Raw genomic sequence first — 109,814 nt, 5'->3', positions numbered from 1 at the left:
GCGACGCAACAGTGTGTTGCTGCGGGAGTGGAATTCTACTCAACCGCCTTCTCGAGTCAAGCCTTATTTTCAAAGGCTTTTCGAGGTTATCGACTTGGCTTTCTGCGTTGCCGCCTGCCCTGTCGATGGAGGCGCATTATAGGGAACAGATTCTTTCTGGCAAGGCTAAATTGCATTTTTTTTTGATAAAACCGCACGACCGTTCAAACAACAAACAAAAAGAAGGAAATTCGAACTAAATCACACATTCTTGAGGCAGATAACAGCCAAGAACTCCCCAGCCCTTCAACTCATATATGCCATTTCGGATTGTTGACGTGCTAGCCAAAGCTCCTCCATCTCCAACAAGGTCTGATAGATTTTCTCCGCCTGCTCCGGTCGGCTGAACAGATAGCCCTGTCCATACAAGTGGATATCGGTCAGGGATCGCAGCACATCCAACTGCGCCTGTGTCTCAATCCCTTCACACACCAGACTCTTGCCCAGCATCGACCCCATCCGGCAAATATTGGCGACCAGTTCGGATGCCTCCATTGAAGTGTCAATTCCTTGTATAAAGGAGCGGTCGATCTTCACTTTGCTGACCGGTAACTTTTGCAGATAACTCAAAGAGGAATAACCAGTCCCAAAATCGTCTAATGCCAGCAGTACCCCCTGCTGATTGAGATCCTGCATCAGTTGCAGCGAGTTCTTCACTTCGCGCATGGTGGTATCTTCCGTGACCTCCAAGACCAGGCTACGGGCAGGAAGATGGTGCTCCATCAATGCCTTGGCCACCAATTTGAGCAAATTACGCTGGTACATGCCCGGCGAAATATTCACACACATTTGCAGATCAACCATACCAAGCTGGTGCCACTGATAGAGCTGCTCGCAAGCTGTGTTCAGCACCCAGCTCCCAACCCGTTCGGCAAGCTGGAACTCCTCGGCCACCATGATCACTTCGTTTGGCGGAATGAAGCCGAGTTCCGGATGCCGCCAGCGCAGCAGAGCCTCGACAGCTTCGCAGCGACCACTCTCTAGATTGACGATGGGTTGGTAATAGAGTTCTAGCGCATTGTGTTCCAGCGCCATGATCATGTCCGACGCCAGATGTTTGCGCCGCGCCGTCTCGTTGAGCAGGGAGTTATCGTAAATCACATAGGGGACATGGGTCTTGCGACTATGGAACAAGGCCTGTTCCGCACGACTCAACAGCTCCTGAGTCTTGTCGCTGTCCATCGGATAGAAGGCAATCCCGATCCCGACTTCAAGCCGGAAGGGATAGTTGTCATAGACGATATCTTGCTTCAGAGCATGCAGCAATCGCGCTACCAGCTCCCTGACCTGACGCAGATCGCTGCTGCCACGCTGAATAATGGCAAATTGATCTCCTCCCAGACGTCCGCTCCACTCGCCCTCTTCACAGAGCACTCTGATCCGGGTGGCAAACTCACAAAGCAGATAATCACCGGTGTCATAGCCAAACTTGCTGTTGATATCCCTGAAGTCGTTGATATCGACCAGCACCAGTCCAAACGGCACTTCCTGTGTGGCGTACAGCTCCATCCGCTCCAGCAAAGCAACCCGGTTGGACAACCCGGTCAGCGGATCCCGTCTGGCCACTCTGAAATGGCGACGCCCTTCATATATAAGCAGCATGCTGAGTAGCAGCACTGACATGACCAGACCGGAGACCATCAGCAACAAGGCATTGCGCAATTGGCCAAAATGGCGATCGTTCTCGGAATAGACGTTAATGTTCTTCTGCATCACAGAAGCGAGGGAGTAGGAGAGCGGCTCTTGCAGCGGGGCAAGGCGCATCATGATCTGCTGATAGTCAGATGCCCCGCTTTGCAACTTGGTGATGTCGGGCTCTATTTGGCGAATATTGGTTTCAATCAGCTGCACTAGACGCAAGGTTTTCTGCTTGTCCTGCATGCTCTTGCGCAGCTGGCCGCTCAACAGGATGGGCGTTCTGCTCCAGAGAATGTCATAACGCAACATCAAGGTGTCATGATCAATCCCGCCATAGTGATAGACCTCTACCGCATTGAGGAAACGACCGAGCTCCAGCTGCAACTGCATCAGCGCCCAGGAGACATGATAGGTGTATTTCTCCATCGCTCTGGTCGCATTCTGGATCTGCATCAGGCAATAGAGGGTGCTCCCGGTAAACAACAGGATGGATACATACAGAATGACGAGCAGTGGCCACGCCCTGGTCTTTCCTTTCACCCCATGCTCCCGTGCTGTTTTTATCAATGCTGAATGTCTATCAAATCCAGCTGCCAGATCATCATGTCGGTATATTCGGATCGCTTCAATTCCGGATATTGATCAAGAGGCAGCATAAACCAGACCGGCCCCTTGTCACGTACCCGCATGACAACCCCATTGTCTTCCCATGCAAGAATGGGCTCGTATTTGGCAACCTTGTCCCATTCAATGCGGATCTGGAAACTGTTCAGTGCCGTCAACGTAATGGCCTTGCCATCCGCACCGACTGCAGCCAATACATCGGCCAGTTTTGGGCCTCTGTAGGTGTGCGGCTTATCCACCCACGGGTTGCCGGTCACTATCTCATGTTGCGGCAGAGCCTGTAGTTTTGCCAGATCAAACAACACCTTGCCATCAACTTCGTCTGCCGACCTGATGTTGCCACCCACTTTCAGGATCACCGGCCCAGTCAGCGCCTCAGCAGCCATCACCGGCATGATGACCAATGAACACAGTAGTGTCAGCCAACCAAACATTTTCATATCACCCCCAAATTTGCTGTCTCAACAGACTCAGTTTAGCCAGATATAAAAAAACGGCTCGCCTTGAGCGAGCCGTTTGTCAAACAGAGCAAGGGGGGATGATTACATCATGCCCATGCCACCCATGCCGCCCATGTCAGGCATGGCAGGGGTATCTTTCTTCGGCAGTTCGGTGACCATGCACTCGGTGGTTATCATCAGACCGGCGATGGAAGAGGCAAACTGCAGGGCGGAACGGGTTACCTTAGTCGGATCCAGGATACCCATGGCCAGCATGTCGCCATACTGTTCGCTGTAAGCGTTGTAACCGAAGTTGCCTTCGCCGTTCTTCACTGCGTTGGCAATGACGGAGGCTTCCTCACCGGCGTTGATGACGATTTGACGCAGCGGGGCTTCCATGGCGCGCAGGGCAACCTTGATACCGACGTTCTGGTCTTCGTTGTCACCGCGCAGACCAGCCAGTTTGGCTGCAACGCGAACCAGCGCGACACCACCACCGGCAACCACACCTTCTTCAACCGCGGCGCGGGTAGCGTGCAGGGCATCTTCCACGCGTGCTTTTTTCTCTTTCATCTCGACTTCGGTGGCTGCGCCAACCTTGATCACGGCAACACCGCCAGCCAGCTTGGCTACGCGCTCTTGCAGCTTCTCACGATCGTAGTCGGAAGAGGTTTCTTCGATCTGCTGACGGATCTGGGCAACACGACCTTCGATCACACCGGCATCACCCACGCCATCGATGATGGTGGTGTTCTCTTTGGTGATGACGATGCGCTTGGCACGACCCAGATCTTCCAGAGTCGCTTTTTCCAACTCCATGCCAACTTCTTCAGAGATGACGGTACCGCCAGTCAGTACGGCGATATCCTGCAGCATGGCCTTGCGACGGTCACCGAAGCCAGGCGCCTTGACGGCAGCCACTTTCACGATACCGCGCATGGTGTTAACCACCAGAGTCGCCAGGGCTTCGCCTTCTACGTCTTCAGCAACAATCAGCAGCGGCTTGCCAGCTTTGGCAACGCCTTCCAGCACCGGCAGCATTTCGCGGATGTTGGAGACTTTCTTGTCAACCAGCAGGATGAACGGGTCGTCCAGTTCAACGGAACCGGTCTCTTGCTTGTTGATGAAGTAGGGGGACAGGTAGCCGCGGTCGAACTGCATACCTTCAACAACTGCCAACTCATCTTCCAGACCCTGACCATCTTCAACGGTGATGACGCCATCGCGACCCACTTTGTCCATGGCTTCAGCAATCAGTTTGCCCACTTTCTCGTCGGAGTTGGCGGAGATGGTGCCCACCTGAGCAATGGCATTGCTGTCAGCGCACGGCTGGGACAGCGCCTGCAGCTCGGCAACGGCAGCCACAACGGCTTTGTCGATACCGCGCTTCAGATCCATCGGGTTCATACCGGCGGCAACGGCTTTCAGACCTTCGTTGACGATGGCCTGAGCCAGAACGGTTGCAGTAGTGGTACCGTCACCGGCGGCATCGTTCGCCTTGGAAGCCACTTCCTTGACCATCTGGGCGCCCATGTTCTGGAACTTGTCTTCCAGCTCGATTTCGCGCGCAACAGACACACCATCTTTAGTGATGGTCGGGGCGCCGAAGGACTTGTCCAGCACCACGTTGCGGCCTTTCGGGCCCAGAGTCACCTTGACGGCATCAGCCAGGATGTTTACGCCTTCCAGCATCTTGATGCGGGCTTCGTTACCAAACTTAACGTCTTTAGCTGCCATTTTTCTTCAATCCTTAAATCAATTCGGGGAAAAGGAGGATGGATTACTCTTCGACAATCGCCAGGATGTCGGTTTCGGAGAGGATCAGGACGTCCTGACCATCCAGCTTCTCGGTCTTGACACCGTAGCCTTCGTTGAAGATAACCTTGTCACCAACCTTCACGGCCAGCGCTTTGACTTCGCCATTATCCAGGATGCGACCAGTCCCCACGGCAAGCACTTCACCACGGGTGGACTTCTGGGCCGCAGTACCAGTCAAGACGATACCGCCGGCAGATTTGGCTTCAGCTTCGATGCGCTTGATGATGACGCGGTCGTGCAGTGGACGAATTTTCATCGATAACTCTCCCAAAATGAGTCTCATTGTTGCTTTGAGGAATGGCCGTTCCAGGCCAAATTAGATATGTCCCTGATGTGGGGCAGAGTTGCTAACCCTTCAAGGGCAAATACAAAAAAAATTTTTTCACGTACTATAAACATCTTCGATGGTTCAGCCATGTCCGCACTCTGGTGCAAGGTCGGTTCAAGCCGCCCGGTTTCCATGCCAGAACCTTCAAAGCCAGCTGTAGAGACGAGCCCTTGACCCGCACCAACCCCATGTTGACAGCCCCTATTCCGGTCGTACTGCGCCAGATGACGGGCCCCATGATCTTCGGCATCATCGCCATTCTGGCCTTCAATCTGGTCGATACCTTTTTTATCGGTATGCTGGGCACCGAAGCTCTGGCCGCCATCAGTTTTACCTTTCCTGTCACTTTTGTGGTTACCTCGCTGGCGATGGGATTGGGCGCCGGATTGTCTGCGGTGATCGGTCATACCCTGGGGCAGGGCAAACACGATGAGGCGGCCCATCTCGCCACCGACAGTCTGTTTCTGGCGGTGATCATGGTGGCCCTGCTCTCCGCGGGGGGGGCTCTCACCATCAAGCCTCTGTTTACTCTGCTGGGGGCCAGTGCCGAGCTTATCTCCCTCATCCATGACTACATGCTGATCTGGTATCTCACCGTCCCCATGCTGGTGCTGCCCATGGTGGGCAATGCCGCCATCCGGGCGACCGGCGATACCAAAACCCCCAGTCTGGTGATGGCAGTAGCCGGGCTGGTCAACGGGGTACTGGATCCTCTGTTGATCTTCGGTATCGGCCCCTTTCCCGAATGGGGGATCCGCGGGGCCGCCATCGCGACTTCTATCTCCTGGTTGATGGCGATGCTTGTCAGCCTCTATATCCTGCGTCATCGGGAGGGCTTGCTGCTGTGGCGCCTCTCGCCGCGGGCTCGGTTGCTATCCCACTGGCGGGCGTTACTCCATGTCGCCGTCCCCGCCTCTTTTACCAATATGCTCAACCCCCTGGCCAATGCGGTGCTGATGATGATTTTCGCCGGTCTGGGTACCGAGGTGGTGGCCGCTTACGGCGCCGCGTCGCGGGTCGAGGCACTGCTGCTGATTGTGATGATGGCCCTCGCCTCCGTACTGGCCCCTTTCATCTCGCAAAACTGCGGTGCCGGTAATCCGGCCCGGGCCAAAGCCGCACTGCAGAGCTGCATGAGGTTTGCGTTGCTGTTCCAGCTCGCCATCTATGGCCTGACCTGGCTACTGGCGCCACTCATCGCCAATCTGTTCAGCGATCATCCGCAGGTCATTCGCCTCATCATTCTCTATCTGCATCTGGTGCCGATCGGTTACGGCTTTCAGGGCATGGTGATGCTGCTGGCCTCGGCGCTAAATGGCGTGCGAGCATCCAGTATCTCGTTTTTGTTCAACGGATTGCGGCTGTTTGGTTTTCTGTTGCCAGGAGCCTGGCTGGGGGCAAAGCTGGGGGGAGAACAGGGGATATATCTGGGGATCTTGCTGGCCAATCTGGCGGCGGGCACCCTCGCATGGTGGTATGCCCGACACCGCTTCGAGGCCTTGTGCCATCAGGGCAAACCCTGATTCAGTCACTCTCCTCGGGTTTTCGTCTCGTCGATTACTCTTTGCGCTCAAATTCGCCTTCGATGGTGGTGCCGCCCTGCTTGGCGTTTCCCAGATGATCATCGGACGGTGCGTTGCCAAACGGCGATTGAGTAGGCTGGAAACCACCCATCTGCATCCGGAACTGGCTGCTGCCGATCAGCTTGTCAGCCAGTTTGTTGCGCAGCCAAGGTTGCAGCAACAGCACACCGAAAATGTCGGTCACGAAACCCGGGATAATCAGCAGCAAGCCAGCCAATGCCAGCATCATGCCCCCCATCACCTCGCGGCCTGGCATCTCGCCCATCTGCATCTTTTGCTGGGCGCTGAACAGGGTTTTGATCCCTTCACTGCGCACCAGCGAGGAACCCAATACTGCGGTCAGTATGAGCAAGCCGACAGTCGGCAGCGCCCCGATTACCGAGCCGACCTCGATCATCACGGTGAGTTCCAGTACAACCAGACCCACCAACAACAAAAACAACTTGCCCATATCCACTCCAGCACCGGTAAATTGAGAAAAAGTGGCACCCATGTAACGATGGCCAGAGGCGATTTTGCCACCCCATCATCACCACTTTCTGCCCTGAATAAATGGGGGCGGCCCCCCTCTTTTCAAGTTGGTCAACTGACTCCTACGTCATCAGCAATCTAAAAAACCAGCAAAAAGTCACAAAAAATTATAAAAATCATCATGATAAAAACTTCATAACATATGTGTACTTTCCTCAAAGTAATTTGAAAATATCGCAAATTTAGTGATCCACCTCTAATAACCGATACCTCAATTGGAGTAGTATATTGATTAGTTTTTCGGGAGGTCATTCTCCCAACCGCCCCACTCGATGTGTGGTGCTTCAGGATGAGCTGTGCGCAAGGAACTCGCGACCACTCGGTGAGGATTTTTCCATTTATCTGATTTCTGAGGCATTACAATGAGCGACATCAAGAACGTCCGCATTGAAGAAGACCTGCTGGGCACCAAAGAAGTTTCCAATGATCTCTACTACGGTGTGCATACCCTGCGCGCTGTCGAGAACTTCAAGATCAGCTCTCAGAAGATTTCTGACGTTCCGGAATTCGTCCGCGGTATGGTGCTGACCAAGAAGGCCGCTGCGCTGGCAAACGGTGAATTGGGTACCATCCGTCCTGAAATTGCTGACAAGATCGTAGAAGCCTGCGACCTGATGCTGAACACCGGCAAATGCTTCGACCAGTTCCCGGTCGACGTTTACCAGGGTGGTGCCGGCACCTCCGTCAACATGAACACCAACGAAGTACTGGCCAACATCGCCCTGGAAATCATGGGTCTGGAGAAAGGCCGTTACGACGTCATCAACCCGAACGACCACGTCAACAAGTGCCAGTCCACCAACGATGCCTACCCCACCGGCTTCCGCGTTGCTGTGGTCAACAGCACTGATGTGACTCTGCACGCGCTGGAGCACCTGATCGCGGCATTCGATGCCAAAGCGAAAGAGTTCAAAAACATCCTGAAGATGGGTCGTACCCAGCTGCAAGATGCGGTTCCGATGACCCTGGGTCAGGAGTTCCACGCATTCGCCGTGACACTGCGTGAAGAGATCAAGTCCATCAAGCGTTGCCAGGAGCTGCTGCTGGAAGTGAACCTGGGCGCTACCGCCATCGGTACCGGTCTGAACACTCCGCCCGAGTACTCTGCACTGGCCATCAAGCGTCTGGCCGAGATCACCGGTCGTGCCTATGTGCCGGCAGAAGATCTGATTGAAGCGACCTCCGACTGTGGCGCCTACGTCATGCTGCACGGCGCCATCAAGCGTCTGGCCATGAAGCTGTCCAAGATCTGTAACGACCTGCGTCTGCTCTCCTCCGGCCCGCGCACTGCACTGAAAGAGATCAACCTGCCGGAAATGCAGGCGGGTTCCTCCATTATGCCGGCCAAGGTCAACCCGGTTATCCCGGAAGTGGTCAACCAATCCTGCTTCAAGGTATTCGGTAACGACATCACCATCACCTTCGCCGCCGAAGCCGGTCAGCTGCAGCTGAACGTCATGGAGCCAGTGATTGGTCAGGCGATGTTCGAATCCCTGAGCCTGATGGAAAAAGCCTGCATTTCCCTGCGCGAGAAGTGCGTGGAAGGTATCACCGCCAACCCGGAAATCTGCATGAATCACGTGCTGAACTCCATCGGTATCGTGACCTACCTGAACCCCTTCATCGGCCACCACGAAGGGGATATCGTCGGCAAGATCTGTGCCCAGACCGGCAAGAACGTCCGCGAAGTCGTTCTTGAGCGCGGCCTGCTGAGCGCCGAGCAGCTGGACGAAATTCTCTCCATCGAGAACCTGATGAACCCGCAATACAAAGCCAAGCGTTTCACCCGCGAAGCTGCCGTATAAGCGAGTATGGGCCGGGATCTTCCCGGCCCATAAAGTCAGTTCCCGATTGGTCTTTATCCCCAGCCCGATCGGGAATTGGCTTTTTGCCAAATAAAAACCAAAAACTAAAAAATGGAGTTATCGCTATGATTGGAATCGAGTTACTTGTCGTGCTCGCCGCTATCTATCTGGGGGCCCGGATAGGCAGCATCGGCATCGGCTTTGCCGGTGGTCTGGGGGTACTGGTATTGACGTGGGGTCTGGGCATGCCCATCCCGAGCGATCAACTGGTCAGCTACATCCCTTGGGATGTGATCATGATCATCGCGTCCGTCATCTGCGCCATCGCCTGTATGCAACTGGCTGGCGGGATGGACTATCTGGTCTTCCTGGCAGAAAAAGCGCTGCGCAAGAACCCCAAATACATTACCTTCGCCGCCCCGGTGGTCACCTACCTGATGACCATGCTGGCCGGTACCGGTCATACCGCCTTCTCCACCCTGCCGGTGATCGCTGAAGTGGCCAAAGAGCAAGGGATCCGCCCATCACGTCCGCTCTCCATCGCGGTTGTCGCCTCCCAGATCGCCATCACAGCTTCCCCGATCTCTGCCGCTGTGGTTGCCTTCTCCGGCATGCTCGAGCCGTTTGGTGTTGACTACCTGACCCTGCTGGCCATCTGCATCCCCTCTACCTTCCTGGCCTGTATCCTGGGCGCCTTCATTGCCAACATGATGGGCAAACCGCTGGACCAGGACGAAGTCTATCTGGAGCGTAAAGCCAAGGGCCTGATCAAACTGCGTGGTACTACCAAGCTCGAGATCAAACCGTACGCCAAACTGTCTGTCTGGATCTTCATCGCCGCCATCGTTGCTGTCATGGCTTATGCCACTGCCATCTCCGGTAAAGTGGGCCTGATCACCAACCCGCCGATCCCCCGTGACGGCGCCATCATGGGCATCATGCTGGCCGCGGCCACCATCATGACCCTGGTGTGCAAACTGGACGCCACCCAAGTGACCAACATGCCGACCTTCAAGTCCGGTATGTCCGCCTGTATCTGCGTACTGGGTGTGGCCTGGCTGGGTAACGTCTTCGTGAAAGGCAACATGGACACCATCCAGCTGATCGCTGGCGACCTGCTGAACCAGTACTCCTGGCTGCTGGCCGTGGTGCTGTTCTTCGCTGCCATGCTGCTCTATTCACAAGGCGCCACCACCAAAGCCCTGATGCCTGCCGCACTGGCACTGGGTGTCAGCCCGCTGACTGCGATTGCCTCCTTCGCAGCCGTGAGCGCCCTGTTCGTACTGCCGACCTACCCGACTCTGCTGGCCGCGGTAGAGATGGACGACACCGGCTCCACCCGTATCGGTAAGGCGGTCTTCAACCATCCCTTCTTCGTACCGGGCACCGCCACCATCGCCATCGCCGTGGCACTGGGCTTCTTCTTCGGCGGCATCCTGCTGTAATTCATCGCCTGCCGATCGCCAAATAAAAAATCCCCGCCAGTTGGCGGGGATTTTTTTATCTCTTTACTCTGTACTTGGCTTGGCTGTCTGGCAGCGAGAGACCTGACGTATTATCCGGATGGCTCAACCACGGCGACAGCAGACACCACAACAGCGTGCCAGCGGCGCTATAACCACCACTGCCAGATTGCCGGAGTAGTAGGCCACCATGGTACTCACCACCACGCCAGAAGACGGGATCCTTCAGATCAGACCGGATCCAGGGTATCCAGCGGCCAGCGCGGCACGGCTTTGACCACCAGAGGTTCGAACACGCCCGCTTTCAGGCGCTGCATACCGGCGTAAGCGATCATGGCGCCGTTATCGGTGCAATATTCAGTGCGCGGATAGAACACCTCGCCCTTGAGGCTCTCCATCAGCTCGGCCAGCTGGGCACGCAGATGACGGTTGGCACTGACGCCACCGGCGACCACCAGACGCGTGAGACCGGTCTCCTTCAAGGCACGACGGCACTTGATGGCCAGGGTATCAACCACCGCATCTTCAAACGCCCGAGCGATATCGGCACGGGTCTGTTCATCATCACCATTGGCGGCGATGGTGTTGGCTGTGAAGGTCTTGAGGCCGGAGAAGCTCATGTCGAGCCCGGGACGGTCAGTCATGGGACGGGGGAAGTGGAAGCGCCCCTTAGTGCCCTTCTCGGCCAGACGGGAGAGCAGCGGACCACCCGGATAGTCCAGCCCCATCAGCTTGGCGGTCTTGTCGAACGCTTCGCCAGCGGCATCGTCGATGGATTCGCCCAACAGCTGATAGCTGCCGATGCCGTCAACCCGCACCAGCATGGAGTGACCACCGGAGACCAGCAGCGCCACGAAGGGGAACTCGGGGGCCTTTTCTTCCAGCATGGGAGCCAGCAGGTGGCCTTCCATATGGTGGACGGCGATAGCAGGCTTGTTCCATGCCATCGCCAGCGAACGGCCAATGGTCGCCCCCACCAGAATGGCGCCAACCAGACCCGGACCCGCGGTATACGCGATGCCGTCGATGTCATCTTTGCCCAGTCCCGCCTCTTGCAATGCGGCCTGGATCAACGGGATCGTCTTGCGAACATGATCCCGGCTGGCGAGTTCGGGGACAACGCCACCGTAGTCCGCATGCAGCTTGACCTGGCTGTATAACTGATGGGAAAGGATCCCTTTTTGATCGTCGAAGATCGCGATCCCGGTTTCGTCACAGGATGTCTCTATGCCCAATACACGCATTGCTAAAAAATTTCACTGCTAAAATGAGACGGCTATGGTAACCTTCGCGGGTTTTTTAAACCAGAGCGATCTCTGCGGGTTTACTTTCATTCCCTGTCCAGAGTATAATTTCGCACCATTTTAAGACATGCTGATCGATTGAAGGTCAGCTAACAATTTATCACTGAGGTGAAAGGCACATGCCAGTAATCAAAGTCCGTGAAAATGAGCCGTTTGACGTTGCTCTGCGTCGTTTCAAGCGTTCTTGCGAAAAAGCCGGTATCCTGTCCGAAGTTCGTAGCCGTGAGTTCTACGAGAAGCCGACTACCATTCGTAAGCGCGCCAAAGCGTCTGCTGTCAAGCGTCACGCCAAGAAGCTGTCTCGCGAAAACGCACGTCGTATCCGCCTGTACTAATCGGGAGATATTGCCGTGTCTCTGAAGGATCAACTCAAGGATCAGCAAAAGCTCGCCATGCTTGCCAAAGATAAGGCACGTCTGGGAGCGATCCGCTTGTTGATGGCAGAAATCAAGCAACGTGAAGTCGATACCCGTATCGAGCTGAATGATGAGGATATCCTCGCTGTCGTGACCAAAATGGTCAAACAGCGCCGCGATTCCATCAGCCAATTTGAAGCTGCCGGTCGCCAGGATCTCGCCGACAAAGAGTCCGCCGAGATCGTTGTGTTGCAGGAATTCCTGCCGCAACAGCTGACCGCAGATGAAATTGCTGCCCTGATCGAGCAAGCCATCACTGAAAGTGGTGCTGCCGTCATGGCTGATATGGGCAAGGTCATGGCTGTCTTGAAGCCGAAAATTCAGGGGCGTGCCGATGTCGGCGCCGTCAGTGCTCAGGTGAAAACCCGCTTGGCGTAACAGGCAACTCTCTTGTTTGGTCGAAGAAGCCGTGCTTCCCTTGGAATGCGCGGCTTTTTTATTTTCTCCGCAATGAAACAGGACGGTTATGGCAGGCAGGATCCCCCAATCCTTTATCGACGATCTGCTCGTACGCACAGACATAGTCGAGCTGATCGACTCGCGAGTGCGGCTGAAAAAAGCCGGTAAGAACTACCAGGCTTGCTGCCCTTTTCATAACGAAAAAAGCCCCTCTTTTACCGTCAGCCAGGAGAAGCAGTTCTACCACTGTTTCGGTTGTGGCGCCCACGGCAATGCCATCGGCTTTATCATGGAGTACGACGGTCTCGAATTTCCCGATGCCATCGAAGAACTCGCCAGCATGCAAGGCATGCAGGTACCTCGCGAGCAGAGCATCGGCGGCTCGGCCAATAGCCAACCCGCAGTCAGCAAGGATCTGTTCGAGCTGATGAACCAGATCGCCCGCTTCTACGAGAGCAATCTCAAGAGCGCTCCCCATGCGGTGGAGTACCTCAAAGGCCGCGGCCTGACCGGTGAAGTGGTCAAACGATTCAACATTGGCTATGCACCCAGCGATTGGGATCAGGTGCGCCGACGCTTTGGTACCAGCCGGGATCACGAGCAGTTGCTTATCTCGGGCGGCATGCTGATCACCCGTGACAATGGCCCGGGGAGTTATGATCGTTTCCGCGATCGCATCATGTTCCCGATCCGTGACAAGCGTGGCCGGGTCATCGGTTTCGGTGGCCGGGTGCTGGGTGATGGCACCCCCAAATACCTGAACTCGCCGGAAACCCCCATCTTCCATAAAGGGCGGGAGCTGTTCGGTCTCTACGAGGTGAAGCAGGCACACAAGGATCCACGCCGGATCCTGGTGGTGGAAGGCTACATGGATGTAGTGGCACTCGGTCAGTACGACATCGACTATGCGGTGGCGGCGCTGGGTACTGCAACGACCAGCGACCATATCCACACCCTGTTTCGCACCACCGCCGAGGTAGTCTGCTGCTACGACGGTGACAACGCCGGTCGTGAAGCCGCCTGGCGCGCGCTGGATAATGCCCTCCCTCATCTGCAGGATGGCCGCGAGCTGAAGTTCGTGTTCCTGCCCGATGGCGAGGATCCCGACTCTCTGGTACGCCAGATCGGCAAGGAGGGCTTCGAAGCTCTGCTCGATGAAGCCCAGCCGTTCGCCGACTTCATGTTCCAGCGCCTAAGGCGGGACGCAATACTACTAGGTGAAGCAGGCAAGCATGAGATAGCTCATGAGGCTGCTGAACTCATCCGCCGCGTACCGGAAGGGTTTACCCGCGAAGGGTTGATCACCCGCCTCTCCAGCATGATGCGCTGGGGCGAGAACAAGCAGCGCATCGCCGAGCTCTTTGCCCGCAACACTCAGCCCAAGGCCGAGGTCAACAAACCAAAAGCGATCAAGTTGACTCCACTGCGGCGGGCGCTGGCGCTGATGGTGCAATATCCGGCGGTAGCTGCCAAACTGCCCTCCATGCCGGAATTGGCCGGACTGCGCGTACAGGGCATCAAGTTCCTGCTGCAACTGCACCAGCAGATCCTGGCACAGCCCGGTATTACCACAGGTATCCTGCTGGAACATTGGCGCGGTACCAAGGAGGGAGAGATCCTCGCACAACTGGCAATGTATTACCCGTTTGAAGAGATCAATCCGGATCAAGCTCCGGACATTCAGAGGGAACTGGAAGACACTTTCTTTGGCTTTACCAGTCAGGTTTTGAATCAGCGTATAGAAGAGTTACAAAACAAGGAAAGACCAAGCCAAGCGGAGATGCAGGAGTTAATGATGCTACTCAGGGAGATGAAGACTGAGAAAAGAAATGAGTGTGGGGCTTGATATTTGAGTGAATAGTCCCAATATGAATAACGTTGCCCGAATCGACGGGATGAAAAGCAAAATTTTTATAACCGCCTAGCCCCGACAATACTGCGGGCAGGGGTTTCTCATGACCGACGCCGCAACCAGACATAGCATGTCTGGCGGTTTTCTATTAGAATTGGCTATTTGCGCAGCAGCGCACTGTACGCGCAACCTAGCAACACCAACCGGATGAGTTCTATGGAGCAAACCCCGCAGTCTCAGCTTAAACTCCTCGTTGCCAAAGGTAAAGAACAGGGCTACCTGACCTATGCCGAGGTGAACGATCACCTCCCGCAAGACATTGTCGATTCAGACCAGATCGAAGACATCATTCAGATGATCAACGATATGGGCATTCAAGTGGTTGAAAACGCTCCGGATGCCGATGATCTTATCATGGCTGAAGGTGGTACCGCCGATGAGGACGCTGCCGAAGCAGCGGCCCAGGCTCTGGCATCTGTTGAATCTGAGATTGGTCGCACGACCGATCCCGTCCGCATGTACATGCGGGAAATGGGTACCGTCGAACTGCTGACCCGTGAAGGCGAAATCGACATCGCCAAGCGGATCGAAGACGGTATCAACCAGGTACAAAGCTCCGTAGCCGAGTACCCTGAAGCAATTACTTACCTGCTCGAACAGTACGACAAGTACGAAGCCGAGCAGCTGCGTCTCTCTGACATTATCTCTGGCTTTATTGACCCGAACGAAACTGAAGATATGGCGCCTACCGCCACGCATATCGGTTCCGAGCTCGGCGAAGACGATCTGGCCGACGAAGATGAAGAAGACGAAGAAGACGAAGACGAAGATGGCGACAGCTCTGACGACGACGGTGACGGTGGTCCGGATCCGGAAGTCGCTCGCGAGAAGTTTGGCGAACTGCGTGCCCAGTATGAAGTGACCCGCCTCTCCATTCAGAAGAATGGTCGCGCACACGAAGATACCCAGGCCGCCATCGCCCAGCTGGCCGATGTATTCCGCCAATTCCGCCTGATGCCCAAGCAGTTCGATCGCCTGGTCAACAACATGCGTGAAATGATGGAGCGCGTCCGCGTGCAGGAACGCATCATCATGAAGCTCTGCGTTGAGCAGGCCAAGATGCCGAAGAAAACCTTCGTCGCGGCCTTCACCAACAACGAGTGTGAAACTGCCTGGTTCGAATACCAGAAGCAGGCTGGCAAAGCCTGGTCTCCCCGTCTGGTTGAAATGGACGAAGATATTCAGCGCGCCATCGGCAAGCTGCAGCAGATTGAAGAAGAGACCGGCCTGTCGATTGCCCAGATCAAGGATATCAACCGTCGCATGAGCATCGGTGAGGCCAAGGCCCGCCGCGCGAAGAAAGAGATGGTTGAAGCCAACTTGCGTCTGGTTATCTCTATCGCCAAGAAGTACACCAACCGCGGTCTGCAGTTCCTGGATCTGATCCAGGAGGGCAACATCGGTCTGATGAAGGCGGTAGACAAGTTTGAATACCGTCGTGGCTACAAGTTCTCGACCTATGCAACCTGGTGGATCCGTCAGGCCATTACCCGCTCCATCGCGGATCAGGCCCGTACCATCCGTATCCCGGTACACATGATCGAGACCATCAACAAGCTCAACCGTATCTCCCGTCAGATGCTGCAGGAGATGGGTCGCGAACCGAACCCGGAAGAGCTGGCCATGCGCATGGGCATGCCGGAAGACAAGATCCGCAAGGTACTGAAAATCGCCAAAGAGCCTATCTCCATGGAGACGCCCATCGGTGATGATGAAGATTCCCACTTGGGCGACTTTATCGAAGATACCACCCTGGCTCTGCCAGCGGATGCGGCGACCAGCGAAAGCCTGCGCAACGCCACCCGCGAAGTGCTGGCTGGCCTGACCGCCCGCGAAGCCAAGGTACTGCGGATGCGTTTCGGTATCGACATGAACACTGACCACACCCTCGAGGAAGTGGGCAAGCAGTTCGACGTTACCCGTGAGCGTATTCGTCAGATCGAAGCCAAGGCACTGCGCAAACTGCGCCACCCGAGCCGCTCGGAAGTGCTGCGCAGCTTCCTGGACGAATAGTCCTGACCCTGTGTCAAACTACTCTGCCAAAGCCCCGCCATGCGGGGCTTTGTTTTGTCTGGCATTTACCCTTGCAACCCTCTTTGCGCCCTCAATCAAGCTGGACAATTAGTCGCCAAGTGGTTGATATGCCTATAGACTGCCCTTTCCTCTTCCCCTATAATCCACGCCGCTAAACGCACAATTTGGCCCCTTAGCTCAGTTGGTCAGAGCAGTCGACTCATAATCGATTGGTCGTGGGTTCAAGTCCCCCAGGGGCCACCAAATTGAAAAAGGCCGCTCATGATGAGCGGCCTTTTTGCATCTGCGGATCGAGCAATGTCCAGTGATAAGCTCGATGAGGTCATAGAAAAGACCCGCCATGGGCGGGTCTGGGCAGGGTCCGGATCAGGCGCCTCACTCAGAGACAAGGAGCCTAATGCTGAGCCTCAGGTTTGCTCGTTGCTGCCGCTCTGGATGGATGAGCGACGCCCGGCGGGTAGCATCCGAGTAACCAGATTGCTGCGCTGACGCCAGGAGGTGAAGACGATGGCCAGCAGGTGCAGACCGATCAGCCCCTGTAGCGCCACTACGCACCACTCATGCCACTCGTCAGCCCCCAGTTCAAATCCCGTCTCGGTATTTTGAAACCAGCCGCTGCCAGCGGTGGCCAGCACAACCAGCCAGAGCGCCCACACGGCCAGCTTGCCGCTACCGTGATGACCCGGTGCCGGAGGCTGCCGCTCACGCATCTCGCGCGCTTGCTGGCGAAAATCCTCACCGCTGGGGATGAGGGCACCAAGGCGAGCGTAGCCACGGGCGAAAGTGAGCCCCCAGAGCAGACGCAAGGAGACCAGCCCAATGGCACCGTAACCCAGCCACTCGTGCCACTCCTCGCCCGCTTCGTTAACCCAGAGGTTGCCGATGCAGACCGCCGCCAAGCCCAAATGGGTCAGGCGAACCAGCGGATCCCAGCGAAAGGACTCACCCTTTTTGCTTGGCATATTTGTGGTACTCCTTCTTCAGGTCGTTGACCTTGGCCAGATGTTCGCGCGCCTTGGCCTCATCACCCGCCTTGAGTGCGGCCAGGCTGGCGTCCAGCTCGGTCTGTACCTCATTCATCCCTTCAAGAAATTTCTCTTTCTTGGCGGCCGGCATGTTCTTCTGCTTGGCCACGTCCAGCTGGGCCTTCATCTCGTTGATGTGCTTCTCCATGGTGGCTGCATCATCAGCCTTGACGGCCTGCTTGTAGTTGAAGCCAATCTTCTTCATCGGCTGTTCCAGATCACCCGCCACGGCAGGCAGGGTCATCAGGCCAAACATCAGGGGCAGCAGCAGGGGGCGGACGGTTTTCAACATGGGATTTCCTTATATAACGACATGCTCGAATTGTTAGGGGTACTTATGAATCCAAACAAGAATTCATCACCAGCATGATGCCATGACTCATGGTGAAACGTTTGTGAAAAATGCTGTTTTTTGTGGCAAATAGTGACAGATATGCCGCGCTTGTTTGCGCTTGGTAACTGATTGAACGCAGGTGACACGCAGCATGAGGATGGTTGAAAGCGGTAAGCAGGGACAAAAAACCCCGCCGTAGCGGGGTCTGAATCAGCTGGCCATTTGCTGGCGTCAGTTACTCCTGTTCGCGAGCAATGGCGCGCCAGCCGATATCCTTGCGGTAGAAGACGCCATCCCACTTGATGCGGCCAGCGAGCTGATAGGCACGCTGCTGGGCTTCTGCCACAGTATGGCCGAGGGCGGTGGCGCACAACACGCGGCCGCCAGCGGTCAGGCTGGTATCGCCCTCCAGGCGGGTACCGGCATGGAACACCTTCTCACCCGCCACTTCATCCACCGGCAAGCCGCTGATGGGGTGGTTGGTGCTGTAATCGCCAGGATAGCCACCCGCCGCCAACACCACGCCGATAGCGGCGCGGGGATCATAGATGGCCTCTTTCTGATCCAGCTTGCCTGCGCAAGCGGCCAGGCAGAGCTCCACCAGATCGGACTGCATCCGCAGCATGATGGGCTGGGTCTCGGGATCGCCGAAACGGCAGTTGAACTCGATCACCTTGGGGTTGCCTGCGCCGTCGATCATCAGACCGGCATAGAGGAAACCGGTGTAGACATTGCCTTCGGCCGCCATACCACGCACGGTCGGCATGATCACCTGCTCCATCACGCGTCGATGTACCTCGGCGGTCACCACAGGCGCCGGGGAGTAAGCCCCCATACCTCCGGTGTTGAGGCCGGTATCACCGTCGCCAACCCGCTTGTGATCCTGACTGGTGGCCATCGGCAGCACGTGCTCGCCATCGACCATGACGATGAAGCTTGCCTCTTCACCCTCCAGAAACTCCTCAATCACCACCCGGGAGCCCGCTTCGCCAAAGGCATTGCCGGAGAGCATGTCACGCACCGCGTCTTCCGCCTCCTGCAAGGTCATGGCGACAATCACCCCCTTGCCCGCCGCCAGACCATCGGCCTTGATGACGATGGGGGCGCCCTTCTCGCGCAGGTAGGCGAGTGCAGGCTCCACTTCGGTGAAGTTCTGGTATTCGGCAGTCGGGATGGCGTGACGGGCCAGGAAATCCTTGGTGAAAGCCTTGGAGCCTTCCAGCTGGGCAGCGGCAGCGGTCGGGCCAAAGATCGGCTGACCGGCGGCGCGGAAGGCATCCACCACCCCTTTCACCAGCGGCGCTTCCGGCCCGACGATGGTGAGGCCGATCTGCTTCTCTTTGGCAAAGGCCAGCAGCCCGTCGATATCGGTCGCCTCGATGGCGACGTTCTCGACCCCCGGCTCAAGCTGGGTGCCTGCGTTGCCCGGAGCCACAAAAACGTGACGTACCAGTGGGGAGTGTTTGGCCTTCCAGGCCAGGGCGTGTTCGCGGCCACCGTTGCCAATGATCAGTACTTTCATCGTATCGCTCGCTTCTATTTGTGGTCACTGGACGGCCACCCGGGCCGTCAGTCAGCGGAAATAGTCAGTTGAAAAGAGACAACAAAAGGGCCGCCATCGGCAGCCCCTGACCCATCAATGACGGAAATGGCGCATGTTGGTGAAGACCATGCACATACCGTGTTCGTCGGCGGCATCGATCACCTCCTGATCGCGCATCGAGCCACCCGGCTGGATCACGCAGGAGATACCGGCCTGAGCGGCAGCATCGATACCGTCGCGGAACGGGAAGAAGGCATCGGAGGCCATCACGGAGCCCGCCACAGTCAACCCTTCGTCCGCCGCCTTGATACCGGCGATTTTGGCCGAATAAACACGGCTCATCTGACCGGCACCGACGCCGATGGTTTGGCCATCTTTGGCGTAGACGATGGCATTGGATTTGACGAACTTGGCCACTTTCCAGCAAAACAGCAGATCCTGCAGCTCGGCCTCGGTCGGCTGGCGCTTGCTGACTACGGTCAGGTCACCCAGAGTCACCATGCCGAGGTCCCGCTCCTGCACCAGCAAGCCGCCGTTGACGCGCTTGAGGTCAAACCCTTGCGCCGGGGCAGTCCACTGCCCGCATTCGAGCAGACGCACGTTCTGCTTGGCGGCGACCGCATCGCGGGCCTCCTGGCTGACGGTCGGGGCGATGATCACTTCGACAAACTGGCGGGCCACGATGGCTGCCGCAGTGGCGCCATCCAGCTCGCGGTTCAAGGCGATGATGCCGCCGAAGGCAGAGGTGGGGTCGGTCTGGTAAGCGCGATCGTAGGCACTCAGCAGGTCGTTACCGATGGCCACGCCGCAGGGGTTGGCATGCTTAACGATGACGCAGGCCGGCTCGTCGAACTCCTTCACACACTCCAGCGCCGCATCGGTATCAGCGATGTTGTTGTAGGAGAGCGCCTTGCCCTGCAGCTGGACAGCACTGGAGACGGAACCCGGAGCGGCATGCTCTTCGGCGTAGAAGGCGGCTGCCTGATGGCTGTTCTCGCCGTAACGCATGTCCTGCTTCTTGATGAACTGGCTGTTGAAGGTGCGCGGGAAGCGGGACTCCTCGTCACCCTCCTTGTTGTCACCGTAGGAAGGAACCATGGTGCCGAAGTAGTTGGCGATCATGCCGTCGTAGGCGGCAGTGTGCTCGAATGCGGCGATGGCCAGATCGAAACGGGTCGCCAGTTTCAGGCTGTTGCCGTTGGCATCCATTTCGCGAATAACCCGATCATAGTCGGCAGCTTTGACGACGATAGCGACATCTTTATGGTTTTTGGCGGCAGAACGCACCATGGTCGGGCCGCCGATGTCGATGTTCTCGACCGCATCCGCCAGGGTGCAGCCCGCTTTGGCCACGGTAGCAGCAAACGGGTAGAGGTTGACGACAACCATGTCGATGGGGGAGATAGCGTGCTGGGCCATGATGGCGTCATCCTGATCCCGACGGCCGAGGATGCCGCCATGAACCTTGGGATGCAGGGTCTTGACCCGGCCATCCATCATTTCAGGGAAACCCGTGTAGTCGGAGACCTCGGTCACCGGCAGACCCGCCTCGCCAAGCAGCTTGGCGGTACCGCCCGTGGAGAGCAGGGCAACACCACGCTCGTTGAGTGCCTTGGCAAATTCCAGAATGCCAGTTTTGTCAGACACACTCAGCAGTGCACGGCGAATGGGTCGAGCTTGTTCCATCACACTATCGTCCTCAACATAACGGGGACCGTTCCATGGGAGGCGAGGCTCAACACAGAGAGTCCCCAAATAAATGGAAGTGGGGGATTTCGCAAACCACTCTCGCCCCGACATCCGGCAAAAGCGTTTTAGGAAATGCCCGCTTGGTGCGGCGCTCTGTTATGGGCGCGTATTCTACACAAAAAATGTGACCTGTGGTGGATTTTTTGAAACAGCAAAGCCTTATTTGGCGCGGCGTTAAACGTTTTCCACTTGATTTTCTCGAAACGTTTGCACTTTCAGTGTTTTATGGGAAAAAGGGTCGCCAGGAGCTGTTTATCTGCCCCTTTTATGCCCTTGGCTGGCAATCCATGGGCAAAGGGGTGATAGTGGATTCCGGTTTTTGTGGCGGCATACATTCAAGGGGAGAAAAGGGCATGTATCGGATCGGTGAACTGGCCAAGGCGTGCGGGGTCAAGGCAGATACCCTGCGTTTTTACGAGAAGAACGGGCTTATCTCACCGGGGATCCGCAACGAATCCGGCTACCGCCTCTACAGCGAGCAGGACAAGCGGCGGCTGGAGTTTATTATCCGCGCCAAGTCGGTGGGATTCTCGCTGGCCGATATCGGCGAGCTGCTCGACCTCGATACCAACAAGGCCAAAGTCACCTGTCAGGAGGTAAAAGCGGTAGCCGACACCAAGCTGGCCCAGGTGGAGCAGAAGATCATCGAACTGACCCGCTTTCGCGACAACCTGCGCGAGCTCTCCAATATCTGCTGCGGCGGGCCGCGCTCGGCGGAGCACTGCGCCATCCTCGAGACGCTGGAATCTGGCGCCCCGGCACATCACGAGCATCACAACCACGACCAGTATGACCCGGTTCACGGCTGACATGTTGTGGCTGGCTTAGTGTGGCTGAGTCGGTGCACCCGACGCATTGCTCCGGCGGCGATTTGGTGACAAAATCGCCGCGTTTTTAACCGGAGCCAGTGCATCCGGTTGCCGGGCGCTCAGCTGAACAGGCGCTCGCAGCGAAAACCACCATCCAGACACAAGAATCAACATACCAAGAGAAAAGAAGAGGAGCCATCATGGCCAAGATCCGGGTCGACCAACCCGCCCTCCCCCGTGAGGAGCATGCGCAAGGGGGCCACTATGCCCACCAGCGCGGCGAGATAAAGGATAACCATCTGCATGCCCTGCTCTCCGATCCCCTGTTTCGCAGCCGAGTCGAGCGCAACAAGAAGGGCAAGGGGAGTTACCAGCGCAAGGCCAAATTCGGCAAGCGGTGGGAGCCCGGCCAACAGCAGATGATCCGCGTCTGCTGCTGAGCGGGTTTCTACCGACCAAAACAATCAGGGCGCCATTGGCGCCCTGATTGTTTTGACAGAAGAAGCGATTTGGCAACGCCAACTCACAGCCTCAACAGGCCGCTCACTCATCCATAAAGAGTTCGAGCAACACGTTGAGATAGCGATGGCCGAGAGAAGTGAGCTGCCAGCTCTCTCCCAAATCCTCGATCAGCTCCTTGCTTTGGGCGATGGCGAGCACCGTCTCCACCCGCTCCAGCGGCAAGCTGGTATAGGCCTCGAACTCCGCCTTGGGGGCCGGTTCAAACAGGCGGAAGCGGTTCATAAAGTATTCGAGCGGCAGATCGTCTGCCGTCACCTGCCACTGCTCGTCCAGATAGGGGCGACTCTTGTCCAGATACCCTTTCGGATGCTTCACCTTGGCGGTGCGCAGGATCTGCTGATCCGCGAGATCAGTCACCTTGCCGTGGGCGCCGCAGCCAATCCCCAGATAGTCACCGAAGCGCCAGTAGTTGAGGTTGTGATGGCACTGGTAGCCCTCTTTGGCATAAGCCGAGATCTCGTACTGGCGATAACCGCTGGCGGTGAGCATGGCGTGGCCCTGCTCGTAGATATCCCACAGGGTGTCATCTTCCGGCAGTTTGGGCGGTTTGGAGGCAAAGGCCGTGTTCGGCTCTATGGTGAGCTGATACCAGGAGAGGTGCGGCGGTGCGCAGTCGATAGCCTGCTGCAGGTCGTAAAGGGCATCATCCAGACTCTGATCCGGCAGACCGTGCATCAGATCCAGATTGAAGGTGGGCAACTTGATGGCATGGGCCAGTGCCGCGGCCTTGCGCGCCTCTTCCGGGCCGTGAATGCGGCCGAGGCGGGTCAGCTTCTCCTGCTGAAAGCTCTGCACCCCGATGGAGATACGGTTGATGCCGGCGCGCTGGAAACCGGCGAACTTGTCCGCCTCCACCGTGCCCGGGTTGGCCTCCATGGTGATCTCGCAATCTGCGGTGAGCACAATGCGGGCCCGCACCCCATCCAGCAAGGTTTGCATCGCCTCCACCGTCAGCAGGCTGGGGGTGCCGCCGCCGATAAAGATGGAGGAGAGCGGCCGCCCTTGCGCCCATTTCAGATCCTGCTCCAGATCCTCCAGCAGGGCGGCGACATATTCGAGGTGAGGCAGCTCCCCCTTCTGGGCATGGGAGTTGAAGTCACAGTAAGGGCACTTCTGGACGCACCAGGGCACATGAATATAGAGAGAGAGCGGCGGCAGTTGCAGCATGGGGCTTCCAATAAAACGGGGGCTCAAGGCCCCCATTGTAGATGACTATGTGTAATTGACCGTGTGTAACCGACAAGGTGGCGAAGTGACTCAGTGCGCCGCAGCCAGCGCCGCTTTGAGCTTGGCCAGCGCCTGACCGCGATGGCTCAGCTGGTTTTTCAGCTCGGCGGGCATCTGGGCGGCGGTGCAGTCGTGATCCGGCACGAAGAAGACGGGGTCATAGCCAAAACCGTGCTGACCGCGCGGCTCGTCGATGATCATCCCTTCCCAGCTCGCCTGACAGATGATGGGGGTGGGATCGTCGGCATGGCGCATATAGACCAGCACACACCAGAAGCGGGCGCTCTTCAGGTACTCGGGGGCACCTTGCAGCTCACCGAGCAGCTTCTCGATGTTGGCCTTGTCGCCGGCACCCACACCGGCAAAGCGGGCGGAGTAAACGCCGGGGCGCCCTTGCAGCAGATCGACTTCCAGTCCGGAGTCATCGGCCACGGCGGGCAGACCGGTAATGCGGGCGGCGTGGCGGGCCTTGATGATGGCATTCTCGACGAAGGTGGTGCCGGTCTCATCGGCATCGGAGACCGCAAACTCGCTCTGTGGGATCACCTGGATCTTCATATCGGCCAGCATGGCGGCCAATTCCTTCACCTTTTTCTGGTTACCTGTTGCCAGGACAAGCTTGTTCATCGAGCACCTCCGCAAAAATAATCTGCGCATTCTATGCGGCGCAAGCGTTTAGTAAAAGCGTCAATTACACCCGCTGTGATGGGGTTACGGGGGATTTGCCGCCATCGAATAACCAGCTTTTTAATACATGTTTCCATAATGGAATAACCAAAGTGATTAAATACCATTTCTATTCATTACTGTGAGTCAGTAGACTCGCGCCCCAATTCATTAACCTGGCTGACTAAAGAGGTGACAGATGCCATTGATACTTTTACTCGTACTACTGGTGCTGTTCAGTCCGCTGGCTATCGACATCTACCTGCCCGCCATTCCGCAGATGGCCGAGCAGCTGGGCGCCGAAGTAACTCTGATGCAGGGCACCATCACCTGGTTCCTGTTCAGCATGGGACTGGGGCAACTGCTTGTTGGCCCGCTGGCCGATCGCTACGGTCGCAAGCCCATCGCGCTGGGCGGCGTGCTGCTCTATGGCCTGAGCGCGCTGGGGGCCGGTTTTGCCGCCAGCCTCGGCGAATTGATGCTGGCGCGAGTGCTGCAGGGCTTCGGCGCCTGCGCTACTTCGGTCGCCGCCTTCTCGGTGGTTCGTGACAGCTATGGCCCGAAAAAGAGCGGTCAGATGATCTCCTACCTCAATGGCGCCATCTGCTTTATTCCTGCGCTGGCACCCCTGCTCGGTGGCTGGCTCACCGCCAAGGCGGGCTGGTCTGCCAACTTCTGGTTTATGGCCGGTTATGCGCTCATCGTCGGCAGCTGGCTGATGTGGCGGATGCCGGAGACCCGCCCGGAGGAGACCCGCAGCGAAGGGGCTCTCATCAGCTGGTCTCGCTACAGCCCGGTGCTGCGCTCCCCCAGCTTCCTGTTCAACGCGGCGCTGTGCATGCTGGCGATGGCGGTGATCCTCGCCTATGTCACCGCCGCACCGGTGCAGCTGATGGTGAAACTGGGGCTGGATATGAGCGGCTTTAGCTACTGGTTTACCGCCAACGCCGCGCTCAACATTCTGGCCTGCTTCATGGCGCCGCGTTTTATCGCCAAGGTAGGGCCAAGACGCACCCTGCGCATAGGCCTGCTGGTGTTGATGCTCTCGGCCATCACCCTGACTTTGGCCATGCACATCGAGCATCCGCTGGCGATGATGGGGCCGGTGTTCCTCTCCAGCATCGGCTTTGCCATGATTCTGGGCTCGGCCGCCGGGATGGCGCTGGCACCATTCGGCCACTGCGCCGGTACCGCCGCCGCCCTGCTCGGCCTGTTCCAGATGAGCGGCTCCGGCGCGTTGGTTGGCCTGACCGGCGCCCTGATGCACGACCCGCTCAGCCAGCTGGCGCTGCATATGTGGCTGCTGCTGCCGCCCTTGGTGATGCTGATGACCCGACGCGGTCGCCGCTTGTGTTTGCAATAAATCCTGTGCTCTGATGGGCACACTCAGGGGGCCATCGGCCCCCTTCTCGTTTGTATCGCCTTTACAGCACATGGCCATCCGGCAGATTGCCTGCGATGGCAACCCCACTCACTCGATGTCAGCGGAGAACTCCCGATGAGCCACACTCTCAACGCAGCCCTGGTGGGCTATGGCTTTGCAGGCAAGACCTTCCACGCCCCCTTCCTCTCCACCACCCCGGGCTTGTCCCTGAGCTGGGTGGTAAGCCGCGATGCCGCCAAGGTGCAGGCCGATCTGCCCGACTGCCGGGTCGGCTCACTGGAGGAGGTGCTGAGGGATGAGACCGTCGATCTGGTGGTGATCGCCACCCCCAACGACACCCATGCGCCTCTAGCCCGCCAGGCGCTGCAGGCAGGCAAACATGTGGTGATCGACAAGCCCTTTGCACTGGATCTGGCAGAAGCGAAAGCACTGGTCGAACTGGCCGAAAAGCAGCAGCGGCTGCTCAGTATCTTCCACAACCGCCGTTGGGACGGGGATTTTCTCACCGTGCGCCGCTTGATTGCCGAGGGAACGCTGGGGCAGATCGCCCAGTTCGAATCCCACTTCGATCGCTATCGCCCCGAAGTGCGCCAGCGCTGGCGCGAAGCGGGTGGCCCGGGTTCCGGCCTCTGGTTCGATCTCGGCCCCCACGTGCTGGATCAGGCGCTGCAGCTGTTCGGCCAGCCGGACTGGCTGCAGGCCGATCTGGCCGAGCAGCGCCCCGGCGCACTGGCGGACGACTACTTCCATGTGGTGCTGGGTTACGGTGCTCTGCGGGTTATTCTGCATGGCAGCTGTCTGGTCTCGGCCACCATGCCGCGTTTCATCGTCCACGGCAGCCAAGGTTCGTTCGTGAAATTCGGTATGGATGTGCAGGAAGATCAGCTCAAGCTGGGCAAGCGGCCACCGGCGGCGGATTGGGGCATGGATAGCGAACCCGGTCAGCTCAGCCGCATTGCCGATGGTCAGTTGCAGCAGCAGAGCGTGGTGGGTGAGGCGGGGGATTATGGCGCCTACTATCGCGGAGTCTGCGCCGCCATCAAGGGCGAAGGGAGCAACCCGGTGCCAGCAAGTGAAGCGCTGGCGGTGATGGCACTGCTGGATCTGGCCCGTCAGAGCCACCTTGAGGGAAAACGGCTGCCCTGTCAGAAGCTGTCTGACTAAGGTGCGGGTCATCAGCCACTATTGAATAACCTTGACCTTGCTAAACCGCCACAAGATGGCAGCAAAGCGGTGTTTTATTGTGCAATCAGCACCATTTAACGGCATCTTGTATTGATATCAGTCGTTGCAGTGGAGCTTTTTATCCACGGCACGAAAAAATGTCATTGTGATATCCGTTTTCATCGGTAACTAATGGGGCTATATTGCGCCCGCCTGCTGCCTCCCGGCTTCTTGTTTCAATACCGGGCAACGGTGGGCGCTGTGATGGTTGCACAGACCATCTCTCCATCTTTTTTTGAGGGAATGCACATGAACAAAGTACTGGTAGCCGGTATCCTGGGTCTGATGTTGACTGCTTGCGGTCAGAAAGAAGAAAAAGCTGCCGCTCCTGCTGCTGCTCCGGCCGCCGAAGTTGCTGCCACTGTAGAAAAAGCCGCTAGCGAAGCCACCTCTACCGTAGAGAAGGCCACCTCCGAAGCGACTGCAACCGTAGAAAAAGCTGCTACCGAAGCCGCTACCAAGGTTGAAGCTGCAGTGAGCGATGCCAAGGCCAACTAAGCCTGCACCTCATTCGAAGACGGGTCCGAAGGCAACTTCGGGCCCGTTTTTTTATCTGTCGCTCAGGGGGCCGGATTGATCAGCGAGGTGAGGATGTGATCCTCCCAACGACCATTGATCATCAGATACGCCCGCGCTAATCCCTCCCGCTCGAAACCGAGCCGCTCCAGCAAGGCACCGCTACGCTGATTGGCAGGCATATAGCAAGCCATGATGCGATGCAGATCGTGCTCCTGAAACAGGTAGTCGATGGCGGCTGACAGCACCTCTCTCATCACCCCCTGCCCCTGATGCTGCTGGTCGATGGCATAGCCCAGATGACACGCCTTGAAGACCCCCATCAGGATATTGCTGAAGTTGCAGGTGGCGATCACCCGCTCGCCAGCCGGATCGAGGGCCACCAGATTGACGCCGGTGCCGTTGAAGAACTGGCTGTAGCTGTCCTGCAGCCGGGCATGCCAGTAAGAGAGGGTGTAAAACTGCTCATCCCGAAGCGGCTCCCAGGGGGTGAGATGGTCACGGTTGCGCCGGTAGAAGTCGAGCATCATGGGGGCCTGATCCGGCGACAGTATGGTCAGGTGGGTGCGGGCCGTCTTGATATGTGGCAGCGCCATCAGGACTCCCTCTGTCTTAGCCACTCATCGCGCAGCAAGCTGTAGTGGGCATGGTCCACAATCCGGTTGCCCAGCCGCTCTGCGCGCCGGGTCACCCCCTCCAGCTGCATCCCGAGCCGCTCACAGACGGCTCTGCTGGGCTCGTTATCGGTGGCGGCGCTGATCTCCACCTTCTCCATCCCCATCTCCTCGAAGGCGTGGTGGATCAGGGCCTGACAGGCACGGGTGATGATACCGTTGCCCTGCCAGCGCTCCGCCAGCCAGTAACCGATGACCACCTTGCCAAGGTCGTGATCGATGCTGTTGTAACCTATGACCCCCACCACCTCCCCCTGATACTCGATGGCAGTGGTGAGCCCCTCGCCGCGGGCGAACTTCTCGATGGCACTGCGAATGAAGAGGGCGCTGTCGACAGGGCGCTGGATCAGTGGCGGCCAGGGTAGCCACTGGGAGAGATACTCCCGGTTGTCATTGCAGAGGGCAAACAGTTCGCTCGCCATATCGGGCTGCAAGAAGAGCAGCGCAAGCTCGTCGTCCAACTGCCATGAAAACATGGGATTCTCCTTTCAAATCAGTGATCAAATAGCGAACCAACTACCCAATGTAGCCAATCGCCACTGGCCGCGCCAGCCACTTTTACGGCCCCCCTCCGGCAGGCTTCGCAGAGGGTGACAGCGCACGTACTCTCCTCCCTCAAAAGAGGAGGGTGGGTGTCTGAAACCGGATAATGCTCTCCACATGGCGCCGAAGAATGCCCCCAAACGGCACTTTGGCAGATCCTGCTACCCCTTTGTGCTGCGCTGTCACTTTTGACAGGGTGCACTTTCCCCCACCGGCACTAGCTTCAAAACGCCCGACCTTCGGTCGGTTTATCAACCTCATCGATTTAAGGAAAGAAGAGATGAATAAAATTTATCTGGCCGTTGCGCTGACCTGCTGGGGAAGCGCCGCACTGGCGGCGCAAGAGGTAGAGATCAACGTAACGGCAAACGGCATCCGGGCCATGACAGGCCTCAGTGCCGCGAGTGGTACCTTGCAGCTGGAAGATGGCGAGTTTCGTCAGGTGCGGGTGGTCAAGCTGCCCAACGGCCAGCAGCGGATCCGCTACGAGCAGGTCTGGAACGGCATCCCGGTAATGGGTCAGGTGGTGGTGGCTGACAAGAGCCTGAACGGCCAGCTGCAACAGGCCAGCGGGCGCATGCTGCGCCAGATCGATCAGGATGTGGCAAGCCCGGTCGCCACCCTCTCGCCACAGGATGCCGCCAGCAAAGCCAAGGCGGGCAGCAAGGGGAGCAACGAGCAGGTCAAACTCTACGTGATGCAGGATGAGAACGGGCTGGCCCGGCTGGTTTATCAGGTCTCCTTCATCGCCGAAGGTGACAAGCCAAGTCGCCCCTTTGTCATTCTTGATGCCCAAAGCGGTGAGGAGCTCAAACGCTGGGAGGGGATCAACCACAAGGATGCCACCGGCCCGGGGGGCAACATCAAGACCGGCAAATACGTCTACGGCACCGACTTTGGCCCGCTCATCGTCGATGACAACTGCCGGATGACCAGCCCCAACGTCGATACCATCAACCTCAACCACGCTACCTCTGGCGGCACCATCCACCAGTTCACCTGTCCGGAGAACCGGGTCAAGGAGATCAACGGCGCCTACTCGCCCCTCAACGACGCCCACTACTTCGGCAACGTGGTGTTCGACATGTACCGCAACTGGTACAACACGGCGCCCCTCACCTTCAAACTGAAGATGCGGGTTCACTACAGCAAGAATTACGAGAACGCCTTCTGGGATGGCAGCCAGATGACCTTCGGTGACGGCGCCACCACCTTCCACCCGCTGGTAAGCCTCGATGTGGCGGCCCACGAGGTGAGCCACGGCTTTACCGAGCAAAACTCCGGGCTGGTCTATTCAGGACAATCCGGCGGCATCAACGAGGCCTTCTCCGATATGGCGGGGGAAGCTGCCGAGTTCTACATGAAGGGGAGCAACGACTGGCTGGTCGGGGCGCAGATATTCAAGGGCAACGGCTCCCTGCGCTACTTCGAGGATCCGACCCGGGATGGCAGATCCATCGGCCATGCCGCGGATTATCAGGAGGGGATGGATGTACACCACAGCTCCGGGGTCTACAACCGCGCCTTCTACCTGCTCGCCACCAGCAGTGGCTGGAACACCCGCAAGGCATTTGAAGTCTTCTTGCTGGCCAACCGCCTCTACTGGGGCGCCAACACCAACTACCAGCAAGGGGCCTGCGGCGTCAGCCGGGCGACCGCCGATCTGGGTTACAGTCAGGCGGATGTGGCACGTGCCTTCCAGACCGTCGGGGTTGATGCCAGCTGCGGCAGCACGCCGCCACCGAGCGACAACGTACTGCAAAACGGCGTGCCGGTGAGCAACCTCGCCGCCAGCAAGGGTGGCAAGCTCAACTACACCCTGAACGTACCGGCTGGCACCAGGTCGCTGCAGATCAGCAGCAGCGGCGGCACCGGAGATGCCGACCTCTACGTCCGCTTTGGCAGCGCCCCCACCAGCAGCAGTTACGACTGCCGTCCCTACAAGGGGGGCAATAGCGAAAGCTGCTCGCTCACCAATCCCAAGGCGGGCACCTGGCATGTGCAGCTGTCAGGGTTTTCCGCGTTCAGTGGCGTAACCCTCAAGGCCAGCTACTGACCCACCCGATGCGGGCCTTGTCCCGCATCGCTCTACTCATTGCGCCACCGTTTCGCCAGCGTGCGAGCGGTGGCCAACACGGTTTCCCTAGCCGGGTTGGGCCGCTTGCCACCGCGCCACGCCATCATCACATCCCAATGTTCTTGCGGCAGATTGCGCACATCGAGCCTGACCAGCCGCCCCACCTCCAGATCCCGCTTGATGGCCAGCTCTGGCATCAGGGTGATAAACCCGTGTTCCAGCGCCAGATCCCGCGCCGCACTGGCGGGCTGCACCGCATGCAGGGGGCTGGCGGCCCGCCGCAGCCGCCGCAACTGCTGGATAAAGACGTCACACCCCGGCCCCCATACCTGAGGCGCCAGCCGCTGGTCGGCAATATCCTCCAGGGTGAGACCGTGACAACCGGCCAGCGGATGCAATGGCGAGGCGATAGCGATAATGGGGGAGCAGCAGAGCAGCTCCATCTGCAGGCCCGCAACCGGCGGACGCTTGAGTACAAAGCCGATATCGGCCTCCCCGGTCAGCAACGACTGCATGATCTCGCCGGAGTGATCCGTGGTGCAGCGGATCTCAAACGGCTCGTCCACCAGCTCCATCAATAGCGAGCCAAACACCACCGAAGTGAGGGATGGCAGGCTGGAGAGACGGATACAAGGCAGCGCAGGCGCCCCCTGCAGTGCCAGCCGCCCTTCGCTCAGGATCGCCAGCGCAGAGCGGGCCGATGGCAGAAACTCCTCGCAGGCACGGGTCGGCGTCACCCCGCGTCGATGACGCTGAAACAGCGGCGCCCCGAGGCTCTCCTCCAGCTGAGCAATCCGCTGGCTCACCAGCGGCTGTGACCAGCCACGAATGGCCGCCGCCTGACTGAAGCTGCCCAGCTCGGCCACATCCAGCAGCAGTTGCAGATCGTCCAAATCCATAGACATAAATAATCCTGATATGAAATATAGGTAGTTGTCGTCTACCACTATATCTAAACCCTCTCCAGAATGAAGGTATCTGTGAATGAGAGGGCGTTATGGTCGATAGGGCGAGGTTTTGGGGACGCTGGTTTCTGGCGCTGGATACCACACTGGTGATCCTGGGTTTCTTTGTGGTGATGCCGATGATCAGCCTGCGCTTCGTCGATCAACTCGGCTGGGCGGCCGGTCTGGTGGGGCTGGCCCTCGGCCTGCGCCAGCTGACTCAGCAGGGGCTGGGGATCTTTGGCGGCTCGCTTGCCGACCGCTTCGGCGCCCGCCCGCTCATCGTCACCGGCATGTTGCTGCGCGCCGTCGGCTTTGCCACCCTGGCCTGGGCCGACAGCGGCGCCATGCTGATCTTCTCCTGCCTCCTCTCCGGACTGGGCGGTTGCCTGTTCGACCCGCCACGGGCCGCACTGGTGATCAAATTTACCCGTCCCCATGAGCGGGGCCGCTTTATCTCCCTGCTGATGATGCTGGAGAGCGCTGGGGCCGTCACCGGCGCCCTGCTCGGCAGCTGGCTGCTGCGCTTTGACTTCACCTACGTCTGCCTGCTGGGCGCCGGACTCTTCACCTTGGCGGCTCTCTGCAACTGGACCCTGTTGCCTGCCTACCGCCTCTCAGTCAAACCGACTCCGATGCGGGAAGGGTTGGGGCAGGTGCTGGCGGATCGCGCCTTCTGCCGACTGGTGCTGATCTTAAGCGGCTACTACATGCTGTGGGTACAGGTGATGCTGATTTTCCCCATTCTGGTCAAGCAGCTCTCCGGCACAACCACTGCAGTGGGCTGGATGTACAGCCTGGAAACGGCGCTGTCACTGGCGCTGCTCTACCCTATCGCCCGTTTCAGCGAGCGGCGCTATCGGCTGGAGAGCCGGCTGATGGCGGGTATCCTGCTCATGACGGTGGGGATCGGGCTGGTCGCCTTCGTCAGCACCCTCTCCGGCATCTTCGTACTGCTGGCCTGCTTCTATCTGGGGATCATCATCTGTGAACCGGCCCGGGAGACCCTGATGACCCGGCTGGCCAACCCCACAGCCCGCGGCAGCTACATGGGCTTCAGCCGCCTCGGACTGGCGCTGGGGGGCATGACCGGCTATGTGGGCGGCGGCTCCCTCTATGACTTCTCGCTGCAACAGGGACAACCGGCCCTCCCCTGGCTGGTGCTGGGCACCATAGGCGTCGCCACCATGTTGCTGCTGGCCCGCTGCTTCTCCCGCCGCCCGGAGCTGGCTATCAGAGCCGCCGCCTGACGACCCCCCTGCCTACGGCAGCCCTGCCAACGGGGCTGCCGCTCACCTCATATTCTGCAAGTCATCACAGCAAAAGGTTGCGAATTACAACTTTTACGCTATTTTAGTTGTCATGCACAACTAAACAGGAAACCACAACATGGATCCCCGTCCCCTGCGCGCCCTGTCGCGCGATCTGGTTCGCGAACTCGGCATGCTCTCCCAGCAGTGCGGCAATCTGGCCCTCACCCCCATCGAGGCTCACCTGCTGATCGAGCTGGAAAACGCCCCGGCCACCAATCAGCAGCTGGCAGAAAAGCTGCACATCGACAAATCCAACGCCAGCCGTCCGCTGGCACGCCTCGCCGAGCGGGAGCTTATCAGCTGGCACCCGCACCCCTCCGACGGCCGCAGCAAGGAGGCCCGCCTCACCGTCAACGGTCAGGGGATGCTGCTGGAGTTGCACCGGGAGATGGACGGGGCGATGGAAGAGATGCTGGCGCAGTTGAGCCTGCCCGAGCGGGAGCAGTTGTGGCAAGGGCTGCGGCTCTATCGCAGCGCCCTCTCCCGCGCCCGTCGCCAGCGGGGCTACCAGATCCGCCCCATCACGGCGGCGGACAATGCCCAGATCGCCTTGGTGATCCGCGCCGTCTCGGCCGAATATGGCCTCACCGCCGACAAGGGGTATGGGGTCTCGGATCCCAATCTCGACACCCTCTCCCAGAGCTATCAGGGGGAGAAGAGTCGCTACTGGGTTATCGAAGGGCCGGACGGTTCCATCCTCGGCGGTGGCGGTATCGCGCCATTGGCGGGAGAAGAGGGGGTCTGCGAGCTGCAGAAAATGTATTTTATGCCCGCCCTGCGCGGACTGGGCCTTGGCAAACGGCTGGTATTGCAGGCACTGGACGAGGCGCGCGCGCTTGGTTATCAGCGCTGCTATCTGGAAACGACCGAGGTCTTGCGCGAAGCCACCAACCTCTATGAATCACTGGGCTTTGAACACCTGCCCGGCCCCCTTGGCTGCACCGGCCACGGGGATTGCGAGATCTGTATGGTGTTAGACTTGGCGATCTAAAGTGATAGCGGCAAGCAGAAGTATCCCCTGCTGGCCGCTTTGTTTACTATGGCAGCGCCACTACCCGGAATCGCTCCAGCACCAGCGTGGCGTGCTCATCAAATTCTCTCCCTTCCGCCTTCATCTCGCGTTCGAAGAAGGCCTTGTGCGCCTCGTGCCACCAAGCCAGAGAGCCATCTCCCTCCCCTTCCTCGGCGGCAAACGCAGCATCAATCTCATCGAATGGACACAAGGTGACTGACACCAGTTCAACAAGAGCCTTGGGCAGACCACTCCAGTCGGTCACCACCAGTAGGTCCCCCTGTTCCGGCATCCGCTCGCCCTTCTCCAGATACCAGTAAGCGAGGCTACAGGTTGCTCGCTTGCGGCCTGCTACTACCAGCGCGGCACAGAGGTTGGCATTGTCTGCATCAGCACAGAAGTAGTCCGCCGAGACATGACGAGCCCGTGCTGCCACCGGCAGGGATAACAGATAACTCTCAGCCAGAGCCGAGCAGGCAGGATTCATCGATTCAACCATCACCTCTCCTTGATGCATAAAAAAATCCCGCCATCTGGCGGGATTTGGTAAGCAGTATCAGTGCTCGCGAGTCTGGCGGAACTCCACATCGGGGTGACGCTCCTGGGCCAGGCGCAGGTTGACCATGGTCGGTGCGATATAGGTGAGGTTGTCACCGCCATCGAGGGCCAGGTTGACCTCGTTCTTGCGCTTGAACTCTTCGAACTTCTTGACGTCGGTCCCTTCCACCCAGCGGGCGGTGGAGACGTTGACCGCCTCGTAGATGGCCTCGACGTTGTACTCGCTCTTGAGGCGCGAAACCACCACGTCAAACTGCAGCACACCGACCGCACCGACGATGAGATCGTTGCTAATCAGCGGACGGAACACCTGTACCGCCCCCTCTTCGGAGAGCTGCACCAGCCCCTTGAGCAGCTGCTTCTGCTTGAGCGGGTCGCGCAGGCGGATGCGGCGGAACAGTTCCGGTGCAAAGTTCGGGATACCGGTGAACTTGAGATCCTCACCCTGGGTGAAGGTGTCGCCGATCTGGATGGTACCGTGGTTGTGCAGACCGATGATGTCACCGGCGAAGGCGTCTTCCGCCTGCTCACGGTCACCGGCCATAAAGGTCACTGCGTCGGAGATGTTCACATCCTTGCCGATACGCACGTGGCGCATCTTCATGCCCTTGGAGTAAGTTCCTGACACGATACGCATAAAAGCGATACGGTCGCGGTGCTTCGGATCCATGTTTGCCTGGATCTTGAACACGAAGCCGGAGAACTTCTCCTCGGTCGCCACCACTTCGCGGCTCTCGGCCTTGCGCGGCATCGGAGACGGCGCCCAGTCAGTCAGGCCATCCAGCATGTGGTCAACACCGAAGTTACCCAGTGCGGTACCGAAGAAGACCGGGGTCATCTCGCCAGCGATAAAGGCATCGTGATCGAACTCGGGAGAGGCGCCCTGCACCAGCTCCAGCTCGTCACGCAGTTGCTGAGCCAGATCTTCGCCGACGGCGGCATCCAGATCCGGGTTGTTCAGCCCCTTGACCACCCGCTTCTCCTGAATGGTGTGGCCCTGACCGCTCTGATACAGATAGGTCTCATCCTTGTAGAGGTGGTAAACACCCTTGAAGGATTTACCGCAGCCGATGGGCCAGGTGATGGGGGCGCACATGATCTTCAGCTCGCGCTCCACCTCGTCCATCACTTCCATCGGATCACGCACTTCACGGTCCAGCTTGTTCATGAAGGTGAGGATGGGGGTATCGCGCAGACGGGTCACTTCCATCAGCTTGCGGGTCCGGTCTTCAACACCCTTGGCGGCGTCGATGACCATCAGGCAGCAGTCGACCGCCGTCAGGGTACGGTAGGTATCTTCAGAGAAGTCCTCGTGACCCGGGGTATCGAGCAGGTTGACCAGACAATCGGCATAGGGGAACTGCATCACCGAGGTGGTGATGGAGATACCACGCTGCTTCTCCATCTCCATCCAGTCGGATTTGGCGTGCTGGCCCGAGCCACGGCCCTTGACGGTACCGGCGCGCTGAATGGCCTGTCCGAACAGCAGGACTTTTTCAGTGATGGTGGTTTTACCCGCATCCGGGTGCGAAATGATCGCAAAAGTGCGTCTCTTGGAGACTTCACTCAGAAATTCAGCTGACATAATTCAACGTTCTTCTATTGAGCGGTGGCATCAACCACCGTGGGAATAAATCCGGAATGCCGCTCACGGCACATGTATACGCAACGAAAGCCACGCCAGCTGGCGTGTTGCCAACCTGGTGGAGAGAGGGAGGAGGGTTGCGTTACATGGGTCTTCTCGCCTGAGTCAAAGCAAAATTGCGCGACATTATACCCGCGCGAGTGAAAAATACCCAGCCTGACAAGAGATGATAATTTGGCCGCTCATCCGTTCCACAGGTTCCAACTGAACAGAAAATCAAACACTCCGAATCGGATGGCAGCATCCGGACTACGTGGAGTTGGCCCCCTCCCCATGCCAGCAACAACCACTCTTGATAAATTTTCATACTTGGACTTTCCCTATCCAGCTACAAATATGTAAATCGTATCTACATAATGGAGAGGTCATTACATGAAACATTCCACCCTGCACAATCAACAGATCGTCATTATCGGTGGTACCTCGGGTCTTGGCCTGGCCACCGCCCAACAAGCGATCGAGCAAGGCGCCAAGGTCATTATCGGCGGTTCCAGCCGTGAGCAGCTTGCCACTGCACTGGCTGAACTGGGCCCAAGTGCCAGTGGCCATCAACTGGATATTCTCGACGTCGACTCCGTCAATCACTTTTTCAACCAGCTGGATTCGCTGGATCATCTCGTCATTACCGCCGCAGTCATGCGACCAGGCAGCTTTCTCACCGCTGCCATCGAGGATTTGAAAATCAACATGGACAGCCGCTTCTGGGGAAGTGTTCATACGATCCGCGCCGCAGCACCCAAATTGTCCGAACGCGGCTCCATCGTGCTCACGTCCGGGATGGTGACGCGCCGTCCACAACTGGGTAAGGCACTCCCTGCCGTTGCAGCTGGCGCGGTTGAAACGCTGGCTCACAGTCTGGTTACCGAGCTGACCCCCCGTCGGATCAACGTCATCAACCCGGGCCCCATGCGCACTCCCATGCTGCTTAAAGCACTGGGCAATGACCCACAAAAAGTGGCAGCCGTGGCGCAAAGCCTGCCGTTGAAGCGCTTGGGAGAGGGAGAGGATTATGCGCAGGCCGCACTATTCCTGATGAGCAATAACAACATGAATGGTGAAGTGCTTCACCTCAATGGCGGCAGCGCCTGGGCATAACGCCCTTCTAACGGTCTTCTGCGCTCGCGCTTGCCAATCTGCCATCTCAGGCAAGAACGAGCGCAGGGGACGAGCATCATCGCCGTATCTGTGTGCTCCCAATAGCGATGACACCCTGGTGAGTGACAATACCCAGCCCGTCACTCGTCTGTTTCCACCCGGTTGCGCCCCGCCTCTTTCGCACGATACAGCGCATTGTCGGCACGCTGGATCAAGGCCGCCAGATCCTGATCATCGTCTCGCAGAGAGGCACACCCGATACTGATGGTTACCGGGTACGACATGCCGGGCAGCGCCCGGTTGGCGACCGAGTGACGGATCCGCTCAGCCACCCGGCACGCCTCTTCAAGGCTGGTATCCGGCAGCAGGATCAAGAACTCCTCTCCGCCGGTACGCCCCAACTGATCCTGGTGCCGCAGCTGACGATCTGCCGCTCGAGAGACCCATTGCAGCACCCTGTCTCCTTGATGATGGCCCAGGGTATCGTTGATCCGCTTGAAGTGATCGATATCGAACACCAGCAGACAAAATGGCGAGCCCTGCCTGCGAGCCTGCGCCAACATATCGCTGCCCTGCCGCAGCACCCGACGGCGATTGTTGATGCCGGTCAGCTCATCGGTAAAGGCCAGACGACGCATCCGACGGTTGCGATCAAGCAGCCACCCCATCGTCAGCAGCGCCAGTCCCCCGCAAAGCACCATCACCACCAGCAGCCAGAACCGACGCTCCTTGACCTGCTCCAGCTCCTGCTGCTGCAGTCGCTGCTCGACTCGCAGTCGCTCGTTCTCCCCCTCCTGACGGGCCAGCTCGAACTCGCCGCGAACCCAGGCCGTGCTCTGTTCCCGTAACAGCTGATCGAGCCGCTGCTCCTGCACCAGATGCTCCCGCAATGCGGCCAGTGCCGCCGGATAGTCGCCTTGCAACTCGAGCGCCCGACTGCGTACCCAGTAGAGCTCGAGCAAAAAGCGCACGTGCCCTTCCACCTTCAAAATCGGCTCAATCTTCTCAAGCGCACGCAAGGCTGGCGCCGGTTTCTGCTCTTCGACTCTCAACCTCGCCCGCACCAGCTCGAGATGCGCATGGAGGATGGGGTCAACGTCGGGAGAGAGCACCTTCGCCGCTTGTGCCAGCAAGCGTCCGGCATCAGCGGGGCGATCCAGCCCGAGCAGAGCCTCGGCCTGCATCACCATGCGTTCGGCATGCTCAATCAGATATTGAGGCTGATTATAAAAGGCCGCACTGCGTTCAAGCTCGCCCAGCGCATCCTGATAACGCCCGGTCTGCAGATAGACCATCGCCAGTTGATCACTTAGCCTTGCCGAGCCAAATCCATCGTGGCTCCTGGCAAAGTGTTCGCTCAACCGGTTGAGGGTGGCGAGCGCTTCGGCGTAGAGGCCCATACGACGAAATGTGGCTGCAATCTCGAGCTGCGCCTGGTGATACCAGGTGGGCAACCCCAGCTGTTCGTAGATATTATGCGCCTTGGTGAGATCCATCAGCCCCTGGCCTGAGACCCCCTGAAAAGACAGCATGGCCCCCCGGCGGGCCAGCGCCAGCGCCTCCAGCTTTGGCACGGCGGCCTCTCTTGCCAGCCGCAGCCCCTCATCGTAATCGTGACGAGCCTTCACTACCTCGCCGAGCAGCTGATTGAACCAGCCGCGGCAAATCGTCAGCTCCGCCACGGCGGCGTCATTACCCTGTTCGCGCGCAATGGCCAGCATCCGCTCCGCATTGGCGATGGCGGTTCGGGACTCCTGCATGTCATCGGCCGATTGGGCCCAGCAAGCCAGACGACTGATCCGCATCTGCTGCGACGGCGGATAGGCGTTGCCGTCCCGCTGCAAACGGGCAACGCGCTCCCGCAGCAACTCGATCGGCTGGTAGACCCGCTCCATCCCTCCCAGTTCATTTTCCAACTGCTCGGGGGACAAGGGTTTGGCTGCCAGCCCGAACACCGCCAGCAACAGCAGCAAGGCAAGTCGGCTCATACACACTCCGGATCAATGGGAAAGATCATCGGGCAAGCCGATGCCGGAAAATCACCATCTTTCCCCTGTAACAATGGTTGTAAAGGCTATCACCCGGACAGAGAGCCCGAATGGCAGGCTAGTCACATTTTACTGCGATATCATCGCGTTGGAATGAAAGCGGGGACGCACAGCGAAAAAGAGGGGGCGGGATAACAACCCCAGAGGGGTTGCCCCCTCCCGGTCACTAGTGATGCTGCCAGCGCCGCAGCAGCCGGCCGCGCAGGCCGCAATCGAGCAGCCAGCTGTTGTCAAATACCCGCAGCAGCGCCTGCTTGGCGTGGCGGGACATGGCGACGGCGTGAAAACGGGTCTGGCGCTGGCGATAGCGGTTCATCTGATCGAGCAGGGGATGAGGCAGGCTCTGGGCGATAAAGTCGGAGATGACCAGCACATCCGCCTTGGCAAAGGCGGGATCATCGAGCTTGGCCAGCGCTTTTTCCAGGCAGGGCACCAGATCGGTACCGCCGTGAAAACTCATGGAGAGGAAGCGCTCCGCCTTGTCCAGCCCGGTATCTGCAGTGATCTCGAGGGTCGCCACCTCGGTGGAGAAGAGCATCAGGTAGCAGCCGCGCTTTTCATCCATCGCCACCTTGAGCAACGCCAGAAACAGCGCCTTGGCACACTCCTCGGGATATCCCCCCATAGAGCCGGAGGTATCGACGCAGACGATAAAGGGGCCTCGTTGCTGCAACTGCTGCCCCCCCTGCTCCGGAGTGCGCAGCATGATGCGCTGACGCGGCAAGGTGCCACGTGACTGGTAGCTGAGCAGGCGCCGCTCCAGATAGCGGCGATAGAACTCCAGCTCCAGCTCCGGCAGCCCCAGCATCACAGCTTCACTTGGCAGCAGCCGCATCAGATCGTTCGCCTGATGGATGCCCACCAGATCGTCCGGCACATCGTCGCTGGGTGCTGGCTCCAACTCCAGCACCTGAACCGGCGGCACCGGTTGCTCCTGCGCCCGGCGATCCCGCTCGCTGCGCCCGAGCAGGCCGGCAATCTCCGCCAGCAAAGGCTCGCGCTGCAACATGCGGGCATACTGCTTGACCAGCACCAGACTGCGCTTGTGCCAGTGCCCCTGCGCCAGATCCCACAGGCCACCAGCCGAAATCTGGTTGGGGTCGAGGGCATCGGCCAGGGTGCGGCTCGCCAGCAGCTGATCTTCAATCTCCTGACGCTGCTTCTCCCGCTCCGCTTCGGCGATCTGCTGCTGCAGTTGCAGCAGGCTCCCCACCAGACTGGCGCGCCACTTGTCGATAAAGAGCTGGCGCAGCCCCTCGGTGGGGTGGGCCGTCAGCTGACGCACCAAGGAGCGGGCCTCACCGGCGAAGGGGCTGTACTGCTCCAGCGACTCCAGCAAGCCGGGCAGGCGACCAATCAGCTCGGTCATCGGCAGTTGCCGATGCGCCTGATAGAGCAGGTACTCCTGCTCCAGCGCCACCGGCACCGGCTTGTGACGGATCTCCTCACCAAGCTGCTCGCCCCAGCTCTGCAGGCGCTTTTTCAGCAGCTTGCCCTGTAGCGGGGAGCGTTTGATAAATTCGGAAATCTTGGGCGAGGCCGCCAGCAACGCCACCACCTCTCCCGCCAGCTCACCCTCTCCCATGAGAAGGCCCAGATCCAGCATGCCGATCTCAAGCATGAGCGCTCCTTACTCGTCCAGCCTTGGCAACCGCTCGCGCCACTGGGTCAGCTCGTTGCGCAGCAGTTCGAGATCCCGGTTCAGCACAAAGAAGCTGTCTTCCACCTGCTGCAGCCAGCGCTGGGCGATAAAGAGGTGTTGCTGGTGACGCTCGAACAGGCTGCGCTGCTGCTTGAGTATCTGCATCACCTTGCCGACCTGAACCAGCTGCTCGTCGAGTGACTGCAACCAGGGCGCCAGCACCACCTCGGGGATGGCGTTGCGCTCCATTAGCACCAACGGGATCTGCTGGCGCTGGATATCGAGCACCTGCAGCCGCAGCTCATCGTCCAGCACCAGCTCGTAATGCCCCTCTTTCGGGTTGCCGAACTCATAACCCACCAGCGCCTCACCGGTGGGATGCCAATGGGAGAGCAAGGTGCGATCGAACACCAGGGTGCGGGTGAGCCGTTCAGGATCGCCGCCATCCAGCGGCGCCGGGGTGAGCAGATGGAAGTGCACCTGCTTGCCAAAGGGTCTGGCATTGGCGAGCGGGATCTCGATACCCCGGGCCCGCCGGCCAAACCACTGCTTGCGTTGCCGGGCCTTTGTGCAAAGGCGTTGGGCCACGCTCTGTTTGAGCTGTTTGAACTGATCCCGCAACGCCAGCAGCTGACGGGTCATCGCCAGTTGCTGATAGCCGTAAAGGCGGGAGAATTCGGTCATCATCTCCAGCAGGGCGGTGCGGGACTCCTCGTCATGCCAGAGACAATCCTTGAACAGCAGCAGATCTACCGGTGCGACCTCATCGCGGCCATTGAAGAAGGCACTCGCCTTGATGAGCCGTACCGCCTTCTTCCAGCGGCGATCCGACACATAGCAGCGATGGGCCAGCTGACTGTCGAGCTGCTGGCGCAGCTGATAGATAAGCTCGAAACAGGCATCCGGCAAACGCACCTGTTCAATCTGGCTCTGCCACTGCTCGTACTCATCCCCTCGGATCTGCAGGGATTCCGGCAGGTTCTGGTGGGCGTGGCCATCGCTGGCCAGCATGGATTGAAAGTTGGCTTTCTCCTGCACCCGGTCCATCCAGATCCGCACCAGCATCCGGTCGTAGAGCGCTTCCAGCCCGCTGTCCTGCGCTGGCAGCTCGTTGGACGCGGTCACCAGCAAGCGCATCGGGATGGGGTGCTGGCTGTCGCCGTTGCGAAACTGCCGCTCGTTGATGGCGGTGAGCAGGGTGTTGAGGATGGCAGGGCCCGCCTTCCAGATCTCGTCGAGGAACACCACTTCGGCCTCCGGCAGATACCCTGTGGTGAGGCGCAGGTATTTGCCATCCTCTTTCAGTGCCTGAATGGATAGGGGGCCAAACACCTCCTCCGGCGTACTGAAGCGGGTCATCAGGTATTCAAAGTGGCGGGCGTCGTGAAAGGCCAGCTTGAGGCGGCGGGCAATCAGGCTCTTGGCGATACCGGGTGGCCCCAGCAAGAAGACACTCTCGCCACTGAGGGCAGCCAGCAGACCGAGGCGCAGGGCATCCTGCCGTTCGTAAAGTCCCTCACCGAGGGCGGCCAGCAGCCGGGGCAAGCGCTCCTGGATGGGAATAAGACGCGCAGGGTTCTGGGCTTGAGCTAAAGACGACATAGAGAGTGTTCCGAAGCTGGGATGATGTTAGCCCCAAGGCGCGATATCCATTTGCTCGACCTTGGGTTTTGTCTTGTTATGATGTTTATTCTGGTATCTCTTACCGCACAATACCCGCCTCTGGCAGGAAAAAACGCAAGGGCAGTGCGATACCGTACCGGCAACGTGCAGCGCCCATGCATAGCCAGTGTCGTGATGAACACCATGCCCGCATGCGCCAGATGATGCGTTGCAAAGGGTGCAGCAAAAGCGGTTCGAGTGTACCCTGCGCAACACAATTTTCCCCAATGCAGATCAAGAGTGAGTCGCCTCAAATGCAAGATCCCGTTCGTCAGAGCATGTTGGCCCGCATGGGCATTCAAAGCTGGCAACTGCGTCGTCCGGCATTGCTGGGCGCAGCACCCTCTCCCGAGCTTGAGCAAAACGCCACACAGCCGGGCCAGACGGCACCGGCCACCAGCGCTCCGCTGCCCAGCGGCAAACTCTGGTTGCTGGCGCCGCAGCTGCCTGCCTCTACGCTGCTGGCGGATATCTGCCAGTTACTCGGCATGACCCCCGACGAGGTCTCACTGCTCAGCGAGCTGCCGCCTGCCGATCTACAATCGGCGGGCGCCTCCCCTCTGCTCTGGCTGACGGAAGCCAACTCCGAGCGGCCAAATGCGCTGATCTGCCCGCTCACCCCCAGCGCCGCGCAAAAGCGCGCCCTGTGGCAACAGCTGCGCCAGCACCTTGCGGCCAACGCGGCGTGATCCTGCATCATGCCGCCAAGACCCACTGTGATGCTGCTCTTTTTACCTGATTTTACAAATGCCGCCTCTGCAACCTCTGCTAACCACAGTGCCCAACATCTTGCCATCCGGAGCCCCCATGCCTGAGTTTCGTCCCCTGCTCGAGAGCGATTTCGCCCTTGTCTACCCCATCGAGCAAGCCGCTCACAAGGAGCCGTGGAGTGAGGCCAACCTGCTCTCCTGCTTCGGTCCTCGCTATCTCAACGGTTTGATGCTGGTCGATGGTCGCCCGGCGGGCTTCTATATCTCGGATCTGGTGGCCGGTGACAGCTCGCTGATGAATATCTGTGTGCATCCGGCGTTTCAGGGCAAGGGGTTGGGACGGGCGCTGTTGCAGGCCTATCTGGCGCGCAGCAAGCAAGCCGGGGCAGAGGCCTGGTTTCTCGAGGTGCGGGCGGGCAATAAAACCGCTATCTCCCTCTATGAGAGTGCCGGTTTTGCCGAGTATTGCCGCCGCGCCGACTACTACGGCACCGGCAATGACCGGGAAGATGCGGTGTTGATGTCGCGACTGTTCGATTTCGGCTGATCCAGCCTGTTCGTCGCGCCCAAGCCTTTTGTCCCCCCTCAATCGAGGGGGGCGTTGTCCAGCGCGGGATCCTGCAAGGCCAGGGTGGTATGCACCACCGCCTCGAATCCGGCCCCGGAGAGCGGCATATAGAAGCCACGCTGCCAGGTTTTCCCCGGCATCCAGATCTGGTCGATATCCACCACTATCTTGATGGGTCTGAGGGGCTGGCCCGGCTGCTGGATATAGATGCCGGGCGGCGTGGCGACTTTGGGAAAGCGGCGCAGGATCTGCTCGCTGCCATCCCCCTTGCCCGGGTTGAGCCGCACTTTCACCAACCGGGCCAGCGGACCAGCCATCTCCTTGCTCTGCCAGAATTTCTTCTCCAGATCGCCGCAGCGGCGGCACTTGGGGGTCTCCAGCACATAGAGCAGCGGATAGCCCAACGCCAGCGCCTGTTGCTGCGCCTGCTGATACCCCTCGGCCCCCTGATACCAGGGATTGGCGGGCCCCTGTGATGAGGTTCCGGCAAAGAACCAAAACGCAACGCCCCCCACCACCATCAGCCCGACCGCGGCCAACGCCCCTTTCACCCACAGATTCATATCGTTAACCCTCTCTCTGCCTCCTAGCAGTATCGGCCAGTCTGTGCAAAGGGAGAGCTATTTGCGCTCTTTGTGATCCAAGACAAACAGCGAACACTTGTAAGCCGTAATGTTGGAGTTTAAACTCTAGCCCGATTTTTAGTGCCCTCGCGGGCGTACAACTGTAATTAAAGGATGTTTAACTGATGCCGAAGCTTCATCTGGTTCGACTGATGCGTGAACGTATTGCCCAGCTTGGCAACAAGGCTGCCCTGCGGGTTCAGCAAGATGGCCAGTGGCGCGCCATCGGCTGGCGTACTCTGGGCCAGGCCATGGACTACTGCGCACAGGCGCTGATCCGTGCCGGCCACCAGCCAACCGAAATGGTCGGCATCTATGCCCGCAACATGCCGGAGTGGACCCAGGCCGATCTCGGCATCCTTGCTGCCCGCGGTGTCAGCGTCCCTATCTACCCCACCAGTACGCTCGATCAGCTGCGCTACATCGTCAAAGATGCCGGCATCAAGGTACTGTTCGTTGGCGAACAACCCCAGTTCGATCAGGCGCTGACCCTGCTGCAAAACGGCGAAATCCGCCAGATCGTCGCTCTCGATGGCAACGTCAATCTGCGCGGCTGCGAGCAGGCGAGCCACTTCCAGACATTTCTGGTCTCCGGCAACCATCAGCCCAGCGAGCAAGAGCTGCGAGTACGGGAAACCCAGTACCGGATGGATGATCTGCTGACCCTGATCTACACCTCCGGCACCACCGGCGAGCCCAAGGGGGTCATGCTCGACTTCAGCAACATCGCCGCCTGTTTCGAGATGCACAACAGCCGCCTCGACCTCAATCAGCAGGATGTGTCGCTCTGCATGCTGCCGCTCAGCCACGTGTTTGAGCGGGCCTGGAGCTACTACGTGCTCTACTGTGGTGCCGAGAACGTCTATATCCGCGATCCACAGAAGGTGATGGATGTGATTGGCGAGGTGCAGCCGACCGTAATGTGCGCCGTGCCGCGCCTCTACGAGAAGGCCTACGCCATGATCCAGGCCAAGGTGGCTCAGGCTCCGGCTCTGCGTCGCGCCCTGTTTGGCTGGGCGACCAAGGTCGGCAAGCAGATGGTTGCCACCCGTCAGGCGGGCAAGTCCGCCTCCCCGCTGCTCTATGGCCAGCTCTGGCTCGCCGAGCGACTGGTGTTTCGCAAGCTGCGCGCCCGTTTTGGCGGTCGTACCCGCTTCCTGCCGGTGGCGGGCGCCCGTCTGGCCGACGATGTGAACCTCTTCTTCCAGGCGATGGGACTCAACCTCAAGTACGGCTACGGCATGACCGAAACCACCGCCACCGTCTGCTGCTACGAAGACAGCCAGTTCAAGCTCGGCTCCATTGGCACGGCACTGAACGGCATCGAGGTGAAGCTGGGTGAGAACAACGAACTGCTGGTGCGCTCCCCCACCGTGATGCGCGGCTACTACAACAAGCCGGACGCCACCGCCGAAGTGATGACCGAAGATGGCTTCCTGCGTACCGGCGATGCCGGTGAGCTCGACAGCCAGGGCAATATCTACTTCACCGAACGTCTCAAGGAGCTGATGAAGACCTCCAACGGCAAGTACGTGGCCCCGCAACTGGTGGAAGGGACCATCGGCAAGGATCGCTTTATCGAGCAGATCGCCATCGTCGCCGATGCTCGCCACTTCGTCTCGGCACTGATCGTGCCCTGCTTCGAGTCGCTGGAGGAGTACGCCCGCTCCATCAACCTGCAATACCAGTGCAAGACCGAGCTGCTGCGCCACTCCCGGGTGATGGAGTTCTTCGAAGCCCGCATCGCCGATCTGCAAAAAGAGCTGGCCAAGTTCGAGCAGGTGAAGAAGTTCACCCTGCTGCCGAGCGCCTTCTCCATGGAGCTGGGTGAACTGACCCCCACCATGAAGCTGCGCCGCAAGATCATCGAGGCCAAGTACCAGAGCGAAATCGAGGCCATGTATAACCACGTCTGATATCGCTCTGGTTCAGAGAAATCAAAAAGCCGCTCACTCGAGCGGCTTTTTGTTGGCACTTTGGTCGGTACGAACCCGCCTTCAGGCCGTAGTGGTAGTGGTACCGAAGTAGTCGGCCAGGAAGTCATCGAACGACAGGCTGTCGCTGCGCTCGCGTTCGCGCTGCTTGGCCAGCGAATCCTTCGCCTCACCGGCAAAGTAGGCCTCATCCCAGTACTGCAGCTCCCCTGCCAGCAGCTCCTCGCGATAGCGGGTCGCCAGCTTGTCGCCGTAGCAGCCGTTGTCCTTGCCACTCTCCAGCAGCTCCTTGAGCATGCGGGCGGAATAGGTGAGCTCGGGGTTGAGCAGCTTCTCGCGATGCATCGCCAGCGTCTCGCGATAGCGGTTGCGGCCGCAGCAGCGATCCAGCAGATCGGCCACCTGAGCCAGCTCGTCAAACAGTTTGAGGCCGTACTCTTTGAGGCCAATGGCATTGCCCTGCTCATCTTCAAGCATCAGGCCGGGACGACGCCCTTCCAGCACCACCTTGTTCTGGTTGCGGCGGTTGCGGGCAATCTCTTCGTCACTCAGCACCGGAGAGGGGCGCAGCAGGCACCAGACTAGGAACAGATCGAAGAAGCGGATCTGATCCGCATCGATGCCGAGTGGGGTGAAAGGGTTGACGTCCACAGTCCGCAGTTCGATGTATTCGATGCCGCGCTGATCCAGCGCATCCGAGGGCTTCTCGCCGCTGCGCGGGGTGCGCTTGGGGCGGATCGGGGCGTAGAGCTCATTCTCCAGCTGCAACACGTTGTCGTTGAGCTGACGATACTCCCCATCCACCTTGACCCCGATTTTGGCAAAGTCAGGATTGTGGGTGTTGATGGCGCGGCGCAGGCTGCTGACATAGGCCGGCAGATTGTCATGGCTGATCTTGAGCCCAGCCTGGGCGCTGTTGGTGTAACCGAGATCGGAGAGACGCAGCGCGGTGGCGTAAGGTAGATAGAGGGTGCCCTTGCCGGTCTTCTCGAACGGCAGGTTGCTCTTGCGCCCTTTGAGGAAGGATTCGCAGATGGCCGGGGAGGCGCCAAACAGATAGGGCACCAGCCAGCCGAAGCGGTAGACGTTGCGAATAAGCCCCATGTACTTGTCGGAGATAAAGCGCTGGCTGCAGCACCCTTCGCACACCAGATCCTGCCACTCGCTCCAGAAGCTGTCGGGCATGGAGAAGTTGAAGTGCACTCCGGCGATCACCTGCATCAGGCTGCCGTAGCGGTTCTTCAAGCCCTGACGGTAGAGAGTCTTCATCTTGCCGATGTTGGAGCTGCCGTACTGGGCCAGCCGGATACTCTCTTCCCCGCCGACAAAGCAAGGCATGGAGAGCGGCCAAATCCGCTCGTCACCCAGATGCTGAATCACATGGTGATGGATGTCGCCGAGCTGCTCCATCAGGCTGTCGATGGAGTCGGTGGCCGGGGTAATGAACTCCAGCAGACTCTCCGAGTAGTCGGTGGTGATATTGGGATGGGTCAGGGCCGAGCCCAGCGCCCGGGGATGGTCACTCTGGGCGAGTCGGCCATCCGGCGTGATGCGCAGGCATTCACGTTCGATCCCGCGCCGGATCCCCTTGAGCGCGGTGAGACGCTCCGGTGATCCCAACGCATTCAGCAACTCGGTGAGCGACAAGCTTGTTGTAGTCATATTCACGGCTCATGTGAGGCCGCCCCATCCGGGGCGGCTCTTGATTTTTATAAAGCGTCAGTTACGGCAACTGCAGCGGATAGATGGGAAGATGAAGCTCCTTCAGGGGTTTTTCAAGCTTTTGCTTGTCCCCCACCACCACGATCACCATGTCGGCCGGATTGAGCCAACGGGCGGCACTGGCCTTCAGCGCCTCGGGCGACACCGTTTTGATCAGGTTGTTCTGGGCCTGCACATAGTCCGGCTTCAGGTCATACATCACCATCTGCAGCAGGAAGCCCGCCTTCTGGCCGAGGGTCTCGTAGGAGAGGGCATCCTGCTGGGAGACCGCGCTGCGCATATAGGCCAGCTCGACCGGGGTCGGGCCGCTCTTGCGGTAGTTGTCCATCTCCTTGAGGAACTGGCGGATGGCATCCGCAGTCGCATCGGCCCGCACATTGGCGCCGGTGGCGAAGGTGCCCACCTCGCGGTTGGCGGAGAAGCCGGAGCTGGCGCCGTAGGTGTAACCCTTGTCTTCCCGCAGGTTGAGGTTGATGCGGCTGTTGAAGTTGCCACCCAGATTGAAGTTCATCAGCCCGGCGGTGAAGTAATCCCCCGTGGTATCGAACGGCATGGCGCGACGACCGATGCGGATCACCGACTGGGGCGCCCCCGGTTTGTCGACCAGATAGATACCCGGCTTGGCCTGCTCACCCTTGAGCTTGAGATCCCCCAGAGTCGGCGTGGCCCCCTTCCACTCGGTCAGGAAGCCAAGTTGCTCCTCGATCTGCTTCTGCTCCACATCACCGACCACCACCACTTTGGCGTTGGTGGGGTTGTAGTAGGCCTGATAGAAGTGCTTCACGTCCGCCAGGGTCAGCTTGGCCACATCGGCAGGTACCCCGTCGGTAGGTTGACCGAGGCGGTTCTGCTTGCCGTAGACCAGCTCGCGGAACGCCTGCCCGGCCAGCCACTCGGGCTGCTGCTGGGCCTGTTGCATCCCTTGCAGCAGCTGCGCCTTGACCCGCTCGAAGTCCGCCTCCCGCATGCCCGGGCGCTCCAGCACCTCGCGCACCAGCGCCAGGGTCTGGGGCAACTTGTCCGCCAGCGAGCTGATGGTGATGAGGTTGTTGTACTGGGCACTGGAGACATCAATGCTTGAGCCCAGCTTTTGCAGCTCGTCGCTGAGCTGAGCCTCGGTCAGGCGCACCGTGCCCTGTCCCATCATGGCGGCGGTCAGATTGGCCAGCCCAAGCTGTCCTTTATCTTCGGCACGAATGCCGCCCGGCAGGGCGATCATGATGGAGACGGCCGGGATCTCGTCACTCTTGGTGCCGATGATCTCGATGTTCTTGTCGAGCTTGCCGTGCCAGATGGCGGGCACCTTGACGCTCACCGCCTCGCTCGCCTTGGGCTGCACGCTGCGATCGAAATTGTCTTTTACCGGTCGTTCGGCCAGCGCTTCGTCATGCTTGCTGTAATCCGGCAGCTCGCGCTTGGCGGGGGTAAAGTTCGGGGTGGCAACCTGCCACTCTGTCTTGCCCTTGGGCACCACACTCAGCACCACCGCAGGCTTGCCCGCGATGAACTTGTCGTAGGCGGCCTTCACCTGCTCAGGTGTCACCTTGCCGATGGCATCCAGCGTCTTGAACACATAGTTGGGATCCTGGGCAAACACCTGACCCATGGCGAGCTGGCTCACCTTGCCGGAGACGCTATCCAGACCCCAGATGGCGGAGGCGCGATACTTGGCGATCGCCTTCTCCAGATCTTCCGGCTTGAGGCCGCGCTGGGCGAACTCGCCGATCACCTTGTCCACCTCCCCCTTGAGGGTCTTGAGGCTGCCATCCTGCGACGGATTGGGATAGGCGTAGACGGTAAGGGTACAGGCCAGCTCTTCGCAGTAGTGGGACGCCCCCACATCGATCGCCTTGCCGGTTTTCACCAGCGACTGGTAGAGCATGGAGCTGGCGGAACCGCCCAGTACGTCGGCAAACATGTCGAGCGCAGGCTCCTGCGGGTCACCAAGGGATACGGTGGGGTAGCTGATATAGAGCAGCGGCAGGTGCACCTTGTCCTGCAGCGTCACGTAGCGGGTCTCGGGCAGAGTCACCGGCTTTGGCGTCGGCTCGGCCACGTCCGGACCGCGCGGGATGGAGCCGAAGTATTTCTCGATCCACTCGAGGGCCTGCTTGCTGTCAAAGTCGCCGCCCAGGGTCAGGGTGGCGTTGTTGGGGCCATACCAGCGCAGGAAGAACTGCTTGAGGTCGTTCACATCGACCCGGTCGAGATCTTCCACGTAACCGATAGGCTGCCAGGAGTAGGGGTGAGTACGCGGATAGAGCGCCTCCCCAACCTTCTCGCTCACCAGCCCGTACGGCTGGTTATCGACCCGCTGGGCCCGCTCGTTCTTGACGGTGGCGCGCTGGATCTCGAACTTCTTCTGGCTCACCGCATCGAGCAGGAAGCCCATCCGATCCGCCTCCAGCCAGAGCACTTTTTCCAGCTGGTTGGCCGGCACAGTCTCGTAGTAGTTGGTGCGATCCTTGTTGGTAGTGCCATTCATGTCACCACCGGCCTCGTTGATGATCCGCATATGCTCCTGATCACCGACGTGTTTCGAGCCCTGGAACATCATGTGCTCGAAGAAATGGGCGAAACCGGACTTGCCGACCGTCTCGCGGGATGAACCGACGTGATAGGTCACATCGAGGTGCACCAGCGGATCGGAGCGGTCGGGGGCCAGGATCACGGTCAGGCCGTTGTCCAGCTTGTACATCTGGTAGGGGATGGCGAGCTTGCCCTCCTCCTTGCCCTGTTCGGCGATCAGGGTCGGTGCCGCCAGCACCGGCAGGGTGAAGCCCAGCAGAATCGTTAAAGGTATGACTTTGTTCACGGTAACCTCGTGAGTGACAAAAACAGGCTAGAAAATGTGACTGGCCAGCAGAAAAACCAGGGCATAACGGAACAATTTGCCGAGCCCGATCAGAATGAGAGAGCGCCAGAAGGAGAGGCGCAGCCAACCGGCCAACAGACAGAGACCATCACCGACCACCGGCGTCCAGGCAAGCAGCAGACACCAGTGACCATGTTGTTTGAGCCAGCCTAAGGCTTTTTGTTCCCCACGGCCTTGAAAATCTTCCGGTTTTTTCTTGAAGGTGGCGAGCCAGCCGAGCCACCAGGTGGTCATGGAGCCGAGGGTATTGCCCAGCGTGGCCCACAGCAGCAGGCTCGCCATACTCCACTCCCCCTTGGCCGCCATGGCCCCCAGCAGCACTTCGGAGCTGCCGGGCAGCAGGGTGGCGGAGGTAAAGGCGCTTAAAAAGAGCCACCCCAGCCCCATCTCCATCATCTCGCTCATCCGGGATAGCCGTCGGCCGCAGGCATCCGCAGCAGCAGCTTGCCGCGCACATGGCCCCCTTCGATAGCCTGATGGGCCAGCGCCCCCTCAGCTAGGGGGAATTCACTGGCGAGGGTGACCTTCACCTCCCCCTGACGCAGCAGCATCAACATCTGACCCAGCTGCTTCTGGTCGGGGTGAACCAGCATGCCGACCACCTCGATACCCGCCGCAGCTCCCGCATCCTTGATCTGCTGGGCGGTAATGGTAGGCACCGTCACCAGGCGGCCACCCGGTTTGACACAGGCCAGCGCCGCCTTGCCGCTTTCGCCGCCCACCAGATCCAGCACCAGATCGACCTGACCGGCCTCTGCCACCACCTGTGCTGGCCAGTTCGCATCATGGTAATCCACCATCCAGCGCGCCCCCAGTGCGTGCAGGAAGCCATGGTTGTCGGGGCTGGCGGTAGCCACCACCTCGGCGCCATAGGCGCTGGCAAACTGCACCGCAAGATGGCCGACCCCACCGGCCCCGGCGAGGATCAAGACCCGCTGACCGCTCTGGAGGCCGCCGTGCTCAAGCAGCCCCTGCCAGGCGGTGAGACCGGCCAGCGGCAGCGCCGCCCCCTGCTGCAGGCTCACCCCGTCGAGCTTGACCAGCTCGCTCTCGCTTGCCACCACAGACTCCCCGTAGCCACCGGCGGTAAGGGGAAAACCGACCATGCCGCACACCCGATCCCCCTCGACCAGCGAGGTTACGCCGGGGCCCACTTTCTCTACCACACCGGAGACGTCATAACCCGGTGTCCAGGGCAGCTTGTCCTTGTTCTGGGCCGCCGCCCAGCCAAGACCGGCGCGGGTTTTGGCATCGATGGGGTTCACCCCCGCAAAGCAGATGCGTACCCGCACTTCGCCATCGGCTGGCACCTTATCGAGGGAAGGGTTGAGCTTGAGTACCGAGGGGTCACCGAATGCGGTAATCTGTAGTTGCGTCATTGCACAATCCATCCTGTTGATTGATCAAGGGTCAACAGAATAACAGCGAGGACACCATGGCTCGAATGTTTCTTATTCCTCTGTTGCTGGCACTGGGGTGGTGGGCATTTCTGCTCTACTTCCGCATCCCGCTCAAACAGGGGGCCAAGGGGTTTTACTGGATCATCGGCATCGGTGGCGGACTGGCCGCCTTCCTCAGCCTGATGATGGTGCTGACTCACTGAGTGCCACAGCCACTCGATAACGAAAAAGGCCACCGCGTTCCGGTGGCCTTCTCACTATCCAGATTGCTGCTCCAGCGCCGGATTGAGGTAGTAGTGGCGATTGCTCCCCTGCCCCAACACCCCTTGCGACAGCAGATGGTGGAACACCCGATCCACCTCCTCCAGCGAAAGTGACAGCGCCTGCGCCACCGAGCGCTTGCTGCACTTGAGCTCACCGCTCACCAGCGCACCGCGTACCTGCGCCAGCACTTCGGGGGCCGGCTCGGGGGGCATGATGGGCTCGGGCTGGGCTGCCATCGCCAACGCTGCCTGCGACTCTCTGCGAGCTTGCTCCTGTTGCCAGCGCCACATCCGGCGAAAGCGGTTCTCCTCGCCGATCAGGCTGACGAAGAAGGCGCCGAACACGTCGAGCAGCACCGAGAGGAAGCAGACCAGCAGGAACTGCACCTGACTGATGCTCATCCCCACCCCGTCCGCCAGACTGCTCATCAGCCCCAGCATGGAGGATTGTTCGTTGACCGGTTTGGCATCGCGCTGCTGACGCAGCTCATCCTGCTGCAAGCGCAGCTTGGTATTGGCGTGCTGCAACGAGGAGACGCCACTGGAGATGCGCTCCAGCTCGATGTATTTGCGGGCTGCCTCCTCGTTGAGCTGGATCTGCCGCTCGATGCTGGCGATCTGCTCGTCGAAACGGGCGAGCTCCCGCTCGTGGCGCGCCTGCTGGCTCAACACCGTATTGGTGGCGCTGTTGATGCCACCGATACTGCCGCCGATGGAGATGGCCGCCAGCACGCTGTAGAACAACAGCGACCAGAAAGCGCCACTCAAATCCCGCCGCGCCTTGCGCTCGCCGTACTCGTACCAGACGTAAAACTTGCCCAGCTCGAAGATGATAGCCAAGCCGCCGAACAGCCACTTCATCAGCGGGTTGTCATCGATGGAGAGGAACAACAGCAGGGAGAAGATAATGGAGGCCAGAATGGCCAACCCGGTGAAACTGTATACCGTCGTCAGAGCAAACCACCCCTTGGGGTAGCGCAATGTAGAGGAGTCCTGTGTGGTCATGATGAAGGGGTGTGCTGTGCAGGAAAAGTTGGCTGCCGATTATAGTCGCCAGACTCGCCCAGAGAAGGGCAAATGACTGAATTCCTTCAGATTGGCAACCAGCTGCCCAGAGTGCGACCAAAACGGACAAATCGGCAGCAGAAAAGCGATACAATCCCTCCCTGACTTGATCATGTAGTGAGATGGGGAACAGTTCCGCCCGGGTTCAGCTCCGGTCTGTACACTCATCCACCGTTGCAATTATCCGAGGCCATCATGAACAGTAAGACCACTTTGCTACTCTCCCTTCTTCTGGTTACCGGCAGCGCCGCAGCGACCCAGCAATATCAAGAGAGCAGTGGCTCCGAATTCTCCGTCGATGAGCTTAAATTCAACCTGGACTGGGATGACAAGCAGTTCGGCTGGACCCAGAACGACTGCCTCGACTTGGGGGTCGGCGAAACCGCCCCGGCCGACTGCAGGGCGGTCAAATTCAATCTGGAAGATGAAGAGAACCGCAACCAGCCACCGCAAACCAACCAGCTCCCTGCCAACTCGCAGAGTGGCCAATAACGACAGGAGTACCCTTGCGATGACCCAAGCCAAACACAACCCTGTTATCCAGCGTGGCGCCCTGTGGCTCTCCCTGCTGATGGCGCATGGCATCGCGGTTGCGGCGCCGCCAAGCAAAAATAGCGATGGCATCAAGATCTCCGGTGATGACATCAAGATCAATCTCGATTGGGATGACAAAGAGTACGACTGGTGGCAGGACAACTGCCTGGATCTTGGCATTGGCGACAGCAGGATCAAACTCAACTGCGACAAGATGGATGGCAAGTACCGGGGGCACTACAACCGCAGTATCCACAGCGGCAATAACCCCGGGCAAGGTCACGACAAACAGAAAGATAAAAACAAGGGCAACGGCAAGAAGAACTGAACGCCCTCTCCTGATGCAACAGGGGCCTGGCGCCCCTGTGCTGATTGTTTACCAATAATTCTCCGCACTGATATTGCCCGGCGCCCGCCGCAGGTTCTTGGCCAACCCCAGTGCCAGCAAGGTCTGCTGGGTATCTTTCACCATCTCCGGATTGCCGCAGATCAGCACCTGACTCAGCTCGGGTGAGAACTCCAACCCCACTCGATCCTGCAGCTGACCATTGGCAATCGCCGCCGGGATCCGCCCTGCCATTGCATCGGGCCATGGCTCGCGGCTGACAAAGGGGACATAGCGAAAGCGCTCGCCATATTGCTCGGCAAAGCTGGCGATCAAATCCTGATAGCTCAGCTCCTCGCCTTTACGTACCCCATGCACCAGCACCAGATTCTCGAAACGGTTGAAGGCTTCCCCATCGGCCAGCATGGAGAAAAACGGGCCGATGGCAGTGCCGGTCGAGAGCAGCCAGAGATCGCGCCCGGCGGGCACCTCATCCAGCGTCAGAAAGCCGGTGGCCTGGGATTGCACCAGCAGGGTGTCACCTGCTTGCAGTGAGCCGAGGGACGGAGTCAGCTCACCGCTCGGGATCTCGACCAGATAGAACTCGTGATATGGCGCAGAGGGGGGGTTGACGAAGGAGTAGGCGCGCTGAATGCGGCGATCGCCCTGCTCGAGGGCCAGCTTGGTGAATTGGCCTGCCTTGTAGGGGGCCAGCTCGGCCGCTACCCGCAGGGAGAACAGAGTGGGTGTCCATTCGATGCGTTCAATGACGCGGCCTTCTACCCAAGCCATAAGGATCTCCTCCAGTGGAACAGACCTTCACTCTACCCCCGGGCCGGAAAATAAAAAACCCGCGCAAGTGCGCGGGTTTTCTCTGCAAAAGCGAATCGCTATTACAGGGCAACAACCTGGATCTGTACGGTTGCTTTAACGTCAGCGTGCAGCTGAACAGCAACTTCGTAGTCACCGGTGTTACGCAGAACGTTGCCCATGCGGACTTCGCTCTTGGCAACGGCTACGCCGGCAGCAGTGATGGCTTCAGCCACGTCACGGGTACCGATGGAACCGAACAGCTTGCCTTCGTCGCCAGACTTGGAAGCGATAACCACGGTAGCCAGTTCGGCCAGCTTGGCAGCACGCTCTTCAGCAGCAGCTTTGTTGGCAGCCAGTTTGGCTTCCAGCTCAGCGCGACGAGCACCGAAAGCTTCGATGTTGGCCTTGGTGGCCATAACAGCTTTGCCTTGCGGGATCAGGTAGTTACGGGCATAACCAGATTTCACGGAAACTTGGTCACCCAGACCGCCCAGTTTGGCGATTTTGTCGAGCAGGATAACTTGCATTACCTTTCCTCTATAAATTTCGTTGAGTTAGGCTTAAGTGCCGGGCCGATTCTTACTTGTTGTGCAGATCGGTGTACGGCAGCAGAGCCAGGTAACGAGCACGCTTGATGGCGCGTGCCAGCTGACGCTGATACTTGGCGCGGGTACCGGTGATACGGCTCGGTACGATCTTGCCAGATTCAGTGATGTAGTTTTTCAGAGTAACGATATCTTTGTAGTCGATCTCGGTAACGTTCTCGGCAGTGAAGCGGCAGAACTTACGACGACGGAAATAACGTGCCATGGCCTTTATCCTCTAGTCAGTGATCCAGAATTACTCTTCGGAAGCAGCTTCAGTAGCTTCTTCGCGGCGCTCGTCGTCACGACGGGTGAAGCGCTCTTCTTTGGCCTTGGCCATCGGAGAAACTTCAGTCACGGCGTGCTTGGTGCGCATGATCATGTTGCGGATAACGGCATCGTTGAAGCGGAAGTTGGTTTCCAGCTCATCGATAACGGCTTGCTCTGCTTCTACGTTCATCAGAACGTAGTGGGCTTTGTGCAGTTTGTCGATCGGGTAAGCCAGCTGACGACGGCCCCAATCTTCCAGGCGATGAATGGTACCACCGGAGGTGGTGATGGCGCCGGTGTAACGCTCGATCATGCCGGGAACTTGCTCGCTCTGGTCCGGATGAACCATGAAGACGATTTCGTAATGACGCATTTTAGCTCCTTACGGATTAATTCAGCCTCCGCCCAGGTGCAGCCAGACCTCGGAGGCAAGGAACATAAAGGTGTTTAGTCGCTGCTTTTCTAGGGCGGCGTATTGTACGAAATCACATCCCTCACTGCAACTGACCGCCTTAAATGTTTTTCCCGATGGAAATCATCAGAAACAACAATTGATAATGATTATCACTTAGATCTATTCTCTCTCCATATCCTTATGGAGGGTGATGCCATGCAACCCGCACTGACGACTACGATTCCAGCCCGCAAATTCAAACTGACCCTGCTCGGGCCTGCCTTTATCGCCGCCATCGGCTATATCGACCCGGGCAACTTCGCCACCAATATTCAGGCGGGCTCTACCTTTGGCTACCAACTGCTCTGGGTAGTGGTATGGGCCAATCTGATGGCCATGCTGGTGCAAACCCTCTCGGCCAAACTCGGTATCGTCACCGGCAAGAATCTGGCGGAGCACATCCGCGACCGACTGCCGAAACCGGCGGTCTGGGCCTACTGGGTGCAGGCAGAGATCATCGCCATGGCCACCGATCTCGCCGAATTTATCGGCGCCGCAGTCGGCTTCAAGCTGCTGCTTGGCGTGACCTTGCTTGAAGGGGCCTGCATCACCGCCGTGGTGACCTGGGGGATCCTGATGTTGCAATCCCGTGGCCAGAAACCGCTGGAGTTCGTGGTCGGCGGCCTGCTGTTGTTTGTCGCGGCGGCCTACATCGTCGAGCTGATCTTCTCCCGCCCCCATCTGCCCAGCCTGCTGGAGGGCGCCCTCTTCCCCGGTCTGCCCAACAGCGATGCCGTCTATCTGGCCGCCGGTGTACTCGGTGCCACCGTGATGCCCCACGTTATCTATCTGCACTCGGCACTGACCCAGCACACGCAGGATCAGGGCTCGGTCAGCCAGCGGCTGCACACCACCCGGGTCGATGTGGCGATTGCCATGACCATCGCCGGTTTCGTCAATCTGGCGATGATGGCGATGGCGGCCGCCGCGTTCCACAGCTCGGGCCACCAGCAGGTAGCGGAGCTGGAATCCGCCTACCAGACCCTCACTCCGCTGCTGGGTCAGGCGGCAGCCACCCTGTTTGGCCTCTCGCTGGTCGCCTCCGGTATCAGCTCTACCGTGGTGGGCACCCTGGCCGGGCAAGTGGTGATGCAGGGCTTTGTCCGCTTTACCATCCCGCTCTGGCTGCGTCGCGCCATCACCATGGCTCCCGCCTTCGTGGTAATCGCCATGGGACTCAACACCACCGAAATTCTGGTGTTGAGTCAGGTGATCCTGAGCTTTGGCATCGCGCTGGCCCTGATCCCGCTGTTGATGCTGACCGGCGATCGGGCGCTGATGGGGCAACATCGCAACCATCCGGTCACACAAGCCGTCGGCCGCCTTATCGTTGCGCTGGTGATCGGGCTCAATGCCTATCTGTTGGTCGCCATGATCTAGCGAACCGTAAAACCGAGAAGAGAGGCTCATTAACACTGGTTAATGAGCCCTTTCGCACTTTGGCGTATGCTGCCGCTTTCTCTTCTCATTTATCGTTGCGGGAGCCTTGCCATGGAACATACCCGAGCCAGCTTCGTGCTGGGCCATCATCAGGAGCAAGCCAGCGTGGTCTGCTGCCAGCGTGGCGACACCACGCTGCTGGTCACCAACCTCACCCCCTTTCATCCCCAGAGCCACCTCTGGCCCGATCAGCCGGGGGATGTGGGCCATGCTCGCTGGGAAGGGGGCGAAGCCGCCATTGGCCCTTGCCGGATGGGGGCCATCAGCCCGGATGGCGAGCTGTTTGTCGATACTGTCATTCCGGTCAAGCGGGGTACTGAAGGGTGGCGTTTCGTGGTGGTCCATCCGCTGACCGGTGACCATGAGCTGGCCGTTGGCAGCCAGGTCGAATTACAAGTAGATAGCGCGGCCCGCCACGCCCTGAGTCTGGGCCATAGCGGCTGCCATCTGGCCGCGCTGGCGCTCAATCGAGTACTGACTCCCTACTGGCGCAAGGAGGTAAGCGAGCGTGATGCACTGGGCCAGCCCGACTTCGACCGTCTGGCTATTCAAAGCTCTCGGGTCGAGCCTTGCGGATCGCGGGAGCAGTACCGCATCGGCAAGAGCCTGCGCAAGAAGGGTGTCAACAGCGAGGCGCTGCTGGCAGATCTGGCGCTGATTGAAGAGAAAGCCAACCAGCAACTGGCCGACTGGATCGCAGCAGGGAGCGAAATCCGCCGCAGCCGCGCTGGCGAGGCGATCATCGATTCCCGTTACTGGCACTGCATGCTGGAAGGCCAGGAGGTGACCATTCCCTGTGGTGGCACCCATGTCGCCTCGCTCGCCGAGTTGGGAGAGGTCAAGGTAGAGCTCACTCAAGTGGAAGAGGGCTTTGCCATGCTGACCCGGGTCACGCCAACCGACGCCTGAGTCGCAGACTTGACCACTCAGGGCTAACGCCCAATTGGCAATAGAGAAGTATCGCAAAGAGGGCGCATCATCATGCCCCTCAACGCCCGTCATGACGGGCCGATGCTTCTCTTTTAACCACTCCCTGATTAGAATGCGCCTCCCACAGGAGGCACATCACCCATGAGTAGTACCCAACTACGCACCACCCCGGATCGACTTCGTTATCTGGTTCTCTACGAAGGCATCGGGCTGGCACTGGTCGCACCGCTGATCAGCCAGCTGTTCGGTCAGGGCGTCGCCGAGGTCGGTTCGCTGGCCATCTTCTTCTCCATCGTCGCCACCGCCTGGACCTATGGCTGGAACCTGTTGTTCGACAAGGGGTTGCTCAAACTTTGCGGGCGCACCAACAAGCGACCACTGGACCGCTTCCTGCACGCGTTTGGCTATGAGGCAAGCTTTATGATGCTATCCCTCCCCTGCGTCATGTTCTGGCTCGATTTGGGGGTGTGGGACGCCCTGATGCTGGATCTCGGCTTCGTCGCCTTCTACCTCGTCTACATCATGGTCTTTACCTGGGCCTATGAGCGGATCTGGCCGCTGCCATCCAACCCGCAGACGGCATAAGGCCTCAGCCACAACGAGGCCGACAGAAGGAAAAGTCAGGAAGGACTAATAGGAAGGATGGGAGAATCCCATAAAAACAATGCCAGTCAGCGAGCTGACTGGCATTGGACAAAACAGACTTTCGGACTTACTTGACGGCGTCTTTCAGAGCCTTGCCAGCCACGAATGAAGGCACGTTGGCAGCAGCAATCTGGATCTCTTTACCAGTTTGCGGGTTACGACCGGTGCGGCCTGCGCGGTGGGTGACCTTGAAGGTGCCAAAACCGACCAGTTGCACAGCATCGCCTTCTTTCAAGCTCTGGGTAATACCATTGATGATCTCTTCCAGAGCCACTTTGGCCTGAGCTTTGCTCAGATCTGCTTTGGCGGCAATCGCATCGACAAGTTGAGCTTTGTTCATAACATTTCCTTTATGATCGGGCATTTAGCGCTGGGTCACTCTATGCAAAAAAAAACGCACAGGCAAAGCCTTTATCGAGCCGAACGCGTCAAACGCTGGGGTTTTCATCAAGATCTGCGGAAATAGTCACATTCCACACGCGAAAAACCGTGAGCAGGCCTGAAACCTGCTAGCACGCAGACACAATCCGCTGACTATTTCTTCGCCACTTAACATTATCCCCCCATGGCTATTGACGCTTGCCCAGATTTTCCCTAGTTATAGGTTGTGTCACTGCTCAAACGGCTCGGAATACCGAACAATCGGCCAGCCTTTGCCCCACGGAGGGATAGGGATTATGTTGACGAAACTGGAACAGACCAAGCAGGCGCTGGCAGGCAAGCATAAGGCTATCGACGACTGGCTGGATGCAAGGCAAGCGTTGCTGGTTGGATACATGCAGCTGGCAGGCCTCACTCCGGCGCGGACCAAACAACGCAGCCTGCCCAAAACAGAAGAGCTGCATCAGTTTTGCGACCGGCTGGTCGACTATGTCAGTGCAGGCCATTTCGAGATCTACCACCACGTCGTCACCGCCTTCGAGCAAGCCAGCGGCGAAACACTGGAGCTGGCCAAGCGCATCTATCCCCATATTCGTAACAGCACTGAATTCGCCCTCGAGTTCAACGACAAATACAGTGATGCCGACGAGGCCCAATTGCTGCTACTGGATGATGATCTCAACGAGTTGGGCCCGGTTCTGGAAGAGCGGTTCAAACAGGAGGACCGCCTGGTCAAGGCGCTTCATGTGGTGGAATCCTTGAGTACCCAGCAAGCCTGAATGCCATTTTCGGAGCAAGTTCAAGATACTGGCAACCAAGGTGGATTACACTCAGAGCAATGACCCTAGCGTCCACACTTATTGCATACAGGAGATGAGCATGTCTGAGCGCCGCCGTTTTGCACGGATCCTCTACTTGACCATGGCAGAACTCACCCAGGGGGAACAGAAGTGGCAGACCCAGCTTGTCGACGTCTCCTTGCAGGGAGCCCTGCTGATCCGCCCCGACGACTGGGAGAGCCGTGACAACAAGGAGTACCAGCTCAGCTTTATCCTGAGCGGTAGCGATATCGAGATCAAAATGCAGGTCGAGCTGACCCACGAAGCCAGCAAGAAATTGGGTTTCTACTGCCACCACATCGATATCGACAGTGCCACCCACCTCAAGCGGATGATCGAGCTCAACGTCGGCGACGAAGAGCTGCTCCACCGCGAGCTGGAACAACTGCTGAGCGAACATCTGGAACATAGCCAGCCCTGATGGCAGGTTCCAGCCCATAAAAAAGAGCGCCGAGGCGCTCTTTTTCCGTTGTGCTGTTGTATCGATTGCAATGCTGAGGGATTACAGCGCCTCGAGTGCCTCAGACAGCTTCTTGACCGGCACCACTTCCATCCCTTCGATGGGATGCTTGGGGGCATTGGCGTGCGGCACGATGGCACGACGAAAACCGTGTTTGGCCGCCTCCTGCAACCGCTCCTGGCCGGACGGCACAGGGCGAATTTCACCGGAAAGGCCCACTTCGCCGAACACCACCAGATCCTTGGGCAGCGCCTGGTCCCGGAAGCTGGAGACCATCGCCAGCAGCAGCGCCAAGTCCGCACTGGTCTCCTCGACCTTGACCCCGCCGACCACGTTGATGAAGACATCCTGATCCGCCATCTGCAACCCACCGTGACGGTGCAGCACCGCCAGCAACATAGCGAGCCGGTTGTGATCCATCCCCACCGCCACCCGGCGCGGGTTGGAGAGCTGGGAGTAATCCACCAGCGCCTGCAACTCCACCAGCAGCGGTCGGGTGCCCTCCCAGATCACCATGACGATGGAACCGGGCGCCTGCTCCTGCCCCCGGCTGAGGAAGATGGCGGAGGGGTTGCTCACCTCGCGCATCCCCTGTTCGGTCATGGCAAAGACCCCCAGCTCGTTGACCGCACCGAAGCGGTTCTTGTGGGAGCGCAGAGTCCGAAAACGGGAATCATGACCGCCATCGAGCAGCACAGAGCAGTCGATGCAGTGCTCCAGCACCTTGGGACCCGCCAGACTGCCATCCTTGGTCACATGACCCACCATGAAGATGGCCACATGGTTCTGTTTGGCATAGCGGGTCAGCAGCGCTGCCGCTTCGCGCACCTGTGAGACAGAACCGGGGGACGATTGCACATCCGCCACATGCATCACCTGAATGGAGTCAATCACCATGATCTGCGGCTGCTCCTGCTGGGCAATCAGGCAGATCTGCTCGACGCTGGTCTCGGAAAGCATCCGCAGCTTGTCGGTGGGTAGCCCAAGGCGGTTGGCCCGCATCGCGACTTGCTGGAGCGACTCCTCGCCGGTGACATAGAGGGTTTTCATCCGCTCTGCGAGACCACACATGGTCTGCAGCAACAGGGTCGACTTGCCCGCCCCCGGGTTGCCGCCAATCAGAATGGCCGAGCCGGGCACCACACCGCCACCAAGCACCCGATCCAGCTCCTTGAAACCTGAGGTAAAACGGGGAATTTCGGTGGTGGCGATCTCTGCCAGTGTCTGTACCTGACTGCCGACCGCGCCAGCATAACCGGTGTAACGGGCACTCTTGCCTGCGGGGCTCACCGAGCCGAGACGCACCTCGGTGATGGTATTCCACTCCTTGCACTCGCTGCATTGACCTTGCCAGCGTGTGAAGTCGGCACCACATTCGGAACAAACATAAGCAGTTTTATTTTTGGCCATTGATAACTCGGGGACAGGATGAATTCCTGCTTGATATACTTGTTTGCGACCGACAGATCAAACCCAGAATCGGAAAAGTGACTTTCCGTGGCAGGAACAAATGGATTCAGAACACCAGCAACATCTGATTGAACAACTCGTCCCCTTGCTGCGGGAGAAAGATTTCGAGGAGATCTTCAACCGCATGACCCAGGAGGAAAACAGCAACAGCCGTTTTCTGATCAAGATGGAGCTCAAGCGCAAGTGCTCCCCCTGCCGCAGGGTCATCGACATGCGCGATGAGCTGGAGGATGAGTGCCTGGTGCATGAGTTCGACGGCATCACTCACTTCATGCCCGCCGATGCGATTGCCCTGTTCCAGTCCCAGTGCTATCTCTACCGCGATATCTATACCCTCGGTGTCTACGAGGCGCTGCAACAGTGGCAAAAACAGCACCACAACGCCCGCGTGGATGGTCAGCTGTCGCCGCCGGCCAGCCCCTTCCGGCAATATGATGTCAACACCATTGCCTTTGCCAGTTACTACGGCCGCCGTCAGGAGCGGATGCACTTCAGCTCGCCGGTGCTGATCAAGTTTCAGGATGGTGAGAAGCTGTTCGCCAAGAGTTCCGATCTCTCGCTGGGTGGCATGCGGGTCTCGGTTCCCTATCTGCCGAATTATCACACCGGCGCCCAAGTGGAGGTCTTCTTTACCGGACTGGAGCGGGATAGCCCTAATCCGGTGCTACACCAGCCGGTCGGCTATCAGATCCTTGGCGAAGAGAGCAAAGAAGGGAAATACTGGCTGCGGCTGGTGCGCTCCGGCGAACAGCCCGCCTTTGATGCCTTCCTCAGCGACTTTATCGACGCCAACAAGATCCGCTATCGGGTCAGCGTCGACTATCTGCTCTCCGCCGCCATCATCAAGGGGTATGAGCAGTTCTACCTGCCGCGGATGACCGGCATGCCGCTCTTCTTCGGCACCGGCGACAGCCCCAATCTCGAGATTGCCCTGCGTACCGAGAATAACCAGCACCTGCTGGAGTATTGGCGCGATGAGAAAAACCGCGATGCCCTCGCGGGGCTTTTCAGCGCAGAGCGGATGAAACGGCTCTGCCCGGCCCCCGGCACCACCACCGAGACCATCATCTACTGCTTTACCCACACGGTGCGCAGCCACATCTACTTCTTCTCCGCCACCGCCGAGGAGCTGCGCCAGAGTGGCCTCACCGCCCTCTTCTTCCAGGTGGGCTCACGCCGCCCCAGCTGGCGAGTCTACAAGTTCACGCTGGAGGCGTGCGATCTGGTCGAGGCGGATGTGGGACAACTGCAGGGGCAGGACAACCCGCAGTTGCAAGACATCCTGCTACTCGAGCGGCTCAAACAGATCGGCTATTGCGGCCTGCTGCAGGAGATCGGCCTGGAGTCCCAGCGGGAAGAGTTCCATCAGGAAGGGGTCAGCAACAACGCCAACGAGCTGCAACGCTTTGGTCACGAGCAGGGGGTTGCCCCGTTCGAGATCGAGACCCTGCACTATGTTCAGCTACGCAAGGAGTCGCGCTACATCCACAAGACCGCGGTCGCCATCCATCACAACGGCAAATCCTGGATCGGCTGGACCCGCGACATCTCGACTCACGGCCTGCAAATCGAGCTGGAAGATGCCTTTATCGGCGAGAAAAACGATGTGGTGACCATCGCCCTGCCCCGCTTGCAGGAGCTCTCCAAGAGCATGGATCTGCAGCGCCTCTCCTACCGGCTGGTCAGCCTCAACATGACCCGCACCGTGCTGCACCTCTGCATCGAAGGGGATTCGGATCGCCATACCGGCCGCCAGTTCTTCAGCCTGTTGATCGAGAGCAACCAGAATAAGCTCAAGGCGGCGCAGGAGCAGCGCCGCTATCGTGGGCTGGCACGGGCACTGCGCAACATCTACACCCACCACCTGTTCAACTCGCCGGTCTACGTCAACAAGCTGAAGGGGGCCCCCAAACCGGCCTCCATCGGCAAGTCTCTGCAACCACGCAGTCTGCAGCGGCTGCTGCAAGCCTGTGCCGAGCTGCCGGAGCAGGAGAACCTCTACCCGCTGTTTCAGGGGGAGTTGCTCAAGGAGCTGCTGATGAACCCGCTGCGTGCCATCGAGCGGGAGGACAAACCGAGAGAAGATGAGGTCTATATCGCCAGCATCCAGACCAAGGCCGGCCTGCCCATCTTCAGCAGCCGGCTGGCCAGCAGCTTTGCCAATGTCAAAGAGAAGCGTCAGTTCATCGAGCTGGCGCAGCAACAGGGGGAGTTCTACTCGGTGCTGGTCGGCATCTCCCGTACCGGACGGCCCGACACCAACTTCATCGCCAACGAGTTGGACTACATCGCCAAGTTCGCCATCCACAAGGCGCGCAAGCTGGAAGAGGAGCTGTGGAGTGTGGTGGGGGTAGGCGAACTGACCGATACCACCCAGGCCACCCTGTTCCGCTTTGGCATCACGCCACCGCTGAACTGACGATCCGGAAACAGACAAAAATGAAACAGGGCGCTCGAGGCGCCCTGTTTTTTGTCATGCCGCCTGCGGGTTGAGCAGCCAGTCGAGGATCTGGGGGAAGTGATCCTCCTGGGCCTGCGGGGCGGTCAGCATATTGATGTGGTCATAATCGAGGCGGTTGCCGTTCTCCCGCCCCAATCGGGTGTGACGAGTTGCCGAACCCATCTCGTCGCTGAAGCGGCGCACATCGGTCGGGTGACCCAGCACCTTGTCCGCTTTGGCCGAAATCATCCAGAGCGGTGGCCAGTTGACCCGTGCCGCCGCCTCGTCATAGGCAAAACCGTCGTGAGGATCCTGCCAGGGGCCGCACTTGACCCAGGGGATGGTCTCCTGCAGATAGCGCAGCGGCTCGTCGTCAGCACCGATCTTCAGAGTACGAGCCGCCAGAAAACCACGGCGGCGGGCCAGCCAGGGGGCCAGCCGATTCCAGATCAGATCCACCTTCAGCCAGCGCTCGGGATTGTGCACCGACACGCCGCGCTTGGTGCCAAAAAACAGCAGACTGGCCACCTGCTCCGCCAGCTCGGGGAAGCGCACCAGAGTCGAGGCCATGATGACACCACCCCAGGAGTGGGCTACCCAGTGCACCTTGAAACCATGATGGCGCTCTGCAATCCAGCGCTGCAGGGCGGGCAGATCCTCGGTGATCAGCTCATGCTGACCGTGCTCTGCCTGCTCGGCGATGGCAGGAGTGCTGAGCCCCCGCCCCCGCAAATCAGCCACATAGACCTGATAGCCGTGACGGGCCAGAAAGCAGGCCAGCCCCTTGCCCGATTCGGTATAGAAGATCCGCCCGTTCTCGATGGCGCCATGCACCATCAGGATCGGCTCGCCATGCACGGCGACCCGGGGTTTGATGTGGCGCACATGCAATTGATGGCCACCACAGGGGATAAACAGAGACTGCTGCAACAATTCCATTTTTATTGGTTTCCTCCTTGAAACACTGTCAGCGCTTGTCCCAGCGTTGCTCGCTACAGGCCCGCGCCGCCAGCAGGCAGATCACCCCCTCCAAATCGTGATGATTGAGGGTGGCCGCCGCCTGCGCCCGCACCAGCGGCTTGGCGTGAATGGCAATGCCAAGGCCAGCGACCCCCATCATCTTGAGGTCGTTGGCACCATCGCCGATGGCCACGGTCTGGTCGGCAGCAATGCCGTACTCCTGAGCCAGCTGCTGCAACACCTCGGCCTTGACGCTGGCATCAACGATGCGCCCGCTCACCTTGCCGGTCAGCTGACCCCCTTCCACCGCCAGCTCGTTGGCGAAGATGGCATCGAGCCCCAGCTCGCGCTGCAACTGGCCAGCAAAACGGGTAAAACCGCCGGAGGCGATGGCCACCTTCCAACCCGCCCCTTTGAGGGTATCGACCATCAGCTGCAAGCCCGGCATCCAGGGCATCCATGCCGCCACCTCGTCGAGAATGGTGACCGGCGCCCCTGCCAGAAGGGCCACCCTATTGCGCAGGCTGTCGGAAAACTCCAGCTTGCCCTGCATCGCCGCGGCCGTCACTGCCGCCACCTGCTCGCCGACCCCGGCAAGCCGGGCAATCTCGTCGATGCACTCGATGCGGATCGCGGTGGAGTCCATGTCCATCACCAGCAGGCCGGGCTCCTTCAGGGTCGGTAGCGCGGGCAGATGGCAGAGATCGATCTCCCACTCACCGCTCTTGAGCTCGGCCACCAGCTCGGCAGAAAAGCGATCGCAGCCAAGCAGCAGCTGTGGTACGCCCGCCACCTCGGTGGGAGGATAGAGGGTAGCCGCCATCCCCTGCGCTGCCAACAATGGAGACAAATGCGCCAGATGGGAGGCACCCAGCCCCTTGCCAAACAGCACCAACCAGCCGCCAGCCTGCGGAGTCTCTGTCGGTTGCAACGCATCTGCGCTGAGCTGCCAACAGGGTGAGCCGGACAACAACGCGGGCCAATCGGATAACAGAGGGGGGAGCTGGGACAACAACATAAGGGATACGCCTTCCTTGGTGATCAGGGGGTTAACAATGCTGGCCCAGAGTAGCGTATTGCTTTTTGTACAGGCAAGCGCCAAGATCCCGCCACTCCTTGTTACCATGAGGTCTCGCGCTTGCAGCGTCATCTTCCCATCAAACGTGTTCTCAGCCTGGGTGCCGGTATCCTGCTCGGATGCTGGGTGCTCGGTGTGCTCATCCATATGCAGGGTGAAAGCCAGGCCTCGCTGCACAGCGAAGCGCGCAACCGGGCACAGGCGCTGGTCGCCTATGCCGCCCGCGACATGAAACGCTGGATCAAGGAGGAGAAGAGCAGCGAGCTGGAGCGGCTGGCGCGGGATCTGGCGGCGGAGCCGGAGATCCTCGATGCCACCCTCTACGACGGACGCGGCATTCCCCTCGCCCAATCGGAGCAGGCGGTGCCGCTGGAGAGCCTGCTGCCCATCGGCAGCGATAACAAGTCACTGCCGGAGCAGGGCAAAGGACGGATCCAGTTCGTGCAGGAGATCCGGGATGGCGAGCAGACCATCGGCTTCCTGCGTATCACTCTGGAAGAGCAGCAGATGCTGGCAGACAAGGACACCCGGCTCAAGGTGGTGCAGGAGAAACAGCGACTGATGCTGCTGGTCGCCCTGCTGGCCGGGGTGCTCATCTCCTATGGCGTGCGCCGCAACTACATGCGGGTGCGCAAGCACAAGAAAAAGAGTACGCCCCCCGCGCCACCTCCGGAAAATTGATGGCGCAACCAATGAGCAGATACAAAAACGGCGGCCAGAAGGCCGCCGTTTCTTATTCGCGGAGGAATTACTTATCGCCCAACAGGACGGAATCCAGTGCGATTTCGATCATGTCGTTGAAGGTCAGCTGACGCTCTTCAGAGGTGGTCTGCTCACCGGTACGGATATGGTCGGAGACGGTGCAGATGGTCAGTGCTTTGGCACCGTACTCTGCGGCCACGCCGTAGATACCGGCGGCTTCCATCTCGACACCCAGGATGCCGTATTTTTCCATGACGTCGAACATGGAGGGGTCCGGAGTGTAGAACAGGTCGGCGGAGAAGATGTTACCGACGCGCACGGCAACGCCCTTGTTCTTGGCGGCCTGTACAGCATTGGCAACCAGGTCGAAGTCGGCGATGGCAGCGAAGTCGTGATCCTTGAAGCGCAGACGGTTTACTTTGGAGTCGGTGCAGGCACCCATACCGATCACCACGTCACGCAGTTTCACGTCTTCACGCACGGCACCACAGGAGCCCACACGGATCAGGGTCTTCACACCGTAATCAGTGATCAGCTCTTTTGCGTAGATGGAGCAGGACGGGATACCCATGCCGTGGCCCATGACGGAGATACGACGGCCCTTGTAGGTACCGGTGAAGCCGAACATGTTGCGCACGTCGCAGATCTGCTCGACGTTCTCCAGGAAAGTTTCAGCGATGTACTTGGCGCGCAGGGGGTCGCCCGGCATCAGCACGGTATCAGCAAAGGCGCCATCTTTCGCATTGATATGAGGAGTTGCCATTCTCTTGATTCCTTCACACTAGGTTGAGTTTTATTGTTTTATAAATTGCCCGCCGCCGAAGTGGCGGGCGGGTAAATTACAGGAAGCTGGTACCGTACGCCAGTTTCGGCAGGCCGTGGTAAGCCGCGATGCTCTGGCCGATATCGGCAAAGGTCTCGCGACGACCGACGGAGCCAGCCTTGACCGGCTTGCCGAAGAACAGCACCGGAATGTATTCGCGGGTGTGGTCGGTGCCGCTCCAGGTCGGGTCACAGCCGTGGTCGGCAGTCAGCACCACCACGTCGCCATCCTGCAGCAGCTCAAACAGCTCCGGCAGGCGGGAATCGAAATACTCCAGCGCACCGGCATAACCGGCAACGTCACGGCGGTGGCCGTAGGAGGAGTCGAAGTCGACGAAGTTGGTGAAGACGATGGTGTTGTCACCGGCCGCTTTCACCTCTTCCAGCGTGCGATCCCACAACTCGGTCAGACCGGTCCCTTTCACCTGCTTGGTGATGCCCTGCTGGGCATAGATGTCGGCAATCTTGCCGATGGAGACCACCTGACCGCCCGCATCTTTCATGTAATCCAGCACGGTCGGCGCCGGCGGCAGCACTGAGTAGTCGTGACGGTTGCCGGTGCGCTTGAAGTTGCCCTTGCCAGTACCTACGAACGGACGCGCAATCACGCGGCCGATGTTGTAGGGCTCCAGCAGCTCGCGCACGATGTGGCACAGCTCATAGAGCTTCTCGAGGCCGTAGGTCTCTTCGTGGCAGGCAATCTGGAACACGGAGTCGGCAGAGGTGTAGAGGATCGGCTTGCCGGTGCGCATGTGCTCTTCGCCCAGATCGTCCAGCACCTGGGTACCGGAAGCGTGGCAGTTGCCCAGATAGCCCGGCAGACCGGCCTTCTCGACGATGGCGTCCAGCAGCTCCTGCGGGAAGCTGTTGTGGTGATCCTTGAAGTAGCCCCACTCGAACAGCACAGGCACACCGGCGATCTCCCAGTGACCGGACGGGGTGTCCTTTCCGGAGGAGAGCTCCTGCGCAAAGCCGTAGGCACCGACCACCTCGATATCTTTCTTCAGCCCTGCCGGGAAGGTGCCGGAGGCCTGTTCGCAGGCGTGGCCCAGACCCAGCTTGTTGAGGTTCGGCAGATTGAGGGCGCCACGGCCTTCAATTTCACCTGCCGCACACGCCTTGGCGATATGGCCAAGGGTGTTGGCGCCCACATCTCCGAACTTGTCGGCGTCGGCAGCAGCGCCAATACCGAAAGAGTCCATCATCAGAATAAAGGTACGTTTCATGGGTCTTCCCCTTGTTACAAATCGGCCAGGGTGATACGGCGGTACACTTCAGGCAGTGCCTCCGGCCGCTCGCCACCAATCCGGACAGCCGCCTGCACCATGCTGGCAGCCTGAGCATATTGCTCTTCAGTCTGAGCGTGGATCATCGCGATCGGCTTGTCAGCATCAACGCTTTGACCCAGGCGGATAAAGTCGGTCAGACCGACCGCATAATCAAGTTTGTCACCGGCAGCACGGCGACCACCGCCCATGGCGACCACAGCCAGACCCAGCTCGCGGGTATCCATGGCAGTCACGAAGCCGCTATTGGCCGCGAAGACCGGGCGTACGATGGCGGCCTTGGGCAGGTAAGCGTCGTAACGCTCCATGAAATCGGCCGGGCCACCGAGACCAGTCACCATGCGACCGAAGATCTCGGCCGCCTTGCCGTTATCCAGCACCGCCTGCAGCTTGGCGCGGGCATCACGCTCGTCGCTGGCCAAGCCTGCAGAGATAAGCATCTCGGCGCACAGCGCCATGGTCACTTCGTGGATCCGCGGGTTGCGGTATTCACCGGTCAGGTAGCGCACCGCTTCACGCACTTCCACCGCGTTACCGGCGCTGGAGGCCAGCACCTGGTTCATATCGGTCAAGAGCGCAGAGGTGCGGCAACCGGCACCGTTGGCCACGGCCACAATGCTCTTGGCCAGCTCTTCGGAGGCTTCGAAGGTCGGCATAAAGGCGCCGGAGCCCACTTTCACATCCATCACCAGCGCTTCGAGCCCGGAGGCGAGCTTCTTGGAGAGGATGGAGCCGGTGATCATCGCGATGGATTCAACGGTGGCGGTAATGTCACGTACTGCATAGATACGCTTGTCAGCCGGGGCAAGATCGCCGGTCTGACCGATGATGGCGACACCCGCCTCTTTCACCACTTTCAGGAAACGGTCGTTGTCGACCGAGGTCTGGTAGCCGGGAATGGCATCCAGCTTGTCGAGGGTACCGCCGGTGTGGCCCAGACCACGGCCGGAGATCATCGGCACGAAACCGCCGCAGGCAGCGACCATCGGGCCAAGCATCAGGGAGACAACGTCACCCACACCGCCGGTGGAGTGTTTGTCGACAATCGGGCCACCCAGATTGAGGTGATCCCAGGTCAATACCATGCCGGAGTCGCGCATGGCGCAGGTCAGGGCAACCCGCTCATCCATGGTCATGTCTTTGAAGTAGACCGCCATCGCCAGCGCGGCAATCTGCCCCTCGCCGATGGTGTTCTTGGTAATGCCCTGAACGAAGAATTGAATTTCTTGGGTACTGAGCGCTTCACCGTTGCGCTTCTTGCGAATAATTTCTTGAGGCAAAAACATCTTTCATTCCCTCCGCCATTGCTGGCGTTACACAAGCCTGAATCCTTGCCCGCACACCGCATGGTGGGGGCTAACAGGGCGGACAGCAGTCCGCCCTCTCATCAACCTATTAGTAACCGCTGGTGTTGGCTGGCTTGTCGCCATGCCCCAGAGTGGCCAGCAGACTGGCCAGCAGGCTGGATGCACCAAAGCGGAAGGTACGGGCGGACACCCAGTCGTTGCCGAGGATCTCTTCGGCCATAGCCAGGTACTGACCGGCAACGGCTGCGTCTTTCACGCCACCAGCTGGCTTGAAGCCGACTTTCGGATTCTTGGCCTTGATCACTTCCATCATGATGCGTGCTGCTTCTGGGGTCGCATTGACCGGCACCTTGCCGGTGGAGGTCTTGATGAAGTCGGCACCAGCATCGATACAGATCTCGGAAGCGCGACGGATCAGCGCTTCCTCTTTCAGCTCGCCGGTTTCGATGATCACTTTCAGCAGCACGTTGGCACCACAGGCCTCTTTACAGGCTTTGACCAGATCAAAACCGATCTGTTCATTGCCAGCCATGAAGGCGCGATACGGGAACACCACGTCCACTTCGTCGGCACCGTAGGCGACTGCGGCACGGGTCTCGGCCACGGCGATCTCGATGTCGTCGTTGCCGTGCGGGAAGTTGGTCACGGTCGCAATGCGTACGTCGGCTGCGCCGATCTCACGCAGGGTTTTGCGAGCGATAGGGATAAAACGGGGGTAGATGCAGACGGCGGCGGTCAGGCCAGCCGGTGACTTGGCCTTGTGGCACAGGTCGATCACCTTCTGATCGGTGTCGTCATCGTTCAGGGTGGTCAGGTCCATCAGGTTCAGGGCGCGCTGAGCGGCCACTTTCAGATCAGTCATTCTGTTCTCCAAAGTCTCGATTTAATCCAGATAACCGGGCACCACCATACCATCCAGCGATGGATGCACAGGCAGTAATCCCCAGCTATACGGGAATGGAATTACAGTGCGAAGGCACCGGCACTATCGGGATGTTATTCAAAACACCCTGCAGGCACTGCGACTGTAAATAAGGCAAGAGCCCTGTCACTTTCTTACAAAAGTGCGGACTTGGTTCCATGAAGACTTGAGAAAGGCCGACAACATCTGACCCGACTTCCCAATCAATTCCATTTGACCGCCAACACCCGATTTCATCGAGCATTAGTCATTGCCAGCACCCTGCTGGCAACGCCTATTTCAGCCGAGATACCCCCTGTTTGCAAGCCGGATTTGCCAATTTCAGAGGTACCTCACATCTGGCAAATCCAGGTCTAAAAAAGCCTTACGAAAAGAAACGAGTCAGGATCCAGGAGTAGGCCAATCCCCCCAGATAGACCCCGACGATCCCCATTACCCCGGACAAAACGGGAGGCGCCGGGATCGGCAATTTGAGGAAAGAAAACAACAAACCAACTATAAAGCCGGCCACCATCGCCAGTAGCACTTCATTCATATAACCTCCGATTTGACTCATTTTATTATTAGTTTAGATAGGAAAACGGTTGTCACCGCTCCATACGCGAACGCCACGGCAGATGCCGTGGCGTTCGTGTTTATACCCTGTCAGTCAGGCGGCGATTACATGCCGGACAGTGCCAGGAAGAAGCCAGCGATGGTCGCAGACATCAGGTTGGACAGAGAGCCAGCCAGTACGGCTTTCAGACCAAAGCGTGCAATGGTGCCGCGGCGGTTCGGCGCCATGGACCCCAGACCACCCAGCAGGATGGCAACAGAGGAGAGGTTGGCAAAACCACACAGCGCGAAGGAGATGATCGCCTTGGTGTGATCGGACATGGCCACACCGTTGATCAGCACTTCGTCTTTCAGGTACGGAGCGAAGTTCAGGTAAGCCACGAACTCGTTCACTACCAGCTTCTGACCGATGAAGGAACCAGCAACCACTGCTTCATTCCAGGGCACACCGATCAGGAAGGCCAGCGGGGAGAAGATCCAACCCAGCAGCAGTTCCAGAGAGAGTTGCGGATAACCGAACCAGCCACCCACACCGGAGAAGATACCGTTGATCATAGCGATCAGACCGATGAAGGCCAGCAGCATGGCGCCGACGTTCAGGGCCAGTTGCATACCGGCAGAGGCGCCAGCAGCAGCAGCGTCAATGACGTTGGCAGGCTTGTCATCCAGCTCGGCATCGGCAGAGCTTTCGTCGTAGTTCGGGGTCTCGGTCTCGGGAACCAGCAGCTTGGCGAACAGCAGACCACCCGGTGCAGCCATGAAGGAGGCAGCAATCAGGTACTCCATCTTCACGCCCATGGAGGCGTAACCGGCCAGTACGGAACCGGCAACGGAAGCCAGACCACCACACATGACGGCGAACAGCTCGGAGTCAGTCATCTTGGCGATGTAGGGACGAACTACCAGCGGCGCTTCGGTCTGACCGACGAAGATGTTAGCGGTTGCAGAGAGGGATTCGGTGCGGGAAGTACCCAGTACTTTCTGCAGACCGCCGCCCAGCAACTTGATGACCATCTGCATGATGCCCAGGTAGTAGAGCACTGCAATCAGGGAAGAGAAGAAGATGATGACCGGCAGAACACGGAAGGCAAAGACAAAGCCGCCGCCACCGAACACTTCAAACATCTTGTTGCTGACCAGACCGCCAAACAGGAAGTCGATCCCGTTCTGGCCGTAGCTGATCACGCTGGATACCGCGTCGGACACGCCGACCAGGATATCGCGACCAACCGGAACATAGAGAACAAACGCCCCCAGACCGGCTTGAATTGCGAACGCACCAACAACGGTACGAACGTTGATTGCCTTGCGATTGCTGGAGAACAGCACCGCGATAAGGACGAGCGTCGCCATCCCTACCAGACCCATGAACAAATTCATTATTATCTTCCTCTAGTAGCACCTGACTTGTTAGCGAGTTGTTATTAAACCCAACTAATCAAGGGGAGCGCATTATACTAATTAAAGTCCGATAAAATAGAATGCTGGTCACATTTTATCGTTATCAAAATGTCCAAGTGTCACAAAATTAGACAGCAAACGATTTTTACGCTCATTTTTTTTCCTGACAACTAAATCAGGTGTTGCGAATTTGTTTCATGGCTATTGGTCGTGATGGAAAATATGCCGGGCAGTTTCAAATAACACCTCGGCAACATCTGCCGATGGTTCATCCCGCAAGGTCATCAATATTTCCGCTATTTTCGGCAGCGCTTCCGGGGTATTCCGGGTGCCTTGTGCGCCTTGCAACGGCATATCGGGCGAATCGGTTTCCAGCACCAGAGCCTCGAGCGGCATGGCCCGAAATACCTCTCGCGTCTTGTTCGCCCGTTCAAAACTGATAACCCCGCCCACCCCGAGTCGAAAGCCCAGTTGCCAGAAGGCCTCCGCCTGCTGCAACGAACCGCTGAAAGCATGGATCACCCCGCCACGAGGCGGCTTGAAGCGGCGCAACAGCTTGGCCACAGTGTCATTGGCACGCACCGAGTGGATCATCAGGGGGAGCCCGGCCTCTGCAGCCAGCCGGATCTGAGCCTCAAACAGCGCAAGCTGCCCCTCCTGCGGCACGTGAGAGCGCAGGTCCAGCCCACACTCGCCTATGGCCACCAGCCCGGCAGGCTGGCTCATTACCAGCGTTCGCAACCGCTCCATCACCCCCTCCCGCTGTTCACCTGCATACCAAGGATGAATGCCCAGACCATAAAAGAGGCCGTCATGCTGATCTGCCAGTGCCATCACACGAGTCCAGTTATCCTCTGCGATGGCAGGAATGATATACTCCGTCACCCCCAATGCCCGACAACGGGCCAGCAGTGCCTCCCTGTCCTGGTCGAACACCGGAAAGTCGAGATGGCAATGGGTATCTATCAGCTGCATATCACTCACACCTGTTTGCGGTATTTAATGGGTCATTGAACATGATGAACAACAGAAACAACGGCTTTACCCTGATTGAACTGGTGCTGGTGATCATAGTGCTGGGGATCCTGGCCGTCACCGCCCTGCCCCGCTTTATCAATATCAAGGATGATGCCCTGAAAAGCACGGTCTCGGCGACCGCAGGCAGCTTTGCCAGTGCAGTTCAGCTGGCTCATGCTGGCTGGGCGGTGAAAGTGCAGGGGCAAGCGATCGCGCTATATAACCTGAGCAGTTTTGGCAACAGCACGATAGACATCAACCGCTATGGCTGGCCGGCGGGGACAAAAGAGGATTACTACAAACCGGTAGACACCCCCTATCAGACTGGCTCCGGCAACCATATCTCGGTCAATAATTCTGAGGATTGCGAGCTGCTATTTAATAACCTGCTAGATGGCAGCCAAACTGTTGCCAGTGTAGAGCTCAACAGCGGAGTTATTCCAGAAGGGGTTGATTACCTGTCCAGCGATATTAAAACAAAGCATAAAGATGAAGATGAACCGAACGAAGAACACAATAACTGCCGCTATATCCTGCGCGACTCAATCAACCGCTTCCAGACCAACCCGGATTATCGAAACGGCCTCGGCTTCGAGTACAACAGCGTTACCGGTGCCGTGACCCGCAATTTTGATTGAGCTCAGCCTCTTCTGTGCAAGCTCGCTCTTTGCTTGAATCATCATCATAACGAACCGGCGTGCAGCAGCGCCGGTTCTCCTGAGTGAGCCCCCACTCCTCGCACCACGCGTCGTAACGGGCCAGCCAACGCAGCAATACCCCTTTCATCGTCACACCTCCGCCAACGGATTCGGTTCAAAAACCATCCTAATCAGAGTCGGCAAGGTGAGCAAGCCATCCCCACTATTGCGGTCGGGCGAGATAAAAAAGAGCCGGTCAGCATGGCTGACCGGCTCTTTTAACATTCCCTGAAGAGGTTATCCGATGAGCAACAGATCATCCGCCTCACAGGCTCTTCAGTTTTTCTTCCGGCAGTGCCAGCTCGTCGTTGTGGTTAACACCGATACCGCGCTCCAGCACATGACGGGCGATGGCGTGCGCCTCTTCCAGCGAGTGCATGCTGTAGGTGCCGCACTGATACTCGTTCAGCTCGGGGATCTTGGCCTGATCCTGCACGGTCAGCACGTCGCTCATGGCCGCCTGCCAAGCTGCACCAACACGGGCTTCGTCCGGCGCGCCGATCAGGCTCATGTAGAAGCCGGTACGGCAACCCATAGGAGAGATATCGATGATCTCCACGCCATTGCCGTTCAGGTGATCACGCATAAAACCGGCGAACAGGTGCTCCAGCGTATGGATACCGCGCTCGGAGAGGATCTCCTGATTCGGTACGCAGAAACGCAGGTCGAACACGGTAATAGTGTCCTTGTTCGGGGTCTGCATGGTCTTGGCCACACGCACCGCTGGCGCTTCCATACGGGTGTGGTCAACGGTAAAACTGTCCAATAGCGGCATTTCTGACTCCTGATTTGGTTACCAGAACCAGCCCCCACGGGAGAGCTGATCCTTGCATTGACGGTACTGGGCGCCGTAGCGCTGGGCGCGAGCCTCTACCTTGCGAGAGGTCTTCATCAACCACCCCTTGCTGCGATAGCTGCCACGCCGGTAGCCACCCCACCCTTCGTGATAGTTGAGGTACTGGCCATAGGCATCCCACTTGGAGGTGCCATTGAGCCGCTGGGCTTTGTTAGTGTACCAACCCATAAAATCGATGGCGTCGGCAAAATCATCGCGGTCACTCCAGCTGTTGCCGGTTTCTCGCTGGTAATCCGCCCAGGTTTCATCTTTGACCTGAGCATAACCATAAGCCGAACTAGCCCGCCCGGTCGGGATGAAGAGGAAATACTGCATCGGCGGCTGGGCATCATGTACGTAAGAGGACTCCTGATACATCATGGCCATCACCACATGGATCGGCGTCCCCCACTTCTCGTTCATCTTGAGCGCGGCCTTGTGCCAGTCCGGCTTCTCGCGAAAGATCTGGCACAGATTCTCCGGCTGGGCCGGTGGACGGGTACTGCAAGCAGTCAGGCCCGCCAACAGGCTGGCCACGACCACAAAACGCATCCACCCCATCAAATGAGGTCGCGCTTCACGCCGCTGGTCAGGTAAAGAGATAGCCAAGGTCAGATCGCGTCTTCGTTCTCTTCGCCGGTACGGATACGAATGACACGCTCCACCTCGCAGACGAAGATCTTGCCATCACCAATCTTGCCGGTACGGGCGGTGTTCTGGATCGCTTCCAGACAGGCATCGAGATCCTCGTCCTGCACCACCAGCTCCACCTTCACTTTCGGCAGGAAGTCGACCATATATTCGGCACCGCGATAGAGCTCGGTATGGCCCTTCTGGCGGCCGAAGCCTTTGACTTCGGATACGGTCATGCCGTTGATGCCGATCTCGGCCAGGGCCTCGCGCACATCGTCCAGCTTGAACGGTTTGATGATGGCTTCAATCTTCTTCATGGTGACTCCTTACCAGTTCTGTTTACCGAACCCGGATGTAATGGGGTAACGGCGATCCTTACCAAAGTTGCGAGCCGTAATGCGGGGCCCGACCGCCGCCTGACGGCGCTTGTATTCGTTGAGATCCACCAAGCGGATCACCTTGCGCACCACCGCTTCCTCGAAGCCTTCTGCCACCATGTCGGCGACCGAGGCATCCTCTTCCACGTAACGCTTGAGGATGGCATCCAGGATGTCGTATGGCGGCAGGCTGTCCTGATCCACCTGATCCGGTGCCAGCTCTGCTGAAGGGGGGCGGTCAATAACCCGCTGCGGGATCACATAGTCGACCGAGTTGCGATATTCGCACAGTTTGAAGACCAGCGTCTTGGGCACATCTTTCAACACATCGAAGCCACCGGCCATGTCGCCGTACAGGGTGGCATAACCGACCGCCATCTCACTCTTGTTGCCGGTAGTCAACACGATGCGGCGACGCTTGTTGGAGAGCGCCATCAGCAGTACACCGCGGCAGCGGGCCTGCAGGTTCTCTTCGGTGGTATCGCGGGCGGTGCCTTCAAAAAGCGGCGCCAGCTGGGTCATAAATCCTTCGAACATCGGCTCGATGGAGATGATGTTGAACTCAACCCCCATCCGCTCGGCCTGCTCCTTGGCATCTTCCACACTCATCTGGGCGGTGTAGCGGAACGGCATCATCACCGCCTGCACCTTGTCGGCCCCGATGGCATCGGCCGCGATGGCCAATGTCAGCGCCGAGTCGATCCCACCGGAGAGACCCAGCACCGCGCCGTGAAAGCCGTTCTTGGTGACATAGTCGCGCACTGCCAGCACCAGCGCCTGATAGGTCTCGGCCAACGGCTCCAGCAGCGCAGCGGGTTCCCGCTCCTTCACCGGCTGGCCATCAGCAAAACGTACCAGCGCCAGCTCTTCGGCAAACGGGGCCAGCTTGTGAGTCAACTCACCCTGGCTGCTGAACACCTTGGAGCAGCCGTCGAAAATCAGCTCATCCTGACCGCACACCTGATTGAGGTAGACCAGCGGCAGACCGGTCTGATCGCAGCGCTCCGCCATCAGCTCGCGGCGGATCCAGGGTTTCTCCTGATCGTAGGGCGACGCATTGATGGTGAGCAGCAGCTCGGCACCTGCCGCCTTGGCGGCCAGCGCCGGACCCGGCTGCCACAGGTCTTCACAGATGAGCAGCCCCAGCTGGTGACCACGGAACGGCACCACGCAGGTCTCGGTTGCCGCGGTGAAGTAGCGCTTCTCATCAAACACGCCGTAGTTGGGCAAGTCCTGCTTGAAGTAACGGGCAATCAGCTTGCCCTGCTCATAGAGTGACGCCGCGTTGTAGAGCGCATCTCCTTCACGCCAGGGATGCCCTACCAAAATGGCACAGTTGCCCTGCCATTCGGCAACACGAGCCAACGCGGCTTCGACCCGCATCATCAGATCGGCGCGCAGCAGCAGATCTTCCGGTGGATAGCCGGTCAGGGCCAGCTCGGAGCAGACCAGCAGATCGGCACCTTGCTGCTCGGCCTGAGCCGCCGCAGCGAGCACTTTGTCAGTGTTATCTTCGATGGCGCCTACCGTCAGATTCAACTGGGCAAGCATCAGAGAGAGGGCTTTTGCCATGGCGATGCATCTTGAATTCGAAAATGATGGGGAATGATAAAGAAAAGGGGGGCAATCTGCCAGTTCAAGACAGGCGTAACCGTGTGACAGCAACCAGCGGGAAGGATAAGCTGTAGATAGTCACGGAACGACAGGCCTTCGCAGATATGAAAAACGCCGGATTTACCCTGATGGAGTTGATGATAGCCATTGCGCTGGGCGTCATTCTGTTGGGGATTGGTATTCCTTCTTTGGGCTCTCTGCTCAAAGACAGCACGGCTAACTATGAAAGCGAGCGGTTGATTAAGCTCCTGCGCTTTGCGCGCACCCACGCTATCAGTGACCAACAAACCGTCACCGCATGCCTAATAAACAACAATAACGAGTGTGTTGAACAGGATCCGGTTCAATTATTGGTTTTCATCGATGATGACGGTAATGCCGAGCTGGACGAAGGGGAAGTAGAACTCGCACGCACACCAGCTTTTACTCCAGATGCCACCATCAGTTCAACCAGACCCCGAGTCTTGTTTGCTGCTGATGGAACCAGCCTAGGTACCAATATGACCGTAAGGGTCTGCATCAGCGAAGAACCCAGAGTTGATGTTGTAATCGCAGCATCAGGTCGCAGCAGTAAATCCGAAACCACCAGCATTTGCCCTTGACCACTATCTTGGCTGCAGTTTCTCTTGCCGTTGCGCAGCCTCAAGATTGAATGGCTGCTCGGTTGGCTGACACTCGATAACTCTCTTCACCATCAGGAGTTGCCCATTCAGTTCAAAACCTTTCTTTTGAAAGACGATTTCAACACTCTGGCTATCCTTTATCGTTCCCTGAATAACGACATAGGTATCATTTGCCAACTCGACATAGCATTTTCTATCCACGACAGCATAGACATTGACTGCATTTAACAACGCCATCAGCCAGAGGATCATTTTCATTGTGACTCATCCTCATACAGGTATATTTTCTTGGGCGTCATATCCATTTCAGCCTCCTCCGCCCCTTCCGAACACTCCCCCTCGCCGGTACAGCGCTCAGGAACCCCTTCTCCTTCGTCTTTGAGAATCACCTCTTCACCCGGGGCACCACCAATAATCCGGATCTTTGAATCATCACCAGCATGGATCACTAGATCATCGGCCACCTTGTTATTGACTTCCACATAGCGTTCCGGGATTTCATTACCATCCTGATCCAGCACATATTTGAAAGAGGTACCGTAATGCATGTCGACCATATACTGCCGCATGGCGCCTATCGACTGGATCGTACACTCCTCGAATGACTGAACCTGCGGCAAAAAAGAGGTGAAATAGAGCTTGCCTTGCAGCACAACCCCAGACCCCATCGACTTCTCTCCTGACTCGGCTAGCCAATATTTCCAACCCAATTTACTGGTAATGGCAGCTCTCAAACTAAGCTGGTCATTGGTGTCCGTGACACCAGCCAGAGGATCAACCGATACGTCATACAAGTCCGTCATCGTGATAGGGGCTGGAGCAGCAGTGTTATAACTCTTGGTAACTACCCCGTAGTCACGCAACATAAAATAGGCGTTTTGCACGGTAGACTCGGACGATGGGCGGTTTCGATCACCAGAACCAATCAGCACTGCATCGAATGGCCTATCTTTGAACGAGAAATAATCTTCGCCACTAATTACCGTCTTGGTCACTTGCTTGTTTATAGTACGTACCAATACAGGCTGAGTGAAAAAGCGGCGGTCATTAGCCTGTACATCATCAGACCCAAGACTGGCAAACTTGAAAATACTCCAGGAGCTAGTACTGGTTGAAGGCATATCCAGGCGCCAGATATTGCCGCCTGTATCACCAGCATAAATTCGGTCAGTTTTCCCATCACCATCACTGTCTAGAGTGGAAACTGACCCCGGCATGCTATCAACCATCGCAGTCACCTGCTTGTTGGTACTGGAGCCAGCTCCAGGTGTTGCGCTGAACACAAGAGCACCACTATTGGCATCGACCATGTAGACGCCCATACCCTTGCTGTCAGAGCTACCTATCCCGACTTTACTCTTATTGACATCGTAACCACCGGAAAAAACCATCACCAATCGCTTGTTGCTCGGAGGAGCATCCCAAGGAATATAAGCCACCTCCGGTACTGACCAGGTTTCCCCCAGTAATGAGAAGCCCACAGTCTGACTATTGATCGTCCATTTCAAACTGGGGGCATCTGGATTGGTAATATCGAGTGCATAGTAGCTACCCCCCCCCCCTCGCAAACCGAAAAGCAGCCAGACAAAGTCTCCCTCTGATGCCTTGATAACACCATTCCTATTGGCATCCTTGATCAACGCAACCGGTGAAGCATCAACACCGTAGATATGATCGCCAGACTCGGCATTGAGACGTAGAGCTTCTTGCCTGGGCAACAGTTCATAGGGGATCATGGCCCAGCTTTCATCAACCGTACTACCGAGATCTTTGAACATATGCAGGAAACCAGCATTGGTTCCCATCAGGATCCGCAAGTCAGGAGTACAGGTGCTCTGGCCTGAAGCAATGGAGCAACCATAATTGACCACCAAAGGACGAGAGTGCAGGGGGTCTCCCACTATGTACGGCCGAATAGTGGTACTGGCATCATAATCTTCATCGTCCACATCGACACCTTTTGTCCAGTCGATCTGTCCGTCAAGCTCGGTGGCACTGGCCAACCGCATGTAGCTGGCCAAATTGTCGGCAGAGCCTGCGATCGACACCAAATTGGCTTTGTTAAAAGCGTCCAATCGCTTGGGCGATGCAACCGTATTGATCACATAAAGATTACGATTGGTCTTCTCTGCCAACATGGCCTGCACGCCGCCCTTGGCAACCAGATTGCCATCCCGTTCCGATGACCAATAGGTCTGAGCCTGATCCAGAATGGAACCATCTACCTTGATGGCGGGCAAACCGTTAACATCTGCCACATACCCATCACCAGACAAAACCAGCTTCTTCAGGTTACCCTTCCAGCGCGGTCCGGTATCAGGCTCGAACATGGCGTAATAGATATTATTGAGGCTGCGAGTCCGGTCAAAGTTGTTAGTGGTGATAGCTGGCGACACCAGAGAGGTGTTTATCCGCAAAATGGCTAACAGGGAAGACCGCAACGCCTGAGTGAGCGCTTCAGCACTGACCGCAGGGTAATATTGACCGCCTCCACGTCTCGCCGTTTCTGCCAGCAGATTGCCCGCCCCAGAGATCGCGTCATCACCAAATCCCACGGTAAACGTGGTAACAGTCTGCTTGCCGGGCGATGAAGTGTTTACATCCTTGTTCTTCATGTAGCCAGCCATCGCTGCCAGATAGCTCTTGGAAGTGCCGGAACCATATCCCACAGTTGAGCCGTAGGCAGCCCGTTCATCTGGGCTTAGCGAATCCGTCAACGCTTTTACTGCACTATCAGCAGCCGTATCGCTGGTAGGCGCTCCATCAGTGACATAGATGACATAGCCATTATTTGAACATTTGTCATAAGGCGAGGTGTAAGTACCTTCCGGATCTTCAGCAAGCTTGTCCCGCGTACCACCTTGCTTGCCATACAGTACAGATTGCCCTCCGTAGAAACGATAAGCCTCATAGAGGGTTTCACATAATGGCGTATTGGTCGTAGCCGACAGGTCTTCCACAGTATTGAGCAAGTCCTGTTCGGCAGTAATGGTGCCGACAATATCGTCGTTACTGAGAATGCGGCGTACCACTCTACCACCATTGGTGCTGGTACTATTGTTGGTATTGAAGATGGCCAAGCCGAAATCAACCCCAGGAGTGGAGGAGATCACCGACTTGACCGCATCCTTGGCGATACGCAAGCGTGATTCAACGGCATAACCCGTCGGCCCGTAATACCAGCGAATATAGTTGGCCGTGTAGAGAGTTACACTGGTATTGCTACCCGATGTGGCATTATTGGCATTAGCGGTGTAATACCACTCGCCGCGAGTGTTGCTGGTTTTGTCGACCGGATAACCATCGCCGACAGCCCCCACCTCCAGCGTTCCGTTGAAAGGATTGGCAGGATTGCGGTTCTGAATATCCTGCTTGCAGTCGACAATGGTGATGTCATCTTCGTACTCGCCAGAGATGGTCTCCCAATCACCCTGACGAGGTAATCCATTGCGATAACTTGAATAGACATACGTCCAGACTTGGGACTGAAAATAACCGACAGTGCTTAGGGGGGTCTTTGATGAGGCGCAAGCATTGATGCTGTCGCGAAAACGCTGAGAACTATTGATGGCTGGCACATAACCATCGGTCGAGTAATAGATATAATTACGCGAGTTACTGGTATCAGGATCCCGGTTCAGCGCTGGATAGACAGTGGCAGGATTATACTTTTCCCGCTCCAGCGCCATGGTTTCGGCCATACTGCCAGAGTTGTCGAAAATGATCAGCACCTTGGGCCGATAATCTCCCGCTTTCGAGAAGTCATAGATGAACAGTTCTGTATCATCCGAGTAAGCATCGCTGGCGACAGCTGGCACACTAAGTGCACACAGGGCCATCAGCCACAGTTTTCCATGATGTAGCATCGCTGTCGCTCCTATTCAGCCGTCTTTAACAATGGCTGTTCGACTCCAACCGTCCACGTCATAGGACGCCCCTGTTTTCCGTACGCTTGGCTTGCCTCTAGCTCTACATAACGGCAGGCTGGTATGACGTTCTTGCTGGTCGCGTCAAATCGGCGCTTGCACACTGTTTCACTTCTATATTGCATGGTGGCGTTACCCATAGAGCCACTCACTGTTGACGTTGCCGTCGAAACAGAAGGCATCTGAGCAATTTGGGTAGCAAGCCCTGCTTGCTGCATGGCGCCACCTATGATGCCCTCTACTCTGTGTTCGACTTGCTGTAACGCTGCCGCCGCTCCACTAGCACGTAAATCCATACCCCCAGATTGCATCAACACCACGGCAATCAAAGTCAAAGGGGCCAGAATCACCAGCGCCACGATCAATGCCACGCCACGTGAATGCTTCACTACCCACCTCCCGCCATCACCATGGGATTACGCAGTACCACAGTACTTTCCAGCAACAAGCGTCGAAACCTATCCCCATTGCCAGCCACCCTGATATCTCCCAGTTGATAGACATTGTTGTTGGTATAGCGACTGGATGCCTGCAGCGAGCGCACAAGCAAAAAAACACGGACTGCGATGACCCGCCCCTCGCCCCACTCTTGCGAGGTGACTGCATCTATGGCGGAAAACTTGTCTACACGACCATCCGGCACATTGCTGGTATCGACCCCAAACAACAGCACCATGCGTTCAATACCATCAACCAAAGCCCCAGATATCAACCAAGAACCGCCATCAGCAGTGAGGATACGCTTGCGCAGTTCAAAACCACCACGACCATTAGGCGAGAGGTAATAGACATGATGCTGGTACTCCCAAATCTGACGCATCGGCATGGCCGCCTCGGAAGGCGCAGTCTCATTACCTCTGAATAAATGAGCCTGTTGAGTATTGGTGGCCATATAGAAACGATTGGCATCCAGTCCTCCTGTCACCGGATTGCCAATCAGGCGCTTGATACTGATAACATCCGAGCCGGCAACGCGAGTAGAGGATGAGATACAGGCAAAACCACTCATGGTGCCTGCAGCACTGATATGAGTAACCCACAGCGGGCGTACTGGAAAAAGGTTGGAGGGTAGACTCCCTTCATTTCTCTCATCCAGGCAGTCATTTGTCACGGTAGCATCAGCAGACAAAGTGAGCTCATCACCAGCAATCAGAGCCCCCCCCGTGAAATCCCCCCAAAACCCGGCCCAGCGTAAATCCTGAGTGATGAGGCGCATGGCAATTCGACCATTTTCGAGCAGCTCACTCTGATCGAAGGACTCATTGGTGGTAGCGCGTGAGGCCACAAAAATACTCATCACCCCACCGAGCAGAAAAACACCAATCACCATTGCGATGAGCCATTCAACCAGCGTAAACCCATGATGTTTCATAGCGTTGTCATCAGAACAAACTGACGCCTCGTTAAATCAACACCTGCAATTCCACATGCCGTCGTAATTGCTGATGCAACGCCATTTGTCCCATCATGAGATGATTCACGTCCAGCCCAAAAAATTGAGACCGTCAATGCATTGCTGGCTCCCTTGATAATGCAGCCGGTGGGATTTTGTAATGTTGCTCCGGCCCCCGAAGCTGCACTTCCCATTAATGACTGTCGCCAATAATAGAGATCGAGATCCCGTAACTGAGCATCGCTACAGCTGCTCATAGTGCCATTTTCATTAGCGCAGGATGGCAATGATGAAGTGCCAGCGCTGACAATCCAGGTATTGTTAGCTTGTGACTCCCAGACTCCACGGTTGACTCTGAGCCTCTCAACCATATCGTTAGCCAACCAACTGGCTATTGTGCGCTGTCGGGCTTCATATCCGGAAAACTTCGACTGAGCCTGCATAGCAACCAGTCCCAGCAAGCCAAATGACAACACTACTGCAGCTATCATCACCTCCAGCAGGCTGAATCCTCTCTCATGTGATGAAACATGAATGGCCATGGCTATTCCCAACAGCTATTGCTAGCTGCACCAGAGGCACTTTTGACACCCAACTGATTAATGGAAAACACCGTGCAATCGGTATCTTTGGCTTGGGCTGTCGTCGCGCCAGCACTGGCTGACAAGGTGTAGGTGTTGCCTGATACGGCAATGGATAATTGATACAGACCATTCTCAGATGCACTACTGATACCAAGAGCAGCAGCAGAGGATGCATACTGATTGAAATCCATAAAATAGGTTTCTTGCCGATTGGCTGCATTGAGCAGCATGGCCTTGGCTTCGACACGATGACTGGTCAGCACATATTGCTGATAGGCGGGATAAGCGATGGTGCCAAGAATCGCCACGATGGCGATGACAATCATCAACTCAATAAGAGAAAAGCCACGAAAGTATCCAATCATATCCCATCCTTGGTGACAGACTGCTTCATAAGTTTAACGCCGAGCCTGTCTCTTGAACAAACCCGGCGTCATTATCAACACACTTTATTCTTAAGCCTTCCTGGCTGCACTCAAATTATTCTAAGTTCGGGAGGAACCTCAAAGACTACGTTCTCTTCACGGCCAGGATGCTCGGCAACCACCTTGCCACCCAGCTCCCGCAGGCGAGCAATCACGTTTTGCACTAGCACCTCGGGGGCGGATGCGCCAGCAGTGACGCCGATCGACTTCACGCCCTCCAGCCAGCTCGCCTCGATCATCGACGCATCGTCGATAAGATAGGCTCTGGCGCCCACCTTCTCGGCCAGCTCGCGCAGACGGTTGGAGTTGGAGGAGTTGCGAGACCCTACCACCAGCATGGCGTCCACCAGCCCCGCCATCTCCCGCACCGCATCCTGACGGTTCTGGGTGGCGTAGCAGATATCGTCCTTGCGCGGCCCCTGGATCTTGGGGAAGTGCTTGCGCAGCGCATCGATCACGTCAGAGGTCTCATCCACGCTCAGGGTGGTCTGGGTGACAAAGCAGAGGTCATCCGGATTCTTCACCTTGAGCTTGGCCACATCTTCCGGCGTCTCCACCAGATACATGCCGCCTTCGCGATTCTCGTACTGCCCCATGGTCCCGATCACCTCGGGGTGGCCAGCGTGGCCGATAAGCACGGCTTCGGAGCCCTTGCGACTGGCGCGATGGACTTCCATGTGAACCTTGGTCACCAGCGGACAGGTGGCATCAAATACCTTGAGGGCGCGGGACTTGGCCATCTCGCGCACTGTCTTGGCCACGCCGTGAGCAGAAAAGATGACGATGCTGTCGTCCGGCACCTCGTCCAGCTCCTCGACGAAGACAGCGCCCGCATCTTTCAGCTTGTTCACCACATACCGGTTATGCACCACTTCGTGGCGGACATAGATGGGGGCACCGAACTTCTCCAGCGCGCTCTCGACAATACTGATGGCGCGATCGACACCGGCGCAAAAACCGCGAGGGTTAGCGAGCAGAATATCCATTAATGCACCTTCTCCTCATCATCAACGCCCAGGATCTCCACCTCGAAGGTCACGGTATGACCGGCCAGCGGGTGGTTGAAATCGACCGTGACCGACATACCGGCTACCGCCCGGATGATGCCCGGCAGCTCGCTGCCATTGGGCTGATCGAACAGGATGATGGTGCCGACTTTTGGCTCCACTTCGGCGCCAAATTTGGCACGGTCGAGATGGTAGATGTTGTCGGGATTGGAGAGACCAAAGGCCTCTTCCGGCGCCAGAGTAAAACTCTTGCTCTCCCCTTCGCACAGGCCCAGCAGACACTGCTCGAAGGTAGGGGTCAGGCTGCCATCGCCCATCCGCAGGCGGGCTGGTTTGCCGTGCAGCGCCGTGCTGTCGGCAACCGAGCCATCTTCCAGCTTGATGGAGAAGTGGAACAGCACGCTGCTGTTAGCGGTGATCTGCTGGCTCATGCCTGCTCCTTTTTCTCACCACGGAAACCGTCCAGCACAATCATGGCGGCCCCGATAAAGATAAAGCTGTCGGCCAGATTGAATGCCGGCCAGTGCGCACGCTGCCAGTAGAAGTCGAGGAAATCGACCACATGGCCCAGCACCAGTCGATCAAAGACGTTGCCGAGGGCGCCGCCGATGATGAGTGAATAGGCGATACCGCTCCAACGCTGGGTCACCGACTGCTTGCGCAGCCAGTGGATCAGCAATCCACAGATGGCAAAAGCCAGCACCGCGAAGAACCAGCGCTGCCAGCCCCCCTGATCAGCCAGAAAGCTGAATGCGGCGCCCTTGTTGTAGACGTGAACCAGATTGAAGAAGGGGGTGATCTCCACCCCCGGGTAACCAAATGGCAGCAACTTGACCACGGCGAGCTTGCTCGCCTGGTCCAGTACAAAGGCCAGCACTGCCAGCCACAGCCAACGCAGGCCGCTTTTATGTTGAGTCATGTTCATCAGGCAAATTGACGAGTTTCGCCGTCACCCTCAACGTTGGTCACACAGCGACCACAGATCTCTTCGTGACCCGCGATGGTGCCCACATCTTCTACATGGTGCCAGCAGCGGTCGCACTTGGCGGCGGCAGACTGGGCAACGCTCAGCCACAGGTCATCACGCTCGGTCGCCACAGAGCCTTCCGGCGCAGTGTCAGCCTCAACAACCTTGGCCTTGGAGGTGAGCAGCACGAAGCGCAGCTCATCAGCCAGGGCATTCAGGCGTGCAGCCAGCTCCGGCTTGGCGAACAGGGTCAGTTCGGCCTGCAGGGAGCCGCCGATACGCTTCTCGCCACGGGCCACTTCCAGCGCCTTGTTCACTTCACCACGCACGGTGAGGATCTCGGCCCAGAACTCGTCGTTGAGGGTTTCACCCGCTTCCAGCCCGAACAGGCCGTCGTACCACTCCTCGGTGAAGACGAACTCGCCGCGCTCACCCGGCAGCAGGGCCCAGATTTCATCGGCGGTGAAGCTCATGATCGGCGCCATCCAGCGCACCATGGCCTCGGCAATGTGATAGAGGGCGGTCTGGCAGGAGCGACGGGCCAGGCTGTCAGCCTTGGCGGTGTACTGGCGATCCTTGATGACGTCCAGATAGAAGGAGCCCATCTCGATGGAGCAGAACTGCATCAGCTTCTGGGTTACACCGTGGAAGTTGTACTCGTCGAATGCAGCCATGATCTCGGCCTGTACCGCTTTGGCACGACCCACAGCCCAGCGATCCACCACTACCATGTCGGCAGGTGCCACCATGTCGGTCGCCGGATTGAAGCCGTTCAGGTTGGCCAGCAGGAAGCGGGCAGTGTTGCGAATACGACGATAAGCATCGGCAGAGCGCTTGAGGATCTCGTCGGAGACAGTCATCTCGCCAGTGTAGTCAGTGCTCGCTACCCACAGACGCAGGATATCGGCACCCAGTTTGTTCATTACGTCTTGCGGGCTGACCACGTTGCCGATGGACTTGGACATCTTGCGACCCTGACCATCCACGGTGAAGCCGTGAGTCAGCACCTGGTTGTAGGGAGCCTTGTCTTTCATGGCCACGCCGATCATCAGGGAGGACATGAACCAGCCACGGTGCTGGTCAGAGCCTTCCAGATACATGTCGGCTGGCTTGCCGTTGAACTCGGGGCGGGCATCAACCACGGAAGCGTGGGTAGAACCGGAGTCAAACCAGACGTCCAGAGTGTCAGGCACCTTGTCGTACATGTCGGCGTCGCTACCCAACAGCTCGGCCTTGTCCAGATCCCACCATGCCTGAATGCCGGACTGCTCGACACGCTTGGCTACTTCGTGCATCAGGCGCACGGATTCCGGGTGCAGTTCCTGGGTCTCTTTATGGACGAACAGGGAGATGGGCACACCCCAGGTACGCTGACGGGAGATACACCAGTCAGGACGGTTCTCGACCATCGCCTGAATGCGGTTTTTACCCCAGGCCGGTACCCAGCCGCTCTGGCCTTGCTGGGCAATACCGTCTTTCTCGATGCGCTCGATCTCTTCCAGCGCGCGCTTGCGCAGACCCTTCTGCTCCATGCTGATGAACCACTGCGGGGTGGCACGGAAGATGATCGGGGTCTTGTGACGCCAGCAGTGCGGATAGGAGTGGTTGAACACCTTGTGGTGCAGCAGGGCGCCGCGCTCGGTCAGCACTTCAATCACGGAGGCATTGGCCTTAAACACATGCTGGCCGGCAAACAGTTCGGTATCCGGCAGGTAAACACCATTGCTGCCAACCGGGTTGGCCACTTCCAGACCGTACTTCTGGCCGACCACGAAGTCTTCCTGACCGTGGCCAGGGGCGGTGTGTACAGCGCCGGTACCGGCATCCAGGGTGACGTGGTCACCCAGTACCACAGGTACATCGAAGCTGTAGAAGGGATGGTTGAAGCGCAGCAGCTCGAGCGCGGCACCCTTGGCATAGCCCAGATTGTGGAACTTCTCGATACCGGCGCGATCCATCACATCCTTGACCAGCTCGGCGGCCAGGATCAGACGCTCGGGGTGCTCGCCTTCAACCTGCACCAGCGCATAGTCGAGGTCGGCGTGCATGGCGATGGCGCGGTTGGCTGGCAGGGTCCACGGGGTAGTGGTCCAGATCACCGCAGAGATCGGCCCCTTGCCGGTGTGGCCTTCGGCGCAGTCAAACTTGGCGGCAACGGTCGCCTCATCAACGGCCTTGAAGCGCACATCGATGGAGGGGGAGTTTTTGTCGTAGTACTCCACTTCGGCTTCAGCCAGGGCGGAGCCGCAATCGGTACACCAGTGCACCGGCTTGGAGCCTTTGTGCAAGTGGCCGTTTTCAACGATCTTGGCCATGGAGCGGATGATGTTGGCTTCGGTGCCAAAATCCATGGTCAGGTAGGGGTGTTCCCAGTCACCCAGCACACCCAGACGGATGAAGTCGGTCTTCTGCGCTTCGATCTGGGTCTTGGCGTATTTGCGGCACTCGGCGCGGAATTCGGCAGCGGAAACCTTCTCGCCCGGCTTGCCGACCATGCCTTCTACTTTCAGTTCGATAGGCAGACCGTGGCAATCCCAACCCGGCACATAGGGGGAATCGAAACCGGAGAGGCCCTTGGACTTGATGATGATGTCTTTGAGGATCTTGTTGACCGAGTGACCGATGTGAATGTTGCCGTTCGCATAGGGGGGGCCATCATGCAGAATGAAAGAAGGCTTGCCCGCTTTGGCGCGGCGAATAGCGCCGTAGAGATCCTGATCATACCAACGCTTCAGCATGTTGGGTTCGCGCTTGGCCAGATCGCCACGCATCGGAAACTCGGTTTCCGGAAGATTCAGGGTGTGTTTATAGTCGCTCATCAGTCCTGGGTTCCCTTCTTTTCTAAAAGAGTGCTGGGTAAATTGAATTGTGGCAGCCCGAACCAGGCTCGGGCCGCCAGGGCATCTCGTTCGATCTGCTCTTTCAAGGCAGTGAAAGAGGCAAACTTCTGCTCTTCGCGCAGCTTGTGGCGAAGCAGCACCTTGACCTGCTGACCATATAGATCACCAGAAAAATCAAATAGATGTACCTCCAATCTGGCTTGTGTACCGCTCAAGGTCGGCCGTACACCCACATTGGCTACACCGGGGAAGGTCTTGCCGGAACATATCACTTCCACCGCAAACACGCCACCGACCGGGATCACCTGACGCTTGAGGGCCAGATTGGCGGTGGGAAAACCTATGGTACGCCCCAGCTTGTCGCCGTGAGCCACCCGGCCGCTGATGGTATAGGGACGGCCAAGCATCAGCTCCACCTCCGCCATCCGGCCCGCTTTCAGGGCCTCGCGTACGAGTGTGCTGCTGACCCGCTGCCGTTCGAGCTGGAAGCTCTGGGTACTGATCACCTCGAAGCCGAAGCGATGACCCGCCTCCTCCAGCAGGTGGAAGTCCCCTTCCCGCCCCTTGCCGAAGCGAAAATCGTCGCCGACCACCAGGTAGCGCACCCCGAGCTTCTCCACCAGCAACTGCTCAATAAAGGTCGAGGCCGCCTGCTCGGCAAAGCGGTGACTGAAGCGCACGCAGAGCATGCGGTCGATCTGCAGACCCTTGAGCGCTTCATACTTCTCGCGCAACCGGCTCAGGCGCGCCGGCGCCTCGCTACCGGCAAACAGCTCCAGCGGCTGCGGCTCAAACAGCATGACGCAGGCGGGCAATCCCAGCTGGGCCGCTTTCTCCTTGAGACGTGCCAATACCGCATGGTGACCCTGATGAACCCCATCAAAGTTGCCAATGGTTAATACACATCCCCGGTGACGGGGCTTGAGATTGTGAATGCCGCGAATAAGCTCCATCAGTGCCTTGTGCGTTGCTGCCATGGAAATCGGCGGATTATATATCAGGCAGCAGGCAGGGTCAGCCCTCATAGCCTGATTTCAACTATCCGGGCCCAATCCCGCTCCTTGGCGGCGCCATGAGGCACTATCCCCATGGCGCTGCAGGATCACGACTACTACTGCCCCGATTTAAGGTGACGCGGCCGAATGCCCAGCAGTAGCAACACCACGGCATAGACCGCAGCCCCCAGCGACAGCAGCATGGTCAGCTGCAAACTGGCCTTGCCCATGCTCCATGCACCCCACTGGGCCAGATCCGGCGACAGATAGGCGAGCACGCCCCCCATCAGCACGCTGGCGACCAGCAGCTTGAGGCAGAACACACCGGTATGGCGGGAGGGACGATAGACGCTCTGCTGGTACAACCCCTTGAACAGCAAAGCCGCATTCAGAGTACCCGAGCAAGCGGTCGAGAATGCCAACCCCACGTAACCGAGCGGGTAGATGAAGATGAGGTTGCAGACCATGTTGGCAATCATCGACATCACCCCGATCCGCACCGGCGTTTTGGTGTCCTGACGGGCGTAATAACCGGGTGCCAGCACCTTGATCAACATCAGGGAGAGCAGACCGGTAGTGGAGGCCAGCAGGCTGGCGCTCGACATGCTCACTTCATGCAGGCCAAATTCGCCGCGCATGAACAGCACTCGCAAAATGGGCTCGCGCATGACCGCAATGCCTATCATGGCGGGCAGGCCGAGCAGCATCACCATCCGCACCCCCCAATCCATGGTGCGGGAGAAGTCCGCCGGATCGGCATCCACATGCTTCTTGGCCAGCGCAGGCAGGATCACGGTACTGATGGCTACAGCAAAGAGGCCGAGGGGGAACTCCAGCAGGCGATCAGAGTAGTAGAGGTAACTGATGGCACCGGTTGCGAGGAAAGAAGCCAGCATGGTGTTGACCAGCAGGTTGATCTGGCTGACCGATACCCCGAACAGGGCAGGGATCATCAGGGTGCGGATCTTCACCACCCCAGGGTGATTCCATCCCCACTTGGGCCATACCAGCATGTTGATTTGGCGCAAAAAGGGGTACTGGAACAGAAACTGTACCAAACCACCCAAAAAGACACCAATTGCCAGCGAGATCTCAGGTTTGTCCATCAGCGGTGCAATCCACCAGGCCGCCGCAATCATGGTGATGTTGAGAAACACCGGCGTAAACGACGAGACTGCAAAGCGGCCAAAGGTGTTGAGAATGGCCCCCGCCATGGCGGTAAAAGTGATAAACCAGAGGTAGGGGAAGGTGATTTTGAGCATCAGACTGGCGAGCTCGAACTTCTCGGCCGCAGGGCCGCCGTGCAGCCAGTCCCAGAACCAGCCCCAGCCAAACAGCGCGGTCAGCACACCCGACCCCAGCACACCAAGCAGGGTGACCACAGTCACTATCCCCCCCAGCGTGCCCGCTACCGCCGCCAGCAATTCACGCACTTCCCCCTCGTCGCCATTTTTCTTGTACTCCGTCATCACGGGAACAAAGGCCTGGTTGAAGGCACCTTCGGCGAACAGACGACGCAGAAAGTTGGGAATGCGATTGGCAAAAAAGAAGACGTCGGCGGCCACCCCGGCACCAAGCAGATTTGCGATGACTACATCGCGAACCAAGCCCATTACGCGGGATGCCAGCGTCATTCCGGACACTATCATGCCGGATTTGATCAATTTCTTACTCAAGACGAGGCCTCTGGAACTGTCAGAATGAAAAGAATGCTGCTAGAATCGGCCGACAGTTTAACCGTCTCCCTACTGACACACCACCGGGAGGCGGTGTTTATTTGCACAAATCATTTGACAATATGTGGTTGGAAGGGCATATTTCCGGGCCTTTTCAATACACTCGCTAAGACAGTTTTAGGAGTTTTACCTTGGCTAACATCAAATCTGCTAAGAAGCGCGCTCTTCAGTCAGAAAAACGCCGTCAGCACAACGCCAGCCGTCGTTCCATGACCCGTACCTACCTGAAGAAAGTCATTGCTGCTATCGCCTCTGGCGACAAAGCTGCTGCGACTGCCGCTTTCGCTGTTGCTCAGCCGATCATGGATCGTATGGCGACCAAAGGCCTGATCCACAAGAACAAAGCTGCTCGTCACAAGAGCCGCCTGTCTGCCCAGATCAAAGCTATGGCTTAATCAGCTTCTGCTGATCAAAGCTGAAAAAACCGGCCTTAGTGCCGGTTTTTTATTTATCTGCGCTGCAATAAAGGCGATGCAGCAAACTGATCATTTCACGCACCTCATGGCTGCGCAGCGAATAGTAGACCGTCTGGGCCTCTTTGCGCGTCGTCACCAGCTCATCCCGCCGCAGCAGCGCAAGATGCTGTGACAAGGCCGACTGACTCAATCCCAATCGCTCGTTGAGCTCCCCCACCGACAGTTCGCGCTCCAGCAACTGGCACAGAATAAACAGTCGCCGTTCGTTGGCCAGCGCCTTGAGCAAGGCCACCGCTTTACTCGCATTGGCTTCCATCTCTTCAAGTTGCATCACATCTCTCCTCTACCACTCATCGTCGATGATACGTGGTGACGGGTCGTTTTAAAACGACAGGGTGGCCGGCTGGATGGCGGAGAAGTTCTCCTGCCCGGAAAAGAGAAAGGTAAAATCGCTCTCGCAGACCCGCTTCACCGCCGGATGCTGGATCATTCGCTCGGCGAAGATGACGTAATACTCCTCCATCAGATCCTGGGTTTCCCCGATCAACATCACCCCCTCCCCCTCGAGGATCTCCTCCCGATAGATGGTGGGGGCCATGAAAATCCCCTGATTGAAGAAGCCAAACGCCTTCATCAAGGCGGCATCATCAAACTCGCCAAGAATGCTGGGAGAAACCCCCTGCTGCTCGAACCACTGGGTCAGCTGACGCCCCATGGCGGTACGGCGACCGGGGATCAACAGCTTGCGCTCCTCCAGACAGGCGGGAAAGGGCTTCTCGGGCAGCGGCGCCTTGCAGAAGAAGCTGACGCCACAGCCTCCCAGCCGTTTGGAGAGCAGGCCCGCATGCTGGCTGGAGTCCACCGGACAGTCGGAGAGGATCATATCGAGCTTGTGCTCGCTCAGCTGCTCCAGCAGTAGTTCGTGGGTTGATTCGAAACAGCGCAGATGGATGGATCCATCATTGGGGATGACAGAGAGCAGCACGCGGCTGGCCAGGCGCTTGGAGAGTGCATCGGCGATGCCGACGTCGAACAGGATCTGGCTCTCCTTGCGGTAGTTGACGATATCGAGCATCTCGTAGGAGAGGCTGAACATCTTGTCGGCATAACGAAATACCAGCTGGCCCAGCTCGGTTGCCTCAAGGGAGCGCCCCTTGCGTTTGAGCAGCTTGCCTCCGAGGCGCTGCTCCAGCAGCTTGATCTGACCGGTGACGGTTTGCGGGGTCAAAAAAAGGGCTTCCGCTGCCTGGGTAACGGAGCCCTTCTTCTGAGTCATCCAGAAATAGTAGAGATGGTTGTAGTTAAGGTGTGACATCCGATGGGGTTCCCGCTTGACGCGGACTCCGGTAGCAGCTGAGTTCAACCGCCAGAATGTCATACATGTCGCTAACCGAGTCAACCTTGTTCGCGCCAAACTGCTCCATCAGACTGGCCTTGAGGCGTGCCTTGTCCGGCATCCGGTCAGCGCAATAACGCTTGTTGGAGCGCTTGACCATCTCGCCAGCCCGGCTGCTCAGCGCCCGCTCGGAGAAGGTCTCGCCAAAGCGCGCCTTGGCCTGCTTGTCCCCCAGCAGCAGGGCGCTGTCTACCACCCCGTTGAGATAGGCAGAGCAGTTCGCCGAAGCGGCGTCCTGCTTGCAATCCTCCAGCCCGCCGGCCCAGGCCGCGGGGCTCAACAACAGCATCAACAACCCTGTATGCAGCTTCATAGTCCCTCCGTACTCTGTTCCCCTTCACCCTTGGGAAGGGCCATGCGCAAGGCCAGATAGCCGACTACCGCCGCCATGGTGGAGCCCACCAAGATCCCGAGGCGAGAGTAGCTGCCGTAATCCAGCCCACCGTGCTCGAAGGCGAGAGACGCGATAAACATCGACATGGTGAACCCGATGCCACAGAGGATGCTGACCGCAAAAATCTGCTTGAAGTTGACCCCGGGCGGCAACTGGGCGATGCCCAGCTTGACCGACAGCCAGCTGATGGTGAACACCCCGAGCGGCTTGCCGATAAACAGCCCCAGCATGATCCCCATAGGTACCGGACTCAGCAGGGAGGAGAGACCAATCCCTTCCAGCGATACCCCGGCGTTGGCAAAGGCAAACAGAGGCAGGATCAGATAGGCACTCCAGGGGTGCAGTTGATGCTCCAGATACTTGAGTGGCGAGGCGTAACGCTTGCCGTTAAGCGGAACCATAAAGCCCACCACTACACCCGCCAGGGTCGCATGGACGCCAGACTTGAGCACCGCAACCCAGAGCACCAGACCAACCAGCATGTAAAGGCTGATCCTGTCCTCGCCACGGCGATTCATCCAAAGCAGAGTGAGGGTTGCCAGAATACCGATGGCCAGCGCCTCAAGCGACAACTGCTGGGTATAGAAAAGCGCGATGATGATGATGACGCCGAGGTCATCCATGATGGCCAGCGCCAACAGGAATACCTTGAGGCTCACCGGCACCCGCTTGCCGAGCAGCGCCATCACCCCGAGGGCAAAGGCGATGTCGGTCGCAGCCGGGATCGCCCAGCCAGCACGCGCCACTTCATCCGAATAGTTGAAAAAGGCGTAGATCAAGGCCGGGGCCAGCATGCCGCCCACCGCAGCGATAGCCGGGAAGGTCGCCTGAACCCGGGTCGAGAGCGCCCCTTCCAGCATCTCTCGCTTCACTTCCAGGCCAACCAGCAGGAAGAAGATCGCCATAAAGCCATCGTTGATCCAGAGCAGCAGCGGCTTGTTGATGTCGAGAGCCGCGATGCGCACCTGCACCGGCGTGTCGAGAAACGCCTGATACCCGCCAGCCAGCGCGGTATTGGCTAAAATCATTGCCAGCATGGCAGCCATGATCAGAATAATTCCGGAGGCGGCCTCCAGCTTCAGGAACTTTTTGATTACGTCACTCATGGTTAAATTTTCCACCGTATTGCTTTGGTTTGAGTCTATCTCCTGCAACAACCAATGGAAAATCGTTTCTTGCTGCTCAATACAACGAAAAAACCGAAGGCAAAATAGAACATACCTGCTATAAGCAGGTTTTTCCTCGTCTCTGGCTACCGTCTTATTAATCAATAAAATGAATTTTCAATTATTTAACTGCATAAAAAAGGCGCCCTGAGGCGCCTTGCTATCAGATGGCGACGGGCGCCTTGATGCCTAGGTGGGGGTCATAACCCTCGATCTCGAAATCCTCGAACTTGTAATCGAAGATGGAGTCAGGTTTGCGCTTGATCACTAGGGTCGGCAGCGGGCGCGGCTCGCGGGAGAGCTGCAGGGCAGTCTGCTCCATGTGATTGGAGTAGAGATGCACATCACCGCCAGTCCAGACGAAGTCACCCACTTCCAGATCGCACTGCTGGGCCATCATGTGGGTCAGCAGGGCGTAGCTGGCGATGTTGAACGGCAGGCCGAGGAACACATCACAGCTGCGCTGGTAGAGCTGGCAGGAGAGCTTGCCATCAGCCACATAGAACTGGAAGAAGGCGTGGCAGGGAGCCAGCGCCATCTTGTCCAGCTCGCCCACGTTCCAGGCAGATACGATGATGCGGCGCGAATCAGGGTTGTGCTTGATGTCATCTACCGCCTTCTGGATCTGGTCGATGACAGACCCGTCGGCCGCAGGCCAGGAGCGCCACTGCGCGCCGTAAACCGGCCCCAGATCGCCATTCTCGTCAGCCCACTCATCCCAGATGCTGACGCCGTTTTCCTTCAGATAAGCGGTATTGGTATCCCCATTGAGGAACCAGAGCAGCTCGTGAATGATGGAGCGCAGGTGGCACTTCTTGGTGGTCACCAGCGGGAACCCCTCCGCCAGATTGAAGCGCATCTGATGGCCGAACAGGGAGACAGTACCGGTGCCGGTACGGTCTGACTTGACGGTGCCCTCATCGAGGATTTTCTGCATCAGGTCGAGATAAGCTCGCATTATTTCGCCTCCTTCACGGCATTACCGAACAACTGCGGACGCTTGTAGGCGGCCCAGATCATCAGGGCACCGGCGATAATCATCGGGGTGGAGAGGATCTGGCCCATGCTGATCTCCTGGAAGTAGAGACCGAGCTGGCTGTCCGGCTGGCGCACAAACTCCACCAGGAAGCGGAACAGGCCGTAGAACAGCAGGAACATGCCGGAGATGGCGCCACGCGGCGGATTCTTGCGCCAGAACAGGTTGAGGATGATGAACAGCACCACCCCTTCCAGCGCGAACTGGTAAAGCTGGGAGGGATGACGCGGCTCGGGGCCAGCCTCCGGGAAGATGATGGCCCAGGGCACATCGGTAACCCGGCCCCACAGCTCGCCGTTGAGGAAGTTGCCGATCCGGCCAACGCCGAGACCAAACGGAATGAGCGGTGCCACAAAGTCGGCCACGGTGAAGAAGTGGCGCTTGGTCTTGTGGGCAAACCAGATCATCGCGGTGATTACCCCGATCAGACCACCGTGGAACGACATACCGCCGGTCCAGATCTTGAACAGGTAGGTGGGATCCGCGAGGAAGAGATCGAAGTTGTAGAACAGCACGTAACCGACACGGCCACCGAGGATCACCCCGAGGAAACCGTAAAACAGCAGATCCGACACTTCGTTGCGGGTCCAGCCGCTGTTCGGTGCATCGGCGCGACGGCCAGCCAGCCACATGGCAAAAGCGAAACCGAACAGGTACATGAGACCATACCAGCGTACCGATAGTGGTCCCAAACTGAATGCTACGGGATCAATCTGCGAGAAAACCCAATATCCATCGTGCTGCATATGCGGCCCCAGTCAAAATAAAAGCCGCATTTTCCGATCATTCGTCAGCAGGGACAAGGCATGATTATCAATCACTCTGTTTCGATTTATGACCGGCTCGCAGCAAACCGCCCAAACCATGCTCCTCCAGATAGCGGGCAAACAGGCCGCGCAGTACATGGGGGTTGTCATGTTTGAGACCATCGGCCATCAGTTCGGTCAACTCGCTCAGAGTGGATTGACGCAGCACGTACTTGATCCGGGCGATGTTGTGGGTATTCATACTGAAGCGGCGATAACCCATGGCCAGCAGCAGCAATACACCGACCGGATCACCGGCCAGCTCGCCACACACCGACACCGGCTTCTGGTAACGGTGGGAAGCATCAACCAGCTGTTGCAGGGCGCGGATCACCGCAGGATGGAAGGCATCGTAGATGTTGGCAACCCGGGAATTGTTGCGATCTACCGCCAGCAGGTACTGGGTCAGGTCGTTACTGCCCACCGACCAGAAGTCGATGAGCGGCGCCATTTCCGGCAAGATAAAGAGAGCTGAGGGCACCTCGATCATCACCCCTAGGCTGGGGTAGCGGATAACTGCATCGCGGCTCGCCGCCTCTTCCGACACCTCTCGCCACGCCTGATCCAGCAGACGACGGGAAGCTTTGATTTCGCTGACGCTGCTGATCATCGGCAGCATGATGGCCAGATTGTCCAGCCCTTCACTGGCCCGCAGCATCGCCTTGAGCTGCACCAGAAACAGTTCGGGGTGATCCAGGGTGATCCGGATCCCCCGCCAGCCAAGGAAGGGGTTTTCCTCGACGATAGGGAAATAGGGTAACGGCTTGTCGCCGCCCACATCCAGCGTCCGCATGCAGACCGGCCGGTTGCGGTAGGTCTCCAGAATGCCGCGATAGCGGGCAGTCTGCTCCCACTCCGAGGGGAAGCTCTCCTGCAGCATAAAGGGGATCTCGGTGCGATAGAGGCCCACCCCGTCCGCCAGCTGGTTGAGGGAGATCTCGGTATCGGCACTGAGCCCGGCGTTGAGCAGCAGAGAGACCTTGGTGCCGTCGGCCGTCTCGGATGGCAGGTTGTCGACGCTGCGCACCAGGGTATCGAGCGCCCGCTCTTCGCTCAGCAGCTGACGATACTCGGTCAGGATCACCTGATTGGGTTCGATGAAGAGATCGCCGCTGTAGCCATCGACGACCAGCATGCGACCACCTATGTCACCAAGGGGCAGATCAACCCCCATGATGGCGGCCACCCCCATCGCGCGGGCCAGAATGGCCGCGTGGGAGTTGGTTCCCCCCTTGAGCGATACCACCCCGGTCAGATACTCGCGAGGTACTTCTGCCAGAATGGTGGCGGTCACCTCATCGGCAACCAGCACCACCGGCTCACCGATGGAGATATGCTCCGGTTCATTCTGCACCAGTCTGCTGATCAGCCGCTGGGCAATATCCTTCACGTCGGTGGAGCGCTCCTGCAAGTAGGGGTCCTTCATCCCCTTGAACTGCTCGATCAGGCGATCGCTGATAAGCTTGACTGCCGAGACTGCAGTCCAGTGCTCCTTGCTTACCTTGTTGCGAATAGGCTTGATGTAGCCGGGATCGTTCAGCAGATGGAGGTAGATATCGAAGATCGCCACCGAATCCTGGCTGTAGCTCTCGCGAAAACGCAGCGCCAGACTCTCCAAGTCGTGCCGCACTTCCTCAACCGCCAGCTCCAGCCGTGCCAGCTGGCTGGCATGGTCTTCATCCTTGCGCGGGGTAATGGACGAGAGCGCCTTCCGGGGCCGCCACACCCAAGCCTTGGCCATAGCGATGCCGCTGGCACCGGCAATACCGCGCAGCGGCTTGCTCCAGTCGGTCTTCTGCAACCACCCCTTGGCCTGCGCCTGGGCAATCCGCGCCGCCAGCTGGGCCGCCAGGGTGACCATGAAGGACTCTTCCCCCTCATCGAAGCGGCGACTCTCCTTCTGCTGCACCACCAGAATGCCGACCACCTGACGCTGATGCATGATGGGAGCGCCGAGGAAAGAGCGGAACGCCTCTTCGGCCACATCGGGCAGGAATTTGAAACTGGGATGCGCGGGGGCATCAGCCAGGTTGATCAGCTCTTCCCGCTGACCCACCAGACCGACGATACCCTGCTCGTAGGGCAGGGTCACCTTGCCGACTGCGGACGGGGCCAAGCCGTCGGTAGCCGCCAGGCGATAGCGGCGCACCTCGGGTTCCGAGACATAGACGGAGCAGCAGTCCACTGCCATGGCGTGCCGAGTCTGGCTCACCAATGCTTGCAAGGCCTGCTCGAGGGTATTGGCCTCGGCCATGCTCTCGACGATACGTCTCAGTTCCGTTAACAACTAATCTGTGCTCCTTAACGGGCGCGATTGCGTCGCCCATCCTTCTTGTTGACCTGCACTGCCGGCACTGGCATCGCCAGCGGGGCAAACTCTTTCATGACCCGGCGGTAAACCTCCCGCTTGAACGAAACGACCTGACGCACCGGGTACCAGAAGCTGACCCAACGCCAGTCGTCAAATTCGGGATGGCCATGACAGCCGAACTGGATCCGCGACTCCTTGCCCGAATTCAGCTGTAACAGGAACCATTTTTGTTTTTGGCCAATACAGACCGGTGAACTGTCCCAGCGGACAAGACGTTTGGGTAAACGGTACTTTAGCCAGTTACGACTGGTGGCCATGATGGTCACATCTTCGGGCTTGAGGCCAATCTCCTCATACAGCTCTCGATACATGGCCTGCTCTGGCGTTTCACCATCATCAACCCCCCCCTGCGGAAACTGCCAGGAGTGCTGCCCATAGCGTTTAGCCCACAACACTTGTCCTTCACGGTTACAGATCACGATACCGACATTGGGACGAAATCCGTCGCCATCAATCACGTGATCACCTTATAAAGGCTGAATCTATAAGGAGATTGTTCCACATTCACTCCGTGGCAGCAAACAAGGAGTGAATCCCCTGTTTCATGAATAACTTTCAATTTCAAACATACTTATAAACAAATCCAAGGATCCGCTCCCCCAAGTTGCCCACCCAGGCTGTGCATAAAGCTGTTAGCAAACTGGTATATACAGTACTTTTTAACTGTACGCGAAAAGTGCCTCTCCGTATTACCACGCGACACAAAATATAAAAAACCATTATTTTTTATAAGCTTGAGGTAAAACAACTGGATCTAGATCCATGTCCCCCCAAGAGCCAGATCCATGATCCGGATTGTGAACAAGTTCAACTGCTCAAAGATCCACCATGGCGAAATTATCCACAGGAGTGGCACAATATCTACCCCGTTCACCCTGTAAAAATGGGGTGGCATTCACAATTTTTTGTAACATATCAGCGACTCCACCCACTTTCATCCACTTATCCAAGATTTCTGTGGATAACTGTGTGTAACATCATGCACAAACCCTTGGACAACTATTTAGAGGTCAAACCAGACCTGGCTTACTGCTCGATAAAACAGACAAAATCCTTTAAAATCATAATGATGAACTGACAGCACCCAAATTCTCTGCATTTGATCTTACCCACTCAGGATCGGTTATAAAAACAGCGATCCTTCTCGGGATCCTCCCCTGTTAGAATATGGCGAGCAAGATGGAGCCAACTATGCCAAGCAATCCCCAATCCGAGCAGGAGTTATTGATCCGCGCCTATGCCATGGCCGGCTTCACGCTGGCGCAGCTGGCCGCCGAGGCTGGTGTCGCAGTGCCCAAAGACCTGCGCCGTGACAAGGGGTGGGTCGGTCAGTTGATCGAGCTGCAACTGGGTGCCAGCGCAGGGAGCAAGCCGGAGCAGGACTTCCCGGAGCTGGGGATCGAACTCAAGACGATCCCCGTGGATCCTCAAGGCAAACCGCTGGAGACCACCTTCGTCTGCGTCGCCCCGCTGATCGGCGTCAGCGGCCAGCGCTGGGAGGAGTCCAACGTGCGCAACAAGCTATCCCGGGTGCTCTGGATCCCGGTGGAAGGCAGTCGGGAGATCCCGGTTGGCGAGCGGCGGGTCGGCATGCCGCTGATGTGGAGCCCGAGTGAAGAGGAAGATCGGCTACTGCGTCAGGACTGGGAGGAGCTGATGGACATGATAGTGCTGGGAGAAGTGGAGCAGATCAGCGCCCGCCACGGCCAGGTGATGCAACTGCGGCCCAAGGCGGCCAACAACAAGGCGCTGACTCGCGCCATCGGCCGCGATGGTCAACCCATCATGACCCTGCCCCGCGGCTTCTATCTCAAGATCGACTTTACCAACAGTTTGCTGCAACGCTATTTTGCCTTGCCGACTTGATCTGCCTTATCAACATCTTTGTCATATGGTGGTATAAAAATAGACAGGAGCCATTTTTAACTCACAGACAAGGAGGCGTCATGCCACTGATCAAACAGTTTTTGAAGTCCAAGCCCGAGGTCAAGGTGACCTTTGCCGTAGAGAAAGAGGCGGCTGCAGGAGCGGAACAGGTGATGCTGATCGGCGAATTCACCCAGTGGCAACCGGTCGAGCTGAAACGCATGAAGAGCGGCGAATTCAAAGCCACCCTCAATCTGCCGACCGACGGCCCGGGTTACTTCGAATATTGCTACCAGCTCATCACCCCGGCAGGGGAAACCCTCTACGAGAATGACTGGGCAGCAGACGACTATGTGCCAGGCCCCTTCGGGCGTGACAACTCGGTGGTGCGAGTGATCCAGTAATGGCAACAAGATAACCAATTGACGGATACAAAAAAGGCTCGCCATTGGCGAGCCTTTTCACTACCTGTCGAGCTATTTGCCGACATACCGACACCAATTCGAATCGAATTAGTTGAGCTTCTCTTTGATACGAGCAGCTTTGCCGGACAGGTTGCGCAGGTAGTACAGTTTGGCGCGGCGAACATCACCACGACGCTTCAGTTCTACACTGTGGATCAGCGGAGAGTGAGTCTGGAATACACGCTCAACACCTTCGCCGTTGGAGATCTTGCGAACGGTGAAAGCAGAGTGCAGACCGCGGTTACGCTTGGCAATAACGATGCCTTCGAAAGCCTGCAGACGCTCTTTACCACCTTCTTTAACACGAACTTGAACACGTACAGTGTCGCCCTGGGCAAAAGCCGGGATGTCGGTACGCAGTTGCTCTTGTTCAAGCTGCTGAATAATCTTGCTCATTGTCTTTCCTTACCTAGGATAAACTGAAAACTCTACTTAACGCTGTCACGCACTTCGCGGACATACTCGGCAAGAAGTGATTCTTGCTCGTCAGTCAGAGCTAGGTTGTTAATAAGTTCCGGCCTTCTTTGCCAGGTTCGTCCGAGCGACTGCTTGAGACGCCAGCGTCGAATCACTTCGTGATTGCCGCTTGTCAGCGCCTCGGGCACCGCCAATCCATCCAACACCTCCGGCCGAGTGTAGTGGGGATGATCCAGCAAGCCATCCGTAAAGGAGTCTTGCTCGGCACTGGCCTGATCGCCCAAAACCCCGGGGACCAGACGCGAAACCGCATCGATCAGGGTCATGGCAGGCAACTCGCCACCACTTAACACGTAATCCCCGATAGACCACTCTTCGTCGACTTCGGTTTGTATCACGCGTTCATCGATACCTTCGTATCGACCGGCTACCAGAATCAGTTTCTGATTCGTCGCCAACTCGGTTACGCCCGCTTGAGTCAGCTTGCGTCCCTGAGGAGAGAGATAGATGACTTTCGCCCCGTCTCCCGCCGCTTGCTTGGCTGCATGAATCGCGTCACGCAGCGGCTGAACCATCATTAACATGCCGGGCCCACCACCATAAGGACGATCATCGACCGTACGGTGTTTATCGTGGGTAAACTCCCGGGGGTTCCAGCACTCAATCTGCAGCAGGCCACTCTTGACGGCCCGACCCGTTACCCCGTGCTCGGTAATGGCTCGGAACATTTCAGGGAAGAGGCTAATAACCCCAATCCACATAAGAAACCTCCGGCACCCGTGTTAGCGCGGGAAACTAGAAACCAGGATCCCAATCAACTTCGATTGTTCGAGCAGTCAGATCAATATTCTTGATCACCTGCTCTTCCAAGAACGGAATCAACCGCTCCTTTGCACCAAAGGCATCTTTTACATTGGCCTCAACCACCAACACATCGTTGGAGCCGGTTTCCATCAATTCGGTCACCTTGCCCAGGTCGTATCCCTTGGTGGTCACCACGGAGCAACCAATCAGGTCACGCCAGTAGAACTCACCTTCAGGCAACGCAGGCAACAGATCGGCGGGTACGCCAATCTCGACATTGGTCAATGCCAGGGCATCTTCGCGCACATCGATACCATCGAGTTTGCAGATCAGACCCTTGTTGTGACGTTTCCAGGATGAAACCCGAATTTCACGCCACGCCCCGTTCTGATTAATCAGCCAGGGGTTGTAATCGAAAATCGCTTCGGCAACATCGGTGAAGGAGTTCACTTTAAGCCAGCCCTTGATGCCATAAACGGTACCCAGGGTGCCCAGAACTACAGGTTTTTCCACCTTAACTCCTTACCGTTGGGCTGATTAAGCAGCTTTTTTAGCGTCTTTGATCAGCTTGGCAACGCGGTCAGAAACAGCGGCACCAGTAGCAACCCAATGCTCGATACGAGCCAGGTCCAGGTTCAGCTTTTCAGCTTGACCAGCAGCAACCGGGTTGAAGAAACCAACGCGCTCGATGAAGCGACCGTCACGGGCGCAACGGCTGTCAGAAACTACTACCTGGTAGAACGGACGCTTTTTCGCGCCACCACGTTGTAAACGAATGGTTACCATATCGTCCTCATTAACATCTAATGAACAAGGCCCGCAAACACGCGGACCCTAGCTTAAAATAAGCCGCGTAATTCTACTTGGATTCGTAATAATTGCAACCAAGCCAGCCAATTTTTGCGCAGAGCGGCAATTAAAAGGGGCCTGCAACTGCAGACCCCCATCAACACGCAGGCCGGATCAGAACGGGCCGCGACCGCCACCGAAACCGGGGGGCATCATGTTCTTCATCTGGCTCATCATCTTGCGCATGCCGCCTTTCCCGGACATTTTCTTCATCATGCGCTGCATCTCGGTGAACTGTTTGAGCAGCTTGTTCACATCCTGCACCTGCATGCCGGAACCTGCGGCGATACGGCGTTTGCGGGAACCCTTGATGAGATCGGGGTGGGCGCGCTCCTTGGGCGTCATGGAGCTGATGATCGCCTCCATTCGCACAGTGAGCTTGTCATCCATCTGATCTTTAACGTTATCCGGCAGCCCGGACATGCCGGGCAGCTTGTCGAGCATGCCCATCATGCCGCCCATGTTGCGCATCTGGGCCAGCTGCTCGCGGAAATCTTCCAGATCGAAGCCTTTGCCACTCTTGACCTTACTGGCCAGCTTGGCCGCTTTCTCTTTATCGACGTTGCGCTCAACTTCCTCGATCAGAGAGAGCACATCGCCCATACCGAGGATACGGGAGGCGAGACGATCCGGGTGGAACGGCTCCAGCGCATCGGTCTTTTCACCCATACCGATAAACTTGACCGGCTTGCCGGTGATGTGACGTACCGACAGCGCGGCACCACCACGGGCGTCGCCATCCGCCTTGGTGAGGATCACACCGGTAAGCGGCAGCGCTTCGTTGAACGCCTTGGCGGTGTTGGCGGCATCCTGACCGGTCATGGCATCGACCACGAACAGGGTCTCGACCGGCTTGATGGTGGCATGCAGATCCTGAATCTCGGCCATCATCTCGCTATCAACGTGCAGACGACCGGCAGTATCGACGATCACCACGTCATAGAATTTCTTGCGCGCCTGATCGATGGCGGCGGTGGCGATGTCGACCGGCTTCTGGCTGGCATCGCTCGGGAAGAAGTCGACACCGATGTCGCTCGCCAGGGTCTCCAGCTGCTTGATCGCTGCTGGGCGATAAACGTCGGCACTGACTACCAGCACCTTCTTCTTGCTGCGCTCTTTGAGCAGCTTGGCCAGTTTGCCAACCGTGGTTGTCTTACCGGCACCCTGCAAACCGGCCATCAGGATGATGGCGGGCGGCTGGGCAGCCAGGTTGAGCTGTTCGTTGGCCTCCCCCATTACGGTGACCAGTTCACCGTGCACAATCTTGATGAATGCCTGGCCCGGGCTCAGGGATTTGGCCACTTCCTGCCCGACTGCGCGTTCTTTGACACGCGCCACGAAATCACGCACGACCGGCAGGGCGACATCCGCCTCGAGCAGCGCCATGCGGACTTCGCGCAGGGTTTCCTTGATATTGTCTTCGGTCAGGCGACCACGGCCACTGACATTGCGCAAGGTGCGCGAGAGTCGTTCAGTCAAATTCTCAAACATGACGGATTCCGGTTCTTGGCGTAATAAATTGGGGGCATTATAACCCAGAGCGGGCGCGAGGACGATTATTCACCGCACCGCAGCAGCAGGGACCTTCTCCCTATATATGGGCAGATCGACCGTTGCACAACTGGCGAGCACTTCTCGTGCAAGGTATACTGCCCCTCTTACCCTCAAAAGCTTGTGCAACAACGACCTGGTTATGATCGTAATCTCTGTTCTGGCCCTGGCGTTTTATCTGCTGGCCATCATCGCCTCCCTGCATCTGTTACTGAGCGCCAAGCCGGTGGGACAGCGCTCCCTGTTTGCCTGTATCGGATTGGCCCTGATCGCCCACGCCAGTGCCCTCGGTTCAGAGGTATTGCAGAGTTACGGCCAGAACCTGAGCATGCTCAACGTTGCCTCGCTGGTCAGCCTTATTATCAGTTGCTTCATGACTTGCGTAACCCGCCGCTTCAACGGCTGGATCCTGCTGCCGGTGGTCTACAGCTTCTCGGCCCTGTTGCTGGCTGCCAGCGCCTTGATCCCGGGTCGCTACATAACCCATCTGGAGGCCCATCCCCAGCTGTTGCTGCACATCGGCCTCGCCCTGATGGCCTACTCGGTATTGATGATCGCCTGTCTGTTTGCGCTGCAGCTCGCCTGTTTGGACAAGCAGCTTAAATCGAGAAAAATCAGTAATCTGCCAGCCATGCCGCCACTGATGACGGTGGAGAAACGACTGTTTCAGTTGATCTCTGCAGGGGTGCTGCTGCTGACACTCTCCATCGCCTCCGGCCTCTTCTTCCTCGAAGATATGTTCGCTCAGGGCAAGTCTCACAAGGCAGTGCTCTCCATCCTGGCATGGTGTGTCTACGTGTTGCTGCTGTGGGGTCATCACACCTATGGCTGGCGCGGCCGCAAAGTCATCACGCTCAGTCTGATCGGCAGCTTCATCCTGACTCTTGCCTACTTTGGCAGTCGCTTCGTCAAAGAAGTGCTGTTGAGCTGACACCTATACTCTTTTAGCCATACCATCCAACAGGAGCCCTTTTTGGACAGCATCTCAACGAGTACATTACTGATTGTTCTCGTTATCTTGATCCTTCTTTCCGCCTTCTTCTCCAGTGCCGAAACCGGCCTGATGTCCATCAACCGCTACAAACTGCGGCATCTGGCACAGACCAAACACAAAGCCGCACGTCGCGTCGAGCAACTGCTCGCCCGCCCCGATCGCCTGCTGGGACTGATCCTGATCGGTAACAATCTGGTCAATATCCTCGCCTCCGCCATCGCCACCATCGTCTGTATCCGGCTGTTTGGTGATCTCGGGGTCGCCATCGCCACCTTCGGGCTGACGCTGGTGGTACTGGTATTCGGTGAAGTGACCCCCAAGACCCTGGCCGCCATGTTTCCGGAGAAGATCGCCTATCCCGCCTCCTGGATCCTCAAGGGGCTGATGGTGCCGCTCTCACCGCTGGTCTGGCTGATCAACGGCATCACCAGCGGCCTGCTCAAGATGCTGAAGATCAATCCCAACAAGGATGACTCCCTCAACACCGAGGAGCTGCGCACCATAGTCAATGAGGCGGGTAACCTGATCCCCCAGCGTCATCAGGAGATGCTGCTGAGCATTCTGGATCTCGACAAGATGCTGGTCGAGGACATCATGGTGCCGCGCAGCGATATCTACGCCATCGACATCAACGATGACTGGAAGAGCATCCAGCGCCAGCTGGCCCACTGCGCTCACACCAAGATCCTGCTCTATCGCGACAATATCGACGACGTTGTCGGCTTTTTGCACGCGCGCGATGCCCTGCGGCTGGTAGCCAGGGATCAGTTCAACAAATCGAGTCTGTTGCGGGAAGTGGACGAGATCTACTTCATTCCGGAAGGAACGCCGCTCAACGTGCAGCTGGCCAAGTTCCAGCGCAACAAGGAGCGAATTGGCCTGATCGTCGACGAATACGGCGACATTCAGGGGCTAATCACTCTGGACGATATTCTGGAAGAGATCGTGGGCGACTTTACCACCTCCATGACGCCAGCGCCGAGCGACGAGATCCACCCCCAGTCAGATGGTTCTTATCTGGTCGAAGGCTCAGCCAATATTCGTGAGCTGAACAAGGAGATGAACTGGCACCTGCCCATCGACGGCCCGCGTACCCTCAACGGTCTGATCCTCGAATATCTGGAAGAGATCCCCCAGCCCAACATCGGGATCCGGCTGGCCGGTTATCCTATCGAGATCCTCGATGTGGAGAACAACATGGTCAAGATGGCGCGGATTATGCCGGCATCGTACCGAGCGGAGTCGGATCCGCAAGATTGAAAAAGGGCTGCCAGTGGCAGCCCTTTTCTA

The 109,814-nt window shown here is 58.1% G+C and carries 107 protein-coding genes and 1 tRNA gene; 38 read left to right on the top strand and 70 right to left on the bottom strand.

The features are described from left to right. Positions 1 to 239 (top strand): hypothetical protein (locus VF684_RS16510; RefSeq protein WP_440174333.1); only part of this gene is annotated, 239 nt, incomplete at its 5' end. 46 nt (positions 240 to 285) lie between these two features. On the opposite strand, the gene VF684_RS16505 is transcribed toward VF684_RS16510, so the two are convergent. The 4 genes from VF684_RS16505 to VF684_RS16490 all read right to left on the bottom strand — a co-directional run bounded on the left by VF684_RS16505 (position 286) and on the right by VF684_RS16490 (position 4,815). Then, positions 286 to 2,217: a putative bifunctional diguanylate cyclase/phosphodiesterase gene (locus VF684_RS16505; protein ID WP_376899020.1), complete on the bottom strand. Its 1,932-nt coding sequence runs from the start codon at positions 2,215 to 2,217 to the stop codon at positions 286 to 288. Between the two features lie 23 nt (positions 2,218 to 2,240). Then, positions 2,241 to 2,741: a molybdopterin-binding oxidoreductase gene (locus VF684_RS16500; protein WP_162516121.1), complete on the bottom strand. Its 501-nt coding sequence runs from the start codon at positions 2,739 to 2,741 to the stop codon at positions 2,241 to 2,243. Between the two features lie 102 nt (positions 2,742 to 2,843). Further along, positions 2,844 to 4,478: a chaperonin GroEL gene (gene groL / locus VF684_RS16495; protein ID WP_005340575.1), complete on the bottom strand. Its 1,635-nt coding sequence runs from the start codon at positions 4,476 to 4,478 to the stop codon at positions 2,844 to 2,846. Positions 4,479 to 4,521: 43 nt separating this feature from the next. Then, the gene (locus VF684_RS16490; RefSeq protein ID WP_005340573.1) at positions 4,522 to 4,815 is read right to left on the bottom strand and encodes a co-chaperone GroES; all 294 of its coding nucleotides are present in this window, start codon (positions 4,813 to 4,815) and stop codon (positions 4,522 to 4,524) included. Between the two features lie 260 nt (positions 4,816 to 5,075). Here VF684_RS16490 and VF684_RS16485 point away from each other — a divergent pair, with 260 nt between their 5' ends. Beyond that, positions 5,076 to 6,410, top strand: a complete 1,335-nt coding sequence (locus VF684_RS16485; protein WP_234879876.1) for an MATE family efflux transporter — start codon at positions 5,076 to 5,078, stop codon at positions 6,408 to 6,410. 34 nt (positions 6,411 to 6,444) lie between these two features. On the opposite strand, the gene VF684_RS16480 is transcribed toward VF684_RS16485, so the two are convergent. After that, positions 6,445 to 6,921, bottom strand: a complete 477-nt coding sequence (locus tag VF684_RS16480; protein ID WP_005358147.1) for an FxsA family protein — start codon at positions 6,919 to 6,921, stop codon at positions 6,445 to 6,447. A 442-nt stretch (positions 6,922 to 7,363) separates the two neighbouring features. Here VF684_RS16480 and aspA point away from each other — a divergent pair, with 442 nt between their 5' ends. Together aspA and VF684_RS16470 are read left to right on the top strand one after the other, a co-directional pair. After that, the gene (gene aspA / locus VF684_RS16475) at positions 7,364 to 8,806 is read left to right on the top strand and encodes an aspartate ammonia-lyase (RefSeq protein WP_005340569.1); all 1,443 of its coding nucleotides are present in this window, start codon (positions 7,364 to 7,366) and stop codon (positions 8,804 to 8,806) included. A 125-nt stretch (positions 8,807 to 8,931) separates the two neighbouring features. Beyond that, positions 8,932 to 10,251 (top strand): anaerobic C4-dicarboxylate transporter, encoded by a 1,320-nt coding sequence (locus VF684_RS16470; protein WP_042052808.1) that lies wholly within the window; start codon positions 8,932 to 8,934, stop codon positions 10,249 to 10,251. A gap of 248 nt (positions 10,252 to 10,499) precedes the next feature. On the opposite strand, the gene tsaD is transcribed toward VF684_RS16470, so the two are convergent. Then, positions 10,500 to 11,513, bottom strand: coding sequence for a tRNA (adenosine(37)-N6)-threonylcarbamoyltransferase complex transferase subunit TsaD (tsaD, locus tag VF684_RS16465; protein ID WP_064337300.1), 1,014 nt, complete (start codon positions 11,511 to 11,513; stop codon positions 10,500 to 10,502). A 179-nt stretch (positions 11,514 to 11,692) separates the two neighbouring features. Here tsaD and rpsU point away from each other — a divergent pair, with 179 nt between their 5' ends. The 5 genes from rpsU (at position 11,693) to VF684_RS16440 (ending at position 16,577) form a co-directional block, all read left to right on the top strand. Continuing rightward, entirely contained in the window at positions 11,693 to 11,908 is a 216-nt protein-coding gene (gene rpsU / locus VF684_RS16460; RefSeq protein WP_005309452.1) for a 30S ribosomal protein S21, read from the top strand. Positions 11,909 to 11,923: 15 nt separating this feature from the next. Then, positions 11,924 to 12,367 (top strand): GatB/YqeY domain-containing protein, encoded by a 444-nt coding sequence (locus VF684_RS16455; protein ID WP_005349081.1) that lies wholly within the window; start codon positions 11,924 to 11,926, stop codon positions 12,365 to 12,367. Positions 12,368 to 12,455: 88 nt separating this feature from the next. Further along, a complete protein-coding gene (dnaG, locus tag VF684_RS16450) occupies positions 12,456 to 14,234 on the top strand; it encodes a DNA primase (RefSeq protein ID WP_139440857.1) in 1,779 nt (592 codons plus the stop codon). Between the two features lie 183 nt (positions 14,235 to 14,417). After that, a complete protein-coding gene (gene rpoD / locus VF684_RS16445) occupies positions 14,418 to 16,313 on the top strand; it encodes an RNA polymerase sigma factor RpoD (protein WP_263718854.1) in 1,896 nt (631 codons plus the stop codon). 187 nt (positions 16,314 to 16,500) lie between these two features. Beyond that, positions 16,501 to 16,577, top strand: a tRNA-Ile gene (locus VF684_RS16440). 164 nt (positions 16,578 to 16,741) lie between these two features. On the opposite strand, the gene VF684_RS16435 is transcribed toward VF684_RS16440, so the two are convergent. From VF684_RS16435 to purH, 4 genes are all read right to left on the bottom strand, one after another. Further along, positions 16,742 to 17,296, bottom strand: coding sequence for a cytochrome b/b6 domain-containing protein (locus tag VF684_RS16435; RefSeq protein WP_139440863.1), 555 nt, complete (start codon positions 17,294 to 17,296; stop codon positions 16,742 to 16,744). Next, complete coding sequence (locus VF684_RS16430) at positions 17,277 to 17,651, bottom strand: cytochrome b562 (protein ID WP_005349056.1); 375 nt, start codon at positions 17,649 to 17,651, stop codon at positions 17,277 to 17,279. The genes VF684_RS16435 and VF684_RS16430 overlap by 20 nt, the downstream gene beginning before the upstream one ends. A 277-nt stretch (positions 17,652 to 17,928) precedes the next feature. After that, positions 17,929 to 19,215 carry a phosphoribosylamine--glycine ligase gene (gene purD / locus VF684_RS16425; RefSeq protein WP_139440864.1) on the bottom strand — a complete coding sequence of 429 codons (1,287 nt, stop codon included), beginning with the start codon at positions 19,213 to 19,215 and terminating at the stop codon, positions 17,929 to 17,931. Between the two features lie 114 nt (positions 19,216 to 19,329). After that, positions 19,330 to 20,922, bottom strand: a complete 1,593-nt coding sequence (purH, locus tag VF684_RS16420) for a bifunctional phosphoribosylaminoimidazolecarboxamide formyltransferase/IMP cyclohydrolase (RefSeq protein ID WP_376899024.1) — start codon at positions 20,920 to 20,922, stop codon at positions 19,330 to 19,332. Positions 20,923 to 21,338: 416 nt separating this feature from the next. Here purH and zntR point away from each other — a divergent pair, with 416 nt between their 5' ends. Continuing rightward, on the top strand, positions 21,339 to 21,794 hold the full coding sequence (gene zntR / locus VF684_RS16415) for a Zn(2+)-responsive transcriptional regulator (protein WP_100646758.1): 456 nt from the start codon (positions 21,339 to 21,341) through the stop codon (positions 21,792 to 21,794). Between the two features lie 200 nt (positions 21,795 to 21,994). Further along, a complete protein-coding gene (locus tag VF684_RS16410; protein WP_071913645.1) occupies positions 21,995 to 22,234 on the top strand; it encodes an alternative ribosome-rescue factor A in 240 nt (79 codons plus the stop codon). A 103-nt stretch (positions 22,235 to 22,337) separates the two neighbouring features. Here VF684_RS16410 and hemW read toward each other — a convergent pair whose 3' ends face one another. Together hemW and rdgB are read right to left on the bottom strand one after the other, a co-directional pair. Further along, positions 22,338 to 23,483, bottom strand: a complete 1,146-nt coding sequence (gene hemW / locus VF684_RS16405; RefSeq protein ID WP_376899027.1) for a radical SAM family heme chaperone HemW — start codon at positions 23,481 to 23,483, stop codon at positions 22,338 to 22,340. Positions 23,484 to 23,573: 90 nt separating this feature from the next. Beyond that, on the bottom strand, positions 23,574 to 24,170 hold the full coding sequence (gene rdgB / locus VF684_RS16400) for an RdgB/HAM1 family non-canonical purine NTP pyrophosphatase (protein WP_005340539.1): 597 nt from the start codon (positions 24,168 to 24,170) through the stop codon (positions 23,574 to 23,576). 238 nt (positions 24,171 to 24,408) lie between these two features. Between rdgB and VF684_RS16395 the strand changes: the two genes are divergently transcribed. The 3 genes from VF684_RS16395 (at position 24,409) to VF684_RS16385 (ending at position 27,315) form a co-directional block, all read left to right on the top strand. Further along, a complete protein-coding gene (locus VF684_RS16395; RefSeq protein ID WP_005340537.1) occupies positions 24,409 to 25,572 on the top strand; it encodes a multidrug effflux MFS transporter in 1,164 nt (387 codons plus the stop codon). A 135-nt stretch (positions 25,573 to 25,707) separates the two neighbouring features. Then, on the top strand, positions 25,708 to 26,757 hold the full coding sequence (locus tag VF684_RS16390) for an oxidoreductase (RefSeq protein WP_139440868.1): 1,050 nt from the start codon (positions 25,708 to 25,710) through the stop codon (positions 26,755 to 26,757). Between the two features lie 309 nt (positions 26,758 to 27,066). Then, on the top strand, positions 27,067 to 27,315 hold the full coding sequence (locus VF684_RS16385) for a hypothetical protein (RefSeq protein WP_005340533.1): 249 nt from the start codon (positions 27,067 to 27,069) through the stop codon (positions 27,313 to 27,315). A gap of 62 nt (positions 27,316 to 27,377) precedes the next feature. Here VF684_RS16385 and rimJ read toward each other — a convergent pair whose 3' ends face one another. Together rimJ and VF684_RS16375 are read right to left on the bottom strand one after the other, a co-directional pair. Continuing rightward, positions 27,378 to 27,929 carry a ribosomal protein S5-alanine N-acetyltransferase gene (rimJ, locus tag VF684_RS16380; protein ID WP_139440869.1) on the bottom strand — a complete coding sequence of 184 codons (552 nt, stop codon included), beginning with the start codon at positions 27,927 to 27,929 and terminating at the stop codon, positions 27,378 to 27,380. Then, positions 27,929 to 28,483 (bottom strand): GNAT family N-acetyltransferase, encoded by a 555-nt coding sequence (locus VF684_RS16375; protein ID WP_005340529.1) that lies wholly within the window; start codon positions 28,481 to 28,483, stop codon positions 27,929 to 27,931. The genes rimJ and VF684_RS16375 overlap by 1 nt, the downstream gene beginning before the upstream one ends. A gap of 347 nt (positions 28,484 to 28,830) precedes the next feature. Between VF684_RS16375 and VF684_RS16370 the strand changes: the two genes are divergently transcribed. After that, positions 28,831 to 30,606, top strand: coding sequence for a M4 family metallopeptidase (locus VF684_RS16370; protein WP_376899030.1), 1,776 nt, complete (start codon positions 28,831 to 28,833; stop codon positions 30,604 to 30,606). 32 nt (positions 30,607 to 30,638) lie between these two features. Here VF684_RS16370 and VF684_RS16365 read toward each other — a convergent pair whose 3' ends face one another. After that, on the bottom strand, positions 30,639 to 31,532 hold the full coding sequence (locus VF684_RS16365) for a LysR family transcriptional regulator (RefSeq protein WP_005349020.1): 894 nt from the start codon (positions 31,530 to 31,532) through the stop codon (positions 30,639 to 30,641). A gap of 92 nt (positions 31,533 to 31,624) precedes the next feature. Between VF684_RS16365 and mdtH the strand changes: the two genes are divergently transcribed. Both mdtH and VF684_RS16355 read left to right on the top strand, forming a co-directional pair. Next, a complete protein-coding gene (gene mdtH, locus VF684_RS16360) occupies positions 31,625 to 32,821 on the top strand; it encodes a multidrug efflux MFS transporter MdtH (RefSeq protein WP_139440871.1) in 1,197 nt (398 codons plus the stop codon). A 139-nt stretch (positions 32,822 to 32,960) separates the two neighbouring features. After that, a complete protein-coding gene (locus VF684_RS16355; protein WP_139440872.1) occupies positions 32,961 to 33,875 on the top strand; it encodes a bifunctional helix-turn-helix transcriptional regulator/GNAT family N-acetyltransferase in 915 nt (304 codons plus the stop codon). A gap of 46 nt (positions 33,876 to 33,921) precedes the next feature. Here VF684_RS16355 and VF684_RS16350 read toward each other — a convergent pair whose 3' ends face one another. Then, positions 33,922 to 34,395 (bottom strand): ASCH domain-containing protein, encoded by a 474-nt coding sequence (locus tag VF684_RS16350; RefSeq protein WP_376899032.1) that lies wholly within the window; start codon positions 34,393 to 34,395, stop codon positions 33,922 to 33,924. A gap of 57 nt (positions 34,396 to 34,452) precedes the next feature. Next, positions 34,453 to 36,042, bottom strand: a complete 1,590-nt coding sequence (gene prfC / locus VF684_RS16345) for a peptide chain release factor 3 (RefSeq protein WP_085942998.1) — start codon at positions 36,040 to 36,042, stop codon at positions 34,453 to 34,455. Positions 36,043 to 36,471: 429 nt separating this feature from the next. Between prfC and VF684_RS16340 the strand changes: the two genes are divergently transcribed. Continuing rightward, entirely contained in the window at positions 36,472 to 37,194 is a 723-nt protein-coding gene (locus VF684_RS16340) for an SDR family oxidoreductase (protein ID WP_376899034.1), read from the top strand. A gap of 140 nt (positions 37,195 to 37,334) precedes the next feature. Here the strand turns inward: VF684_RS16340 and VF684_RS16335 are convergent, their stop codons facing one another. From VF684_RS16335 to VF684_RS16325, 3 genes are all read right to left on the bottom strand, one after another. Next, positions 37,335 to 39,182 carry a tetratricopeptide repeat-containing diguanylate cyclase gene (locus VF684_RS16335; RefSeq protein ID WP_376899036.1) on the bottom strand — a complete coding sequence of 616 codons (1,848 nt, stop codon included), beginning with the start codon at positions 39,180 to 39,182 and terminating at the stop codon, positions 37,335 to 37,337. A gap of 226 nt (positions 39,183 to 39,408) precedes the next feature. After that, a complete protein-coding gene (gene viaA / locus VF684_RS16330; protein WP_058056766.1) occupies positions 39,409 to 40,863 on the bottom strand; it encodes an ATPase RavA stimulator ViaA in 1,455 nt (484 codons plus the stop codon). Positions 40,864 to 40,872: 9 nt separating this feature from the next. Beyond that, positions 40,873 to 42,486, bottom strand: coding sequence for an ATPase RavA domain-containing protein (locus VF684_RS16325; RefSeq protein WP_139440875.1), 1,614 nt, complete (start codon positions 42,484 to 42,486; stop codon positions 40,873 to 40,875). Positions 42,487 to 42,800: 314 nt separating this feature from the next. Between VF684_RS16325 and VF684_RS16320 the strand changes: the two genes are divergently transcribed. Together VF684_RS16320 and rimI are read left to right on the top strand one after the other, a co-directional pair. Then, positions 42,801 to 43,235 (top strand): DNA polymerase III subunit psi, encoded by a 435-nt coding sequence (locus tag VF684_RS16320; RefSeq protein WP_139440876.1) that lies wholly within the window; start codon positions 42,801 to 42,803, stop codon positions 43,233 to 43,235. A gap of 118 nt (positions 43,236 to 43,353) precedes the next feature. Continuing rightward, positions 43,354 to 43,803, top strand: coding sequence for a ribosomal protein S18-alanine N-acetyltransferase (rimI, locus tag VF684_RS16315; protein ID WP_139440877.1), 450 nt, complete (start codon positions 43,354 to 43,356; stop codon positions 43,801 to 43,803). Positions 43,804 to 43,841: 38 nt separating this feature from the next. Here the strand turns inward: rimI and VF684_RS16310 are convergent, their stop codons facing one another. Beyond that, positions 43,842 to 44,345 (bottom strand): hypothetical protein, encoded by a 504-nt coding sequence (locus VF684_RS16310; RefSeq protein ID WP_376900335.1) that lies wholly within the window; start codon positions 44,343 to 44,345, stop codon positions 43,842 to 43,844. Between the two features lie 227 nt (positions 44,346 to 44,572). Between VF684_RS16310 and VF684_RS16305 the strand changes: the two genes are divergently transcribed. After that, complete coding sequence (locus tag VF684_RS16305) at positions 44,573 to 46,363, top strand: AMP-dependent synthetase/ligase (RefSeq protein WP_139440878.1); 1,791 nt, start codon at positions 44,573 to 44,575, stop codon at positions 46,361 to 46,363. A gap of 81 nt (positions 46,364 to 46,444) precedes the next feature. On the opposite strand, the gene gshA is transcribed toward VF684_RS16305, so the two are convergent. From gshA to VF684_RS16285, 4 genes are all read right to left on the bottom strand, one after another. After that, positions 46,445 to 48,043 carry a glutamate--cysteine ligase gene (gshA, locus tag VF684_RS16300; protein WP_100654547.1) on the bottom strand — a complete coding sequence of 533 codons (1,599 nt, stop codon included), beginning with the start codon at positions 48,041 to 48,043 and terminating at the stop codon, positions 46,445 to 46,447. Positions 48,044 to 48,104: 61 nt separating this feature from the next. Next, positions 48,105 to 50,918 carry a M16 family metallopeptidase gene (locus tag VF684_RS16295; protein ID WP_139440880.1) on the bottom strand — a complete coding sequence of 938 codons (2,814 nt, stop codon included), beginning with the start codon at positions 50,916 to 50,918 and terminating at the stop codon, positions 48,105 to 48,107. 27 nt (positions 50,919 to 50,945) lie between these two features. Continuing rightward, the gene (locus tag VF684_RS16290; RefSeq protein WP_005348990.1) at positions 50,946 to 51,383 is read right to left on the bottom strand and encodes a YqaA family protein; all 438 of its coding nucleotides are present in this window, start codon (positions 51,381 to 51,383) and stop codon (positions 50,946 to 50,948) included. After that, positions 51,380 to 52,357, bottom strand: coding sequence for an NADP-dependent oxidoreductase (locus tag VF684_RS16285; RefSeq protein WP_257686782.1), 978 nt, complete (start codon positions 52,355 to 52,357; stop codon positions 51,380 to 51,382). The genes VF684_RS16290 and VF684_RS16285 overlap by 4 nt, the downstream gene beginning before the upstream one ends. A gap of 56 nt (positions 52,358 to 52,413) precedes the next feature. Here VF684_RS16285 and VF684_RS16280 point away from each other — a divergent pair, with 56 nt between their 5' ends. Further along, positions 52,414 to 52,581, top strand: coding sequence for a hypothetical protein (locus VF684_RS16280; protein ID WP_005308905.1), 168 nt, complete (start codon positions 52,414 to 52,416; stop codon positions 52,579 to 52,581). Positions 52,582 to 52,635: 54 nt separating this feature from the next. On the opposite strand, the gene VF684_RS16275 is transcribed toward VF684_RS16280, so the two are convergent. Further along, a complete protein-coding gene (locus tag VF684_RS16275) occupies positions 52,636 to 53,646 on the bottom strand; it encodes a Preprotein translocase subunit SecY (RefSeq protein ID WP_236320058.1) in 1,011 nt (336 codons plus the stop codon). 255 nt (positions 53,647 to 53,901) lie between these two features. On the opposite strand from VF684_RS16275, the gene VF684_RS16270 reads away from it, so the two are divergent. Both VF684_RS16270 and VF684_RS16265 read left to right on the top strand, forming a co-directional pair. Beyond that, a complete protein-coding gene (locus VF684_RS16270; RefSeq protein WP_005348982.1) occupies positions 53,902 to 54,198 on the top strand; it encodes a hypothetical protein in 297 nt (98 codons plus the stop codon). A gap of 19 nt (positions 54,199 to 54,217) precedes the next feature. Further along, positions 54,218 to 54,568, top strand: coding sequence for a hypothetical protein (locus VF684_RS16265; protein ID WP_376899042.1), 351 nt, complete (start codon positions 54,218 to 54,220; stop codon positions 54,566 to 54,568). 48 nt (positions 54,569 to 54,616) lie between these two features. Here VF684_RS16265 and VF684_RS16260 read toward each other — a convergent pair whose 3' ends face one another. The 4 genes from VF684_RS16260 to rpsF form a co-directional block, all read right to left on the bottom strand. Continuing rightward, positions 54,617 to 55,357 (bottom strand): ferredoxin--NADP reductase, encoded by a 741-nt coding sequence (locus tag VF684_RS16260; protein WP_376899044.1) that lies wholly within the window; start codon positions 55,355 to 55,357, stop codon positions 54,617 to 54,619. A 101-nt stretch (positions 55,358 to 55,458) separates the two neighbouring features. Then, positions 55,459 to 55,905, bottom strand: a complete 447-nt coding sequence (gene rplI / locus VF684_RS16255) for a 50S ribosomal protein L9 (RefSeq protein ID WP_005340490.1) — start codon at positions 55,903 to 55,905, stop codon at positions 55,459 to 55,461. Positions 55,906 to 55,957: 52 nt separating this feature from the next. Further along, positions 55,958 to 56,188 carry a 30S ribosomal protein S18 gene (rpsR, locus tag VF684_RS16250; RefSeq protein WP_005308890.1) on the bottom strand — a complete coding sequence of 77 codons (231 nt, stop codon included), beginning with the start codon at positions 56,186 to 56,188 and terminating at the stop codon, positions 55,958 to 55,960. A gap of 30 nt (positions 56,189 to 56,218) precedes the next feature. Next, a complete protein-coding gene (gene rpsF, locus VF684_RS16245) occupies positions 56,219 to 56,605 on the bottom strand; it encodes a 30S ribosomal protein S6 (protein ID WP_005308887.1) in 387 nt (128 codons plus the stop codon). A 237-nt stretch (positions 56,606 to 56,842) separates the two neighbouring features. On the opposite strand from rpsF, the gene VF684_RS16240 reads away from it, so the two are divergent. From VF684_RS16240 to VF684_RS16230, 3 genes are all read left to right on the top strand, one after another. Further along, positions 56,843 to 58,066, top strand: a complete 1,224-nt coding sequence (locus tag VF684_RS16240) for an Nramp family divalent metal transporter (RefSeq protein WP_005340487.1) — start codon at positions 56,843 to 56,845, stop codon at positions 58,064 to 58,066. Positions 58,067 to 58,177: 111 nt separating this feature from the next. Further along, the gene (locus tag VF684_RS16235; RefSeq protein WP_376899047.1) at positions 58,178 to 59,035 is read left to right on the top strand and encodes a hypothetical protein; all 858 of its coding nucleotides are present in this window, start codon (positions 58,178 to 58,180) and stop codon (positions 59,033 to 59,035) included. Between the two features lie 162 nt (positions 59,036 to 59,197). Beyond that, a complete protein-coding gene (locus VF684_RS16230; protein ID WP_005358045.1) occupies positions 59,198 to 59,641 on the top strand; it encodes a PACE efflux transporter in 444 nt (147 codons plus the stop codon). 127 nt (positions 59,642 to 59,768) lie between these two features. On the opposite strand, the gene hupA is transcribed toward VF684_RS16230, so the two are convergent. Further along, complete coding sequence (gene hupA, locus VF684_RS16225; RefSeq protein ID WP_005340484.1) at positions 59,769 to 60,041, bottom strand: nucleoid-associated protein HU-alpha; 273 nt, start codon at positions 60,039 to 60,041, stop codon at positions 59,769 to 59,771. Positions 60,042 to 60,378: 337 nt separating this feature from the next. Between hupA and VF684_RS16220 the strand changes: the two genes are divergently transcribed. Both VF684_RS16220 and VF684_RS16215 read left to right on the top strand, forming a co-directional pair. Then, positions 60,379 to 60,861, top strand: a complete 483-nt coding sequence (locus VF684_RS16220) for an Rsd/AlgQ family anti-sigma factor (protein WP_005348975.1) — start codon at positions 60,379 to 60,381, stop codon at positions 60,859 to 60,861. Between the two features lie 100 nt (positions 60,862 to 60,961). Beyond that, the gene (locus VF684_RS16215) at positions 60,962 to 61,342 is read left to right on the top strand and encodes a PilZ domain-containing protein (RefSeq protein WP_005340482.1); all 381 of its coding nucleotides are present in this window, start codon (positions 60,962 to 60,964) and stop codon (positions 61,340 to 61,342) included. Between the two features lie 81 nt (positions 61,343 to 61,423). Here VF684_RS16215 and radA read toward each other — a convergent pair whose 3' ends face one another. After that, positions 61,424 to 62,791: a DNA repair protein RadA gene (gene radA, locus VF684_RS16210; protein ID WP_005340481.1), complete on the bottom strand. Its 1,368-nt coding sequence runs from the start codon at positions 62,789 to 62,791 to the stop codon at positions 61,424 to 61,426. 100 nt (positions 62,792 to 62,891) lie between these two features. Here radA and VF684_RS16205 point away from each other — a divergent pair, with 100 nt between their 5' ends. Beyond that, positions 62,892 to 65,270, top strand: coding sequence for a PilZ domain-containing protein (locus tag VF684_RS16205; RefSeq protein WP_139441886.1), 2,379 nt, complete (start codon positions 62,892 to 62,894; stop codon positions 65,268 to 65,270). A gap of 54 nt (positions 65,271 to 65,324) precedes the next feature. Here VF684_RS16205 and VF684_RS16200 read toward each other — a convergent pair whose 3' ends face one another. Together VF684_RS16200 and serB are read right to left on the bottom strand one after the other, a co-directional pair. Continuing rightward, complete coding sequence (locus tag VF684_RS16200; protein WP_201914016.1) at positions 65,325 to 66,230, bottom strand: alpha/beta hydrolase family protein; 906 nt, start codon at positions 66,228 to 66,230, stop codon at positions 65,325 to 65,327. 28 nt (positions 66,231 to 66,258) lie between these two features. Further along, positions 66,259 to 67,269 carry a phosphoserine phosphatase SerB gene (gene serB / locus VF684_RS16195; RefSeq protein WP_201914019.1) on the bottom strand — a complete coding sequence of 337 codons (1,011 nt, stop codon included), beginning with the start codon at positions 67,267 to 67,269 and terminating at the stop codon, positions 66,259 to 66,261. Between the two features lie 120 nt (positions 67,270 to 67,389). On the opposite strand from serB, the gene VF684_RS16190 reads away from it, so the two are divergent. Further along, complete coding sequence (locus tag VF684_RS16190; protein ID WP_005348965.1) at positions 67,390 to 68,010, top strand: YtjB family periplasmic protein; 621 nt, start codon at positions 67,390 to 67,392, stop codon at positions 68,008 to 68,010. Between the two features lie 67 nt (positions 68,011 to 68,077). Here the strand turns inward: VF684_RS16190 and deoD are convergent, their stop codons facing one another. The 7 genes from deoD to VF684_RS16155 all read right to left on the bottom strand — a co-directional run bounded on the left by deoD (position 68,078) and on the right by VF684_RS16155 (position 75,299). Further along, positions 68,078 to 68,794, bottom strand: a complete 717-nt coding sequence (gene deoD / locus VF684_RS16185) for a purine-nucleoside phosphorylase (protein WP_005340471.1) — start codon at positions 68,792 to 68,794, stop codon at positions 68,078 to 68,080. 76 nt (positions 68,795 to 68,870) lie between these two features. After that, positions 68,871 to 70,079: a phosphopentomutase gene (locus tag VF684_RS16180; protein WP_201914021.1), complete on the bottom strand. Its 1,209-nt coding sequence runs from the start codon at positions 70,077 to 70,079 to the stop codon at positions 68,871 to 68,873. A gap of 14 nt (positions 70,080 to 70,093) precedes the next feature. Continuing rightward, positions 70,094 to 71,425, bottom strand: a complete 1,332-nt coding sequence (gene deoA, locus VF684_RS16175; RefSeq protein ID WP_139441882.1) for a thymidine phosphorylase — start codon at positions 71,423 to 71,425, stop codon at positions 70,094 to 70,096. A 109-nt stretch (positions 71,426 to 71,534) separates the two neighbouring features. Continuing rightward, positions 71,535 to 72,308 (bottom strand): deoxyribose-phosphate aldolase, encoded by a 774-nt coding sequence (deoC, locus tag VF684_RS16170; protein WP_005340468.1) that lies wholly within the window; start codon positions 72,306 to 72,308, stop codon positions 71,535 to 71,537. Between the two features lie 424 nt (positions 72,309 to 72,732). After that, complete coding sequence (locus tag VF684_RS16165; protein ID WP_005340467.1) at positions 72,733 to 72,903, bottom strand: XapX domain-containing protein; 171 nt, start codon at positions 72,901 to 72,903, stop codon at positions 72,733 to 72,735. Between the two features lie 125 nt (positions 72,904 to 73,028). Further along, positions 73,029 to 74,303, bottom strand: coding sequence for a NupC/NupG family nucleoside CNT transporter (locus VF684_RS16160; RefSeq protein ID WP_005340466.1), 1,275 nt, complete (start codon positions 74,301 to 74,303; stop codon positions 73,029 to 73,031). Between the two features lie 222 nt (positions 74,304 to 74,525). Next, positions 74,526 to 75,299, bottom strand: coding sequence for a TatD family hydrolase (locus VF684_RS16155; RefSeq protein WP_139441881.1), 774 nt, complete (start codon positions 75,297 to 75,299; stop codon positions 74,526 to 74,528). Between the two features lie 41 nt (positions 75,300 to 75,340). Here VF684_RS16155 and VF684_RS16150 point away from each other — a divergent pair, with 41 nt between their 5' ends. Then, positions 75,341 to 75,979 (top strand): type II secretion system protein, encoded by a 639-nt coding sequence (locus tag VF684_RS16150; RefSeq protein ID WP_139441880.1) that lies wholly within the window; start codon positions 75,341 to 75,343, stop codon positions 75,977 to 75,979. 325 nt (positions 75,980 to 76,304) lie between these two features. On the opposite strand, the gene luxS is transcribed toward VF684_RS16150, so the two are convergent. Genes luxS through VF684_RS16130 form a run of 4 tightly spaced genes read right to left on the bottom strand, consistent with a single transcriptional unit; the run spans position 76,305 to position 79,456 of the window. Next, positions 76,305 to 76,814 (bottom strand): S-ribosylhomocysteine lyase, encoded by a 510-nt coding sequence (gene luxS / locus VF684_RS16145; RefSeq protein ID WP_005340462.1) that lies wholly within the window; start codon positions 76,812 to 76,814, stop codon positions 76,305 to 76,307. Between the two features lie 18 nt (positions 76,815 to 76,832). Continuing rightward, complete coding sequence (locus tag VF684_RS16140) at positions 76,833 to 77,426, bottom strand: transglycosylase SLT domain-containing protein (RefSeq protein ID WP_272502552.1); 594 nt, start codon at positions 77,424 to 77,426, stop codon at positions 76,833 to 76,835. Between the two features lie 59 nt (positions 77,427 to 77,485). Continuing rightward, a complete protein-coding gene (gene glnB / locus VF684_RS16135; RefSeq protein ID WP_005308848.1) occupies positions 77,486 to 77,824 on the bottom strand; it encodes a nitrogen regulatory protein P-II in 339 nt (112 codons plus the stop codon). A gap of 9 nt (positions 77,825 to 77,833) precedes the next feature. Continuing rightward, positions 77,834 to 79,456, bottom strand: coding sequence for an NAD+ synthase (locus VF684_RS16130; protein WP_139441879.1), 1,623 nt, complete (start codon positions 79,454 to 79,456; stop codon positions 77,834 to 77,836). A 146-nt stretch (positions 79,457 to 79,602) separates the two neighbouring features. On the opposite strand from VF684_RS16130, the gene VF684_RS16125 reads away from it, so the two are divergent. Beyond that, entirely contained in the window at positions 79,603 to 80,100 is a 498-nt protein-coding gene (locus tag VF684_RS16125; RefSeq protein WP_076494537.1) for a GspH/FimT family pseudopilin, read from the top strand. A gap of 3 nt (positions 80,101 to 80,103) precedes the next feature. Here the strand turns inward: VF684_RS16125 and tapY2 are convergent, their stop codons facing one another. The 12 genes from tapY2 to murJ all read right to left on the bottom strand — a co-directional run bounded on the left by tapY2 (position 80,104) and on the right by murJ (position 93,934). Then, entirely contained in the window at positions 80,104 to 80,379 is a 276-nt protein-coding gene (tapY2, locus tag VF684_RS16120) for a type IVa secretion system protein TapY2 (protein ID WP_107683788.1), read from the bottom strand. Then, positions 80,376 to 83,987 carry a pilus assembly protein gene (locus tag VF684_RS16115; RefSeq protein ID WP_139441878.1) on the bottom strand — a complete coding sequence of 1,204 codons (3,612 nt, stop codon included), beginning with the start codon at positions 83,985 to 83,987 and terminating at the stop codon, positions 80,376 to 80,378. Before VF684_RS16115 ends, tapY2 begins: the two co-directional genes overlap by 4 nt. An 11-nt stretch (positions 83,988 to 83,998) precedes the next feature. Further along, the gene (gene tppD, locus VF684_RS16110) at positions 83,999 to 84,436 is read right to left on the bottom strand and encodes a type IVa pilus pseudopilin TppD (protein WP_021230970.1); all 438 of its coding nucleotides are present in this window, start codon (positions 84,434 to 84,436) and stop codon (positions 83,999 to 84,001) included. Beyond that, positions 84,436 to 85,419, bottom strand: a complete 984-nt coding sequence (gene tppC / locus VF684_RS16105; RefSeq protein ID WP_139441877.1) for a type IVa pilus pseudopilin TppC — start codon at positions 85,417 to 85,419, stop codon at positions 84,436 to 84,438. The genes tppD and tppC overlap by 1 nt, the downstream gene beginning before the upstream one ends. Beyond that, a complete protein-coding gene (pilV, locus tag VF684_RS16100) occupies positions 85,416 to 85,982 on the bottom strand; it encodes a type IV pilus modification protein PilV (protein ID WP_139441876.1) in 567 nt (188 codons plus the stop codon). Before pilV ends, tppC begins: the two co-directional genes overlap by 4 nt. A 2-nt stretch (positions 85,983 to 85,984) precedes the next feature. Then, positions 85,985 to 86,389 carry a type IV pilin protein gene (locus VF684_RS16095; protein ID WP_013724124.1) on the bottom strand — a complete coding sequence of 135 codons (405 nt, stop codon included), beginning with the start codon at positions 86,387 to 86,389 and terminating at the stop codon, positions 85,985 to 85,987. Between the two features lie 110 nt (positions 86,390 to 86,499). Next, the gene (gene ispH, locus VF684_RS16090; protein ID WP_139441874.1) at positions 86,500 to 87,435 is read right to left on the bottom strand and encodes a 4-hydroxy-3-methylbut-2-enyl diphosphate reductase; all 936 of its coding nucleotides are present in this window, start codon (positions 87,433 to 87,435) and stop codon (positions 86,500 to 86,502) included. Further along, positions 87,435 to 87,887, bottom strand: a complete 453-nt coding sequence (fkpB, locus tag VF684_RS16085) for an FKBP-type peptidyl-prolyl cis-trans isomerase (RefSeq protein WP_005340448.1) — start codon at positions 87,885 to 87,887, stop codon at positions 87,435 to 87,437. The genes ispH and fkpB overlap by 1 nt, the downstream gene beginning before the upstream one ends. Continuing rightward, positions 87,884 to 88,381, bottom strand: a complete 498-nt coding sequence (gene lspA / locus VF684_RS16080; protein ID WP_005340447.1) for a signal peptidase II — start codon at positions 88,379 to 88,381, stop codon at positions 87,884 to 87,886. The genes fkpB and lspA overlap by 4 nt, the downstream gene beginning before the upstream one ends. Then, a complete protein-coding gene (ileS, locus tag VF684_RS16075; RefSeq protein WP_139441873.1) occupies positions 88,381 to 91,242 on the bottom strand; it encodes an isoleucine--tRNA ligase in 2,862 nt (953 codons plus the stop codon). Before ileS ends, lspA begins: the two co-directional genes overlap by 1 nt. Then, positions 91,242 to 92,216, bottom strand: coding sequence for a bifunctional riboflavin kinase/FAD synthetase (gene ribF / locus VF684_RS16070; protein WP_108613522.1), 975 nt, complete (start codon positions 92,214 to 92,216; stop codon positions 91,242 to 91,244). Before ribF ends, ileS begins: the two co-directional genes overlap by 1 nt. A 158-nt stretch (positions 92,217 to 92,374) precedes the next feature. Next, a complete protein-coding gene (gene murJ, locus VF684_RS16065) occupies positions 92,375 to 93,934 on the bottom strand; it encodes a murein biosynthesis integral membrane protein MurJ (protein ID WP_376899055.1) in 1,560 nt (519 codons plus the stop codon). Between the two features lie 191 nt (positions 93,935 to 94,125). Here murJ and rpsT point away from each other — a divergent pair, with 191 nt between their 5' ends. Further along, complete coding sequence (rpsT, locus tag VF684_RS16060) at positions 94,126 to 94,389, top strand: 30S ribosomal protein S20 (RefSeq protein WP_005308808.1); 264 nt, start codon at positions 94,126 to 94,128, stop codon at positions 94,387 to 94,389. A gap of 49 nt (positions 94,390 to 94,438) precedes the next feature. On the opposite strand, the gene VF684_RS16055 is transcribed toward rpsT, so the two are convergent. The 8 genes from VF684_RS16055 to rppH all read right to left on the bottom strand — a co-directional run bounded on the left by VF684_RS16055 (position 94,439) and on the right by rppH (position 102,037). Then, positions 94,439 to 94,741 carry an ArsR/SmtB family transcription factor gene (locus VF684_RS16055; protein WP_013724128.1) on the bottom strand — a complete coding sequence of 101 codons (303 nt, stop codon included), beginning with the start codon at positions 94,739 to 94,741 and terminating at the stop codon, positions 94,439 to 94,441. A 51-nt stretch (positions 94,742 to 94,792) separates the two neighbouring features. After that, positions 94,793 to 95,725 (bottom strand): transcriptional activator NhaR, encoded by a 933-nt coding sequence (gene nhaR / locus VF684_RS16050; RefSeq protein ID WP_005340434.1) that lies wholly within the window; start codon positions 95,723 to 95,725, stop codon positions 94,793 to 94,795. Next, complete coding sequence (locus VF684_RS16045) at positions 95,712 to 96,119, bottom strand: hypothetical protein (RefSeq protein ID WP_019445581.1); 408 nt, start codon at positions 96,117 to 96,119, stop codon at positions 95,712 to 95,714. Before VF684_RS16045 ends, nhaR begins: the two co-directional genes overlap by 14 nt. Beyond that, a complete protein-coding gene (nhaA, locus tag VF684_RS16040) occupies positions 96,116 to 97,306 on the bottom strand; it encodes a Na+/H+ antiporter NhaA (protein ID WP_005348917.1) in 1,191 nt (396 codons plus the stop codon). The genes VF684_RS16045 and nhaA overlap by 4 nt, the downstream gene beginning before the upstream one ends. Before the next feature lie 223 nt (positions 97,307 to 97,529). Further along, entirely contained in the window at positions 97,530 to 98,324 is a 795-nt protein-coding gene (gene thyA / locus VF684_RS16035; protein WP_376899059.1) for a thymidylate synthase, read from the bottom strand. Beyond that, positions 98,324 to 99,148 (bottom strand): prolipoprotein diacylglyceryl transferase, encoded by an 825-nt coding sequence (gene lgt / locus VF684_RS16030; protein WP_031227775.1) that lies wholly within the window; start codon positions 99,146 to 99,148, stop codon positions 98,324 to 98,326. The genes thyA and lgt overlap by 1 nt, the downstream gene beginning before the upstream one ends. Before the next feature lie 67 nt (positions 99,149 to 99,215). Next, a complete protein-coding gene (gene ptsP / locus VF684_RS16025) occupies positions 99,216 to 101,495 on the bottom strand; it encodes a phosphoenolpyruvate--protein phosphotransferase (protein ID WP_005340422.1) in 2,280 nt (759 codons plus the stop codon). A 14-nt stretch (positions 101,496 to 101,509) separates the two neighbouring features. Next, the gene (rppH, locus tag VF684_RS16020; RefSeq protein WP_005340421.1) at positions 101,510 to 102,037 is read right to left on the bottom strand and encodes an RNA pyrophosphohydrolase; all 528 of its coding nucleotides are present in this window, start codon (positions 102,035 to 102,037) and stop codon (positions 101,510 to 101,512) included. Between the two features lie 733 nt (positions 102,038 to 102,770). Here rppH and mutH point away from each other — a divergent pair. Both mutH and VF684_RS16010 read left to right on the top strand, forming a co-directional pair. Then, entirely contained in the window at positions 102,771 to 103,445 is a 675-nt protein-coding gene (gene mutH / locus VF684_RS16015; protein ID WP_107683798.1) for a DNA mismatch repair endonuclease MutH, read from the top strand. An 80-nt stretch (positions 103,446 to 103,525) separates the two neighbouring features. Beyond that, positions 103,526 to 103,849 carry an isoamylase early set domain-containing protein gene (locus tag VF684_RS16010; protein WP_005348910.1) on the top strand — a complete coding sequence of 108 codons (324 nt, stop codon included), beginning with the start codon at positions 103,526 to 103,528 and terminating at the stop codon, positions 103,847 to 103,849. Positions 103,850 to 103,957: 108 nt separating this feature from the next. Here VF684_RS16010 and rplS read toward each other — a convergent pair whose 3' ends face one another. The 5 genes from rplS to ffh form a co-directional block, all read right to left on the bottom strand. Beyond that, positions 103,958 to 104,305, bottom strand: coding sequence for a 50S ribosomal protein L19 (gene rplS / locus VF684_RS16005; protein ID WP_005313505.1), 348 nt, complete (start codon positions 104,303 to 104,305; stop codon positions 103,958 to 103,960). Positions 104,306 to 104,337: 32 nt separating this feature from the next. Next, positions 104,338 to 105,087: a tRNA (guanosine(37)-N1)-methyltransferase TrmD gene (gene trmD, locus VF684_RS16000; protein ID WP_005340400.1), complete on the bottom strand. Its 750-nt coding sequence runs from the start codon at positions 105,085 to 105,087 to the stop codon at positions 104,338 to 104,340. A 34-nt stretch (positions 105,088 to 105,121) separates the two neighbouring features. Further along, a complete protein-coding gene (gene rimM, locus VF684_RS15995; RefSeq protein ID WP_005340394.1) occupies positions 105,122 to 105,643 on the bottom strand; it encodes a ribosome maturation factor RimM in 522 nt (173 codons plus the stop codon). Between the two features lie 24 nt (positions 105,644 to 105,667). Beyond that, positions 105,668 to 105,916 (bottom strand): 30S ribosomal protein S16, encoded by a 249-nt coding sequence (gene rpsP, locus VF684_RS15990; protein ID WP_005340392.1) that lies wholly within the window; start codon positions 105,914 to 105,916, stop codon positions 105,668 to 105,670. Between the two features lie 177 nt (positions 105,917 to 106,093). Continuing rightward, positions 106,094 to 107,470, bottom strand: a complete 1,377-nt coding sequence (ffh, locus tag VF684_RS15985; protein WP_005340391.1) for a signal recognition particle protein — start codon at positions 107,468 to 107,470, stop codon at positions 106,094 to 106,096. Between the two features lie 202 nt (positions 107,471 to 107,672). On the opposite strand from ffh, the gene VF684_RS15980 reads away from it, so the two are divergent. Continuing rightward, entirely contained in the window at positions 107,673 to 108,461 is a 789-nt protein-coding gene (locus VF684_RS15980; protein ID WP_005340390.1) for a cytochrome C assembly family protein, read from the top strand. A gap of 42 nt (positions 108,462 to 108,503) precedes the next feature. Continuing rightward, a complete protein-coding gene (locus VF684_RS15975; RefSeq protein WP_139441869.1) occupies positions 108,504 to 109,784 on the top strand; it encodes an HlyC/CorC family transporter in 1,281 nt (426 codons plus the stop codon). Positions 109,785 to 109,814: the final 30 nt, after the last annotated feature.

Source organism: Aeromonas sp. Lyrl_2 (assembly GCF_051948815.1).
GTDB classification, from domain to species: domain Bacteria; phylum Pseudomonadota; class Gammaproteobacteria; order Enterobacterales; family Aeromonadaceae; genus Aeromonas; species Aeromonas veronii.
Note: the sequence above shows the minus strand (reverse complement) of the source record. Positions and strands in the feature narration are given on the sequence as shown.

What these genes read in the sequence shown, in the direction of transcription:
- hupA (WP_005340484.1), bottom strand. Translation starts at nt 60,041, where the DNA reads ATGAACAAAGCTCAACTTGTCGATGCGATTGCCGCCAAAGCAGATCTG.
- VF684_RS16155 (WP_139441881.1), bottom strand. Translation starts at nt 75,299, where the DNA reads ATGCAGCTGATAGATACCCATTGCCATCTCGACTTTCCGGTGTTCGAC.
- VF684_RS16125 (WP_076494537.1), top strand. Translation starts at nt 79,603, where the DNA reads ATGAAAAACGCCGGATTTACCCTGATGGAGTTGATGATAGCCATTGCG.
- VF684_RS16430 (WP_005349056.1), bottom strand. Translation starts at nt 17,651, where the DNA reads ATGTTGAAAACCGTCCGCCCCCTGCTGCTGCCCCTGATGTTTGGCCTG.
- VF684_RS16165 (WP_005340467.1), bottom strand. Translation starts at nt 72,903, where the DNA reads ATGAATGAAGTGCTACTGGCGATGGTGGCCGGCTTTATAGTTGGTTTG.
- VF684_RS16240 (WP_005340487.1), top strand. Translation starts at nt 56,843, where the DNA reads ATGCAACCCGCACTGACGACTACGATTCCAGCCCGCAAATTCAAACTG.
- VF684_RS16160 (WP_005340466.1), bottom strand. Translation starts at nt 74,303, where the DNA reads ATGAATTTGTTCATGGGTCTGGTAGGGATGGCGACGCTCGTCCTTATC.
- VF684_RS16395 (WP_005340537.1), top strand. Translation starts at nt 24,409, where the DNA reads ATGCCATTGATACTTTTACTCGTACTACTGGTGCTGTTCAGTCCGCTG.
- VF684_RS16215 (WP_005340482.1), top strand. Translation starts at nt 60,962, where the DNA reads ATGTCTGAGCGCCGCCGTTTTGCACGGATCCTCTACTTGACCATGGCA.
- rimJ (WP_139440869.1), bottom strand. Translation starts at nt 27,929, where the DNA reads ATGGCGCTGCCACATATCAAGACGGCCCGCACCCACCTGACCATACTG.
- VF684_RS16270 (WP_005348982.1), top strand. Translation starts at nt 53,902, where the DNA reads ATGAACAGTAAGACCACTTTGCTACTCTCCCTTCTTCTGGTTACCGGC.
- VF684_RS16350 (WP_376899032.1), bottom strand. Translation starts at nt 34,395, where the DNA reads ATGGTTGAATCGATGAATCCTGCCTGCTCGGCTCTGGCTGAGAGTTAT.
- VF684_RS16180 (WP_201914021.1), bottom strand. Translation starts at nt 70,079, where the DNA reads ATGAAACGTACCTTTATTCTGATGATGGACTCTTTCGGTATTGGCGCT.
- VF684_RS16320 (WP_139440876.1), top strand. Translation starts at nt 42,801, where the DNA reads ATGCAAGATCCCGTTCGTCAGAGCATGTTGGCCCGCATGGGCATTCAA.
- VF684_RS16010 (WP_005348910.1), top strand. Translation starts at nt 103,526, where the DNA reads ATGCCACTGATCAAACAGTTTTTGAAGTCCAAGCCCGAGGTCAAGGTG.
- VF684_RS16055 (WP_013724128.1), bottom strand. Translation starts at nt 94,741, where the DNA reads ATGCAACTTGAAGAGATGGAAGCCAATGCGAGTAAAGCGGTGGCCTTG.
- VF684_RS16375 (WP_005340529.1), bottom strand. Translation starts at nt 28,483, where the DNA reads ATGTTTTCATGGCAGTTGGACGACGAGCTTGCGCTGCTCTTCTTGCAG.
- purH (WP_376899024.1), bottom strand. Translation starts at nt 20,922, where the DNA reads ATGGAACAAGCTCGACCCATTCGCCGTGCACTGCTGAGTGTGTCTGAC.
- VF684_RS16340 (WP_376899034.1), top strand. Translation starts at nt 36,472, where the DNA reads ATGAAACATTCCACCCTGCACAATCAACAGATCGTCATTATCGGTGGT.
- lgt (WP_031227775.1), bottom strand. Translation starts at nt 99,148, where the DNA reads ATGCAGCACGATGGATATTGGGTTTTCTCGCAGATTGATCCCGTAGCA.
- VF684_RS16370 (WP_376899030.1), top strand. Translation starts at nt 28,831, where the DNA reads ATGAATAAAATTTATCTGGCCGTTGCGCTGACCTGCTGGGGAAGCGCC.
- serB (WP_201914019.1), bottom strand. Translation starts at nt 67,269, where the DNA reads ATGTTGTTGTCCCAGCTCCCCCCTCTGTTATCCGATTGGCCCGCGTTG.
- VF684_RS16490 (WP_005340573.1), bottom strand. Translation starts at nt 4,815, where the DNA reads ATGAAAATTCGTCCACTGCACGACCGCGTCATCATCAAGCGCATCGAA.
- groL (WP_005340575.1), bottom strand. Translation starts at nt 4,478, where the DNA reads ATGGCAGCTAAAGACGTTAAGTTTGGTAACGAAGCCCGCATCAAGATG.
- VF684_RS16500 (WP_162516121.1), bottom strand. Translation starts at nt 2,741, where the DNA reads ATGAAAATGTTTGGTTGGCTGACACTACTGTGTTCATTGGTCATCATG.
- VF684_RS16260 (WP_376899044.1), bottom strand. Translation starts at nt 55,357, where the DNA reads ATGGCTTGGGTAGAAGGCCGCGTCATTGAACGCATCGAATGGACACCC.
- VF684_RS16355 (WP_139440872.1), top strand. Translation starts at nt 32,961, where the DNA reads ATGGATCCCCGTCCCCTGCGCGCCCTGTCGCGCGATCTGGTTCGCGAA.
- VF684_RS16480 (WP_005358147.1), bottom strand. Translation starts at nt 6,921, where the DNA reads ATGGGCAAGTTGTTTTTGTTGTTGGTGGGTCTGGTTGTACTGGAACTC.
- VF684_RS16470 (WP_042052808.1), top strand. Translation starts at nt 8,932, where the DNA reads ATGATTGGAATCGAGTTACTTGTCGTGCTCGCCGCTATCTATCTGGGG.
- VF684_RS16150 (WP_139441880.1), top strand. Translation starts at nt 75,341, where the DNA reads ATGATGAACAACAGAAACAACGGCTTTACCCTGATTGAACTGGTGCTG.
- rpsP (WP_005340392.1), bottom strand. Translation starts at nt 105,916, where the DNA reads ATGGTAACCATTCGTTTACAACGTGGTGGCGCGAAAAAGCGTCCGTTC.
- viaA (WP_058056766.1), bottom strand. Translation starts at nt 40,863, where the DNA reads ATGCTTGAGATCGGCATGCTGGATCTGGGCCTTCTCATGGGAGAGGGT.
- VF684_RS16265 (WP_376899042.1), top strand. Translation starts at nt 54,218, where the DNA reads ATGACCCAAGCCAAACACAACCCTGTTATCCAGCGTGGCGCCCTGTGG.
- zntR (WP_100646758.1), top strand. Translation starts at nt 21,339, where the DNA reads ATGTATCGGATCGGTGAACTGGCCAAGGCGTGCGGGGTCAAGGCAGAT.
- thyA (WP_376899059.1), bottom strand. Translation starts at nt 98,324, where the DNA reads ATGCGAGCTTATCTCGACCTGATGCAGAAAATCCTCGATGAGGGCACC.
- rpsR (WP_005308890.1), bottom strand. Translation starts at nt 56,188, where the DNA reads ATGGCACGTTATTTCCGTCGTCGTAAGTTCTGCCGCTTCACTGCCGAG.
- VF684_RS16230 (WP_005358045.1), top strand. Translation starts at nt 59,198, where the DNA reads ATGAGTAGTACCCAACTACGCACCACCCCGGATCGACTTCGTTATCTG.
- ispH (WP_139441874.1), bottom strand. Translation starts at nt 87,435, where the DNA reads ATGGATATTCTGCTCGCTAACCCTCGCGGTTTTTGCGCCGGTGTCGAT.
- rplS (WP_005313505.1), bottom strand. Translation starts at nt 104,305, where the DNA reads ATGAGCAAGATTATTCAGCAGCTTGAACAAGAGCAACTGCGTACCGAC.
- VF684_RS16385 (WP_005340533.1), top strand. Translation starts at nt 27,067, where the DNA reads ATGAACAAAGTACTGGTAGCCGGTATCCTGGGTCTGATGTTGACTGCT.
- VF684_RS16280 (WP_005308905.1), top strand. Translation starts at nt 52,414, where the DNA reads ATGGCTCGAATGTTTCTTATTCCTCTGTTGCTGGCACTGGGGTGGTGG.
- rpsF (WP_005308887.1), bottom strand. Translation starts at nt 56,605, where the DNA reads ATGCGTCATTACGAAATCGTCTTCATGGTTCATCCGGACCAGAGCGAG.
- tsaD (WP_064337300.1), bottom strand. Translation starts at nt 11,513, where the DNA reads ATGCGTGTATTGGGCATAGAGACATCCTGTGACGAAACCGGGATCGCG.
- VF684_RS16285 (WP_257686782.1), bottom strand. Translation starts at nt 52,357, where the DNA reads ATGACGCAACTACAGATTACCGCATTCGGTGACCCCTCGGTACTCAAG.
- VF684_RS16045 (WP_019445581.1), bottom strand. Translation starts at nt 96,119, where the DNA reads ATGAAGCTGCATACAGGGTTGTTGATGCTGTTGTTGAGCCCCGCGGCC.
- deoA (WP_139441882.1), bottom strand. Translation starts at nt 71,425, where the DNA reads ATGTTTTTGCCTCAAGAAATTATTCGCAAGAAGCGCAACGGTGAAGCG.
- VF684_RS16275 (WP_236320058.1), bottom strand. Translation starts at nt 53,646, where the DNA reads ATGACCACACAGGACTCCTCTACATTGCGCTACCCCAAGGGGTGGTTT.
- trmD (WP_005340400.1), bottom strand. Translation starts at nt 105,087, where the DNA reads ATGTGGATTGGGGTTATTAGCCTCTTCCCTGAAATGTTCCGAGCCATT.
- nhaR (WP_005340434.1), bottom strand. Translation starts at nt 95,725, where the DNA reads ATGTCACACCTTAACTACAACCATCTCTACTATTTCTGGATGACTCAG.
- pilV (WP_139441876.1), bottom strand. Translation starts at nt 85,982, where the DNA reads ATGGCCATTCATGTTTCATCACATGAGAGAGGATTCAGCCTGCTGGAG.
- VF684_RS16305 (WP_139440878.1), top strand. Translation starts at nt 44,573, where the DNA reads ATGCCGAAGCTTCATCTGGTTCGACTGATGCGTGAACGTATTGCCCAG.
- ileS (WP_139441873.1), bottom strand. Translation starts at nt 91,242, where the DNA reads ATGAGCGACTATAAACACACCCTGAATCTTCCGGAAACCGAGTTTCCG.
- VF684_RS16485 (WP_234879876.1), top strand. Translation starts at nt 5,076, where the DNA reads ATGTTGACAGCCCCTATTCCGGTCGTACTGCGCCAGATGACGGGCCCC.
- ffh (WP_005340391.1), bottom strand. Translation starts at nt 107,470, where the DNA reads ATGTTTGAGAATTTGACTGAACGACTCTCGCGCACCTTGCGCAATGTC.
- nhaA (WP_005348917.1), bottom strand. Translation starts at nt 97,306, where the DNA reads ATGAGTGACGTAATCAAAAAGTTCCTGAAGCTGGAGGCCGCCTCCGGA.
- VF684_RS16335 (WP_376899036.1), bottom strand. Translation starts at nt 39,182, where the DNA reads ATGAGCCGACTTGCCTTGCTGCTGTTGCTGGCGGTGTTCGGGCTGGCA.
- VF684_RS16235 (WP_376899047.1), top strand. Translation starts at nt 58,178, where the DNA reads ATGGAACATACCCGAGCCAGCTTCGTGCTGGGCCATCATCAGGAGCAA.
- VF684_RS16365 (WP_005349020.1), bottom strand. Translation starts at nt 31,532, where the DNA reads ATGTCTATGGATTTGGACGATCTGCAACTGCTGCTGGATGTGGCCGAG.
- VF684_RS16205 (WP_139441886.1), top strand. Translation starts at nt 62,892, where the DNA reads ATGGATTCAGAACACCAGCAACATCTGATTGAACAACTCGTCCCCTTG.
- VF684_RS16220 (WP_005348975.1), top strand. Translation starts at nt 60,379, where the DNA reads ATGTTGACGAAACTGGAACAGACCAAGCAGGCGCTGGCAGGCAAGCAT.
- luxS (WP_005340462.1), bottom strand. Translation starts at nt 76,814, where the DNA reads ATGCCGCTATTGGACAGTTTTACCGTTGACCACACCCGTATGGAAGCG.
- rdgB (WP_005340539.1), bottom strand. Translation starts at nt 24,170, where the DNA reads ATGAACAAGCTTGTCCTGGCAACAGGTAACCAGAAAAAGGTGAAGGAA.
- lspA (WP_005340447.1), bottom strand. Translation starts at nt 88,381, where the DNA reads ATGAACATGACTCAACATAAAAGCGGCCTGCGTTGGCTGTGGCTGGCA.
- VF684_RS16130 (WP_139441879.1), bottom strand. Translation starts at nt 79,456, where the DNA reads ATGGCAAAAGCCCTCTCTCTGATGCTTGCCCAGTTGAATCTGACGGTA.
- rplI (WP_005340490.1), bottom strand. Translation starts at nt 55,905, where the DNA reads ATGCAAGTTATCCTGCTCGACAAAATCGCCAAACTGGGCGGTCTGGGT.
- VF684_RS16310 (WP_376900335.1), bottom strand. Translation starts at nt 44,345, where the DNA reads ATGGTGGTGGGGGGCGTTGCGTTTTGGTTCTTTGCCGGAACCTCATCA.
- VF684_RS16410 (WP_071913645.1), top strand. Translation starts at nt 21,995, where the DNA reads ATGGCCAAGATCCGGGTCGACCAACCCGCCCTCCCCCGTGAGGAGCAT.
- hemW (WP_376899027.1), bottom strand. Translation starts at nt 23,483, where the DNA reads ATGCTGCAACTGCCGCCGCTCTCTCTCTATATTCATGTGCCCTGGTGC.
- VF684_RS16435 (WP_139440863.1), bottom strand. Translation starts at nt 17,296, where the DNA reads ATGCCAAGCAAAAAGGGTGAGTCCTTTCGCTGGGATCCGCTGGTTCGC.
- deoD (WP_005340471.1), bottom strand. Translation starts at nt 68,794, where the DNA reads ATGGCAACTCCTCATATCAATGCGAAAGATGGCGCCTTTGCTGATACC.
- mutH (WP_107683798.1), top strand. Translation starts at nt 102,771, where the DNA reads ATGCCAAGCAATCCCCAATCCGAGCAGGAGTTATTGATCCGCGCCTAT.
- VF684_RS16325 (WP_139440875.1), bottom strand. Translation starts at nt 42,486, where the DNA reads ATGTCGTCTTTAGCTCAAGCCCAGAACCCTGCGCGTCTTATTCCCATC.
- VF684_RS16290 (WP_005348990.1), bottom strand. Translation starts at nt 51,383, where the DNA reads ATGAGCGAGATGATGGAGATGGGGCTGGGGTGGCTCTTTTTAAGCGCC.
- VF684_RS16115 (WP_139441878.1), bottom strand. Translation starts at nt 83,987, where the DNA reads ATGCTACATCATGGAAAACTGTGGCTGATGGCCCTGTGTGCACTTAGT.
- dnaG (WP_139440857.1), top strand. Translation starts at nt 12,456, where the DNA reads ATGGCAGGCAGGATCCCCCAATCCTTTATCGACGATCTGCTCGTACGC.
- radA (WP_005340481.1), bottom strand. Translation starts at nt 62,791, where the DNA reads ATGGCCAAAAATAAAACTGCTTATGTTTGTTCCGAATGTGGTGCCGAC.
- VF684_RS16390 (WP_139440868.1), top strand. Translation starts at nt 25,708, where the DNA reads ATGAGCCACACTCTCAACGCAGCCCTGGTGGGCTATGGCTTTGCAGGC.
- tapY2 (WP_107683788.1), bottom strand. Translation starts at nt 80,379, where the DNA reads ATGAAAATGATCCTCTGGCTGATGGCGTTGTTAAATGCAGTCAATGTC.
- deoC (WP_005340468.1), bottom strand. Translation starts at nt 72,308, where the DNA reads ATGACTGATCTGAAAGTGGCCGCTCAGCGCGCCCTGAACCTGATGGAC.
- VF684_RS16095 (WP_013724124.1), bottom strand. Translation starts at nt 86,389, where the DNA reads ATGATTGGATACTTTCGTGGCTTTTCTCTTATTGAGTTGATGATTGTC.
- purD (WP_139440864.1), bottom strand. Translation starts at nt 19,215, where the DNA reads ATGAAAGTACTGATCATTGGCAACGGTGGCCGCGAACACGCCCTGGCC.
- ribF (WP_108613522.1), bottom strand. Translation starts at nt 92,216, where the DNA reads ATGGAGCTTATTCGCGGCATTCACAATCTCAAGCCCCGTCACCGGGGA.
- VF684_RS16200 (WP_201914016.1), bottom strand. Translation starts at nt 66,230, where the DNA reads ATGGAATTGTTGCAGCAGTCTCTGTTTATCCCCTGTGGTGGCCATCAA.
- gshA (WP_100654547.1), bottom strand. Translation starts at nt 48,043, where the DNA reads ATGACTACAACAAGCTTGTCGCTCACCGAGTTGCTGAATGCGTTGGGA.
- glnB (WP_005308848.1), bottom strand. Translation starts at nt 77,824, where the DNA reads ATGAAGAAGATTGAAGCCATCATCAAACCGTTCAAGCTGGACGATGTG.
- VF684_RS16140 (WP_272502552.1), bottom strand. Translation starts at nt 77,426, where the DNA reads ATGCGTTTTGTGGTCGTGGCCAGCCTGTTGGCGGGCCTGACTGCTTGC.
- mdtH (WP_139440871.1), top strand. Translation starts at nt 31,625, where the DNA reads ATGGTCGATAGGGCGAGGTTTTGGGGACGCTGGTTTCTGGCGCTGGAT.
- rimI (WP_139440877.1), top strand. Translation starts at nt 43,354, where the DNA reads ATGCCTGAGTTTCGTCCCCTGCTCGAGAGCGATTTCGCCCTTGTCTAC.
- rpsU (WP_005309452.1), top strand. Translation starts at nt 11,693, where the DNA reads ATGCCAGTAATCAAAGTCCGTGAAAATGAGCCGTTTGACGTTGCTCTG.
- VF684_RS15980 (WP_005340390.1), top strand. Translation starts at nt 107,673, where the DNA reads ATGATCGTAATCTCTGTTCTGGCCCTGGCGTTTTATCTGCTGGCCATC.
- fkpB (WP_005340448.1), bottom strand. Translation starts at nt 87,887, where the DNA reads ATGAGCCAGCAGATCACCGCTAACAGCAGCGTGCTGTTCCACTTCTCC.
- aspA (WP_005340569.1), top strand. Translation starts at nt 7,364, where the DNA reads ATGAGCGACATCAAGAACGTCCGCATTGAAGAAGACCTGCTGGGCACC.
- tppC (WP_139441877.1), bottom strand. Translation starts at nt 85,419, where the DNA reads ATGAAACATCATGGGTTTACGCTGGTTGAATGGCTCATCGCAATGGTG.